The organism is Nocardioides islandensis (genome assembly GCF_015352455.1).
GTDB lineage: Bacteria > Actinomycetota > Actinomycetes > Propionibacteriales > Nocardioidaceae > Nocardioides > Nocardioides islandensis.
Map to the genome: position 1 here is coordinate 1 of NZ_JADKPN010000009.1, position 115343 is coordinate 115343.

At 69.4% G+C, this 115343-nt stretch carries 93 protein-coding genes, 1 other RNA gene and 1 pseudogene (1 of these 95 running past the window's edge); 53 read left to right on the forward strand and 42 right to left on the reverse strand.

What is annotated here, in order from left to right; all coding sequences use genetic code 11:
• Positions 1–100: 100 nt before the first annotated feature.
• Together ISU07_RS14605 and ISU07_RS14610 are read right to left on the reverse strand one after the other, a co-directional pair.
• Entirely contained in the window at positions 101–370 is a 270-nt protein-coding gene (locus ISU07_RS14605) for a hypothetical protein (protein WP_194707556.1), read from the reverse strand.
• Entirely contained in the window at positions 367–564 is a 198-nt protein-coding gene (locus ISU07_RS14610) for a hypothetical protein (RefSeq protein WP_194707557.1), read from the reverse strand. The genes ISU07_RS14605 and ISU07_RS14610 overlap by 4 nt, the downstream gene beginning before the upstream one ends.
• Positions 565–587: 23 nt before the next feature.
• Here ISU07_RS14610 and map point away from each other — a divergent pair, with 23 nt between their 5' ends.
• The gene (gene map / locus ISU07_RS14615; protein WP_194707558.1) at positions 588–1436 is read left to right on the forward strand and encodes a type I methionyl aminopeptidase; all 849 of its coding nucleotides are present in this window, start codon (positions 588–590) and stop codon (positions 1434–1436) included.
• A 2-nt stretch (positions 1437–1438) separates the two neighbouring features.
• Here map and ISU07_RS14620 read toward each other — a convergent pair whose 3' ends face one another.
• Positions 1439–1807 (reverse strand): hypothetical protein, encoded by a 369-nt coding sequence (locus ISU07_RS14620; RefSeq protein WP_194707559.1) that lies wholly within the window; start codon positions 1805–1807, stop codon positions 1439–1441.
• 289 nt (positions 1808–2096) lie between these two features.
• Between ISU07_RS14620 and ISU07_RS14625 the strand changes: the two genes are divergently transcribed.
• On the forward strand, positions 2097–4400 hold the full coding sequence (locus ISU07_RS14625) for a M4 family metallopeptidase (protein ID WP_194707560.1): 2304 nt from the start codon (positions 2097–2099) through the stop codon (positions 4398–4400).
• Between the two features lie 84 nt (positions 4401–4484).
• An RNA gene (gene rnpB / locus ISU07_RS14630) (RNase P RNA component class A) lies at positions 4485–4882 on the forward strand.
• Positions 4883–5021: 139 nt separating this feature from the next.
• Here the strand turns inward: rnpB and ISU07_RS14635 are convergent.
• From ISU07_RS14635 to ISU07_RS14655, 5 genes are all read right to left on the reverse strand, one after another.
• Complete coding sequence (locus tag ISU07_RS14635; protein WP_194707561.1) at positions 5022–7430, reverse strand: NACHT domain-containing protein; 2409 nt, start codon at positions 7428–7430, stop codon at positions 5022–5024.
• 696 nt (positions 7431–8126) lie between these two features.
• A complete protein-coding gene (locus ISU07_RS14640) occupies positions 8127–9272 on the reverse strand; it encodes a tyrosine-type recombinase/integrase (protein ID WP_194707562.1) in 1146 nt (381 codons plus the stop codon).
• A gap of 36 nt (positions 9273–9308) precedes the next feature.
• A complete protein-coding gene (locus ISU07_RS14645) occupies positions 9309–9500 on the reverse strand; it encodes a helix-turn-helix transcriptional regulator (protein WP_194707563.1) in 192 nt (63 codons plus the stop codon).
• 165 nt (positions 9501–9665) lie between these two features.
• A complete protein-coding gene (gene mobF / locus ISU07_RS14650) occupies positions 9666–12377 on the reverse strand; it encodes a MobF family relaxase (protein ID WP_323742627.1) in 2712 nt (903 codons plus the stop codon).
• A 22-nt stretch (positions 12378–12399) separates the two neighbouring features.
• On the reverse strand, positions 12400–12741 hold the full coding sequence (locus ISU07_RS14655) for a hypothetical protein (RefSeq protein ID WP_194707565.1): 342 nt from the start codon (positions 12739–12741) through the stop codon (positions 12400–12402).
• 141 nt (positions 12742–12882) lie between these two features.
• Between ISU07_RS14655 and ISU07_RS14660 the strand changes: the two genes are divergently transcribed.
• Positions 12883–13629, forward strand: coding sequence for an AbiV family abortive infection protein (locus ISU07_RS14660; RefSeq protein WP_194707566.1), 747 nt, complete (start codon positions 12883–12885; stop codon positions 13627–13629).
• Between the two features lie 109 nt (positions 13630–13738).
• A complete protein-coding gene (locus ISU07_RS14665; RefSeq protein WP_194707567.1) occupies positions 13739–14830 on the forward strand; it encodes a zinc-dependent alcohol dehydrogenase in 1092 nt (363 codons plus the stop codon).
• On the opposite strand, the gene ISU07_RS14670 is transcribed toward ISU07_RS14665, so the two are convergent.
• From ISU07_RS14670 to ISU07_RS14690, 5 genes are read right to left on the reverse strand one after another with little or no spacing between them, the layout of a single operon-like run.
• Positions 14799–16121 carry an FAD-binding oxidoreductase gene (locus tag ISU07_RS14670; RefSeq protein WP_323742628.1) on the reverse strand — a complete coding sequence of 441 codons (1323 nt, stop codon included), beginning with the start codon at positions 16119–16121 and terminating at the stop codon, positions 14799–14801. The genes ISU07_RS14665 and ISU07_RS14670 overlap by 32 nt on opposite strands.
• Before the next feature lie 40 nt (positions 16122–16161).
• Positions 16162–16983, reverse strand: coding sequence for an SDR family NAD(P)-dependent oxidoreductase (locus ISU07_RS14675; RefSeq protein WP_194707569.1), 822 nt, complete (start codon positions 16981–16983; stop codon positions 16162–16164).
• The gene (locus ISU07_RS14680) at positions 16980–17864 is read right to left on the reverse strand and encodes a PCC domain-containing protein (protein ID WP_194707570.1); all 885 of its coding nucleotides are present in this window, start codon (positions 17862–17864) and stop codon (positions 16980–16982) included. The genes ISU07_RS14675 and ISU07_RS14680 overlap by 4 nt, the downstream gene beginning before the upstream one ends.
• Positions 17861–19459, reverse strand: a complete 1599-nt coding sequence (locus ISU07_RS14685; RefSeq protein WP_194707571.1) for an AMP-binding protein — start codon at positions 19457–19459, stop codon at positions 17861–17863. The genes ISU07_RS14680 and ISU07_RS14685 overlap by 4 nt, the downstream gene beginning before the upstream one ends.
• Entirely contained in the window at positions 19456–20625 is a 1170-nt protein-coding gene (locus ISU07_RS14690; protein ID WP_194707572.1) for a thiolase domain-containing protein, read from the reverse strand. Before ISU07_RS14690 ends, ISU07_RS14685 begins: the two co-directional genes overlap by 4 nt.
• Before the next feature lie 141 nt (positions 20626–20766).
• On the opposite strand from ISU07_RS14690, the gene ISU07_RS24845 reads away from it, so the two are divergent.
• The 7 genes from ISU07_RS24845 (at position 20767) to ISU07_RS14725 (ending at position 28578) form a co-directional block, all read left to right on the forward strand.
• Positions 20767–21981, forward strand: a complete 1215-nt coding sequence (locus tag ISU07_RS24845; protein WP_194707573.1) for a PucR family transcriptional regulator — start codon at positions 20767–20769, stop codon at positions 21979–21981.
• A 143-nt stretch (positions 21982–22124) separates the two neighbouring features.
• Positions 22125–23015 carry an alpha/beta fold hydrolase gene (locus tag ISU07_RS14700; RefSeq protein WP_194707574.1) on the forward strand — a complete coding sequence of 297 codons (891 nt, stop codon included), beginning with the start codon at positions 22125–22127 and terminating at the stop codon, positions 23013–23015.
• A 5-nt stretch (positions 23016–23020) separates the two neighbouring features.
• Positions 23021–24103: a sugar ABC transporter substrate-binding protein gene (locus ISU07_RS14705; protein ID WP_194707575.1), complete on the forward strand. Its 1083-nt coding sequence runs from the start codon at positions 23021–23023 to the stop codon at positions 24101–24103.
• A 2-nt stretch (positions 24104–24105) separates the two neighbouring features.
• On the forward strand, positions 24106–25146 hold the full coding sequence (locus tag ISU07_RS14710; RefSeq protein WP_194707576.1) for an ABC transporter permease: 1041 nt from the start codon (positions 24106–24108) through the stop codon (positions 25144–25146).
• A complete protein-coding gene (locus ISU07_RS14715) occupies positions 25143–26765 on the forward strand; it encodes a sugar ABC transporter ATP-binding protein (protein WP_194707577.1) in 1623 nt (540 codons plus the stop codon). The genes ISU07_RS14710 and ISU07_RS14715 overlap by 4 nt, the downstream gene beginning before the upstream one ends.
• A complete protein-coding gene (locus tag ISU07_RS24480; protein WP_194707578.1) occupies positions 26762–27319 on the forward strand; it encodes a gamma carbonic anhydrase family protein in 558 nt (185 codons plus the stop codon). Before ISU07_RS14715 ends, ISU07_RS24480 begins: the two co-directional genes overlap by 4 nt.
• An 851-nt stretch (positions 27320–28170) precedes the next feature.
• On the forward strand, positions 28171–28578 hold the full coding sequence (locus tag ISU07_RS14725) for a nuclear transport factor 2 family protein (protein WP_228521967.1): 408 nt from the start codon (positions 28171–28173) through the stop codon (positions 28576–28578).
• A gap of 289 nt (positions 28579–28867) precedes the next feature.
• Here the strand turns inward: ISU07_RS14725 and ISU07_RS14730 are convergent, their stop codons facing one another.
• Positions 28868–29524, reverse strand: a complete 657-nt coding sequence (locus ISU07_RS14730; protein ID WP_194707579.1) for a DUF998 domain-containing protein — start codon at positions 29522–29524, stop codon at positions 28868–28870.
• A 157-nt stretch (positions 29525–29681) separates the two neighbouring features.
• Here ISU07_RS14730 and ISU07_RS14735 point away from each other — a divergent pair, with 157 nt between their 5' ends.
• The gene (locus tag ISU07_RS14735) at positions 29682–30800 is read left to right on the forward strand and encodes a sensor histidine kinase (protein ID WP_194707580.1); all 1119 of its coding nucleotides are present in this window, start codon (positions 29682–29684) and stop codon (positions 30798–30800) included.
• Complete coding sequence (locus tag ISU07_RS14740) at positions 30797–31474, forward strand: response regulator (RefSeq protein ID WP_194707581.1); 678 nt, start codon at positions 30797–30799, stop codon at positions 31472–31474. Before ISU07_RS14735 ends, ISU07_RS14740 begins: the two co-directional genes overlap by 4 nt.
• Positions 31475–31962: 488 nt before the next feature.
• Here ISU07_RS14740 and ISU07_RS14745 read toward each other — a convergent pair whose 3' ends face one another.
• Complete coding sequence (locus ISU07_RS14745) at positions 31963–33003, reverse strand: TolB family protein (RefSeq protein WP_194707582.1); 1041 nt, start codon at positions 33001–33003, stop codon at positions 31963–31965.
• Positions 33004–33531: 528 nt separating this feature from the next.
• Between ISU07_RS14745 and ISU07_RS14750 the strand changes: the two genes are divergently transcribed.
• The 7 genes from ISU07_RS14750 to ISU07_RS14780 all read left to right on the forward strand — a co-directional run bounded on the left by ISU07_RS14750 (position 33532) and on the right by ISU07_RS14780 (position 41901).
• The gene (locus ISU07_RS14750; protein ID WP_194707583.1) at positions 33532–34791 is read left to right on the forward strand and encodes an ATP-binding protein; all 1260 of its coding nucleotides are present in this window, start codon (positions 33532–33534) and stop codon (positions 34789–34791) included.
• A 34-nt stretch (positions 34792–34825) separates the two neighbouring features.
• The gene (locus tag ISU07_RS14755; RefSeq protein WP_228521968.1) at positions 34826–38032 is read left to right on the forward strand and encodes a helix-turn-helix transcriptional regulator; all 3207 of its coding nucleotides are present in this window, start codon (positions 34826–34828) and stop codon (positions 38030–38032) included.
• Between the two features lie 99 nt (positions 38033–38131).
• Entirely contained in the window at positions 38132–38533 is a 402-nt protein-coding gene (locus ISU07_RS14760; protein ID WP_194707585.1) for an ester cyclase, read from the forward strand.
• 132 nt (positions 38534–38665) lie between these two features.
• Positions 38666–38935, forward strand: a complete 270-nt coding sequence (locus ISU07_RS14765) for a hypothetical protein (RefSeq protein WP_194707586.1) — start codon at positions 38666–38668, stop codon at positions 38933–38935.
• 37 nt (positions 38936–38972) lie between these two features.
• Complete coding sequence (locus tag ISU07_RS14770; protein WP_194707587.1) at positions 38973–39377, forward strand: nuclear transport factor 2 family protein; 405 nt, start codon at positions 38973–38975, stop codon at positions 39375–39377.
• Between the two features lie 183 nt (positions 39378–39560).
• Positions 39561–41147: an amino acid permease gene (locus tag ISU07_RS14775; RefSeq protein WP_194707588.1), complete on the forward strand. Its 1587-nt coding sequence runs from the start codon at positions 39561–39563 to the stop codon at positions 41145–41147.
• 268 nt (positions 41148–41415) lie between these two features.
• Entirely contained in the window at positions 41416–41901 is a 486-nt protein-coding gene (locus ISU07_RS14780) for a universal stress protein (protein WP_194707589.1), read from the forward strand.
• A gap of 64 nt (positions 41902–41965) precedes the next feature.
• Here the strand turns inward: ISU07_RS14780 and ISU07_RS14785 are convergent, their stop codons facing one another.
• The 8 genes from ISU07_RS14785 to ISU07_RS14820 all read right to left on the reverse strand — a co-directional run bounded on the left by ISU07_RS14785 (position 41966) and on the right by ISU07_RS14820 (position 57381).
• Positions 41966–42661, reverse strand: a complete 696-nt coding sequence (locus tag ISU07_RS14785) for a DUF4386 domain-containing protein (RefSeq protein WP_194707590.1) — start codon at positions 42659–42661, stop codon at positions 41966–41968.
• Positions 42662–43220: 559 nt separating this feature from the next.
• Positions 43221–52652: a SpvB/TcaC N-terminal domain-containing protein gene (locus ISU07_RS24850; RefSeq protein ID WP_194707591.1), complete on the reverse strand. Its 9432-nt coding sequence runs from the start codon at positions 52650–52652 to the stop codon at positions 43221–43223.
• 348 nt (positions 52653–53000) lie between these two features.
• Complete coding sequence (locus ISU07_RS14795) at positions 53001–53462, reverse strand: hypothetical protein (RefSeq protein WP_194707592.1); 462 nt, start codon at positions 53460–53462, stop codon at positions 53001–53003.
• 74 nt (positions 53463–53536) lie between these two features.
• Positions 53537–53707: a hypothetical protein gene (locus ISU07_RS14800; RefSeq protein WP_194707593.1), complete on the reverse strand. Its 171-nt coding sequence runs from the start codon at positions 53705–53707 to the stop codon at positions 53537–53539.
• A 191-nt stretch (positions 53708–53898) separates the two neighbouring features.
• Positions 53899–54939, reverse strand: coding sequence for a family 16 glycosylhydrolase (locus ISU07_RS14805; protein WP_194707594.1), 1041 nt, complete (start codon positions 54937–54939; stop codon positions 53899–53901).
• 196 nt (positions 54940–55135) lie between these two features.
• Positions 55136–56356, reverse strand: coding sequence for a cation:proton antiporter (locus ISU07_RS14810; RefSeq protein ID WP_194707595.1), 1221 nt, complete (start codon positions 56354–56356; stop codon positions 55136–55138).
• A 125-nt stretch (positions 56357–56481) separates the two neighbouring features.
• A complete protein-coding gene (locus tag ISU07_RS14815) occupies positions 56482–56928 on the reverse strand; it encodes a PRC-barrel domain-containing protein (protein WP_194707596.1) in 447 nt (148 codons plus the stop codon).
• Between the two features lie 168 nt (positions 56929–57096).
• The gene (locus tag ISU07_RS14820) at positions 57097–57381 is read right to left on the reverse strand and encodes a Fe-S cluster assembly protein HesB (RefSeq protein WP_194707597.1); all 285 of its coding nucleotides are present in this window, start codon (positions 57379–57381) and stop codon (positions 57097–57099) included.
• 186 nt (positions 57382–57567) lie between these two features.
• On the opposite strand from ISU07_RS14820, the gene ISU07_RS14825 reads away from it, so the two are divergent.
• Both ISU07_RS14825 and ISU07_RS14830 read left to right on the forward strand, forming a co-directional pair.
• Positions 57568–57969, forward strand: coding sequence for an STAS domain-containing protein (locus tag ISU07_RS14825; RefSeq protein WP_228521985.1), 402 nt, complete (start codon positions 57568–57570; stop codon positions 57967–57969).
• A complete protein-coding gene (locus ISU07_RS14830) occupies positions 57966–58412 on the forward strand; it encodes a hypothetical protein (RefSeq protein WP_194707599.1) in 447 nt (148 codons plus the stop codon). The genes ISU07_RS14825 and ISU07_RS14830 overlap by 4 nt, the downstream gene beginning before the upstream one ends.
• Positions 58413–58430: 18 nt before the next feature.
• On the opposite strand, the gene ISU07_RS14835 is transcribed toward ISU07_RS14830, so the two are convergent.
• From ISU07_RS14835 to ISU07_RS14845, 3 genes are all read right to left on the reverse strand, one after another.
• Positions 58431–58973: a GerMN domain-containing protein gene (locus tag ISU07_RS14835; RefSeq protein ID WP_194707600.1), complete on the reverse strand. Its 543-nt coding sequence runs from the start codon at positions 58971–58973 to the stop codon at positions 58431–58433.
• A 113-nt stretch (positions 58974–59086) separates the two neighbouring features.
• Entirely contained in the window at positions 59087–60424 is a 1338-nt protein-coding gene (locus ISU07_RS14840) for a HAMP domain-containing sensor histidine kinase (RefSeq protein ID WP_194707601.1), read from the reverse strand.
• Between the two features lie 35 nt (positions 60425–60459).
• A complete protein-coding gene (locus tag ISU07_RS14845; RefSeq protein ID WP_228521988.1) occupies positions 60460–61266 on the reverse strand; it encodes a response regulator transcription factor in 807 nt (268 codons plus the stop codon).
• A gap of 57 nt (positions 61267–61323) precedes the next feature.
• Between ISU07_RS14845 and ISU07_RS24485 the strand changes: the two genes are divergently transcribed.
• From ISU07_RS24485 to ISU07_RS14880, 9 genes and pseudogenes are all read left to right on the forward strand, one after another.
• Entirely contained in the window at positions 61324–61455 is a 132-nt protein-coding gene (locus tag ISU07_RS24485; protein ID WP_267238939.1) for a hypothetical protein, read from the forward strand.
• 47 nt (positions 61456–61502) lie between these two features.
• Positions 61503–61904: a PRC-barrel domain-containing protein gene (locus ISU07_RS14850; RefSeq protein ID WP_194707602.1), complete on the forward strand. Its 402-nt coding sequence runs from the start codon at positions 61503–61505 to the stop codon at positions 61902–61904.
• Between the two features lie 241 nt (positions 61905–62145).
• A complete protein-coding gene (locus ISU07_RS14855; RefSeq protein WP_194707603.1) occupies positions 62146–62850 on the forward strand; it encodes a hypothetical protein in 705 nt (234 codons plus the stop codon).
• Positions 62847–63344 (forward strand): annotated as a pseudogene (locus tag ISU07_RS25065) (trehalase-like domain-containing protein); the annotation flags it as partial. The gene ISU07_RS14855 and the pseudogene ISU07_RS25065, both read left to right, overlap by 4 nt.
• A 20-nt stretch (positions 63345–63364) precedes the next feature.
• A complete protein-coding gene (locus ISU07_RS24100; protein ID WP_323742629.1) occupies positions 63365–64606 on the forward strand; it encodes a glycoside hydrolase family 15 protein in 1242 nt (413 codons plus the stop codon).
• On the forward strand, positions 64603–65634 hold the full coding sequence (locus ISU07_RS14865) for an SDR family oxidoreductase (protein ID WP_323742630.1): 1032 nt from the start codon (positions 64603–64605) through the stop codon (positions 65632–65634). Before ISU07_RS24100 ends, ISU07_RS14865 begins: the two co-directional genes overlap by 4 nt.
• Entirely contained in the window at positions 65631–65960 is a 330-nt protein-coding gene (locus tag ISU07_RS14870; RefSeq protein ID WP_194707604.1) for a hypothetical protein, read from the forward strand. Before ISU07_RS14865 ends, ISU07_RS14870 begins: the two co-directional genes overlap by 4 nt.
• A complete protein-coding gene (locus ISU07_RS14875; RefSeq protein WP_323742631.1) occupies positions 65957–67117 on the forward strand; it encodes a permease in 1161 nt (386 codons plus the stop codon). Before ISU07_RS14870 ends, ISU07_RS14875 begins: the two co-directional genes overlap by 4 nt.
• Before the next feature lie 63 nt (positions 67118–67180).
• Complete coding sequence (locus ISU07_RS14880; RefSeq protein WP_194707605.1) at positions 67181–67933, forward strand: ZIP family metal transporter; 753 nt, start codon at positions 67181–67183, stop codon at positions 67931–67933.
• Between the two features lie 16 nt (positions 67934–67949).
• On the opposite strand, the gene ISU07_RS14885 is transcribed toward ISU07_RS14880, so the two are convergent.
• Genes ISU07_RS14885 through ISU07_RS14895 form a run of 3 tightly spaced genes read right to left on the reverse strand, consistent with a single transcriptional unit; the run spans position 67950 to position 70013 of the window.
• Positions 67950–68213, reverse strand: a complete 264-nt coding sequence (locus ISU07_RS14885) for a GlsB/YeaQ/YmgE family stress response membrane protein (protein WP_194707606.1) — start codon at positions 68211–68213, stop codon at positions 67950–67952.
• 59 nt (positions 68214–68272) lie between these two features.
• A complete protein-coding gene (locus ISU07_RS14890; RefSeq protein WP_194707607.1) occupies positions 68273–69613 on the reverse strand; it encodes a DUF2254 domain-containing protein in 1341 nt (446 codons plus the stop codon).
• A gap of 52 nt (positions 69614–69665) precedes the next feature.
• Entirely contained in the window at positions 69666–70013 is a 348-nt protein-coding gene (locus ISU07_RS14895; protein ID WP_194707608.1) for an STAS domain-containing protein, read from the reverse strand.
• 232 nt (positions 70014–70245) lie between these two features.
• Between ISU07_RS14895 and ISU07_RS14900 the strand changes: the two genes are divergently transcribed.
• From ISU07_RS14900 to ISU07_RS14955, 12 genes are all read left to right on the forward strand, one after another.
• A complete protein-coding gene (locus tag ISU07_RS14900; RefSeq protein WP_194707609.1) occupies positions 70246–72558 on the forward strand; it encodes a bifunctional metallophosphatase/5'-nucleotidase in 2313 nt (770 codons plus the stop codon).
• 141 nt (positions 72559–72699) lie between these two features.
• Positions 72700–73053: a hypothetical protein gene (locus ISU07_RS14905; protein ID WP_194707610.1), complete on the forward strand. Its 354-nt coding sequence runs from the start codon at positions 72700–72702 to the stop codon at positions 73051–73053.
• Positions 73054–73635: 582 nt separating this feature from the next.
• Complete coding sequence (locus ISU07_RS24855; protein ID WP_194707611.1) at positions 73636–74277, forward strand: TetR/AcrR family transcriptional regulator; 642 nt, start codon at positions 73636–73638, stop codon at positions 74275–74277.
• Between the two features lie 17 nt (positions 74278–74294).
• Complete coding sequence (locus ISU07_RS14915) at positions 74295–75251, forward strand: ABC transporter ATP-binding protein (RefSeq protein WP_194707612.1); 957 nt, start codon at positions 74295–74297, stop codon at positions 75249–75251.
• Positions 75248–76822 (forward strand): ABC transporter permease, encoded by a 1575-nt coding sequence (locus ISU07_RS14920; protein WP_194707613.1) that lies wholly within the window; start codon positions 75248–75250, stop codon positions 76820–76822. The genes ISU07_RS14915 and ISU07_RS14920 overlap by 4 nt, the downstream gene beginning before the upstream one ends.
• Positions 76823–77201: 379 nt before the next feature.
• Positions 77202–77291, forward strand: a complete 90-nt coding sequence (gene kdpF / locus ISU07_RS25070; protein WP_194707614.1) for a K(+)-transporting ATPase subunit F — start codon at positions 77202–77204, stop codon at positions 77289–77291.
• Between the two features lies 1 nt (position 77292).
• Positions 77293–78954: a potassium-transporting ATPase subunit KdpA gene (gene kdpA / locus ISU07_RS14930; RefSeq protein WP_194707615.1), complete on the forward strand. Its 1662-nt coding sequence runs from the start codon at positions 77293–77295 to the stop codon at positions 78952–78954.
• Positions 78954–81047, forward strand: a complete 2094-nt coding sequence (gene kdpB / locus ISU07_RS14935; RefSeq protein WP_194707616.1) for a potassium-transporting ATPase subunit KdpB — start codon at positions 78954–78956, stop codon at positions 81045–81047. The genes kdpA and kdpB overlap by 1 nt, the downstream gene beginning before the upstream one ends.
• 28 nt (positions 81048–81075) lie before the next feature.
• Positions 81076–81657 carry a potassium-transporting ATPase subunit KdpC gene (gene kdpC / locus ISU07_RS14940; protein WP_194707617.1) on the forward strand — a complete coding sequence of 194 codons (582 nt, stop codon included), beginning with the start codon at positions 81076–81078 and terminating at the stop codon, positions 81655–81657.
• Positions 81658–81661: 4 nt separating this feature from the next.
• The gene (locus ISU07_RS14945) at positions 81662–84226 is read left to right on the forward strand and encodes a sensor histidine kinase (protein WP_194707618.1); all 2565 of its coding nucleotides are present in this window, start codon (positions 81662–81664) and stop codon (positions 84224–84226) included.
• 14 nt (positions 84227–84240) lie between these two features.
• Positions 84241–84915 carry a response regulator gene (locus ISU07_RS14950; protein ID WP_194707738.1) on the forward strand — a complete coding sequence of 225 codons (675 nt, stop codon included), beginning with the start codon at positions 84241–84243 and terminating at the stop codon, positions 84913–84915.
• 81 nt (positions 84916–84996) lie between these two features.
• Entirely contained in the window at positions 84997–85773 is a 777-nt protein-coding gene (locus tag ISU07_RS14955; protein ID WP_194707619.1) for a DUF4118 domain-containing protein, read from the forward strand.
• A gap of 223 nt (positions 85774–85996) precedes the next feature.
• On the opposite strand, the gene ISU07_RS14960 is transcribed toward ISU07_RS14955, so the two are convergent.
• Positions 85997–86329 (reverse strand): STAS domain-containing protein, encoded by a 333-nt coding sequence (locus ISU07_RS14960; protein WP_194707620.1) that lies wholly within the window; start codon positions 86327–86329, stop codon positions 85997–85999.
• Between the two features lie 35 nt (positions 86330–86364).
• Complete coding sequence (locus tag ISU07_RS24115) at positions 86365–86625, reverse strand: MerR family transcriptional regulator (protein WP_323742632.1); 261 nt, start codon at positions 86623–86625, stop codon at positions 86365–86367.
• 182 nt (positions 86626–86807) lie between these two features.
• On the opposite strand from ISU07_RS24115, the gene ISU07_RS14970 reads away from it, so the two are divergent.
• Positions 86808–87251 (forward strand): Hsp20/alpha crystallin family protein, encoded by a 444-nt coding sequence (locus ISU07_RS14970; RefSeq protein WP_194707622.1) that lies wholly within the window; start codon positions 86808–86810, stop codon positions 87249–87251.
• Between the two features lie 489 nt (positions 87252–87740).
• On the opposite strand, the gene ISU07_RS14975 is transcribed toward ISU07_RS14970, so the two are convergent.
• Complete coding sequence (locus ISU07_RS14975) at positions 87741–88403, reverse strand: DedA family protein (protein WP_194707623.1); 663 nt, start codon at positions 88401–88403, stop codon at positions 87741–87743.
• 261 nt (positions 88404–88664) lie between these two features.
• On the opposite strand from ISU07_RS14975, the gene ISU07_RS14980 reads away from it, so the two are divergent.
• Complete coding sequence (locus ISU07_RS14980) at positions 88665–90887, forward strand: MMPL family transporter (RefSeq protein ID WP_194707624.1); 2223 nt, start codon at positions 88665–88667, stop codon at positions 90885–90887.
• A gap of 80 nt (positions 90888–90967) precedes the next feature.
• Here the strand turns inward: ISU07_RS14980 and ISU07_RS14985 are convergent, their stop codons facing one another.
• Both ISU07_RS14985 and ISU07_RS14990 read right to left on the reverse strand, forming a co-directional pair.
• Positions 90968–91624, reverse strand: coding sequence for a response regulator transcription factor (locus tag ISU07_RS14985; RefSeq protein WP_194707625.1), 657 nt, complete (start codon positions 91622–91624; stop codon positions 90968–90970).
• Positions 91612–92766 (reverse strand): sensor histidine kinase, encoded by a 1155-nt coding sequence (locus ISU07_RS14990; RefSeq protein WP_323742636.1) that lies wholly within the window; start codon positions 92764–92766, stop codon positions 91612–91614. The genes ISU07_RS14985 and ISU07_RS14990 overlap by 13 nt, the downstream gene beginning before the upstream one ends.
• Positions 92767–92923: 157 nt before the next feature.
• Here ISU07_RS14990 and ISU07_RS14995 point away from each other — a divergent pair, with 157 nt between their 5' ends.
• Positions 92924–93868: a response regulator gene (locus tag ISU07_RS14995; RefSeq protein ID WP_194707627.1), complete on the forward strand. Its 945-nt coding sequence runs from the start codon at positions 92924–92926 to the stop codon at positions 93866–93868.
• Here the strand turns inward: ISU07_RS14995 and ISU07_RS15000 are convergent.
• The 3 genes from ISU07_RS15000 to ISU07_RS15010 are packed head-to-tail and all read right to left on the reverse strand — an operon-like array spanning position 93808 to position 97827.
• On the reverse strand, positions 93808–95877 hold the full coding sequence (locus ISU07_RS15000; protein WP_194707628.1) for a sensor histidine kinase: 2070 nt from the start codon (positions 95875–95877) through the stop codon (positions 93808–93810). The genes ISU07_RS14995 and ISU07_RS15000 overlap by 61 nt on opposite strands.
• Positions 95861–97141, reverse strand: coding sequence for a sensor histidine kinase (locus ISU07_RS15005; protein WP_194707629.1), 1281 nt, complete (start codon positions 97139–97141; stop codon positions 95861–95863). The genes ISU07_RS15000 and ISU07_RS15005 overlap by 17 nt, the downstream gene beginning before the upstream one ends.
• Positions 97138–97827 carry a response regulator transcription factor gene (locus ISU07_RS15010; protein WP_194707630.1) on the reverse strand — a complete coding sequence of 230 codons (690 nt, stop codon included), beginning with the start codon at positions 97825–97827 and terminating at the stop codon, positions 97138–97140. The genes ISU07_RS15005 and ISU07_RS15010 overlap by 4 nt, the downstream gene beginning before the upstream one ends.
• Before the next feature lie 159 nt (positions 97828–97986).
• Here ISU07_RS15010 and ISU07_RS15015 point away from each other — a divergent pair, with 159 nt between their 5' ends.
• Positions 97987–100191 carry an MMPL family transporter gene (locus ISU07_RS15015; RefSeq protein WP_194707631.1) on the forward strand — a complete coding sequence of 735 codons (2205 nt, stop codon included), beginning with the start codon at positions 97987–97989 and terminating at the stop codon, positions 100189–100191.
• A 58-nt stretch (positions 100192–100249) separates the two neighbouring features.
• Positions 100250–100648 (forward strand): hypothetical protein, encoded by a 399-nt coding sequence (locus ISU07_RS15020; RefSeq protein WP_194707632.1) that lies wholly within the window; start codon positions 100250–100252, stop codon positions 100646–100648.
• On the opposite strand, the gene ISU07_RS15025 is transcribed toward ISU07_RS15020, so the two are convergent.
• A complete protein-coding gene (locus ISU07_RS15025) occupies positions 100602–102089 on the reverse strand; it encodes an MFS transporter (protein ID WP_194707633.1) in 1488 nt (495 codons plus the stop codon). The genes ISU07_RS15020 and ISU07_RS15025 overlap by 47 nt on opposite strands.
• Positions 102090–102456: 367 nt before the next feature.
• Here ISU07_RS15025 and ISU07_RS15030 point away from each other — a divergent pair, with 367 nt between their 5' ends.
• Both ISU07_RS15030 and ISU07_RS15035 read left to right on the forward strand, forming a co-directional pair.
• The gene (locus ISU07_RS15030) at positions 102457–102702 is read left to right on the forward strand and encodes a heavy-metal-associated domain-containing protein (protein WP_194707634.1); all 246 of its coding nucleotides are present in this window, start codon (positions 102457–102459) and stop codon (positions 102700–102702) included.
• A gap of 53 nt (positions 102703–102755) precedes the next feature.
• Entirely contained in the window at positions 102756–104189 is a 1434-nt protein-coding gene (locus ISU07_RS15035) for an MFS transporter (RefSeq protein WP_194707635.1), read from the forward strand.
• A gap of 28 nt (positions 104190–104217) precedes the next feature.
• Here the strand turns inward: ISU07_RS15035 and ISU07_RS15040 are convergent, their stop codons facing one another.
• Positions 104218–107469, reverse strand: coding sequence for an AfsR/SARP family transcriptional regulator (locus ISU07_RS15040; protein WP_194707636.1), 3252 nt, complete (start codon positions 107467–107469; stop codon positions 104218–104220).
• A 179-nt stretch (positions 107470–107648) separates the two neighbouring features.
• Here ISU07_RS15040 and ISU07_RS15045 point away from each other — a divergent pair, with 179 nt between their 5' ends.
• Positions 107649–109031: an alpha/beta hydrolase gene (locus ISU07_RS15045; protein ID WP_194707637.1), complete on the forward strand. Its 1383-nt coding sequence runs from the start codon at positions 107649–107651 to the stop codon at positions 109029–109031.
• An 80-nt stretch (positions 109032–109111) separates the two neighbouring features.
• Here ISU07_RS15045 and ISU07_RS15050 read toward each other — a convergent pair whose 3' ends face one another.
• The 3 genes from ISU07_RS15050 to ISU07_RS15060 all read right to left on the reverse strand — a co-directional run bounded on the left by ISU07_RS15050 (position 109112) and on the right by ISU07_RS15060 (position 114782).
• On the reverse strand, positions 109112–110569 hold the full coding sequence (locus ISU07_RS15050; RefSeq protein WP_194707638.1) for an MFS transporter: 1458 nt from the start codon (positions 110567–110569) through the stop codon (positions 109112–109114).
• Positions 110570–110604: 35 nt separating this feature from the next.
• Entirely contained in the window at positions 110605–111969 is a 1365-nt protein-coding gene (locus ISU07_RS15055; RefSeq protein ID WP_194707639.1) for an alpha/beta hydrolase, read from the reverse strand.
• Positions 111970–112061: 92 nt separating this feature from the next.
• Entirely contained in the window at positions 112062–114782 is a 2721-nt protein-coding gene (locus ISU07_RS15060; protein ID WP_323742633.1) for an AAA family ATPase, read from the reverse strand.
• A gap of 73 nt (positions 114783–114855) precedes the next feature.
• On the opposite strand from ISU07_RS15060, the gene ISU07_RS15065 reads away from it, so the two are divergent.
• On the forward strand, positions 114856–115343 hold the 5' portion of the coding sequence (locus ISU07_RS15065; protein ID WP_194707641.1) for a DJ-1/PfpI family protein. 124 nt of this gene lie beyond the right edge of the window; only the first 488 of its 612 coding nucleotides appear in the window; its start codon is at positions 114856–114858; its stop codon lies beyond the right edge, outside the window.

The following is a 115343-nucleotide window of genomic DNA, read 5'->3' on the forward strand; positions in this document are numbered from 1 at the left end:
ACCCGGCCTGGCTCCACTTCTACAATCACCACCGCGGACACACCTCGCTCAAGGGCAAGTCACCCATCGACCTCGTGCCCAACGTGCCCGGACAGAACATCTAGGGCTCCCAGCCCAGCCACGCACCACCCGCCGCGACGACGGCGAACAGCACCACGACCGCCACGACCGGCAGCACGAGCAGGCGCTTGGGGTGCCGCGTCCACCAGCGGCACGCCGTCACGAACAGCACCAGCCAGACGAAGATCAGGACCGTCAGCGCCCACGTGGGCACGACCAACCCGGAGGCGGCGTACAGGAAGAACGCCGCGGCCATCCCGACCATCCCGACGAACGGCCAGGGCGACGCCTTGGCCCGAGCGGCGCTCACTCCTTGGCGTCGTTCCAGTTCGGGTCGTTGTCCCATTCCTCGTTTCGCTCCGCGGCCTTGGTGAGGGCGCGCTCGGCCTCTTCCGAGGTGGCGTACGGGCCGAGCCGGTCGATCGGCGGGCAGATGTCCTCGCCCGTCTCGACGCGGTGGTGCTTGACGCAGAACCAGAACTTGCCGGAGTCCGAGTCGCTCATGACCACAACTTAGACTCCTCTGCGTGACACCCGTGGCTCCCGCTCTGGTCTCCCCGCGCCGCGCCGTGCCCGCGGACATCGAGCGGCCCGAGTACGTCGACCGGCCGCAGCCCGCGCGCTTCACCGGCTCCGAGGTCAAGGACGCCGAGACCATCGAGAAGATGCGCATCGCCGGACGCCTCGCGGCCCAGGCCCGGGAGGTCGTGGGCGCCGCCGTGCAACCGGGCGTCACGACCGACGAGCTGGACCGGATCGGACACGAGTTCCTGGTCGACCACGGCGCCTACCCCTCGACGCTCGGCTACAAGGGCTTCCCCAAGTCGCTGTGCTCGAGCGTCAACGAGGTCATCTGCCACGGCATCCCCGACTCGCGCGTCGTCGAGGACGGCGACATCGTCAACATCGACATCACGGCGTACATCCACGGCGTGCACGGCGACACCAACGCCACCTTCCTCGCCGGCGACGTCGACGAGGAGACGCGACAGCTGGTCGAGCGCACCCACGAGGCCCTGATGCGCGGCATCGCCGCGGTGAAGCCCGGGCGCCGGCTCAACGTCGTCGGTCGGGTGATCGAGTCGTACGCCAAGCGGTTCGGGTACGGCGTCGTCCGCGACTTCACCGGGCACGGCATCGGCACGTCGTTCCACTCCGGCCTGATCGTGCCGCACTACGACACCCCGCTCTACGACGACGAGATCCAGGCCGGCATGACCTTCACGATCGAGCCGATGCTCAACCTCGGCACCCACGAGTGGGTGATGTGGGACGACGGCTGGACCGTGGTCACCCGCGACGGACGCCGCAGCGCGCAGTTCGAGCACACCCTGCTGGTGACGCCGACCGGCGCCGAGATCCTGACCAACCCGTAGGTCTAGGGCGCAGGAGCGACGTACACGGCCAGCGCCTTCTTGGTGACCGTACGGCGCCCCACGACGGGCTGGTGGTACCGCACGGCGACGTCGAGGTCGGGCTGCCAGGCGTCGCAGGCGGTGTACCAGCGGTAGCGCTGCTTGCCCTTGCCGGCGGTGTCGGCGAAGGGCGCCTGGTCGTGGACCGCCTTCTGGAGCTTGGCGATGCTCATGCCGGCGGCGATGGTCTTGTACTCGCCCGACCCGACACACGTCCCGTCGTCGGCCGCCCCGGCCGGAGCCAGACCCGACACCGGGCCCGCTACCGGGCACAGCAGACCGGCCAGCAGGAGGGCTGCCGGCCACGTGCGCGAGGTGCGGGAGAGGGTCATCATTCCTCCGCCTCCGACGGTAGCTCCGCCCTTCGGCCCACCGGTATGACACGCGCGGGTCATCCGGGCCTGGCCCGGACGGGCTAGGTGCGGCCGGGGTTCCCGCTCGACTGCCTCATGTTCATGCAATGCACAAACATGAGTTTCGCCGCCCGTTGACCGGCCCCCGCCGCGTTGCGAGTCTGCGCAACGGCCCTGGGACACCCGTCCTCGAGCCTCGGGCGGCGGGGCCATCCCCGAGCCGCCCTCTCACCCGGGTCCCGATCGGACCCCGGACACAGGAGAAGGTATGTCCCAATCACGACGGGCGAGACGCCTCGGGGGCCTCACAGCCGCCGTTCTCGCGGGAGCACTGCTCACCGTTGCTCCGCTCGGCCTCCAGGCGAACGCCTTGGCCGGCGGCACCGGCGCCGGCACCGGCGGCGGCCGCATGGATCCGCAGGCGATGGCCCGCAAGGCCGCGTCCTCACTGATCGCCCAGCGCCTGCCCGCACTCAAGATCGGGCGGCACGACGGCTTCGTCGCCAAGCCCGTGCTGCGGTCCGCGGGCCTCAGCTACGTGGCCTACGACCGCACGTACCGCGGCCTGCCGGTCATCGGCGGCGACTTCGTGGTCGTCACCGACGCGGCCGGCCACGTGCTGAACACGTCCGTCGCGCAGACCAGCAAGACCCGCGTGAGCTCCATCACCCCCACCGTGGGCCGGGACCGCGCCGTGGCCGTCGCCCGGCAGCAGGTCTCGAAGGCCTCCGCCGCCGAGGCACCTCGCCTGGTCGTCTTCCAGGGCACGACCTCGCACCTGGCCTGGGAGACGTCCGTCCGCGGCCGCGACCACGGCCACCCGTCGTACCAGTCGGTATACGTCGACGCGCGCACCGGCAAGTACCTCGCCAGCAAGGAGCACGTGCTCGCCGGCACCGGAAACACGGCGTACGCCGGCACCGTCAGCTTCCCGACGACCCTCTCGGGCAGCACCTACTCCATGAAGAACTCCAGCGCGCCCACCCTGGTCTGCCAGGACGCCGCCACCAACACGACCTTCTCCGGCACCGACGACGTCTGGGGCAACGGTGTCGCGACCAGCCGTGAGACCGGCTGCGCCGACGCGTTCTACGCCGCCGATCAGGAGCGCCTGATGCTCTCCTCGTGGCTCGGCCGCAACGGCATGAACGGCTCGGGCGGCTGGGTGCCGATCCGCGTCGGCCTCAACGACGTCAACGCCTACTACGACGGCACCCAGGTGCAGGTCGGCCACACCCAGACCGGCGGCAAGTGGATCGGCTCGATCGACGTCGTGGCCCACGAGTTCGGCCACGGCATCGACGACACCACCCCGGGCGGCATCTCCGGCGGCGGCACCCAGGAGTTCGTGGCCGACACCTTCGGCGCGGCCACCGAGGCCTTCGCGAACAACCCGAACGACCCCGCCGACTACACCGTCGGCGAGGAGGTCAACCTCGTCGGCTCCGGCCCGATCCGCTACATGTACAACCCGTCGCTGGCCGGTGACGCCAACTGCTACAGCTCCTCGACCCCCAACGACGAGGTGCACTCGGCGGCCGGCCCCGGCAACCACTGGTTCTACCTGCTGGCCGAGGGCACCAACCCGACCAACGGGCAGCCGACGAGCCCCACGTGCAACAGCACAACGCTCACCGGCGTGGGCATCCAGAACGCGCAGAAGATCATGTACAACGCGATGCTGATGAAGACGTCGACGTCGTCGTACCTGAAGTACCGCACCTGGACGCTGACCTCGGCGAAGAACCTGGACGCCACCTGCGGCCTGTACAACAAGGTGAAGGCTGCCTGGAATGCCGTCTCCGTGCCGGCGCAGACCGCCGACCCGACGTGTGGCTCCACCGGCGGCGTGACCGTCACCAACCCGGGCAGCAAGTCCGGCACGGTCGGCACCGCGATCACGTCGTTCACGCTGTCGGCCTCCGGCGGCACGTCGCCGTACACCTGGTCGGCCACCGGTCTGCCTCCGGGCATCACCATCGGCTCGACCACCGGCACGGTCTCGGGTACGCCGACCACCGCCGGTACCTACAACGTCACGGCCACCGCCACCGGTAGCGGCGGCAGCGGCAGCGGCTCCACCTCGTTCACCTTCACTATCGGTGGCACGGGCGGCGGCTGCTCCGGCCAGAAGCTCGGCAACCCCGGCTTCGAGACCGGCACCGCGGCGCCGTGGACCTCCTCCGCGGGCGTCATCGACAACACCGCCTCGCAACCGGCGCGCTCCGGCTCGTGGAAGGCGTGGCTGGACGGCTATGGCACGACCCACACCGACACGCTCAGCCAGAGCGTGACGATCCCGTCGGGCTGCGGCGCGACGCTGTCCTTCTACCTTCACATCGACTCCGCGGAGACCACGACCACGACGCAGTACGACAAGCTGACCGTCAAGATCGGGTCCACCACGCTGGCGACGTACAGCAACCTCAACAAGGCCTCGGGCTACACGCTGCGCTCGTTCAACGTCTCGTCCTTCGCGGGCCAGACGGTGACGGTCTCGTTCTCCGGCACCGAGGACTCCTCGCTCCAGACGTCGTTCGTCATCGACGACACGGCCCTGAACCTGAGCTGAGTCCGCTCGTCCACTGACGGCGCCGGGCCGACCACCTCTCGGGGGGTGGGCGGCCCGGCGTCTCGTCTATCCTCGTCGTGCGGAGGAGCTGGCCGGGCGACCGCGGCGTACGTCTTCGGAGATCTCTCCGGGGCGGGCGTCGAGGAAGGTCCGGGCTCCGTAGGGCAGGGCGGTGGGCAACACCCACCCGGGGTGACCCGCGGGACAGTGCCACAGAAAACAGACCGCCGCCATCGGCGCAGCTGATGGAGGTAAGGGTGAAATGGTGGTGCAAGAGACCACCAGCGACCGGGGCGACCCGGTCGGCTCGGCAAACCCCGCCCGGAGCAAGGTCGAACAGCGTGCGTCCGAGGGCGGCCCGCCCGAGCACGCGGGTAGACCGCACGAGTCCGCCGGCAACGGCGGGCCTAGATGGATGGTCGCCCCCCGACCGGTCGCAAGACCGCCGGGGACAGAACCCGGCCTACAGGCCAGCTCCTCCGCTTCAAGCCGCTGACCTGCGGAAACGCGATCAGAACACGGCTGTAGTCCCCACCTGGTCCCCAAAATTCGGAGTACATGACACGTGCGCGGTCCGCCAAGGTCGCCTAGGTCAAACACAACTTCGTGGACGTGAGGGGCCTACGTCGTAGGGTCGGGGTCCTGCTCCCAGGCGACGCTGGTCCGTACGGCCAGAACCCAGTCCCTGAGCAAGGCAGCGGCTTGCGGGTCTTGGAATCGAAGGTCAAGGAGGAAACCCTCCAAGAGCTTGGCGGCTTCCGGATCGTCGAGGGCAATAAGGATGGGCCCGCGAAGGTCTAGCTCGAAGTGCGCGTCCGCCAACTCCGGGTGTGAGGACTGTGCTGATGTCCCCGCAAACGCCTCCCACTCTTCAACGGCGTGGAGCCCTGCTACAGACGCCAGGCCTAGCAGATAGGCGCCCTCCACCGCCGCGGCCGCCGCTGCGCCGCCCACGGCTCCAGCCGCCTGCACCTGTGAAGCGCTTTCGCGGACGCCTTGCCACCACACGAGTGGATTGGGTGCGTCCTGACGTCCGGTTACACCCGCGGACTTGACTGAAGCGAGCATCCTGACGTCATCAGACGCGGATAGTTCCCCGGCGGTATCCGGGATCATGGTTTGAAGGTGTTCGGCAATGAGCCGAGTCCCCGGGTCGCCGCCAAGTGCCTTTCGAAGAGCAGCCGCCACCATCGACCGCGCCTCTTGTGATGCGCCCGCGGCGCGAAGAAGCAGACGAGTCGTTGCTCTCGCATCCTTGGGCGCCGGGCCGTCGAAGATCTCCAGTGCATTCGCAAGCAACGGCTTGCGCACTCGCGGATGCTTCCTCGCACCGCCATCGACGGCGAGATCTAGGGCGAGTCCGGGACCCACTGGAGACACCCTCCCGAGGCGCCACGAGGCATCGTCATCAATCGCTTTCACGATCTCCACGATCTGATCGCGCCGATGGGGCTGGGTTTCGGCGAAGACTCGTCCAGCTGCAAAGATCCACGGGACGCGCCAGTGAGGGTGGGCCGCGAGTTGCCGAAGCCTCGCTTCTACCCTGTCGTCGGGGCCTGTCGTCAGATGACGCCCGGCCATGAGTTCCTGAAGAGCCCGAACATCAAATCCAACGCCTTCGTTGTGGGCGCGGATGAGGAGCAGCCGCTGTAGGCAGGCCTTTCGGATGTCCTCTACTAGGTCGGCGTCAGCGCCGTCGGGATCGTGACCGTCATCGACGAGCACAGCCGCAATGACGTCCCGCAACTCCTCGCTAGACATCGTGGCTGTCGCATGGTCAGACAGCTGCGCGCGCACGTGGAGTTCGTAGCCCACCCTCTCGTGAAGAATCGTGATGTTAGGCAAGTGAGCGTCAAGGATCTCCTTGAGGGATCCCGGCTTGACACGCTCGCGTTTGGACACGGTGTCGTAGTAGCCCCAAAACAAGGCGAATCGATCGGGGGGAAGGGGGCCGGCTGCCTCGATGATGATGGTGAGAATCAGCACCTGCAACGGGGTCACCATGAGTTCGCGCGTGTTCTCGGAGGCAGCCGCTCTCTCAAGTCCTCGATCAACGCGAGGGACGGCTTCGTGGTCCTTCCCCAGGCGGACGCGCGCCACGTTCTTGCCGTATGCAAGCGCCTGATCGATCGGAAGCGGTGCTAGATCGACCCGTTCGAACAGGGTAGGAGCAATGTCCTCCGTGTAGCCGACGGGTCGGGTCGTGAGAACGACGAACAGGTCAAGGTTGTTCGCGTCTGCATCTTCGACGAGCTCCAGGACTCGATCGATGATCGATCGTCGCGTCCGGGGCTCAGTCACCTCGTCCAGACCATCCAGCACCAAGAACCACGGCCAGCGGCGCATCCAGGTGTCCATGTGCGCCGCGTTTACAGTGCGTACGGTCCTCCGCGAAATCACATCCGCTATGTATCGAAGCAGGGTGCGCTCGGATTGCCCCTCATCTTCAGCGAAAGCAGCCAGATCGATACGCATGGGCCACCGTCGGTGATGCGGCAGGCCATGAAGACCCAACTCCTTCAGCCGGGCTTCAATGCCTTCGGACGCTGCTGTCGCAAGTTCGCCCAAGTCGGATGCACCGTTCAGCAGCGATGCTCGGTAAGCCTGTGCCAACAGCTTTGACATCGTTGTCTTGCCGTTGCCCATGGGCCCCGCCACAACCAAGTGCCTTGGACCTTCATGCAGCGTCGTGCGTGGGCGCAGCACACGCTCGCCCCGGTTCAAGACGTACCGCACGAGCGTTTCCTGCTCGCCGCTCGAGGTGAGTATCGGAAGATCCACCGCGACCAGATCTATTGGCAGCAGCGAGCCTGCAGGGCCACCCGCCTCATCGAAGGTGATGCCGCGCTCAGCTGCGAGCGTGGTTCTGGCGTGACGAAACAGGGTCTCCGCTAGGTCGTTCTCATCTACGAAGCCGACCAGCTGAGCTAGAGACGCGAAGACGTCGCCTGTGGTGAGGAGCGCGTTGAAGGCCCTTCGAACCGAATCATGGACTGAAACCAGTGTGTCGACTTGATTCCCATCAAGCACGCAGATGTTTCTTATCCGTTTCAATCGCGACAATTGCCTGAGCCGTTCTGTTCCACGCCCTACGTCGCGACTGCTGTCTTCTAGATTGGCTCGATAGCCGGCCAGACTTTTCTCAATCAGCGCCAAGCCGCCCCGACCGGGGTCTGGCGACAGCGGAACGTTCGTGACAAAAACCAGGTGGTCCGGAGTGCGGCTACGGTCTGGCTTCGGGGCCGTCCAATCGTCGAGTTCCGCTCGGATTTGTCCCCACAACCATGTTGCGTTGTCAATCGGTCTCGCAGCTAGCGGTGCGTGGTGCTTGACCTGAAAGACTGTGTAGCCCGCCCATACCTCTGCGCCACCAAGAGGAATGGACGGGCTGGGACCTTGTGGGAACGGAGCGCCGCGGCCGTCGTCGCGCGATCGCCCCGACCAGTCCAACTTGCCGTGATAGATCATGTCCCTGCCGCCATCGCGACCCGCTCCCAACGGCGTGAGCCGAGCGCCGAACTCGGCAACCATCAGGGCGGCGGCAAGGTCTTGGAAGCCGTGTGGTCCGAGAGATTGCAAAGCATGCTGCACCCCGGCATCCAATCAGAGGATCAGACGCTTGCTGGGTTTCAACTCCAGTGAGGCCGGTCGTAGCGTTGCATGCCAACGCGTTCAGCATTTGGGGCATGCCATCGCAGTGCCAGGCCTGCCGCCACACCAGATGATCTAGCCCCATTCTCTTGGGGAGATCCGTCCATCCAATGGTGCATGCGGCTCAACGGAACGCGTTGCTAAGACCGAATCGACAGCGGCGCGGGTCCGATCGTCGGAGTCGGGCCACAGATGGCTATACGTATCGAGCGTCTCGGCGGCCGAGGCGTGGCCGAGGCGCATTTGGACCGTCTTCACGCTCTCCCCGAAACGGATGAGCAGCGAGGCGTAGTAGTGCCGCAGAGCGTGCATGCCGGTGCCCGGCTCGAGGCCGACAGCTCGGGCGACAGGTCGCCAGATGTGGCCGAATGCCTGACGGGTGATCGGGGCGCCGCCGATGGTGAACACGAGACCCCCCTCCCCCGCCGGGTGCTCGACGAGATGCGCTGCCAGGGCGTCGACCACGACCTGCGGCAGCGGGATTGTTCGAAGACTGGCCGGCGTCTTGGTCGGTCCGAACTCCGTGCGTCGGGCTGGTCGCGTGAGTAGTTGCCGATCGACACGTACCTCGCGGCGGAGGAAGTCGATCCGGTCGACGGTCAGTCCGAACACCTCACCCTGGCGCATGCCGGTGCCGGCGGTGAAGGTGACGAGGGCGGCGAGCTCGGGCGGCATCAACTCGCGGATCTGGTCGACTTGGGCGGTCGTGAGCGGGACGACCGGCTTGCGGTCCTTGGCGGGCAGCCTGGTGCCCTCGCACGGGTTGGCGATGATCTTCCGGTCCCGTACGGCCGACCGCATGATCGCGGAGACGACGCTGTGCAGGACCGAGATCGTCTCCGGCGCGAGCGCCTTCCGCTTCGCCCGTCTGTCGGAGGTACTCAGAAGGCGCACCCAGGCCTGGACCTCGGACGGCAAGATCGTCGCAAGCTGTCGGTCGCCGAACGTCGGGTAGGCGTGCCGGCGCAGCATCCCTTCGACGTGCGCCGCACTGGACGGCCGGTGCACCTGAGCGTGTCGCCAATGCTCGGCGTACTCGCGGAAGGAGATCCGCCCTGCCTTGGGGTCGACGTACTGGCCGGTGACGACGGCCGCGGTGACCTCGTTGAGCCACCGTTGGGCGTCGACCTTGCGGCTGAAGTGGCGGGCATACTGCTTGCCGGCGTCGTCGCGGTACCGCGCCCGCCACTTGCCGTCGGATCTCTTCGCGATGCTGGCCATCGGTGCCTCCTGCCGTCTCCCCGGTTCGGTGGCGGCTCAGCCGCCGAGGTCCTCGAGCCACTGCAGGACGTCGGACTTCCAGAAGCAGACGCGCTTGCCGACCTTGATGCTGCGGGGTCCGGTCCCCATAAACCGCCAATAGCGGACGGTTCCTTCGGGTGCCCGGACCATGACTGCGACCTCTTTGATGGTCAGCAGCGTGTCGTCCGGATCGTGCGCCATGCTCATCGCGCGCTCCTCGTTGTGGATGGCCGACGGGTCATGCACAGGTGTGCGGAGGTGCATGATCGCCGTCTGAACGCATCGGTTGATGCGTTCATGAGAGGAGAGGCCACACCTGCGAGCGAGTTGTGCCCTGTTGCGGCCTGACTTTCTTGGAATTCTTCGGCAGGTCTACCTGGCCGGCGCTGACAAGCCGTCCCGGTCGGGGGACGGCACGCGAGGGTGCCGGGAGATGCCCGGCTGCGCGATGCCGTAGCGCTCGACGTCGTCGAAGGCACGAAGGCGTGCGTGCGCAGGCCCGAGATCGGCGCGGTCGCGCGCGAAGGCACTGGTCCACTGCTCACGTGCGTCCGCAACGGAGTCGGCGACCAAGTGCGCGACGTTGCGCTGTCGACCGCGGCTCATGCCGACGTACGTCGCGGCGGCGCCCGAATGTTCGCTCACGACGACGTTCGAGGTGTCGACGGTCTGGCCCTGGGCGCCGTACGCCGTAGTGGCGTAGGCCAGCTCGACGGATCGCTCGACGTAGTGGCCAGGCAGCTGGCGCGTGCGATTTCCTTCGACGACCTCGATCGCGCCGCCATCGAGCACCTGGCTGACGGTCCAGGTCTCACGATTGGCGACACCAAGATCGGGTTCGTTCCGTCGGGTGCTGACGCGATCTCCGACCGTCAGGCGCTCGCCCGCGAGAGTGGTGGTCTCGGGTAGTTCGCGGCTCAGCTCGCCCCGCTCGAGGCGCCGGGAGCGGATGGCTGCGTTGAGGGCTGTGACCTGTTCGCGGGTGTCGGCGATGACGAAGCCCGGCTCCTCGGCGAGGGCGTACAGTCGCTCGACCTCGGTGGGGTGGATACGGATCTCGCCACGGGCCACCAGGCGATCGAAGACGTCACCGGGACGTTCGCCGCGGCGCATCAGCAGGCTCAGCTCGGCGTACTCGGGGTCCTCGAAGCGGTGGACGACGTCGAGCGTGAACTTGGTCCTGGATGGTGCGATGACGGAGGCGAGGTCGAGGACACCGCCACGCCCGACGGCCGGTAGCTGATGGCGGTCGCCGACAAGGACCAGGCGAGCGTGGGCCTCGTCTGCGATGGTGACGAGCGCGAGCGCGGTGTCCTGGTCGAGCATGCCGGCTTCGTCGACGAGGAGGATGTCGCCGTGCCGGAGCCTCGCGGCCGCGGGCACCGGCCAGGCAGGCTCACGGGTCCAGCGACCCTCGTCGTCCCATCGGTAGCCGTGCTGGTGGATCAGCCGGGCGGCGCTGGACGCGGGGGTGCCGAGCTCGTTCGCAGCGACCTGGCTGGCCTTAAGAGTTGGGGAGACCACAACCAGCCGACGTCCGCCTCGGGTCTCGGCCAAGAACCGTGCGGACGCCAACATCTGGGTCTTGCCCGCACCCGCTGCCCCCTCGATGACAAGCAGCTGGGCGGTGCCGTCGATCGCAGTGAGGGCGGCGAGCTGCGCCGTGTCGAACCGCTCCCCGTCGGGAGTTCGCCCGGGTAGGGCCTCCTGGAGTGAGCGAGTGGTGAGGCGGGTAGTGAGACGCTCCTCGACCTCGAGAACACGTTGGGAGGTGAGGGCACGCACGTGTTCGGGCGTGTTGTCGGTAGGTAGGAGGGGAACGCTTGCCTGCACAGCACGGGCGGCGAGATCCTCAGCGAGCTCGCGGCGGACCAGTGGTGAGGCGACGATGCCGGCCATCGTGAGCTGCTGTTCGACCTCCCCACGCAGATCGGGGCCGTTCCAGGCAGACCTTCGACTACCCAGCCTGCTCAGCACGGTGGCCACGATGGCGTCTCGGTCCACGGAGCCGATCGGCACGCTGGCTGGGCTCACACGAGGGTTGACTGGTTGGAAGCCAACATCGCGAAGCTCCTCGACCCAGCGACGGCCGAGCTCGACACCATCGCGCGGGACGACCTTGTCCGGGCGGGCCTCGGCCCAGGCACGGCGGTCCCATCCCATCCGGAGCTTGCTTCCCGGCTCCTGGCCCGGATGGTCCATGCGCCACTCGGCCTCGTAGCGGTCGACGTTGGTGCGGATCTGCGTGGTGCGCGCCGAGAAGCGTCCGACGTACGGCGCCAGCTCCACGACCTCACCGGACTCCAGGTCCAGGGTGTAGCCGTGGGCGGCTAGCGAGGACCTGAACTCGGGGTCGCACATCACGGCTCCGTGGCCGATCCCATTGATGGCACCGAGACTGTCCCGGACACCGACGGTGTGCAGCCCGCGCCATCTCTCCCCCACGAGGACCCGTGAGTTGATCTGCAGATGGAGGTGGCGGTGCGGGTCCCCGGCCCGGGACGTGTAGTGCCTGACGACCACGGCCTCGATCTCGTCGACGGGCACCTGAACCTGAAGCCCGCGCGGTCCGACGCGCGTGGTGGCGTGTTCGGCGATCCAGGCGATGATCTCCTCCGCCGCCCGCTGTTGGGCCGCGTCGCACGCCGCTGCGATCTCTGGGTGCAGGGCCGCGACGAGCGACCACGTCTTCGGTCCGTTGAGGGCCACCTCCACGAATCGGACACCTTGGTCGTCCGTGCGCAGCCGGCCCTTCGCCTCGCCCGAACCTATGACGTACCCCGCGACCCATGACTCGTAGGCGTCGCCGTCGAGCGACGCGACATGACGAACCGCGGCGCCCAACTCGGTGCGTCGAGCGACGAACAGCTCGGCGTGGCCGCTGCCCTCGGCGAGGTAGTAGTCGTCGGCGCGCGAGCGGTCGGCCTCGACGTAGTTCCTGGCCGCCGCGGCCGCTCCTCGGTAGATCTTCAGTCCGCCGTGCATCACTGCTTCCAACGCTGATCGATAACAACCAACAATTGCCCTGGAAATGCGAATTCGGACCGCCCGACGGGCGATCCGATCTACGGAACACCGTAGCATGCGTGCCGCTACTGGTCAGGCCTCAGAAAGTGCGCATTGACCTTCCGGGTGGGCGGTTTCCGTTGAGGATCTCGCGGGTTGCTTCGGGCGCGGCTCTGGCAGCGAGTCCGGAGCTGGCAGCCTCCAGTTGGTCGAGCAGGTCGTCGACAAGAAGACAGGCAGCGGTGAACGGCAAGCTCAACCGACCTGGTGCGTCGCCCGCGTGGCACCAGGGTCCGTCGTGCAGCCCGGTGATAGCGATCAGGAGGTCGGTCGCGAGCGTGTCGCGATGTATGTCCTGGGCTCGCTCGTAGAGCTGCCACATCAGGCAGATGAGCGCGGTGTAGAGGTGGTCGGCCGACGCCAAGGGCCGTGACTGTTTCATGTGCTTTCGCCTACCGGGCGTGGCGCCGGGACGAACGAGCCCCGCGGAGAGTTGTGGATGGGTGTCTGTTTTCCACAGCTTCAAAGGGGCCCTCAACCCCTTACTTGACCTGATGTCCGTGAACAGGTCCAGGCTCGCCGAATGGACGACATCGAGGTGTGGCGGGTGGGTGCATGGCAGGCCCGCCGTTGGTGGTTAGCTCTCATGACAAACGCGATCGGGCTGGTGAATGACTCCGCCGTCCTGGCCAAGATGTGCAGCTACGGCCGCGCCCAGGCGATGCTGGTGCTGGCCGCCGAGGAGGTCGCGAGGGCGCACTTCCTGTATGACGCCGCTCAGGAAGAGTGGTCGACGCCGCACGACACGGACGTCTGGATCGACGTTCCTCGAGAGGTGGTCGACATGTGCCGGCCCATGCTCTCGGGCCTTCAGGTCGCCGAGCGGTACCCGGCGGGAATGTCGACGTTCTGGGATCCGGACGATGAGACCGGGCTGGCTTTTCCGTATTCAGATTCTGCACCGGGTGGCGGAGAGATAAAGAAGCAGGCTGCTGGCTTTCATGTCGACCGGACTGGCAAGTTGATCACGAGTCCAATGGACATTCCGGAGGGGGCTCTTCCCTTGTTCATCACCCTCGTCGCCCGCGGGATCGAGATGCACCTCGCCGAGGATCGCATCCGCCACCAATCGGCTCGTCCGGAAGAGGCGCTGGACCTGGCGGAGTTCCTGCACGTGGAGATATTTCCATTCGCGTGGCCCGAGGACTTGAAGAGCGTGCTGACCGAGGAGGGCGAGAAGCGCCTGGGCGCTATGACCGCAGATCGGATCCCGCCGCCGAGCCTGACGACACTCCGTCCAAGGCCAGCGGGATGGCGACGGCGGCGATAGCGGCAAGCAGAGAGAAGAGTGCCTGTCTACGACAATCCGTGAAACCCCACGCGCTTCTGTTCACAGAACGACGGTGGTCAAGGCGCACCACCTAAACGAGGGTTGAGCCGTGCGCGCGGTCGTCAAGCTGGATCGTGGGCGGGGTTGCCTCCTTGTCCATGACCGTCAAGAGACGCCCTTGGACGCGGGACAGGTGCGCGTACATGTGGCAGCAGCGTCGGTGTGCGGCACGGACAGCGCCTTCTACGAGTCCGGAGACGCCGGTGCAGACCTCGGTATGACTCTTCCTCGCGTCCTCGGGCACGAGGTCAGTGGGACGGTGATCGAGCTCGGTCCTCACAGTCCGGAGTCTCTCCTGGGTGCACGGGTGGCTGTGGAGACGCACCTGCACTGTGGTGAGTGTTCCTTCTGTCGCAGCGGCAGCGCCCACAACTGTTCGAGGATGGGCATTCTCGGTGTGACGGTCGACGGAGCGTTCGCCGAACGTCTCGTGGTGCCCGCCAGGAGTTGCTTTCGAATTCCGGATGAGATCGAACTCGAGACGGCTGCGCTCCTCGAGTCGGCTGGGAGCGCGATGCACGCGGTCCTCAGGTCGGGGGTCAATCTCGCCGGCGGGTCGGTGTTGATCTCGGGGGCTGGTCCCGTGGGGTTGGTGGCCGCCCAGATCGCTCGTGCACTCGGCGCGCGCGCTGTCGTCCTGGTGGAGCCGAACCCTCATCGCCGAGCGCTTGCCCAACGGTTGGGCCTGAGTTCTCTCGGGGTTGAACAAGCTCCTTTGGACGTAGCCGACGAGAGGACCCGGTCCTGGGGTGGCTTCGATGTGGCGTTTGAGTGCTCCGGAGCGATGCCGGCGCTTGAGGTTGCGCTGGCGTCAGTGCGCCGCGAGGCGACCGTGATGTCGGTCGGGCTGGTCAAGGGAGCGCTGCCCCTCCAGGTGGCCGAGACGCTGATCACCCGCGGGCTGACTCTCCGCGGCAGCTGGGGTCGATCGTTGTGGGAGACCTGGGAGCGGATGTCAGCGTTGGTCGTGGCCGGTCAGGTCGATCTCGCCAGCCTCATCACGCATCGGCTGCCCCTCAGCGGACTTCCGGAGGCGCTCGACCTCATGCGGGGTCAGGCTGGCAAAGTCGTCCTGGATCCTGCGTTGCCGGATGGCCCCGAGTCCCGCTTCACTCAGCGGGAAGTGCTACACCAGGGTTGAGGGTGCTCGTAGGGTCCAGTGCTCGCTTGATAGCACCATGAACCTCAGTGGCTACGGCGTCGAGCTCGCGTCGCAGCCACTGGGTCTTCAAGCGTCCGACACCGTGCTCACCCGTGACCGTGCCACCGAGCTCGAGTGCAGAGGCGGTGATCCGGTCGAATGCGCGGAGGGCTGTGTCGCGCCCTTCCGGGGTCGATCCGTCGTAGATGACGGTCGGATGCATGTTGCCGTCGCCAGCATGGCCGAACAGTCCGATGGTCAGCCCTTCATCGCTGGCGATCGTCTCCACGTGCTCGATGAGGGCCACGACTTGTGAACGCGGGACGCAGACGTCGTCGAGCAGCCAGTCACCCAGCCTCTCCAACGATGGAAGTGCCAGGCGGCGCGCCTCGAGGAGCGTGCGCGCTTCGTCGGGGTTGTCACTCTGTACGACGTCCAGGGCGTCGGCTGACTCGCACGCGTCCGCCAGGGCTTCGGCGTCCTCCTTCGCCGTGGACGAGTCGCTCTGCAGCAGCAGGACCGCTCCCACGGATCCGTCGAATCCCAGAGGCGTCATCGACTCGATGGCTCGCAGTGTGGTGCGGTCCAGGATCTCGAAGACCGATGGAGTCACCCGAGTCTGGGTGATCGCCTGGACGGCGCGCCCGGCGCCGGCCACGTCTCCGAACGTCGCCAGCACCGAGTGTGCTTCCGACGGAGTAGGCAGGAGGCGCAGCGTGACCTCCGTGATCACCCCGAGGGTTCCCTCCGACCCCACGAAGAGCCGGGTGAGGTCGTAGCCGGCGACGCCTTTGACCGTCCGCCGACCTGTGCGCATGGTGCGCCCGTCGGCGAGGACGACCTCGAGCCCGAGGACGTAGTCGCCCGTTACGCCGTACTTGACGCAGCACATCCCTCCGGCGTTGGTGGCGACGTTGCCGCCGATGGTGCAGGTGGCCACGCTGCCGGGGTCCGGCGGGTAGAAGAGGCCATGACGTTCAGCCTCAGCGCGTACGTCGGCGGTGACCACTCCGGGTTGGGCCACCAGCAGCCGCTCGGTCGTGTCGACCTCGACGATCCTGGAGAGACGACGGGTGCTCAGCACGATGCATCCCTCGGTCGCGTTGGCGCCGCCGCTCAATCCCGATCCGGCGCCCCTGGTCACGACGGCCACGCCGAGCTCGTGCGCGACCGCGAGCGCGGTCGCCACCTCTTCGGTTGTTCTCGGGATGAGCACGAGGGCGGGAGCCCCCGCGGGGGTGAAGTGCGACTCGTCGCGGACGAAGCTCGCGATGAGATCTGGGTCTGTCACCACGACTTCGGGTGGGAGACGGTCGATAAGAGCCGCTAGGTCAGACACTTCGCGCTGCCAGCCCGCCGTCCACCGGCAGCAGCACGCCGTTGACGTAGGTCGCCAAGTCGCTGGCGAGGAAGAGAGCAGCACGGGCGACGTCCCAGGGACTGCCCATCTGCCCGGTGGGGCTGGCGCTATGCCTCGCCGCCAGCTCTTCGCTGACGTGGTCCGGGTCTTTGACGATCTGCTGGCTCACGAGCGGGGTGTCGATGAGGCCGGGAACCACCGCGTTGGCTCGGATGCCACGACCCGCGTACGTCAGGGCCAGCGAGATGGTCAGCTGGTTGAGGGCGGCCTTGGACGCGTTGTAGGCCGGGTAGACGTATCCGGTGTCTCGGAGCCCAGCCAGCGACGAGACGGTCACGATGGCGCCCTTGCCTCGCTCCAGCATGTGGGGAAGAACGTGACGGGCGGTGAGGTAGCAGCCCGTGACGTTGACGGCGAGGGAGCGGTCCCAGGATTCCCGGTCGAGGTCCAGGACCTCTCCGAGGACAGCCATCCCGACGTTGTGATGGAGCACGCGAGGCCGCCCGAGCTCGTGGGCCGACAGCGCCACGGCGGCAGCGACCTGGTCCTCGATCGTGACGTCAGCGGTGACGGCCAGGGCTGTTCCGCCGTCCGCCTCGACGGCTTTGGCAACGCGCTCTGCTTCGATCGGATCCTTGTCGACACACGCCACCCGCGCGCCGGCTCGGGCGTACGTCAGTGCGGCCGCTTCACCATTGCTGAGGCCCGCGCCGCTCGAACCGGCCCCGAAGACGAGCACGACCTCGTCGCTGAGTCCGAAGCTGAGAAGGTCTGAGTTGACGTCGCGGTTCACCGGACCTCCTCGACGAGGAGCTCGACGGTGACTGCGACAATGTTGTCACGGGTGAGGTTGCCGACGTGGACGCGGCCGTGGCGGTCGATGACGATCGCCGACAGCTCGCCGGCGAGATCGCCGTCAGGGCCGATTCCGAGTCGGCCGTTGAGCGCGACCTCCGTGGCTGGCCCGTCGACCAGCAGCACACCTGACTCTCTGTGGAGTGCCGCCCCGACCAGGCTACCGATGCTGGCGGCGACGCGGGCGTCGGTCATGCCGGCCTCGCGCATGACGGTGGCACACGCCTCGAAGAGGTTCTCGTTCGGGCAGACCCTGGCGATGACGGAGGTGCGCCGGCCCTCGGGTGCACCTGCCTCCGCCGCCGTCGGCGTGAAGACCGGCAGGCGGCTCTCCGGGTCGATGGCACTTCGTTGATCGGCGCCGTCGAGGGTGTGCAGCGCAACGGCAAGCCCGGTCATTCCGATCCAGGTGTCCTCCAGTACGTGGCCTCCCCGGAGTCGACCAGCCACGTCGAACCAGCCGGCATGGCAGTGCATGAACCTTGCGCCGTCGCGGTGTCCTACGGTGGCTCCCCCGCCGACGATCGTGACCGGCCCGTCAGCGCGCTGGGTAGGGCTGTAGTGGATGGGTTGAGCCTCGGTCGCGCCGATGGCGGGGTAGCAGTAGGCGACCTCTGACAGGCTTCCGGCGAGGATCTCGACCTGAGCACACGACGACCCGGTGGCATCGAGCAGGGCGTCGAGGGCGTCGAGGAGCCGCTGGCCAGCAGGGAGCGTTGCCCAGACCGACCGGCCGGCGGTGGGTACCGAGATGATGCGGGGTTCGACTCGCGGTCCGGGGTGCTGGACCGGGTCGAGGATGGACAGGCTCGCCGTCATGCGTTGGCCTCGCTGTCGAGCAGGTACAGATCGCGAATGGTGCGACGTTGGACCTTGCCGTAGCCGGATCTGGGCAGCTCTGGCCAGAAGACGATGCTCTTCGGCACCTTGTAGCGCGACATGCGAGCCTCCAGCCACTCGCGCAGGTGCTCGGGTTCGATGCCCGAGGCCGCCGGATCGATCACGCACACCGCGACTCCGACCTCACCCCACTTCACGTCAGGCACGCCGAAGACCACGGCCTCGTGAACGTCAGGATGGTTCAGCAGCTTCTCCTCGATGTCGCGAGGGTGCACGTTCGAGCCACCCGAGATGTACATGTCTGAGAGCCGCCCGGTGATGTAGAGGAAGCCCTCTTCGTCGACGAAGCCCACGTCGCCGGTTCGGAACCATCCATCGCGGAAGGCCGCTCGATTGGCGTCCGGGTTGTCGAGGTAGCCCTGGAAGACGCCCGGGCCTGCCACGCAGATCTCTCCTGTCGAGCTCGGCGGGAGTTCCTCTCCGAAGTCGTCCTGGATGCTGACCTGCATCCCGGTGCGCGGATAGCCACATGATCCGAAGTCGACTCCGGCCGGCGTCGGACGATGATGGAGCCGGCCCGGCAGGACGGTGATGTTCCCGGTGACCTCGGCCAGGCCGTAGTACTGAACCAGGACATCGCCGAGCACGTCGAGTGCCCGCTGCTGGTCGACCATGGGCATAGGGGCGCCGGCGTAGATGACGTAGTTGAGGCTGTCGATCTGCGCCTGTCGCGCGGCCGGGGAGTCCACCAAGAGTTTGACGATGGTGGGGACGGTGAACATGTTGGTGACCCGTTCACGTTCCACCAGTGCCCACACCTCGTCGGGCGAGAGGCTGGCACTGGTGGGCAGCAGCGTGGTGGCGCCGCGGGCTACCTGCGGGAGCAGGTGCACCCCAGCTCCGTGCGACAACGGCGCGACCACCAGGGAGACGTGCGTCTCGTCGGTTGTCGGCATCAGGTCTGCCAGGTGGTTGGTGACGACGAATCCGAGCTGATCATGGCTGAGGATGGCTGCCTTGGGGACGCCGCTGGTGCCCGAGGTGAAGAAGTACCAGGCCGGGTCACCGTCCCAGACCTTCACGTTGCCGCCGTGCTCGCTCGTGAAGTCGTAGGCCGATTCCTCGCGGGAGTCGGCCGAGATCCGCGAGATGGAGCTGGGACCTCTCTCGCCCCAGACGATGACCCCGGCTTCGACCTCACGCGAGGCGAGGATGGCGGCGACGTGTGAGGTGGCCGAGGTGTGCGCGACGACGGCAACGGGTCGGCAGACCGAGGCGATGGAGACGATCTCCGAGTCGTGCAGTCGCGCATTGACGGGCGCGACGACGGCGCCCGCACGCCAGATGGCGAACAGGGCCTGGATGAACTCCGGGTGGTTGGGACCGTCCACCAGCACGCACGACCCGGGTGTCACACCTCGGCGGCGGAGCTCGGCGGCCAGAAGGGTGACACGTCGATCGAGCTCGCGCCACGTCCAGCGAGTCTCTCCGTGGACGACCGCGTCCAGATCGGGGACGCGCCGAGCTGTCTGGGTGAGCAGATGCGCCAGGTTCACGGCGCGGCGGCGCGTCATCGTCGCCCCTCCAGGATGGTCGCGTAGTTCGCGACGGCAGCGCCGCCCATGTTGAAGACCGCGGCGCGGTCGGCCTTGCGGAGCTGGAAGTCGCCGGCCTCTCCGACCAGCTGCATGGCGGCCATGATGTGCTGGGAGACGCCGGTGGCGCCGAGCGGATGACCCTTGGCCTTCAGGCCGCCGGACCGGTTGACCGGTAGTGCACCTTCGGGTCCGGTCGTCCCGGCTTCCAGCACCTCGCGGGCCTTCCCCGGCTCGGCGATGCCGAAGGCTTCGTACTGCAGCAGCTCGGCGATCGTGAAGCAGTCATGCGTCTCCAACAGGTCGAGGTCGCCAGCGCTGAGGCCTGCCTCGTCCAGTGCGCCGTGCCAGGCCGCGGCAGCTGCACTGAGCTCGAGCGGGTCGCGGCGATCCGCGATCGCGAGGTGGTCGTTCGCGTGGTGTCGGCCGATGATCCGAACACCTCTCCGCGCGCCACGGGCGACATCGTCCGAGGTGACCACCACGGCGGCCGCGCCGTCGGACACCATCGAGCAGTCGGTTCGGAGGAGCCGGCCGGCCACCGGGGGGTTCTTCTCTGACGCGGTGGCGCAGAAGTCGAAGCCTAGGTCCCGCCGCATGTGCGCCCACGGGTTGTCCACACCGTTGCGATGGTTCTTTGCCGCGATCATGGCCATGGTGTCGTGGGGGTCGCCGTATCGAGCCGCATACCTGTCAGTGAGATCCGAGAAGACGCCGGCGAAGCTTCCGAACCGTTCCTCGGACTTGCGGTGACACGCACCGAGCAGGATGCCGTTCAGCGCGGTCGCGTCAGTGTCCGTCATCTTCTCGGCACCGATCACGAGGACGGCCCGAGCGCGTCCCGCTTCGATCCGGTCCAGTGCTCCGTACAGGGCAGCGCTTCCCGTCGCGCACGCGTTCTCGGCCCGCACGGCCGGCACTCGAGCCAGGGCGGGCGTCGTCGCCCCGACCAGTGCCGCTTCGAAGCTCTGGGTCGAGAAGCCGTGGTTGTAGACCCCGACGTGGATGGCGTCGATGTCGCTCGGCTCCAGCCCGGAGTCGCTCATGGCCTGCTGGGCGACGTCCGCCATCAGGGTCTCGACATCAGGCGCAGCGCTTCGGCCGAATGTGGTGTGTGCCCATCCGATCAGTTGGGGCGCCAGCATCGTTGAGTCCTCTCGTGCTCGTGCGGCGCAGTCCGAGGCGAGCCGCCCGCGGGTCCATGCTGATGCGACCCATCCCGTCCGCGGCACCGCAGAGCGACGGGTTCCGGACCGCAGATTTCCTCTCTCTGTAGCATCCGCAGCGTGGCTCAGACACCGACCCAGAGGGTCATCGACGCCCTCGCGGAACGGCTTCAACGCTCCGTCGTCATCGACGACCCCAACGTGCGCCTGTTGTACGCGAGCCAGCACTATGGGGATGAGGACGAGGTGCGTACGCACGCGATGCTGCAACGACGTGCGAGCAGCGCGGCCATCGGACACGTACTCGCGCAGGGCGTCTCGGGCTGGTCGGCTCCGGGCGTCATCCCACCCAACGACGACATCGGCATGCACGCTCGCGTCTGCTGCCCGATCCGATGGCGAGGCGAGCTGATCGGATTGCTGTTGGTGGTCGACGCTGAAGGCACCATCACCACCTCCGAGCTATCGACGATTGCCGCCGCCGGCGCCGAGCTTGCTCCCCTCCTGGCGGCGGAGCGGGAGTCCGACGCGGACCCCGGGAGCGCTGCGGTCCAAGAAGCCGTCGGCGACCTGCTGGGCGAGAGTTCACTGGTGCGTCTCGCTGCACTGCGAACCCTCGCCGAGAGAACTGACCTGCGAGGCTTTGCGCGAGCACGCGTCGTGAGGCTCGAGGTGCGACCGGCCGAGAGCGCGACAGACTCACACGTGGCTGCCGCCCTGCGATTCGGTCTCGATCCCGGCAGCCCGGAGCTGTCCCGCATGCCCAGCCTGGTCTCGGTGCAGGGCCACCACGGGACCGCGATCGTGGGCGCCGTTGGTCGCTCCTTCTCCGAAGAGCAGGCTGGGGCGCTGGCTGGCCGACTGGTGGCGCGCGTGCACGAAGTCGCTGCCGACAGGTTCGAGTGCGTGGCGGGGGTCGGCTCCGAAGTCGACGGGCTGGAACGAGTCTGGGCATCGCACAACCAGGCGGCGCTAGCGTGCCGATCCGCCGCGAAGCAGCGTCAGCCGGTCGGATCGTGGGCGAACCTCGGCCCGATGGCGATCCTGCTCCACCTACCCGCCGAACACTTGCACCTGGAGGCCCTTCCGGCCGAGATGCAACGGGTGCTGGCGGCCGACAAGGACGGTCGACTGCTCGAGACGTTGAGAGTGTTCCTGGAACATGCCGGATCCATCCCCGCCACGTCCGAGGCGCTGCACGTGCACCGGACGACTCTCTATTACAGGCTGGACAAGCTGACCGAGCTGGCGCAGATCGACCTCAATGACGGAGACACCCGACTGTCGCTCCATATGAGCTTGAAACTCCTGGACGACGGCGCTTTGCGACAATAGGAGGAAAACGCTCGGCATGTTCTCGTCGGACCGTGGTGGTGACACCCGCCGTCGTCCCCACATTCTCCGTGTAACGGCGCTCACACGACGCCACCCAGGGCGGCCAACCGCCCCACAGCCGCGAACGGAGGAGGAACCAGTCGATGACTGACTTCACCACTCGGGATGGATGCCGCATCAGCTACCAGGTGCACGGCAACGGCCCCAAGACGCTCGTCATCGCCCCCGGGTGGTCGCAGACGGCGGCACAGTTCGACCGAATGATCCCGCTGCTCGGCCCGGACTACACGGTGGTGGCCTACGACCACCGCAACCACGGCGAGTCGGGTCGCCTCGACCAAGGAGCCCGCATCGCCTCGCTGGCGATGGATCTCCGAGAGCTGCTGGACGAGCTCAGCCTGGCCAAGGCTCACCTGATGGGCCACTCCATGGGCTGCTCGATCATCTGGTCCTTCATCGACCAATTCGGCACCGACCGCATCTCCTCGGTCGTGTGGATCGACCAGCCGACCGTGTGTGCGTTGGTACCCTGGCTTGAGCCGGAGGACGCCAGCCAGGTCGGGGCGATCGTCGACTTCCCGGGTGCCGCCGCCTTCGTGCAAGGCGTCAACGGTCCCGACCAGGCCCAGGTGCGCGCGGACTTCCTGACCTCGATGCTGACGAAGGACATCTCCTCCGAGGACTACGAGTTCCTCTTGGCGGAGAACATGAAGCTCGAGATGCCGTTCGGCGCCAGGCTGCTCCTCGACCACGTGATGCAGGACTGGCGCGACGTGCTGCCGCGGGTCGACGTACCCTCCCTCGTCACGGGTGGCGAGGTGAGCCACGTGATGCCGTCCTCGCAGGAGTTCAACGCTGCGCAGATCCCGGGCGCCAAGCTCCACGTCTTCACGCGCGCCGAGGGCGGCGCGCACTTCCCGTTCTACGAGAAGCCGGGACCTTTCGCGGCCACCATCAAGGAGTTCATCGACGGCGTCGACGCCGACTCCAGTGATGCCGAGACCAAGGCGCCCGCCGCCGTGAACGCAAGGTGATGGACATGACGACGAACCAGACACCGAGTCGGCGTGGCGTGATCAAGGGCTTCGGTGCCCTTGGAGCCACCGGCATCGGCGCCACCCTGCTCGCCGGCTGCGACTTCGGCGGGGGCTCGGACAAGACCACGCAAGCCGAGGGTGTCGGCGCGGCCGCAACGTCGGGTGCTTCCACGGCCGACGGCGGCGTCGACCTCTCTAACGTCCAGAAGGGTCGCAAGGTCGGCCTGATCTCTCTCGACAACTCCGCGGCAGCAGTGGCCGTCGGTCTTCAGGGCATGAACGCCCTCAAGAAGACCATCGACTGGGAGGTCAACGTCGTCGACATCAAGGGCGACCCGAGCGCCGTACCTGGCGCTGTCAGCACCCTCTTGGCCCAAGGCGCCGAGGCGATCATGTGCTACGCCCTGCCGAACGTCGGGCTCGACCAGGCCGTCAAGCCCGCCAACGACAAGGGCGTGCCGGTGATCAGTCTCGTCTCCGGACGATTCGAGAACGCCGACGCCGTAGCCGACTTCGACGAGTGGGTGTCGTCAGCCCGCACCTCGCTGTACACCATGCAGCGAATGGAGTTCGCCGGGGAGATCGCGCTGCTCGACTTCACCGGCCTCGAGGCCACCGCGATCAGGTCGATCGTGATCCGCCAGATCATCGACCGGTTCCCCGACGTCAAGATCGTTGAGGACATCACGGTCAAGGTGCCCGGACAGCTCCAGGACGCCCACGACCGTACGGCGGCGTTCCTCGGCAAGCATCCCGACCTCAAGGCCATCTGGTGCTGCTTCGACGACATCGCCCTCGGCGCCAACACGGCCGTCAAGGAGTCCGGGAAGGACGTCTTCGTGACGTCCATCGACGGAGTTCCCACGGCTCTGGACGCGATCCGCAAGGGTGACCCCCTGGCCGCGACCTGCTACAACGACCAGCCCCTCCTCATGCGGATCGGCGTCAGCCTGGCCGACCGGCTGCTGCAAGGCGAGTCGGTACCCAAGGTGGGCTACCAGGACAGCCCGCTCATCACGGCGGACAACCTCCCCGCCGCCGGCGAGCTCCCCGACGGCTTCATCACGCCCTTCTGGCAAGGGTGAGGATGGAGGTCAAGTCGCTGCCCGCCGACGCCGCCGCCGAGACCACGGCGGCGGCGCCGGCGAGCGCCACGGCCGACCAGGCGCGCGGCGCGTGGCGACCCACTGCCGAAAGGCTCGGTCAGCGCTACGGCACGATCGTCATCCTGGCACTCTTGTTCGTGTACTTCGCGGTAAAGACGGACAACGGTGTCTTCACCACCCGGGACAACCTGTCGTCGATCCTTCAGTCGAGTGCCGTTCTCGGCATCGTCGCTGCGGGTCTCACACTCGTCCTGGTCATCGGTGCCTTCGACCTGTCGATCGCCGGCAACCTGGTTCTCGCGACCCTGCTCGCCGCCAAGATCGCCGTCGACAGCGGCAGCACCGACCTCGGCATGCTCATCGCGGTCGGCGTGGCGGGTGCTGTGGGCCTCGCCAACGGCCTGATCGTCACGGTCCTGAGGGTTCCGCCCTTCATCGGCACCCTCGCCATGGGTCTGTTCATCCTGGTGGGCTTCCAGCAGAAGATCGCACCCGACGGAACGGTGAGCCTTGGCCTGCCTGAGAACTTCGGCGATCTCGGCCAGGGCGAGGTGTTCGGCGTCCGCTACACCGTCCTCATCGCCGCGCTCGTGCTTCTCGTCGCCCACTTCCTGCTCAAGCACACAGTGCTCGGCCGACACATGTACGCCGTCGGGGGCGGCGCCGACGCAGCCCGCCTGGCAGGAATCAGAGTCGACGTCGTCCGCGTCATCGCCTTCACGCTGTGCGGACTTGCCTGCGGCCTGGGCGGATTTCTGACGGCATCGACTTTCGGGCTCGGCTCCGCACAAGCTGGCGGCTCGATCCTGCTGGACGCCTTCACCGCGTGCTTCATCGGAGCCTCCACCCTGACCATCGGGCGCTTCCACATGATCGGTACAACGCTCGGCGTCCTGACCTTGGGCATGCTGACCAACGGCCTCACTCTCACCGGCTGGACCAGCGACGACGTACCGATCGCCAAGGGAGTCATTCTCATCGTTGCCGTCGCCGCCGCCGGACTGCTGCGGCGTCGCCAATGACTGGGACAGCCGCAGGGCCAACCGTTGGGGTCGTTGGCCTTGGCAAGAGCTTCCCGGGCGTTCGGGCCCTCGACGACGTCTCCATCCAGTTCGTCCCAGGTGCCGTGCACGCGCTGGTCGGCGAGAACGGAGCGGGCAAGAGCACCCTCATCAAGATCCTCGCCGGCGCCCAGCGACCGGACACGGGTCACGTCGAGATCGGTGGCGACCCGGTCAAGCTTGCCACACCAGCAGATAGCGCGAAGCACGGTCTCGCCTTCATCCACCAAGAGCCGAACCTCGTGGAAGACCTCACCGTGGCCGAGAACGTCCTGCTCGGCAGTCGCGACGCCCTCGTGGGGAGGTTCGTGGTCAACAGGCCCGCGATGGCCCGGCGGTTGCGGGAGCTCATGAAGCCACTCGGACTCAAGGTCAAGGCCTCGACGCTCGTCTCAGAACTGGGGACGGCGGACCAGACGCTCGTCGCCATCGCACGAGCACTCCACAAGGATGCCCACTTCCTCGTCTTCGATGAGCCGACCGCAGCGCTCAGCGACATCGAGAGCGAGCGCCTCTTCGCGATCATCGACGACCTCGTTGCCAGCGGCCGCACCGTCGTCTACGTCTCCCATCGTCTGCACGAGGTCTTCCGACTGGCCAGCACGGTCTCGGTCCTCAAGGACGGCCGCTTGGTCAGCACCCTCCCCACGGCGGAACTCAAGGACCGCGACCACTTGGTCTCCCTCATCCTCGGCCGGGAGTCCGAGCAGCGACAGGCGCCCACCGCCGACTTCGAAAACCTCGGAGTGCAGGCGGACGCTCTCGCGGATGAGTCTCCCGGTCAGTTCGCCGCGGACACTCCGGAGGAACAACCGGAGCCAGCGCTCGAGGCCGTCAGACTGAGCGACGGAGGCAAGGTGCGCGACGCCACCTTCGCTCTCTACCCAGGACGGATCACGGGGATGGCGGGCCTGGTAGGCGCGGGCCGCACCGAGCTCGCCGCGATGCTCTGCGGTGCAAGCCGGCCGCAGTCCGGTGAGCTGCGCCTTCGTGACCACCCGGTCCGGTTCCGATCTCCCCAACGGGCGATTCGCGCCGGGATCGCCCTCGTCCCCGAGGACCGACGCCACCTCGGGGCGCTCAGGGAGCTCAGCGTTCGTGAGAACCTGACGATCCCATTCCTTGGCCGGTTCCGGGTCGGTCGCGTGCTCCCGATCGTCAATCGCCGGCGGGAGGCAAGGTTTGCGAGGACCTCCGTCAATCGCCTCGCCATCAAGGTCACCGGCCTCGACCAGGAGATCGCCACGCTGTCAGGTGGGAACCAGCAGAAGGTCATCGTCTCCCGGTGGATCGGCGCCGGAGCCAACGTGTTCGTGTTCGACGAGCCCACCCAAGGTGTCGACGTCGGCGCCAGGTCCGAGATCTATGCGGTCATGCGGGAGCTCGCCAACGAAGGTGCTGCGGTCCTGATGATCTCCTCCGATCTAGAGGAGGTTGTCGACCAGTCGGACGACGTCCTGGTCATGCGTGAAGGGGTGGTGGTCGCGCACCTCGACACCCCGGATGAGCGGGAGATCCTGCGCGCTTGCTACGGGCACGAGCCGGCGCGCTCGGCGGTCGCGCTGACGTCGCGGCCATGATGATCGCCTTCTCGGGCCAGCATCCTGTCCTGGGAGAGCACACCTGGGTCGCTCCGGGGGTCGTGCTGGTGGGTGACGTTCGGCTGCACGAGGAATCGAGCATCTGGTTCAGGGCTGTGCTTCGAGGAGACAACGACCGCATCGAGATCGGCGCGCAGAGCAACATCCAGGACGGCTGCGTCCTCCACGTCGACCGTGGATACCCCATCCGTGTCGAACGTCGCGTGTCCGTGGGCCACCGAGCAATCCTCCACGGGTGCACCGTCGAGGACGACGCCCTCATTGGGATGGGAGCCATCGTGATGAACGGCGCACGCATCGGCGCCGGCAGCATCGTCGGCGCGGGAGCCGTGGTCTCGGCTGGAACTGACGTGCCGCCACGCTCACTTGTCCTCGGAGTGCCCGGTCGGATCAAGGGATCGGTCACGGACGAGCAGCTGGACGGCACTCGGGCCAACGCACGGGACTACGTGGCGCTCGCCCGGTCCATGGCTTCCCTGAGCAAGACGGCGTCCTCTGCCACAAGCGCCCACTCCGGTGAGGCGACCAGCTGAGGCGACTGGACGCCTGAGCCGTTGGACAGGTCACGCACCTGTCGTCCGGCGAGTTCAGTCCCCACCTGGTCCCCAAGAATTCGAGGAGCAACCAACAGTTGCCAACACGGCCAAACACGTTTGCCCAGGTCAGAGGTCATGTCCGTCGGCATCCAACGCTTTCCAACCCCGCGAGAACGCTCCCCGGCCTACAGGCCAGCTCCTCCGCTTCAAACCGCTGACCTGCGTGAACGCGATCAGAACACCGCTGTAGTCCCCACCAGTCCCCGAGACGTGAAGCCGGCACGAAAGTCGGGCCCCCTCGGTCCAGGCGAAAGAATGGTCAGGGTTCGCAGCTAGAAGCCGTGAGAACCTCGGACTGCGGCCGCCCGCGCGAGTCGCCGTGCCTCGAGCCACCAGGGCTCGTGGGTCTCAACGCCGCGTCGCCCAAGACGAGCTAGGCCGCTCCAGCCGATTCAGCCGACACCCTCGCCACTCCACTGCATCACCACAGCAGGGCGCCGGCGTCCACGAGCGCCCGCGAGGGGGGCGCTGGACGGCGCCGCGCGACCACGCTGGGGGCAAGAGTCGCGTTCAGTACCTCGCGCGGACGTAGAGCTGCTCGATCTCCAGCCCGTCGCTGAGACCTGGCTCTGTCGGGGCCGATCCCTGGTTGACCTTGAGGGAGCCCACGGACCGCGCAATGTTGGGCGAGGTGGGCTGCCAGCTCGGCAGGGTCGTTGTCGGCGCCGAACGACTCCGTGAAGGGTCTCTGCTTTCAGGAAGCGAGCGCAACCGCGCCCTTGACCGTGGGACGTTCGAACCTGTACGCCATGAGTCCCGGTCAAGCCATGACTTCACGGAGGACGACCATGCTGGATGAGCAGAGCCTCCTCGAGGCGCTCCGTCGACATTGGGACTACTCCGGCGTCGACGAGGACATCGCGGGCGAGATCTACCACCAGGACGCCGTCCTCGAGTTTCCCCAGTCCGGAGAGCGCTTCGAGGGCCTCGCCAACTTCGTGGAGTGGCGCCGCCAGTACCCAGCGAAGCTGAAGTTCCACACCCGCCGCATCGTCCAGCGCGACGATCTGGTCGTCGTCGAGAACGTGATCAGCTACGACGGCGGACCATGGATGTACGCGGTCAGCATCATGGAGTTCCGGGGCGAGCTCGTCGCCCGCGAGCGGATCTACATCATGGATCCCTGGGAGGCTCCGGAGTGGCGCCAGCCGTGGCGGGCGGACGGCGACGCGGATGCTCCGATCCCGCCGCCGTAGCGCCCGCCACGGGCGGTCAGCGCAGGTCGAAGACCGCCGTGTCGGCGAGGTTCGTTCCGTCGATGTTGGCGTAGACCTTGTGTGTCCCCGTCCCACCGAGCCGGGAGCCGTCGTCGTGCTGACGACCTCCCTGGTCTTGGGCACTCCTCGTCGCCGCCGGGATCGGCAGCGGACCGGGCTACCTGAGCGGAGGCACCCTGCGCAACATCGGCAGTGCTGCTGAACTCGGCATCCCGCTGTTCTGGCTCTGGATGCTCTCGCGCGGGATCTTCCTGGCCCGGGGTCGCACTCAAGCGGTTCGGGTCCCCCCGCGGGCCTCGAGGGCGACGTACCCGACCCAGCCGAACAGCAGGACCAGGAACACGTAGAAGCCGAGCTGGCCCTGGTGAGATGCGAGTGCGGCGACGAAGGCGAGCGGCGCCAGGGCCGATACCTTGGCGAGGCGCGAAAGCCCGGGAGTACGGCGAGCGGCCAGGGCGACCGCGAGCGGCGCGGTCATGGCCGAGAAGAGCACCACGAGGAACATCAGGCCGTGCAGGAGTCCGTGCCACGTGACCGGGTCGCCTTGGCGGATCATCGAGGCGTCGAGACGCGCGGCGCTGAGCGTGATCCCCATCCCCATCAGGCCGACGAGCCCGACCGCGACAGCACGGGTGCGTCCCCTCGGCAATAGGGACCGGACGGCGGGCAGCAGGGACAGGATGCCGAGACCAGCCACCGCGAACCCGGCCACCTGTGCCCATCCGTGTGGACCGAGTGCCAGCATCGAGGGCCACGGCAGGTCGGCGTCGCCGCGCAGGGTCCACCCGTAGGACGAGAGGTAGTCGCGGCTGAGCCAGCTGTTGATGGCGACCTCGGCCAGGAATACCGGTCCCGTCACCAGGGGCACTCGAGCCAGCTCTTGCGCGTACCCCTGTGAGGGCGGACGGATGAGGGTGTCGGTCATGGCGGGCTCCTTCTCGTCGGTGGGACGCGGCGAGTCTCGGGCTGTCCGGCCTCGTCGCGGATCCACCCCAGGGGCGAGTGGCTCCGCCGTACGGGTGAGGAGGGGGTCAGCCATGAGAGGGAGGCGCACGAGGCCGGCGCGTCGCTACGCTCCGATCGTGTGGCGCTCCCTGGGGGACCGTGGACGCATCCTGCTCGACATCGTCGTGGCCCTGACGGTGCTGGTGCTCGGCCAGGTCGACCTCTGGGGGGCATCCGGCGGCCACATCGTGGGCCCGAAGTGGGTCAGCGCCGTCACCTTCGCGGTGATGGCCGGCGCCGTCGCACTGTGGCGGCGACACCCCCTCGAAGGCCTGCTGGTCGCTCTGGCGGTCTTCTCGGTGACCAACGCGGTGCTGGGCTCGTCCCAGGCGCTGGGCGGCTTCCTGGCCGCCACCGTCCTGGCGTACGGCGCCGGGGCTCACGAGTCACGCCGTCGAGCCCTGTGGGGTCTGGCTGCGCTCGTGACCGCGATGGGGATCCACGAGCTGTTCGACCCGAGCCTGAAGAGCGTCGGCGACGTCGCGGGTGCACTCGTCTTCGACTTCGCATGCGTCGCAATCTGGTTCGTCGGTGCCTACGGCCGCGCCCGCCGGGAGCTGCTGGCCGAGCTGAGGGACCGGGCCGACCGGGCTGCCACCGAGGAGCGCAGTCGGATAGCCCGCGAGCTGCACGACCTGGTCGCCCACGGAGTGACGGTGATGGTGCTGCAGGCCGAGGCCGCCGACGAGGTGCTGGACAGCGACCCTGTGGTCGCCCGCATGGCGATCCGGAAGATCCAGGCCACGGGCAGGACGAGCCTGTCCGAGCTACGCACCTCACTCGGGTTGTTGAAGCAGGGCGAGGGCCGGGCGTTGTCACCCCAGCCCGGCTCCCAGGACCTTGCCGATCTGATCAGGCGGACCGAGTCGGCCGGGCTCCCCATCGACTACCACTGGGACGGCGACCGCGACATCGGCAGCGCCCTCTCGGTCTCGGTGTACCGGATCGTGCAGGAGGCTCTGACCAACGTGCTGCGGCATGCCCACGCCTCCGCCGCAGCCGTGAGCGTGACCGTCGACGACGCCGTACACGTAGTTGTCCAGGACGACGGGGACGGGCCCTCACCGGATCACGACGGAAACGGCCTGCCGGGCATTAGGGCGCGAGCCGAGATGTTCGGTGGCAGCATGCGCACTCAGGCCGTGTCGCCGCACGGCTTCCGGGTCGAGGTCGTGATGCCGAGGAGCCCGTCATGATCCGGGTGCTGCTGGTCGACGACCAGGAGCTGGTCCGCGAAGGCGTCCGGGTCATCCTCGATGCCCAGCCCGACATCGAGGTGGTCGGCGAGCTCGGCGACGCCACGACCATCGTTGAGACCACCCGGCGTGCCCGCCCGGACGTGGTGCTGATGGACGTCCGCATGCCGAGGACCAACGGCATCGAGGGCACCAGGGCTCTGCGCGCATCGGGGCTGTCCGGGGTCGCCGTGCTCGTGCTGACCACCTTCGACCTCGACGAGTACGTCTACGAAGCACTCCTCGCCGGCGCGAACGGGTTCCTGCTCAAGGACGCACCGCGCCAACGCCTGCTCGAGGCAGTGCGCGTACTGGCGGCTGGCGAGGCCCTCCTCGACCCAGTGGTGACCCGGCGACTGATCGAGTCGTTCATCCGCGGCAGGCCCACGCCCGAGCCTCCTGTCTCCCTTCGGCGGCTGTCTGAACGGGAGGCCGAGGTCTTGCACGCCCTGGGCCGAGGGCTCACTAACGCCGAGATCGGCACCGCCCTGCACATCACCGAGGCAACAGTGAAGACCCACGTCGCCAACGTGCTGCGCAAGCTGGGGCTGCGCGACCGCACTCACGCGGTGATCTTCGCTTACGAGGCCGGGGTGCTACGTCCTGGCCGATCCGACGGTCCCCTCAGCAGGTAGAGCCGGCGGCCCAGACGCGAGCCCGCGGTTGCGTTGAGGTCGGACGAGCCCGCGGCAACGGAGCAGGGTCAGGGGGTCGCGAGGGTGGCGGCACCGATCCGGACACAGAGGTCGTCCGGCTCCTCGAGCATGTCGCCGACACCCCAGACCTGGTTGCGCTTCCGATTGGTCAAGGGCCGATGTACGTCGTCCTGACGAGCCGGTCCACGGCCCTGTACGCCGCGCTGGTGGCGCCGCCGACCTTGGCCTCGGCCTCGTCGGCCGACAGCACGGGGTTCTCCGGCGGGACCGCGAGCAGCCGCGCGGTTGCGCCGTCGCTGCGGACACGGCCGAGCGGGTCACGGACGACTGTGGGAACTTCGCAATCCGGGCCGCAGTCACCCGTGACGGGGACGTCCTGCGCCTGGACTTCGTGTCCACCACCGAAGGCCTCGCCGGGGGGATCCCCGGCTAGGCCTGGCAGCGGCTCCTCTACGACAGCAAGCCCTTCACCCGCCAGGAGTGACGGCAGGCTCGACCCGAGGGTGACGGCCGAACACGGTCCGGTCACCGAAGGCAGGACGCGCATCGGTCCCGTCCGCGTCGACAGCCAGCAGCTCCGGGGCCCCGGTGCCCGCACCCAGCAGCCCCGAGAACAGCAGCCCCGACCCGTCCGGGAGCCAGGTGGGCTCGGCGGCGAACCCGCCCGCGTCTGCCACCGTTGTCACGCGCACCGGCGTACCGCCGGTGGGTGCGATCGTGAACAGGTCTGGCGCCGCGGCGTCGGCCGTCGCGAGCGCCGAGTAGACGATGCGGGACCCGTCGGGGCTCCAGTCCGCGGTGGCGGCGAACAGCTTCGGGTCGGTCAGCGACCGGAGAGGCTGGTTCGGCAGGTCGGCGCCGGTGACGGTGAGCGTGACGCCGTCGATGTCCGCCTCCAGGCCAGGGTCGACCTTGTGCACGAGCTCGAACACCAGGCACTTCCCGTCAGGCGACCAGCGGACACCGGCGGTGAACTCCATCCGGCCGGTCTCACGCAGCACGGTCACCTCGCCGGTGCGCACGTCGACGGTCTCCAGGGTCCCGTACCCCGCTCCCCCTCGCTCGCTGCTGCGGCTGTAGGCGATCCGCGTGCCGTCTGGCGACCACGCCGGGTCGTCGAACCAGCGACAGGTCCCACGGCAGTCGAGCAGCATGGTGGCGTGACCGCCGTCCCGATCGGCGACCCAGAGGTCCTCGCGCTGGCCGCCGCCCATCGCGAAGACGAACCGCCGGCCGCTCGGGTCCCAGTCTGGGTTGGACTGGAAGCCACGGCCCACGTCGGCGACAGGCGCGTTCAGGTCGGTGCCGTCGGAGCGCACCAGGGCCACCTCGGTCCGGGTGGCACCTCGTTGCTGGAACAGGACCCACGGTCCGTGGTCGGGGTCGGGGGGCGGGGCTGCTGCGGCAGAGGGTGTCTGGGCTCCGGAACAGGCCGCGAGGATGGTGGTGGTCAGCACGAGAACGGCGCCCACCACCAGGGCGCGGCCTCGGATCACAAAGGTGTGCATGCCCCCTACAGTCACGGGGAACTCCGTACTTCCACTCCCGCGCTCAGGAATCTCCACCTGGCCGGGTGGTGCTAGGCCGTGAGAGCGAGGACCAGGAGGACCGCTGCGGGTCCGTCCCCACCAGCCCGACCTGGCCCGCCTTCCCCACGAACCGTCCCACCGACCGCGTGAGCGCCATGCCCTCGGGCAGATGCCTCGCCACCGCGGCAGAGGCCGGCGTGGCGAGTCCGCGGGTCCACGGTTGGTCAGCGCTACTTCTTCAGATGCTTCTTCTTCGTCTTCCTCTTCATCGTGATCGTGGTCGTGCTGCTGATCGACTTCGTCTTGGCCCGCGTGCGGGTGAGCGAGCCGAGCCTGTGGTCTCGGCGTGTCGGATTACGAAGGCTCTCCTAGCGAGTTCGGGATAGAGTAGAGATTATTGAATCCGCAACGTTAGCGTCATTGAATCTGCAAAATGACTGCTATGGTTTTTGCAACATCAGCCCGTGGTCGACGAGGCCAGAGGCGCGCAACCCAGGAGGCATGAGGATGGCCGGCGCGTACCGCGAACGCGTCATCGATGGTGAGCTCGCCGAACAGTTGAGCGCCATCGGTGCTGTCCTCATCGAAGGACCGAAGGCCTGCGGGAAGACAGAGTCCGCGATCCAGCACGCGGCTACTACCTACCGATTCGACGTCGACCAGGCGGCCAGAAACGCAGCCAGCCTCGCTCCCGACTTGGTGCTCGACAGCCCCACCCCGGTGTTGCTCGACGAATGGCAGGTAGTACCCGAGCTATGGGATCAGGTCCGCCGCGCCGTCGATGACCACGCGCCCGCGAAGGGTTTGTACGTCCTCACCGGCTCGGCGACACCCAGAGATGACGTCAACAGGCACTCTGGGGCTGGCCGCATCGCCATCATCCAGATGCGCCCCATGTCACTCATGGAATCGGGCCACTCCACGGGTGAGGCTTCGCTCAGCGCACTGATGGCCGGTGACAACGTCGCCGCGAAAGATCCGCACCTGACTGTCCCGGACGTCATCGATCGGATCTGCATCGGCGGCTGGCCAGCATTGCTCGACGCCAATTCCCGGGACGCCGGCCGCTGGATTCGCGACTACCTCAGTCAGATCGTGTTGGTCGACATCCAAGAGCTTGGTGTCCGGCGACGCGATCCCGAGAACATCCGTCGGCTAATCACCTCGCTGGCACGCAACGTCGGGACACCGACCACAGTCACGTCCCTGGCCAAGGATGTGGGTGGGGCCGCAGGCCCGGTGGCACGCGCAACTGTCGACGGATATCTCGATTCGATTGCCCGGTTGCGGCTGACCGAGAACTCCCCCGCATGGGCGCCACACATGCGCTCCGCAACGCCATTGCAGTCCTCACCGACGCGTTACTTCGTGGACCCCTCCCTTGCAGTCGCAGCACTCGCGCAGGGACCAGATCAGTTGCTGGGCGACCTGAACGCCACCGGCTTCTTCTTCGAGAACCTGGTGGTGCGTGACGTCCGCACATACATCCAGGGAGCCGGCGGGGCAGTGCACCACTGGCGAGACCAGAATCAGCACGAGGTCGACATCGTCGTTACATTGCCCGACGGTCGATGGGGTGCATTCGAGGTGAAGATGAATCCCGACGACACGGACAGGGCGGCGAGATCCTTGCTGTCGTTCGCGGAGAAGGTCGACCACGGAAAGTCAGGCCCGCCGGTGGCCCTGGGCGTCATCACGTCCACCGGGTTCGCCTACCGACGGCGCGACGGTGTGAGCGTGCTGCCGATCGGGACGCTGGGTCCCTGACGCGTTCATCGGTCCGTCGCGCCCTGTCCAGGTCATGACGACGTTGGCGGCAGAACCCCGGCACTCAGGGCCAGAAGGCTGGTTCGCCGTGCCACCGTGGTCCCCACGAAGTCCCCAAGAATTCAAGGAGCAACCAGCAGTTGCCAACGCGCTCAATCACGTTTGCGCAGGTCAGAGCCCCTATCCGTTCACAACTAACGGTCTCCGACCACGCGAGAACGCTCCCCGGCCTGCAGGCCAGCTCCTCCGCACCACGCCGCTCCTCGAATGCGAGGACCTTCTCCCACCCCGTGCGGACGGTCCGTCGGGCCGACCCGGCTGTGTTGACGCATCCTCTCGACGAGGATCGACCATCAGGTCGGCACGCAGCGTGGGGCGAGCTCTGGACGGTCGTGCCGTGGTGGGGAAGTCTGTGAGCGTGTCGCCGGAAGGGCTGGTGGGACGGGGTGCCGAGGTCGCCCTGCTGGTGGCCGAGCTCCGACGCCTCCGCGACGGGCGGGCTTCTGTCCTCGTCATCGAAGGCGAGGCGGGCATCGGCAAGACGCGCCTGGTCCGGGGCATCGTCGAGGAGGCACGGGCGCTGGGCATCAGGGCGTTCGTCGGTCAGGCACATCCGTTCGAGCGCACCCGCCCGTTCGGGGCGATGGCGGCCGCGCTGGACTTGAACCGTCGCTCAGGGGATCCCCGAAGGGCTGCGATCGGCGCGCTCCTGAGTGGTGGAGGTGCGAGGGCCGACGAGGGTGTGCCGGGCGATTCTCAGTACCGGATCGTCGAGGAGATCCTGGACCTGGTCGAGTCGTCCTGCGCCGAGGGCCCCGTGCTGCTGGTGGTCGAGGACATCCACTGGGCGGATCAGCCGAGCCTGTCGGCGATCTTGTCCGTGGTGCGGCAGCTGACGTTGGAGCAGCTGTTGGTGGTCGTCACCTGCCGGCCGTCGCCGCGATCGGCAGACGTGGCCCGGCTCCTGGACGACCTTGTCATCGGAGGATCTCGGACCCTGGACCTCCAGCCATTGACGCCGGACGAGGTCGTGGTGCTTGCCCGCCAGGTGTTGGGTGCTCTCCCTGGTCCTGAACTGAGGTCCGCACTGTCGAAAGCAGGCGGTAACCCACTGTGGGTCATGGCGATGTTGCGCTCCCTGGCCGACGAGGACTTGCTGCGTGACACCGGCGATGGCGTCGAGGCGACGAGCTCGGAGCTGCCGGCCTCGCTCGGTGAACTCGTCGTACGCCGTCTGCAGCACCTCCCCACCGAGACCCTGGAGCTGCTGCAGATCACCGCCGTTCTCGGAGATGCGGTGTCGTTGCGCGATGTCGCTGCGGTCGCCCACCGACCTGCGGCCGACGTGGTCGGTCAGCTCGGCCACGCGTTCGACGCCCAGCTTCTCGAGACGGCAGACGAGCGAGTCGTGTTCAGGCACCAGCTCGTGCACGACGCGATCTACCAGCGAATCCCGCCCTCGGCACGACGCGTGCTGCACCGCGAGGCAGCGGTCGCTCTGATGGCGGCCGGCGCCAACCGGCTCGACGTGGCCGACCACGTCGTACGCGGCGCGGAGCGGGGTGACCACGAGGCCGTCACCTGGCTGCGCGAAGCTGCAGGCGAGGCATCGAATCAGGCGCCGGCGGTCACCGCAGAGCTCATGCGCCGCGCTGAGGCGCTGCTGCCTGTCGGGCATCGAGACGCCGACGTGGTGGCGTCGCAGGTCGTTCAGGCACTGCTGCGCGCCGGCCAGGTCGCCGAGGCCTCGGCTCGGGCAGAAGCCATCCTCGCGCGGCGTCACGCTCCGGAGGTGGACATCCCGTTGCGGCTGGCGCTCATGGGAGCGCTGGCGCTGCAGAACCGCGCGGCCGAGCTGATCACCCTTGCGCAGACCAGTCTCGAATCGATCCAGCTCGGATCCTCGGGCCAGGTGATGATGCTGGCCCAGCAGAGTTGGGCGCTGACGTACTCCGGTGACCCGGGGGGCGGGGAGTCGGCCGCGGCCCGAGCACTGGCGATCGCCGAAGAGTCGAGCGACGCGGCCATGACGGTGTGGGCGCTGACGGCGCTCCTGGTGGCGGTGGGGCGCCGAGGCCGCTTCGGAGAGGCCCTGGTCCATGCCCGTCGAGCCGCCGGTCTGGCGGCCGAGTCGCATGACACCCGCTCACTGCCCCTGCAGCCGAAGTTCTTCCTTGGCCTGGCGCTCTTCGACTGCGACCTCGTCGCCGAGGCACGCAACGCCTTCCGCGAGGCGCTCGACGACCAGTTCGGTTCCGCCTGGTGGCTGTCCGAGACGCTGATGGCCGACGCCCAGGCGTCGTTCGCCATCGGGGACTGGGCCGATGCCGTCCCGGGTCTGGTTGCCGGCGGCCAGGCCGCCCAGGAGAAGGGCAACCCGCTCCTGGTCACCCAGTCGCTGGCCTACCAGACCATCATCGCGACAGCCAGGGGCGACCATCTGGGCGCCAGGGAGCTGGCCGCTCCCCTCGTCCCCTTGCTCGTGGATGGCCAGTTGACGTACAACGCAGGAGTCCTCGCACATGCGGTGGCAGGGTTGCGGGTCGCCGAGGGTGATCCCCGAGGCGCCTACGAGATGTTGCTGCACTGCTGGCGGTTCGACGTCGCGAGGGAGTGCCGCTTCTACCACCGCTGCCTCGCCCCGGATCTCGTCAGCCTCGCCCTGGCGCTTGGCCACGACGATGTGGCGGCCGAGGTGGCGGGGGTCGTGACGGCAGGAGTCGCACTGGCGCCCGACGTACCCACGGTTCGCAGCGTGGCGTTGCGCTGCCAAGGTCTTGTCGACGGCGATGTGGAGGCGTTGGTCGGGGCCGTCGAACTGGCGCGCCAGGGGCCGCACCTCGTCGAGCACACCCGAGCCTGCGAGGACGCGGCCAAGCTGCTCGCCGAGAACGGACGACGAGACGAGTCAGCGGACCTGCTGCACGAAGCGATGCACCGCTACGAAGAGACGGGCGCGGATGCGTGGGCCGGCCGCGTCCGCGCACGGCTGAGAGAGCTGGGCATCCATCCTGCCCCTCGCGGGAACAGGCACCGCCCGACCAGCGGCTGGGACAGCCTCACACCCACCGAGCAGGCGGTCTCCCGGCTCGTCGCCGCAGGGCTCACGAACGGCGCCGTGGCCCGACAGCTGTACATCTCCCCGCACACCGTCAACACCCACCTCCGGCACGTGTTCACGAAGCTGGGGGTGTCCAACCGCGTCGCACTCGCCACGGTGGTACATCACTCGATCGAGTGATGTCTACCGCACGCGCCGCGAACACACTCGATGGCGCCGCGGACACACGCGCCGCAGGCACGAGACAGGGAAGGTGCCACCGTGGACCACGCTGCGACGATGCGAACCACCTACGAACTGATCAACGCGGGGGACATCGACGGGTTCGGTGACCTGCTGGCCGCCGACTTCGTCGAGCACCAAGGAGGTCCCGGCTATCCCCCGACCAAGGAGGGGACGCTGGACTTCTTCCGAGACCTGATGACCGCCTTTCCCGACTGGCACATGGCGATCCAGGACCTGATCGAAGGCGGTGACAAGACCGTGGCACGCGTCCGGGTCACGGGCACGCAGAAGGGTGAGTTCATGGGCATCCCACCGACCGGCGGGAGCGGGGACGTGGAGCTCATCGACATCATGCGCTTCGACCCGGCAGGCCTTGTCTGCGAGCACTGGGGAGTAGCCGACATGCTCTCGCTCATGCAGCAGCTCGGCGTCGTACCTGCCGGGGCTCCGGCCTAGCCCGGGCCGGTTCCCGCCACACGGCTGTGGCACCGAGTGCGACCCGAGCACCTGGGCATCAAGCAGCTGACGACGCCACTCCTGGAGACACCCGCCCTGGTGATCTCCCATCACACCTCACAAGGAGCAACCATGCCCACGATCATCGTGACCCACGAGGTCACCGACACCGACCACTGGCTCTCATCGCCGAAGCGTGAGGAGCTACTGCCCTCGTTGGGCGCCAGCAACCTCCGGACGTTCGTGAACCCCCAGGACCGGACGAGAGTCGGACTGGTCATGGACGTCGCAGATCTCGACGCTCTCTTCGCCGCGCTGCAGAACCCGTCCGACGAGCTGATCGAAGGGATGAAGTACGACACGGTCCTCCCCGAGACGATGGCGATCCTCGTTGCGTCGTGACGACCGGCGACACGATGGAGACTGAGGAGAAGATCAGATGAGCGAGCACCCGAATGCCGCCGTCATCAGGTCGGCCTACGAGGCCATGGGCAAGGGAGACGTGGCTGCCTTCGCGGCGCTGCTGGACGACGACATCATCTGGTACGAGTCCACGTCCGGCATGGAAGGCGTCTACCGCGGACGTGACGAGGTGATGGCCTTCCTGGGCCAGGTCTTCCAGCAGTCAGGTATGCAGATGAGCGTCGTGATCCACGACGTGCTGGCCAACGACGATCACGGCGTGATCTTGCACGAGAGCACGATCACGGTCGGGGACCGCAGCCACACCGGCCAATACGCCGACGTCTACCACCTGCGTGAGGGGAAGCTCACGGCGCATTGGCACCTAGCCGTCGACGCCAAGGCAGACGCTGCATTCGCCTCAGAGGTCTTCGCGAGCTGAGAGCTTCCACCACGGGTCGTTCGGCTCGTCGGGGACGAGGCCGGTACGACGGGCCGTCCTGTTGACTTTGCGGACTCCACGCTGTAATGAAGGTCGCACGGGGTGGCGCGAGCGTTGCCTGATCTCCCGGGGAAGACGTACCTCGCAGCCGACGACGATCCGTTGGTGAGGCAGGGGGTCCCCATGGCCAGGAACACAGTCCGCGGCGCGGTCAAGTACGTCGAGGCCGAAGCGGAGTACTTCGCCCGACGGCGGCTACGCCGGCACGCCGCGTTCTGGTCGATCTGGGCTCTCGGCGTCGGAGCCGTCATCTCGGGCGACTTCTACGGATGGAACGCCGGCCTCACCACCGGGGGCCTCGGAGGTCTGTTGATCGCGACCGCTGTGGTGGCGGTCATGTACTACGGGTTGGTCTACTCCATCGCCGAGATGGCTCCGGCGCTCCCGCACACTGGCGGGGCCTATTCATTCGCCCGGTCGACGATGGGGCCTTGGGGAGGGTTCAGCACGGGGCTGGCAGAGAACATCGAGTACGTCATCACTCCCGCAGTCGTCGTCGCCGCGATGGGTGCCCTGATGCAGAGCATCGTCGTCGACATCTTCTCCATCTCCGGCTCGCCATGGTGGAACAGCCAGCCGTTCTGGTGGCTGGTGTTCTATGTGATCTTCGTGGCCATCAACGTCCTCGGCATCGAGGCAACGATGCGGGCGACCATCTTCGTGACCGTGCTCGCGCTCGCCGTCCTTGCCTTCTTCTACCTGGCGGCGCTGTTGAGCGGGAAGATCGACACCGGTGCCTGGTTCAACATCGGAGACAACGGTGAACAGGTTCCCAACGGCGAGGGGTCATTCCTCCCGCACGGGGTCAAAGGCATCTTCCAGTCCCTGCCGTTCGCCATTTGGTTCTATCTGGCGATCGAAGAGCTGCCGCTGGCCTCGGAAGAGTCGGTCGACCCGGCTCGGGACATGCCGAAGGCCGCGCGCTGGGGGATGCACACCCTGCTCCTCGCCAGCATCCTCACCCTCTTCATCAACTCGGGACTTGACGGCGGTTCGTACGGCATCGGCGCGTCCCTCACGCCGCTCTTCGACGGCTTCAAGGCGATCTTCGGCGACAACATGGGCGCTGCGCTGCTCGGCCTGATAGGTCTCATCGGGCTGATCGCGAGCTTCTTCACCATCATCTACGCCTACGGGCGCAACACCTACTCGCTGTCGCGGGCCGGGTACTTCCCTCGGTTCTTGTCCATCACACACGGAACACGTCAGACCCCGCACGTCGCGCTCATTGCCGGTGCCATCGTCGGGTACTTCGTCGTCTGGCTGCAGTGGCAGGTCACGGAGTCGGGTGGCTCGAGCAACGTGGTGGCCGCCGTCCTCAACATGGCCGTGTTCGCGGCGGTGATCTCCTACGCCCTCCAGTGCCTCTCGTTCATCCTGCTCCGGCGCCGGCTGCCGCACATCGAACGTCCCTACCGGAGTCCGCTGGGCATCCCCGGCGCGGCAGTGGCGGGCGTCATCGCCGTGGTGTCGCTGGTCGCGGTCTTCCTCAACGAGGCCTACCGTCCCGGCGTCTACGGAGTGGCGATCTACTACGTGCTCGGCCTTCTGTACTTCGCCATCGCGGGCCGGCACCGACTGGTGCTCTCGCCCGAGGAGGAGTTCGCGCTGACGCTCGGTGAGCACGGGCACCCCGAAAGAGAAGGCTACGGCCGGACGCACGTCGGTGACATCGGCGAAGCTGGTGAAGACCGACCGGCATCTCGCTGACCTCACACCAGGAGCGGGCCCGCGGTCGCACGACCTGCTGGCGGCTCTGCGGGCGTGTCGAGGAACTATCGGGCATCCCTTGCGTGGTCACTGCAAGGGTTCTGATGAGGGGCCATCGGTGTTGCCGTGGGTCTGGCGCGCCGGGAAGTCTGGTCGGGATCGGATTCGACGAGGCGCGCACATGGTTCGAGGTACTTCTCAGCCCACGGGCAGCGGGGCGTGCGAGGAGGTCTCGCGGCACCTCAGCCGCCTGGATGATCGCGGTTCCGTGCCGCTGCGTCAGGCACGTTCGGACGTGCCATGGTTCGGTCCACCCGTCGACCCCGGTGGAGGAGGGCCCCGTCGGCGCATTCTGCTGCCGTACAGCGGATCCGCGACGGCGGAGTTGGCTCTCGACTTCGTCGTGCGGGATGCCGCGACCGCTGGCTCCGAGGTCTGGCTGCTGTACGTGCGCATCTACGACGTGGCACGTGGCGGCTGCTACTACCTGGAGACCCAACGTCAAGCGCGAGCATGCTCGCAGCTAGCCGCTGACAGGCTGCGTACCGCCGGTGTCGCTTGCAGCTGTGTCACTCGCAACGCGCGGCGCGACAAGATCGTCCATACGATCCTCGCTGAGGCAGAGGCCCTTGATGCCGAGCTGATCATCCTCGGAGCCAGGAACCGGACGCGCCTCGGAGAGATCATTCTCGGAAGCACATCTGGCGCCGTTGCTCGACGTAGCCGCCGCCACGTCGTGCTCGTCCACGCATGATCCGACGGCAGCGGGCCAGCGGGACCCCGATCGGACCGGCTCTCAGATCTCGATGCCGCGATGCCTACTTCGTGGCCGCCCTCGGGAGGTCCGGTAGACGAGCCGGCGGAGACGACGGAAGGGTCGCTGTCGTCCGGATTCCTCTCACGATCAGCCAGGCTGCGAGAACGAACTCCTGAACGCCGATAGGAGCGGCGAGGAGGACGTAGTGGGTCACCGGTTGGTCGTTGAAGATCGCGAAGAGACAGGCGACCAGCATCACCGGCATGGCGGCGATGCCCCAGCCGGAGATCCATCGAGGCACGAGGCGCGAGCGGTAGAACGCGATGTAGTACAGGAGTCCACCGACTACGAAGGCCATGACCGCCACGACCGCGGCGCGGTCGTGCGTGACCACCAGTGAGTCGGCGACGGCTTGGTCGAGCGTGCCGCCTGAGCCTGACGTCGGCGGGAGGTCTCGAGCCATGCTGAGAACGGACAGGAGGGCGACGACCCCGGCCACGTAGAAGACGCCCTCGATGGTCCTGAAGACGACGGAGCCGATCGCCAGTCCGGGATGGTGCGGCTTGAGCACCGGGTACAGGGCGACCGCGATGCCGACGCTGCAGCCGGCCGCCACGATGCTGAACAAGAGCGCCACGGCGGTCCGGGTGGAGTGCTGGGCTACCTCCGACAAGTAGCCGGCGCCGCCCATGGACGGGATGAGTGCGTCCCCCGTGAGTGAGGTGATCGTCGCGATGATGAACAGCACTCCGGCCACCCTGGAGATCCTGCGAAGAGGTTGCATCAGAGGTCCTGGGTCCAGCGCCGGGCGGCGTACCACGTGATGGCGACAGTGGTCGCGATCTCGATGATGGAGAAGTAGATGTCGTGCAACGTCGGGGTGGAGGGCGTTCTGCGTGGGAGGTCCAGAGTCCCAGCCGGAGAACCATGGACCCTGTGCGAGCTGGCCATCGCGAACCCCTCTCCACGTGCTCTCGGGCAGATCCCGTCGAGCCTTGACCCTTCTCTGGCCCGGCCGCCGTGGTGCGCGCCCGCGCCGCTCATCCGCGAGGGCCTACCTTCACCCTGCTCTCGACCCGAACGGTCGGACAGAGGCCAAGGGCTCAGTGCACGGGGCCGATGGGGCATGCGGAGGACTGACCTATGGCTCTCCGGGTGCCCCGGCAGAGGCGACGTCTCAGCCGCACGCCTGCCGGGGCCGTCCCCGATCCCGGCGACATCGTCTCGGCCCGCCGGCGGACCGTGACCTGGCCCTCGCGGCGTGGAGCCCCTCCGCGGGTGTCGGGGTCACTCGGGGTCTGGTCGGCGCGCGCGCGTCACTCCTTGTCCGGTCCTGCCGCGGAGGGCGCCGCCGCTAGGGGCTTGGGCGGCGCCTGGGGCGGTGGCGCCGGGTTGTCGTCGGCGCCGGCGCCACCACCTCCGGATGCCTGCGGTGCGGGTACGGCGGCCTGGCCGTCGGCGGACCCGGGCTGCGAGGAAGACGAGACGGCGGGTTGGGCAGCCGTCACCGGAGCGGCCTGAGGCGGCTGGGCCCCCTGTACATCCGGCGCCTGCGGTGCCGTCGTGGCGTCGTCGTCGCCTGAGCTGCCAGCCTTGGGGTCCGGAGCCGGGCTCTTGGCGTCCTTCTTGCCCAGGCCGAAGAACTTCACCTTCCAGGAGCCGTCGTCACTCTGCTCGATCTTCAGCGCGGTGGTGAAGTCCGAGACCTTGCTGTTGGCGTCGTCCCAGCCCTCGATCCGCTTCTGCGTCGTCCCGTCGTTGCGACCACCGAAGGTGATCGCCGGGGCGACGCGTGCCGCCCGACTCTCCTCGGAGATGGTGAACGTACCGCGCTGGTGCTTGGAGAAGTCGTCGCCGAAGTCGAACGCCGCGCGTGGTGCGCCACCGGTCGGATCGACGTAGCGCAGTGGGTTCGCTGCGGCGTACGTGTAGGCCGACAGCAGTGAGGGATCGTCGACCGCTGCCATGGGGTCCTCGGTCAGCAACGGCTCGGGACTGTAGAACTGTTGCTCGCGGGGCGAGAACCAGCGCTGCCCGAAGTTGACCAGCTCGTAGCTCTTGTCCGTCCACCCGCCGGCGAAGAGGTACGGCGTGTCCTTGGTCGAGCTCTGACCGAGCACCCAGGGTTGGCCGGTCGGAAGGTAGTCGACGTACTGGAACACCTTGCCGACCTCGTCGGTCGCGACCCGCAGACTGCCCTGCAGGTCCTGGTGGAGGTACTTGATCGTGACCGCCGGGCGCGGCTGGCAGGTGCGCGTCGACGGGTCGTAGAGCTTGCTGGTGGGGCAGGCCGCAGGGGTCGCGACCACACACGCGCCGTCGCTGGGGCACGTGCACAGCGTGGTCGTGGTGTCGGCGCAGGTCGGAGTCGGCGGCTGGACCTTGTCCGGGTCGGTCCGGTGGATCGCCACCATTCGCTCGCCGAGGTAGACGTTGGCGTAGCGGTGTCCGTCGTTGGCGGTGTTCCAGTGGTCGTTGACGAACCACAGGTGGCCACCCGCGCCCCACTCCAGGGTGCGGTCACCCTCGGCGTTGTAGCGGTACTCCGTGTCGTTGTTGGTGCCCTCCTGGATCCGGGTGACGCGGTTCTCGGCGTCCCAGGTCAGGTTCCGTGAGACCTCCCCGGAGCCTCCGGAGCAGGGCTCGCGCCAGCCGGTGAGGTTGCCGGTGAGGTCGTAGGTGTAGGTGCGCGCCCCTCTCTTGGCGAGCTGATGGATGGTCTTCCCGTTCTCGTCCTTGGCGTACTGCACGTCGGCCGCGGACTGGGAGTAGGTGTTGTGCAGGTCCTGGTTGTCGGCTCCTCCGCCGGATCCGGAGGCGGCGTCACAGGTGAGCAGGGCGGTGCCACCGCCGGTGCCGCCCCCGCCCTTTCCGGTGGTGGTGGCAGCGGCGAGAACAAGCCCCGACGGGGCGAGCGTGCCGGCTGCGGTTGAGGTCTTGCCACCCTTCCCGGTCGTGCCGGTCGTCGTGGTCGACTGCGTCTTCCCCAAGAGGTTGCCGTTCGGGGCATAGTCGGTGACCAGGCTGAAGTCGCGGTTCTGCTGCCGGTCGACATAGGTGCCCTGACCACCGGTCAGGCGGTAGAACCCGTCGTAGGTGTAGTCCTGCTGCGATGGGCCGGGCACGCCGTTCTCCGGGACCGGTCCCAGGGAGGTCACCTTGGTCGCGGACCCGTTGTCGTAGAGCCGGTTCACGGCGTCGCGGACGTTGCCCGCCTTGTCGTAGGTGTACTGCAGCCGTTGCAGCGGGCGGGCGGTCGACGTCGTGCCGTCGTACTGCTGCTTGACGGTGGAGTCGGTCTGGATCCCGGCGAGGAAGCGCCTGGTCGGCTCGTAGCGGTACTTCGTCCTGACGCCGTTGCCGTCCATCATCTCCACGGCGGTTCCGAACTGGTCGTATCCCACGGCGTCGACGTAGTGCAGGACGAGGTCGGGTCGGTGGACGACGTTCCCGTACTGGTCGTACAGATCGGTCTGAGGCGTGTGCGAGACCAAGCTCGTCGGTCGCCCGCCGAGGTCGTAACCGTGCTGGAGCACCTCGCCGTTGGGGTAGGTCAGCGTGTCCAGCCGCGTCAGGCTGTCGTAGCTCCAGCGAGTCGTCCACGTGGCCGGCGTGTCGACCGTCCCCTTGCCGAACGGGTCAGCGTTCTGCGTAGCGGTCTCCCGCTCGACGTTGCCGTCCACGTCGTAGCCGTAGGTACGGGTCATAGAGCCGTCGGAGACCTCGGTCACCCGACCGACGCCGTTCTCGGTGGCGCCGGCGTCGCCGTACTCATAGCTCACCGACGGGGTGGTGTCGGAGTACGTGGTCCCGAGCATGCGGTCGCGATCCCAGAGGTACGTCGCGGTGGTCCCACGGGCCCGCTTCTCGGTCAGCAGGTTGCCGGCGGGCGCGAAGATGCGCCCGACCAGTCCGCCGTCGGGTGTGTCGACGGCGATGTCGTTGTCGATGGGGTCGTAGGTGTGGGTGGTCCGGGCCCCGGCGGAGTCGACCACGGCGGTCAGGCGCCCGAGCCGGTCGTACTCGTAGTTGGTGCTGATCGGGCCGGGGGTGCCCGTCGACGCCTTGATCCTCGGCGGCGCGATCACGGTGGACGCCGAGGGCAGGGTGGCCAGCGGGCCGGCAGTGCCGTCCGGGTTGTTGGGTGCGACGGGCGTCTCCTTGCGGAGGTAGACCGCGCCCCCGACGTCCGACCACTCCTCGGTCTTCTTTCCGAGAGGGTCGGTGCTCGTGCGGTGCAGCAGCCTCAACGGGTCGGTGGAGTAGACGTGGGTTGGGTCCGGGATGACCGCGTAGTCGTAGCTCTGGGTCTCCTGGGAACCGTCGGGGAGTACCTGCCTGGTGGGTCGGTCGAGCGCGTCGAAGGACCGCACGAATGGAGCGGTGATAGGCACGCCGGCTTGGGCGAGGCCGGACTCCGAGGTGTTGGTGTTGTACGTCGACAGCGCGTGTCCGGCGACCGTCTCCACCGTCGGGTACCACTCCTTGACGGCATGACCGAGGGCGTCGTACTCGACGGCTCCCTCGACGATGCGGGCTTCACCGGCGATACCGGCGACCTCGGCATCGCGTTTGTGCTGCACGACTCGGCCCATGCCGTCGACGAAGGTGACGGTGTCGATCGTGTTGGCCGGGTGGAACTTGTCGTACTGGTGTGCGGCGGCCCATACGTGCGGGCCACTCGGGTTGAGCGTGGCGTCGAACGGGCCGTGGTCGAAGGTGATCGTCGCGCGCCCGGCCGCGTGCTCACGCGGCGCCGCAACGGATTTCGTACGGCCGAGGGCATCGTACGTGTAGGACGTGACCTGACCGTTCTCGTCCGTGCGGGTGGCCAGCCGCCCGGTCAACGGGTCGTAGGTGGCCCTGGACTCGACGCCGTGGTTGTCGGTCACCTGGCCGATGTCGGTGAACCGGTGCGCGTCGAAGACGTAGTCGACGCAGTAGTGCCGTGCGTCGGCGTCTGGGTCGAGCGAGGTGCAACCGTCGAAGGTGAGGTCGTTGGACTCGACGTGGGAGGCCGGGAAGTCGTTGCAGGCCGGCCGTTCGCTGTCGGGGCTGAGCACGGAGTTGACGTTGCCGTGGGCGTCGAACGTCATCTCCGTGATCGCGTACAAGTCCTCGTGGCAGTCGTTCTGCGAGGCCGGGGAGACGAGCTCGGCCAGGCGCACGGGGGCAGCGTTGACACAGAGGTCGGGCCCGCCGTCGCGGCGTTGCATGACCTCGCCAGAAGGCTGGTCGTTGCCGAAGACCGTGACGGTCTGGGGCACTGACACCCAGCTCTCGTCCCCGCCGAGGACACGGTCGCCCTTGCGTGGCGCACAGCTGGGATACGTGAGCGTGGTGAATGTGTCGTCGCCGGTGGTCTCGGACTCGTTGCCGTCGTGAACGCCGGTGACGTTGCCGAAGTTGTCATAGGTGTAGTCGGTGAGCTGTTGTTGCTCATTTCCGTTGGCGTCGCGGCCGCGCAGGTCGTCGCGCGTCAGCACGGGGTCCATCGCGCGGTCGAGCAGGTCGAACCGGTTCGAGTCGCGCACGGCGGGGAGACTGGTCGGATCCACCACGGAGCCGAACTCGCTGCTGCGAGGGTCGGCGTCGAGGAGCACGTAGGTGTAGCGCCGGTCCTGGACGAGGGTGCCGGCGGCGTCCTTGGTGGTCTCGCGAACGAGCAGGCCCTCGTCGAACGGGTTGGCGTTGCGGTAGGTGCGCTCGAATGAACGCAGGGTGCTGCCGTCGGCGCCGAGCTGCTCCTCGGTCACCGTGCTGAAGCCGAGCTCCTCGCGCAGGGCCGGGTCGAAGACAGCACCGGAGTAGTCGAACATCGACTTCTGCACATCGACACCGTCACCGGAGCGTCCGTCCTCCATTTCCACGCTCTTCATGACCCACATCGACTCGGGGTTGGTCGTGGTGTTGCCGGTCCGCTCGTAGTCGAGGCGGAACTGCCCACCGAGCGGGTTGGTCACCGACTTCAGCAGGTTGGTCCGGCCGTGCTGGTTGAGCCGCACCTGGAGGTCGTTGTCACTGGTGCTGCGCACCGAGTCGGGATAGCCGTCGCCGTTGACGTCGGTCAGCTGCACCTGGTCGGTGGACCGGGTGTAGCCGCCGTGAACGCCGGGGTTGATCACGATGTAGCACGCCACCAGGCAGATCGGGCCGATGTAGATGCTGAAGTCGACACCCCCGGTGAGGGCGGTCGAGCGGGACACGGAGGTCTGCCCGCCCGGGAGACTAACGCCATTCATGTTGCCGTTGTCGTCGGCGAGGGTCGTGTCCTCCTTGTTGGCGTCCACGCGCACGTCACCGTGGAAGTAGTTGCCGTAGTCGACCTCGGTGCGGCCCATGCCGTCGGCGGACCCGAAGACGGTGCGCGGATCGCCCTCGGCGCCACCGCGTACCTTGTTCGTCCGGTCCGGCACTCCGTCGCCGTCGATGTCCTCCCACCCGAACAGGCCGTAGCCCGCCGACTCGGAGTAGGCGATGCCGCCCGCGAACTCGTAGGCGTCGAACTGGAAGCCTGCCGACAGGTTGCCGGTCACGCTCTTCTCGTAGGAGAGACGCCCGGTGGACCACTGGACAGCCTTGTTGGCGAACCGGTAGCCGAGGTTGAGGCTGACCCAGATCTCGCCTGAGGTATAAGTGTCGACGCGGTCCGGCAGGCCGTCGCCGTTCATGTCCTCCAATGCGCGCTCGAAGATCGTGCCGCTCGCACCGGCCACAGGTGTCAGGCCCTCGCGAGAGTCGGTGAGGTCGGAGGTGACGGTGTTCTTGTCGCCGTGACCGCTGGTCGAGGATTGGGCCTCGCCGTCAGCGATCGGGTTGGTCCATTCCGCGGCGAGATCGAAGCCGAGCCCGACATTCATCCCGCGCGAGGTCTTCTTGCTGGTCGGGGCGGCCTTCCCACCGCCCTTGCTGGGACCGCTCTTGGACTTGGGGCTGATCGCGATCGCCGACCCGCTCAGTCCGCCGCCGAGGGCGAGCGAGGTGTCGAACGAGTCCTCGCCGATGTCGACTCGCCCAGCCAGGGCGCCGCGCGGGCCGGTGACGTCGATCTTCGTGCCGGAACGGATGTCGGGCAGGCCGTCGCCGTTGTAGTCCTCGAACTCCGTGATCTCGCGACCGCCGCCTGCCGCGGCGGTGAAGTTCGCGACCAGGCCGACCATGATGTTGAAGTCGCCGTCGATCGAGGTCATCAGGGGGGCACGCCGGCCCTGGGAGGCGCTCGCCGCCTTGGGCACGGTGATGTCCTCGCCGAGGCGGTCGGCCTGCATGTCGCCGGCTTCACCGAAGATGGTGTCCTTCGGCCCGGAGCGCCACCGGTCCGCGACGTCGCTGCCCGAGGACACCCACGGCACGAAGGGGAAGACCTCGTCGAAGTCGCCGGCGGAGAGGTGGTCACCGCGCGCTTCACCGGGCGTTGGCGAGTCGGGAATCTCCGTGTCCTCGTCGTAGGAGGCGAAGTCCTGCTTGACGTCGAACTGCGACTCGACGAGCGGGTCGCCGCCCTTGGCGCCGTCGCCGTCGGCGTTGTAGCCGGCGTAGCCCCAGCCCCGGTTGGCCGATGGGAACACCCCGTCGATGTCGGGCCAGTTCAGCGGCGCGCCCGACGCGACGTCCGCGGTGTCGGCGTCGACGTCGTTGCCGTCGTCGTCCTGCGTCCGGTAGGTCACGTGGATCGTGCTGCTCAGCGCGTTTTGCGAGGCCAGCCGAGCGCCGACCGACGGGTCGGCCGCGCTGACGTCGAGCCAGTAGGTGGTGCCCTCCGTGACGTCGAACGTCAGGGTCTGGTCCTCGTCGAACTGACGCTTGGACAGGGGCGTGGTGTCCTTCTCGGTCGCCACGAAGGTCTTCTTGGCGACTAGTCCGAGAGTCGGGCTCTTGACCGTGATGGCCATGTCGCTCGATCGAGCTTCCTCGCCGTCCCTGGTGCTGAACGACGGCGTGAGCCCGGCGCCGTTCAGGACGACGTGGAGCTTGGCCTTGCCCGTCTTGGGTGCCGTCCACGGGACGTACGCCGAGGTCAGGGTGGAACGGCCGAAGACCCGGACGTCGGGGACCACGGGGATGTCCAGCGGCACGCCGAGGTCGTCCACGGTCGACTGGTCGGTGCTGTTCAGCTGCAGCTCGGGAGCGGTGGGGTCGAGGTCCTGGAGCGCGATCTCGACCCCGAGGAACGTGGGATCGATCGGCGAGTCGCTGATGACGTGCACCTCGATCCAGTCGCTCTCCTCGAAGTCGTCGGAAGTGTCGTTCGGCTTGTCCCCCGGGTTGGTCGACGGTGCGGTGACCGTCAATGTCGTGGATCCGGTCACCGCCGTCGTGGTGTGCTGGGGAAGCGTCGTGAGCGTGGCCGTCGTACCGGCTCCGCGGCCGCGGCCCTTGACCAGCAGGACCTGGACGTCGTCGGACAAGGCAGCGCCCGGCGTGAGAGTCACCGTGACCTTGGTCTGGCCCGGGTCGGTCAGGCTCGTGCGGGCACCGGTGCGGCCGAACGTCGTGAAGTCGGTGGAGGCCCGGTAGACCGACTGGCTGCGCCCCTGCGCGTCAGTGGACCAGGACGACGTGCCGGCGTCCGAGTAGGTGACAGTGGGGTCCCAGGTCACGTGGTCGCCAACGGCCGTCGTGATCACGTGGACGCGGAACCACACCTGGTCGCCGGCATCGACGTGGAACGAGGTGTTCGGGTTGGCCGAGGCGGCACCGGCGTCCAGGACGGTCGACCACATCTTGGTCTCGTCGTGCTCGATGCTCACCTGGGCCCCGTCACCGTTGTAGTGAGCAGGGTCCACGAGGGCGACCGGCCCGATGATGTGGATGGTTCCGGTGAACGGCGCGACCCACCGGCGCACCGTGTCGATCCGCGGGCTCGAGTCCTCCAGCAGCTGGGTGAGGTCGGCCGGCATGTCGTCGGCCAGGGACGAGACGAAGTCGTCGAGCGGCACCTCGAGCCGGGCGGCGATGGGGTCGATGGCCTCGCTGTTCACGAACTTCGGGGTGCCGGAGGAGTCGAGCACGTTGTACCAGACCGAGCGGTCGCCCTTGATGAAATCGACCCTGCCGTCGCCGTTGACGTCGGTGAAGTACTCCTGGCCGAAGGAGAAGCCGAAGCCGCCACCGACGTGGATGGCGACGACCGGGTAGGCCTCGAAGTGCAGGTCGATGCGGAGGTCGCTGGACCGGCCGAGGGAGTCGATGCCGGTGATCGACTTGGTCTCGCCGAACCACGACCCGTCGCTGGCGTTGGGCGACCCTCCTGGCCGGTGCAGGTTGGGCCGGTACTTGATGGAGCCGTTCTCAGCCCACACCCGGTCGGGCAGGCCGTCTCCGTTGAGGTCGACCAGGGTGCTGTCGGTGACCGACTGTCCCCCGGCGATGTTGAACGATCCGCCGAAGGAGCCGATCTTGCTCGGGATCACGGGGTTGAAACCGATGTAGGCGCCGCCGTCAGCGCCGCCGCGGTAGGAGCTGCCCAGGGCGCTGCGCGCATCGATGTTGACATGACTGTTGGCGCTGGCGGTCGAGGACCTGCCCCACTGTTCCGTGGGGCCGAAGCCCTGGTAGGCGCCGTTTGCGTCGTGCACGTCGTCGTACCACTGGAAGACGTGCGACGGTCCGTCGGCGCCGTCGCTGCCGAACTCCGTCACCTTGGTCAGCAGCGACTTGTCGTAGGGTCCGCTCTGGTTGTAGGTCAGGTTCCAGCCCTTGACCAGCCGCGGCGCCGCCCCGCTGTCGTAGTGCTCGGGGCTGAGGTACTCGACCTTGATCCGGCGCAGGAGGTCCTTGACCACCAGCGGCCGACCGCCGCTGGCGTCGACGCCGAAGTCCTTGCGGCGCGTGGTGCCGCTGACGTCGCCATCCCGCAGGAAGGTGACGCGGTACGCCGGCTCGTCGGGGTTGTCGGCGTCGACGAAGTGGAAGCCGGTGTACTCGATCGAGCGGAGGTACATCGAGACCCCGGTCGGGTCTCCCCCGGACTCGGACTTCTCACCGAAGGAGACGCCCGTCTGCTTGTCGTAGTAGTAGCGCGTGACGTTGCCGCTGATGTCCTCGACCCAGGTCAGCCCCCAGAAGAACTCTCCGTTGCCTCCGCCGTCCACCCCTGGGTCCCCGACGGTCGCGACGATGGCGGACGCGTCGCGGTCGCAGGTGCCCGCATCGTTGGGCGTGCCCCCGTAGTAGCGGGTGTTGCCGTCCTTGTCGCTGACCTTCCAGCAGTACTCGCCGGGACTGCTGCCGTAGCGCGCGATCAGCTCGCGCTCGTCGTCGACCGTGCGCACGAAGTCGGCCTTGACGTCACCCACGCGTGGCGCGAGGTCGGTCCGGATCGCGTTCGGGTACAGGCGGTCACCATCGAGCTCGTAGGTCTCCGACTCCTGGTCGGTGAGGTAGCGAGGTGCACCGAACTCCGTGTCCAGGGTGATCGCACCGGCCGAGACGTCCCACCCGACGCCCACCCAACCGTTGCCGCCGCCGGAGTTGTAGGTCAGCGCCAGGTCCGGCTGCACGCCGCCCCGCCCGGCCGGGACACTGAGCGGCAGGGCGGCACTCGCCGACCCGTCAGGACCCGCGACCGGGGGCTGCACGACGTCGACGCCCTCGGTGGGGTCGGCGTACTGCAGGCTGGTCAGGTCGATGTCCCCCAGGCTCGAGGGAGTGGTGTCCGGGACGTCGTCGAGATATCCGTCCGCAGGACTGCCGGTCGCCTGTCCTGCGAAGCCGACCGGGCGCAGGAACATCACGGCCAGGGCCAAAGCCAGGAGGACTGTTCCTCGCCACCGAGGAGCATGGGGCCGACGACCCGCCTTGCGCGCCCGGAACTGGTCGAGGCTGCGGCCGAGAGAGAACACGTGACCGGACATGAAAGCCCCACCTGTCAGCGCACTGAAGGCGGCTCGATGCGTCCCCCCTCAGCCCTCCCAAGCGGACCGGACGCGAGTCTAGGAGTGCCACCACGGCGACGCAATGGCGCACACGGGCCATGGGTGGCCTTGTTGTGGCACACGACGACGAGACGCGATTCCGCCCCAGATGGTCCACGCAGCCCTTGGTACGGCCGTCGACGGGACCCGCACTCGAGCCGTCCGGCTCCCTCCCAGCACTCAGGCAGCTTCCCTCTCGTTGGCGCGACCGTCTGGCGGTTCGGGGTCTGGCGCCTCTCCTCGGTGCGTTGCCAGCCAGAACTGAACGCCGATCGTGAGCAGGTAGGTCCCCGTGCCGATGAACCCCACGGCCGGCCACACCACCGAGCCACTGAGCAGATGGTTGGCGAGCCAGACCAGACCGATGCTCGTCCCCACCGAGGGCAGGTGCACGCCGCCCCAGACGCGCACCTCTCCGGCAGTCTCGGGGGCGAGCACGCCGTTGATCCCCCCGAACGCGAAGGCCCCGACGGCGGCGAAGGCAGTGACAGCGCCGGTGAGGAGGAGCACCGCATCCGCAGCCGAAGGCGACCCGTGCGCATGAGTGGTCACCGCGCCGGCTGTCCACAGCGTCAGGGTGTAGCCGTACGGCGCCGCGCTGGCCGCCACGACTGTGCGCAGGTGCCGTTGGTAGCTGGTCATGTCTGCTCCCGCATCCTTCTCGATCTGTCAACGCGAGGACGAGACTCGGGGACGGTGTCTGCCAAGGCTGCTCGTCACGCCGCCATGGTCTGCTCGTACACGGCGAGGCGCCCATGCCCGTCAACGAGGTGGTCCGCGCTCGCCATCATGGCGTTGATGCTCGGCAGGTCACCCTCACCGTCGCGGCTGCCATTGCCCCGGTAGACCAGGATCGTCGTCGCGGGTCCGGCCCGGATGAATCTCACGTCCTCGACCCGGTACCACACCCACGGGGCCGCTGCCGTGACCTAGGCAATCCCACTCGCTCCGCTCGATGTCGAGGAGGGTTTCCGGCAAGTCGTCGGCCATCTGTCGAAAGTAGCCGCTCGCCTTCGCCGGGCGGCCCTGAGCAGCGACAACGAAGGGCCGCAGACGTCGGGAACCGACTGCCTCAGGTTCAGCGGCCGGTCTCCCAGACGCGCACCCAGTCGACGGCCATGTGCTGGGGGAGCTGTCGGTCCTCGATCTCGGGGAGCTCGTAGTCGGAGGAGAGCAGGCTGAGGATGAGGTACTGGGGGACCCGGGAGATGCGGCCACCGACCCGCCAGGTCTCGCGGCCGTCGATGCGGAAGATCAGCCTTCGTGGTGTCCACTGCACGGAGAAGACGTGGAAGCTCTTCCCCCAGCCGTCGCCGGGCCCATGGAGGAACCTGTCGGAGATGTTCGCTCCGGTCTTGACGATGTGGCCCGCCTCGTACCGGTGGATGTAGCTGAAGAGGCCACTCCGCTTGTGGGTCCCCCCGAAGAACTCGGTGACGTCGATCTCGTGGCCCGTGCCGCCCGGGTACATCCCGCCGATCGGCTGCATCCAGAAGCTGCCGTGCTGGCCCCGCAGGCGTGGGAACTTGATGCGCGCCGCGGCGAAGCCGTACCTGAAGGAGAACGACTGGTCGGTGCCGATGTGTCCGTTGAGGCGGTAGGCGTACCTGCCGGCGATCTGCCCGTTCTTGAGCGCCGGGCACTTCGTCGCCCTGCTGGGGTCCCGCATGACGCGGAGCCGCACGGCGCCGCCGCCGACGCGCACAGCCTTGGCGCTCCCCTTGGAGCACCTGCGGAGGCTCGCCGGCTGGTACGTCTGTCCACGATGGGACCAGGCCGGCGACAGGGACCTGCCTCCGAACTGGTCGGTCCAGGTCGGCTTGAGCCACCGCGCGGTGCTGACCGGCCGGCTCTTGACCGCCGGAAGGCTCCGGAACCGGCCCGCCACGACCCGGTAGCGCAACGCCTGGTCGTTCTTGCTCGCCCGGGCGCCGAAATCGATACGGCCGTCGGCGTCCTGGCGGACCGTGTCCACCGTCCGCCACGAGGAGCCGCGTAGCACCTGAAGCCGTACGATCCGCCCGACGGCGATGGGCTTGACGGTGGCGGTGAAGGCCGCCTTCGCGGCGTTGGGCCTGGCTACCCGGCGACCGTGCTGGACGATCTGTGGCAGTGCCACCAGGCGGACACGCTGGGAGTCGCTCGCACGAAGCGACGTGCTGGGACCGGGTTCGGCAGCGGCCGCAGTCGAGCATGGCCCCGTGATGAACATGAGGCAGGCGAGCATGGACAGGGAGGTGGCCCCGAGGGCACGAACGGCAGACATGAAGAACTTTCTTGGAGTGGCGTGTGGTGGGCGGATGCCGGGCTGAATCTCACGCTGTGGTGTCGAGGGGCCCGGCTGGACGCTCGATCGGCTCGCCGGCGTCGTCGTACTGTGCCAGCCAGCGGGCGATCGCGACGTCCGAGCTGCTGTGCGCCAGGACGGAGAGCAGCACGGTGACGGCCACCAGGCCGAAGACCGCTTCCGCGTCGTCCATGCCGCTGGAGAGCACGATGACGGCGTAGGCCACGCTGGCGAAGCCTTTGGGTCCGAACCATGCGACGGCTGCGCGCTCACGGCGGGTCAGCCGGCGGTGGGGAAGCAGCGAGATCAGCACCGGGATGGGCCTGGCCAGCACGATGACGAGGACCGCGAAGACGAGTCCGCCCACTCCCGCCAAGCCGAACACGTGGCCGTCGAGCAGGGTGGCGAACGCCAGGAGGGCGACGCCCTTGGTGAGCTCGCTGAGCAGCTCGCCAGTGTGCCGAAACGACTCCGATGCCTGCGGACTGAGACTGGCCACCACCGAGCCGGCGACGAACGCGGCGATGAACTGGTTGGCGTGCACCAGGGAGCAGACGCCGAACAACAAGATAGCCACGGCCACCGGGCCGAGCGGGCGCAGGCGCTCCACGGCCTCGACACCGGGGACACGAAGCACGGCCCCGACGACCAGCGGCAGAGCCACCCCGAGAGCCACCCCGACGGCCAGCTCGAGGAGCAGGACTCCTGGGTGGGTGCTCCAATCCTCCGGGGACCCCCCGGCGAGTCCGGCGAGCAGGAGCACCGCCGGCAGTGCCAGACCGTCGTTGAGGCCACTCTCGACGTTCAGCAGCGAGCGCACACGATGAGGCACCTCGTCGCGCCCGACCAGAGCCGAGGCGAACACGGGGTCCGTCGGTGCCAGCACGGCACCGACCACCAACGCGGCCGGCCAGGACAGTCCGACCACTCCATGCGCGAGAAGAGCCACTGCCACGAACGTCAGCGGCATCCCGATGCCCAACGCGAGAGCGGGCGCCTGCCATGCCCGGCGAATCACGCGCCACGGCGCGTGCTGGCCATCGGTGAACAGGATCGAGTAGAGAGCCAGCTCCGCGGCTCGTTCGACGGTGAGGGCGTCGGTGGAGACCACTTTCAGGACCAGCGGTCCGACGAACACGCCGACCGCGAGGAACACCAGGCTGGACGAGAGCGGGCTGCGGTCGGCCAGCGCCGACGTGAGCACGGCCAGGAGCAGGGCGACACCGAAGGCCAGTGCTACGGCTGTCACGGCAGGGCCTGACGCGCTGCACCCTGACCCTCGTCCAGCGCTCCGGTTCGCACGGATGGACAGTATTGCCGACGGCCGCCACCCAGACGCCGGGCCGCAGCCTCGTCAGCCTCGGACCCATCCGATCAGCGCCGCAGGAAGTACGGTGCAACGTAACCGGCGGTCCAGAAGGGCATGACGCCGTAGCGCTCGTAGACCTCCGCAAAGGGCGGTGGGTCGACGAGCTCGGGCCGGTAGCCCTCCTCGGCGAGGCCCGGCGGGTCGGCCCGGTGCCGTCCTTCCCCATCGCCGGCTGGGTGCCCGCGATCGACGTGTACACGATCGTCCACCCGGGTGATCGCCTCGACCGGGACGAGGCGCTCGGTGACGCCGAGGCCCAGGATGCCTCCGGAGACCACCGACAGAAGGCGGGCACGGCGCTCGACGGGGTCGATGACCAGGTCTTCGACCTCGCCGAGGCGGTGTCCGACGTGCGTCACCACGGGCAGCCCTCGTACGTCGTCAGCAGCGTGAGCGAGCTCGAGGTCGCTGGCGGCGAGGTAGACCAGGCCGATCTCGTGTGTCTGTGTCATGGGGGTCCTTCCTGAAGTACTGGTGAGGTTGTCGCGGTCTTGCTCAGCAGGCCCGCCGCACCTGCTGCGCTACTCGGCGGCGACGTTCGACGCGTACGGCGACGGCTCGCGCTCGGTCGAGAACCGCTTGTCGGCGCACGGCACGTGCCGTGTCCAGCATCCCCGCCTTCACGGCGTCGCTCGCAGGACGAAGTGCACCCGACCAGCCGGGTCGGTGATCGCGTCCAGCTCTCCGCCCTCCACCCGCCGAGCCGCGTCCGGTCCGAGGTAGAGCCGGGCGCCACTTTCCTCGAGCACCGCGTCCCCGGGACGCGGCTCCTCAACCGCACGTACCTCCAGAGGTGCGCTGCGCTTGGCGCGACGTCCGATGCGCAGTCCGGACGTGGGCTTCAGGGTGGGGTGAGCCGTCACGCGGCGCATGACGGTGAGGGCCTTGGGAGTGATCGTGAGCACTGGTGCACTCGCCTCCTTGGTGGAACATCGGCCTCGGGATCTCCGGCGGCCAATTCCATCCAGACATGGCCCGCGACCCAGGACAAGGTGTTCGCCGGTACTGCTCGCAGGTCGTCGAGGGTTCGTCATGAGGCTGCAATGTTGCCGTCACTGCATCGGTCACAGAGGCCTGGAAACGTGCGCACCATGAGGCCATCAGACCGTCGGCACCTTGCGCTGGCGCCGGAGCCAGGAACGTCTGACGCGATTGCCGTGAAACCGGTATTGCTGCTTCGCGAAGCCGGGCTGGCGCACACGTTCGACAACCTCCACGCCCGCCTCGACGCGGCCCTGGAGACCGGGCCTCGCGTCGTCGTGGTGGACATGTCGGCGATCGGGCAGGTGTCCTCCACGACCATTGCCGCCCTCCTGTGGGTCAAGCGACGGTGCTCGGCGCGCGGGGTCGAGGTCCTGCTGCGAGGCTCCTCACGTCGCAGCCTGGACACCCTGCGGCGGGTCGGGCTCCTGGGCCTGCTCGACGTCGAAGGGGTCCCGTCCCGAAGCACTCAGCTGAACCCCACACCCGCGTTTCGGGAGGTGCGACGATGAGAGCGCAGCGGATCCCGAGCCCTTCACCAACAAGCCGTACCGGCGAACCCACGCTCGGCGTCACGCGCATCGACCTGGTCTGCGGTCCCGCCATCGAGCTAAGTGCAGAAGCCTTGACGAGGCGATGGGCGCAGGACAGAGCCTTGCGCGGACCGATCGTCGAGCGCCTCGCGACGCTGGCCCTGACGGCGACCGAGCACGGACTGCGCTTCGGACCCCGTGGGCTCACCCTTCTGATCCGGTGGCTCGACCTGGACCGGATCCGTCTTGAAGTGCGCTGGCACGGGTGCTCGAGCAGCGATCCCCCGTGCTCCCGCGACCCCTCCCTAGCCCGGGGTGAGATCGAGCGGGCGGCCGCCATCCTTGACGAGCTTGCCGACGACTGGGGCATCAGCAGCGATGCGCCCGCACCGGTGCACTGGATGGTGCTCGACACGCGCTGAGCTAGCCGACCGATGGGTTCACGACCGCGAGCATCCTGGACGGCCCGACCCGCGGAAGCGCTCGGGCAGGAGCTCGACGTAGTCCTCTGCGGTGACCGGCTGGGCTGTGAGGGCACCGCCGGGGAGCGGCACCTGGACGGGCTGACCGCCGCTCACGAGGAGGACTGACTCGATACCCGGCGCCGAAGCGAGGGTGAGCACCACCTGACCGATCGCGGCCGGCAGGCGCTCCGCGCTGATGGCCGTCCCGTCATCGATGTCAACCGAAACGGTGCCGTCTTCGACCCCGACGACGGCCAGCCGCGTATCTGAAGGGATCGCCGAGGACCTCCCGGACGCCCGAGCCTCGTCCGGGGGCCCCGCCGCCAGCGAGACCAGCAGCTCGTCAACAAGGACTTCGGGCGGCTGCGAGCAGGAGCCAGTGGTCGCCTCCGGGACCAGACGATCGTTGTCGAGCCAGTACACGACCGGCGCGCGACCGAGGTCATCAACGCCACCGGACGCGCTCGGCGGGGGGGCATCGGTTTCGAGTAGCCGGTACGGCACCGTGTCGTCGTCCACCCGTCGTACGGCTCCTCCCCCGGGCAGCCCGCAAGCGGTCAGGAGAAACGCTACGACGAAGCCGACGACCACCCAACGAGGCAGTCTCCCCTCCGCCCCGCGGAAGCGCGACTTCACGGCTTTCCGCTCACGGTCGGCAGTCGAACGATGAAGGCGGCCCCGCCGCCTTCGCGGTCGGCGCACCACACGTCACCACCGTGGTTGCGCACCGTCTGCTCGACGATGCTGAGCCCCAATCCGCTGCCTGTGCCGACCTTCTGACCGCCGGCCCGCGCGAACCTCTCGAAGATCCTGACCCGATCGGCAGCGGCGACGCCGGGACCGCGGTCCTCGACGTGCACATCGACCACGTCTCCGAGATCGACGACTCGTACGGACGTCAGGCCACGCCCGTGCAGGTCGGCGTTGCGGAACAGGTTCGTCAGGACACGCAGCAGTTGAGGACGGTCGATCTCGACGAGGGGGTCGGGCCCATCCTCTGGACCGGCATCCACGACAACGAAGTCGGAGTCAGCCACCTTGAGCGCCTGACGTACCAGCTCGCGGACCCCGGTGGTCGACAGCTCGCCATCATGTGCGCCGGCGTCCAACCGTCCCAGGGTCAGGAGATCTTCGAGCGCCCGTCGGAACCGCTCCAGCTCCTCGCCCATCAGCTGCACCGCCCTGGCCGAGCGAGGTGACAGGTCGGTGGACTTCTGCAGGAGGCTGAGGCTGGTGGTCAACGTCGTCACCGGGGTCCGCAGCTCGTGAGCGACGTCAGCGGCGAAGCGTGCGTCCTGCTCGATCCGGGCGTGCAGCGCGTCGACCATGTGGTTGAACGAACCGACCAGCGCGGCCAGGTCTGGATCGTCGGTGCTGCGGAGCCGGGTCGTCAGATCGCCGGACGACAGCTTGATGGCCGCCGTCGTGACTTCTTTCAGCGGCGTCAGCACACGTCGGCTGGCAGCACGACCAAGCACGGCTCCGCCCACGGTAGTGAGCCCAGCGCAGACCGCGAGAGCAAGCGCGAGGGTCCACAGCGTTCGGTCCAGCTCTTCAGCAACTGACACCTCGTAGTACTGGGCGTCGACCGCGGGCAGCGGGATTCCCACGACCACCGCGTGCGGATCAGTCGCGTCGGTCCAACCAATCCCCACCGAGCCGGACGTCACCACCGGTTGGACGTCGGTGGTCATCTCCGGTCCGGCCGTGTCCAGGGCCGAGGAATACCACTCGCCGTGGCGGCGAACGTAGATCACCGCACCGGCCGGTGGCGAGATGGCACCCAGGACGTCGCTGACCTCAGTGCCCGATGTCAGCAGGCTGTCGCGCACCAGGGCGCTGTCGGTGAAGGCCTGGCGTAGCGCCGTGCGCTCGCGCTGCTCCAGCAGGAAGTGCCGGGCGGAGAAGTACGTGCCGAGCGCGAGCACCGCGGACAATGCCAACGCGCCGAAGGCGAACGCGTACGTCACCGACGACCGCAGGCCCCGCCCTGGCCGTGAGGCGATCATCTCGCGTCGAGGCGGTAGCCCAGACCCCGGACCGTGACGACGACCTCCGGCGAGGCAGGGTCCGCCTCCAGCTTCTTCCGCAACCGTCGCACGTGCACGTCAACGATCCGCTCGTCCCCGAAGAACCCCCGCTCCCACACGTGCTCGAGCAGCAGGCTCCGGCTCAACACCCGCCCAGCATTCCCCGCCAGCACGCTCAACAGCCGGTATTCGGTGTTCGTCAGGTGGATCTCCTCCGACCCGCGGGCCAGTACGGCGGCGCCGCGGTCGAAGACCAAAGGACCACCCTGGCTGTCCAGGACGAACACGTCGGCCTCATCGCCGGTCTGCCCCCCGGCGATGCTCGGGCGCCGCAGCAGCGCTCGCAGCCTGGCCTTCACCTCGTCGACCAGGAAGGGTTTGGTGACGTAGTCGTCGGCCCCCGCTTCCAGGGCCGCCACGATGTCGCGGACGTCATCGCGCGCGCTGATCACCACGATCGGTGCATCGGTCTGGGGCCGAGCACGCTGGATGAACGAAAACCCGTCCATGCCTCCCAGCATCAGGTCGACCAGCATCAGGTCGACGCCCGGGTCGGCCACCTCGGTCAGCGCTCGCTCGGCGTCGGCGGCTTCCACCACGTCGTACCCCTCGTCCTCCAGCACCATGCGCAGAGAGGCTCGCAGGCCGTCGTCGTCCTCCAGCACCAGGAGCCGAGTCGCCATCCGGACATGATGGCATCGCGGAGGCAGATGGCCCTCCGCGCGGGCAGCAATCGCCACGAACGTCACGCAACTGCAAAGGTTCCGACCGCCAAGGGTCATCACCAAGCGGCAACGTGGGATGAGTTGATCGAACCACGAAGCCCAGGAGACCAAGGCATGTCGTCGAGACCCTCGCGAGCCCACCCCAACCCGCTCCTCCCGAGCCGGTGGCCGCTCATCGCCCGGGTGGCGCTCGTCGCTCTCCTCGCCTTGATTGCCGGCGTCCAGCTCGCGGCCCGCGTCACGTGAGTCCGACAGGCAGTGGTGGCGAGTCGGCCGACGGGCAGCCGGGACTCGTGCCTCTCCTCGGGAGCGGCCTCACACTCTCCGACCCGTACGACGACGTCAGAGGGCTGACGGTCCTCGACCCGGATGGCCATCGGGTCGGCGACGTGGAAGACCTCGTCATCGACGAGACCCATCGGCGGGCCCGTCTGCTGGTCGTGACCTCAGGAGGAGTCCTGGGACTGGGCGAGACGCGGCGCTTCATCCCGGTGGATCTCGTGACCTGCGTGGACGAGCACGTGCACATGGCTCGTGTTCACCCAGGCGGACCCGACGACGACCCGACCGCCCGAGCCGCCGGTGACGACCCGGATCTGGTCGCCGGGCCGCCGTACGCGGACGTCTATGCGTCCTACGGATTCGCTCCGTTCTGGGGCATGGACTACGTCACGCCGTACTTCCACCGACGTTGACCCGGAATCCTGGCCGCCTCATGCAGGACGTCGGGGACTGTCACAGGACTGTCATGCATGCACTGTCCGCCGGTGGGCACCGCTCTGGGAGGCGCTCCAGGCGCCGGCATCGAGAGGCCAAGCGTCGCTCAGGAGGATCCGGGGGCGCCGAGCAGCCAGGAGGGTCATGGAGGTGGGTAACGTTGCGGGAGCCTCGGGAACACCGGACCGATCCATGAAACCGACGAGTACGTCCGGAAGCATGCACACGGTCCGCCCACGCTGGACGTGGGCCGGCCTGGTCGTCCTGATCGTCGGGCTCGCGGTCACCGGCTACGGCGCCATCGTGCTGTCGTGGCTCTGGTCACTGTCGGGCGTGGCGGTCCTGGTCGTAGGCGCAGGCCTCGCACTCCGCGGTGGCCTCCTCTACGACGTGCGTACCCGGGGTGGTCGCAACGAGCTGGAGGAGGTGATCCACGGCGAGGAGCACCAAGGTCCCGATCCGGACCTCGGCATCGGGGGCGGCGTACGCCGGCACGCCGCCGCCGTCGACCACGAGCACGCCGAGGTGATGGCGGCGCGACGTGCGGCCCGAGCCAGGCCCGCCTTCGCGGCCATCGGCGGCACCCTGGGGCTAGTCGTGTGCGTGTGGCTGCTCCTGGCCCAGTGGAGCGTGCTCGGCTACCCACTCCTGAGCGACGACACGCTGGCCCGCGACACCGGCGTCGGCATCGTGGCCGCCTTCGCGGCCTGGCGCGTGCTGCTGGCCGGGCCGCAACGGTTCACGGCCGTCCTTCTCCTGGTCTGCGGGGCGACGTTCGTGGTCTTCGGCCTCACCCTCGATCACCTGACCCGGGACGGGACCGTGAGCGAGACCCTGAGCGGCTGCCTCCTTGTCGTGTCCGGCCTCCTGGTGCTGGTCGACCGGGCGCTGGGCCGGCCGCCCACGGGGCGTGCCGGTCGATGAACGTCCCTCCCGAGACGTTGCGGCAGTACGCCGTCCTGGCCGATGGCGAGCGCGCGGCCGTCGTCGGCCCCCGCGGTGACGTCGCCCTCTTGTGCGCGCCGCGCTGGCACGACGACGCGGTCTTCAGCGCCCTGCTGGGTGGCCGCGGAGGCTACGTGGTGCAACCCACGGACGATCGCTTCACGTGGGGTGGTCACTACGAGCCCGGCTCCCTGGTGTGGCGCAGCCGGTGGGTCGTCGGCTCCGACGTCGTCGAGTGCCGAGAGGCGCTGGCCTTTCCTGGCGACCCCCAGCGGGTCGTGCTCCTTCGCCGAACAGAGTCCAGGCGGGGCGAGGTGCCGCTGCGGGTCCAGCTGGACTGTCGCGCCGGCTTCGGAATGCATGCGATGCACCTGAGAAGCGTCCGGACCGGTGTGTGGGAGGGGGCGACCGGTCCCCTCCACCTTCGGTGGTCAGGCACGCCGACGGTCGACGCCCGGTTGAACGAGAACGGGGTTCTCGATCGAAGCTCCAGGTGCGCGACGGTCAGCCTCTCGACCTGGTGCTCGAGATCGCCACCACGCACTTCACCGACGATCCACCTGATCCCCGTCGCCTGTGGGCCGACACCGAACGGGCGTGGCAGGCCGCGGCTCCACCGCAGCCGAGCTCGATGAGCTCTCGCGACGCTCAGCACGCCCTCGCCGTCATCCGAGGGATGACCAGCAGCACCGGTGCCGTCGTGGCCGCGGCCACGACCTCGCTGCCGGAGCGCGCCCAGCAGGGCCGCGACTACGACTACCGGTACGCCTGGATCCGCGACCAGTGCTTCGCAGGCCGGGCGGTGGCGGCTGCCGGCGGAGGCGAGGTGCTGGAACGTTCCCTCGGCTTCATCGCGGCCTGCCTGGAGCGTGACGGCGACCGGCTGCGCCCGGCGTACACGGTCACCGGTGACCCCGTGCCCGACCAGCGGCCTCTCGACCTCCCCGGCTATCCCGGCGCTCCGGACGTCACGGTCGGCAATCACGCCAACCGCCAGTTCCAGCTCGACGTCCTCGGGGAGACGTTGTGCCTCTTCGCCGACGCCGACCGCCTCGGCGTGCTCGACGGCGTGGGCGTGCGAGCCGCCCGCACGGCCGCACGTGCCATCGTTCGGCGGCACCACGAGGCGGACGCCGGGATCTGGGAGCTCGCGAATCGTCCGTGGGCCCACTCCCGGTTGACCGCAGCCGCAGGGCTACGTGCCGCCGCCGCCCGCGGACTCGGAGGATCCGACGACGACGCCTGGGACGCCCTCGCAGACCATCTCCTCGCCGACGTCGACCGCACGAGCCGGCACCGCACCGGACGGTGGTGCCGTTCACCCGGCGACGCGGGCACCGACGCGGCCCTCCTGCTACCGGGACTGCGGGGGCTGGTCCGTCCCGACGACCCTCGGAGCCGGCAGACCTACTGCTCGGTGCTCGAGGACCTGACGGAGGACGGCTACGTCTACCGCTTCCGGCACCGACCCGGACCCCTGGGTGAAGCAGAGGGTGCGTTCCTGTTCTGCGGCTTCCTGCTGGCGATGGCCGCCCACCAGCAGGGTGAACCCACGCTGGCGGCCCGGCTGTACGAGCGCAACCGAGCCGCCGTCGGTCCGCCCGGCCTCTTCACCGAGGAGTTCGACGTCGGGCAGCGTCAGCTGCGCGGCAACCTCCCCCAGACCTTCGTGCACGCCGCCCTCCTCGAGTCCGCACACGTCCTCACCACCCCACCAGGAAGGAACCGACCGTGAGCCACTCCACGCCCCGAACGTCGACCCCGCGAGTGGTGGTCGTCACGGGCGCCTCTGCCGGCATCGGCAGAGCAAGCGCCCGCGCCTTCGCGGACAGAGGCGACACCGTGGCGCTGCTGGCCCGCGGTACCCGTGGCCTGGGCGCGGCGGCCGAGGAGCTGGTCGCCCGCGGCGTCGAGGTACGCACGTACCCCGTGGACGTCGCGGACCCTGACGCCCTGGACGCGGTCGCCACGCGCGTCGAGGAGGACCTCGGCCCGATCGACGTCTGGGTCAACGTCGCCTTCACGTCGGTCTTCGCCCGGTTCGTGGACGTCGAGCCGGCGGAGTACGAGCGCGTGACGACGGTGAACTACCTGGGCTTCGTCAACGGCACGCGCTCGGCGCTGAAGCGGATGCTGCCGCGCGACCGCGGCACCGTCGTGCACGTCGGGTCGACGCTCGCCTACCGCGGCATCCCGTTGCAGAGCGCCTACTGCGGCTCCAAGCACGCCATCCAGGGCTTCCATGAGTCGTTGCGCACCGAGCTGATGCACGAAGGCTCCGCGGTCCGGGTCACGATGGTGCAGATGCCGGCCGTGAACACGCCGCAGTTCTCGTGGGTGCTGTCGCGACTGCCGCACCAGGCGCAGCCGGTCCCGCCCATCTACCAGCCCGAGGTCGCGGCGCGAGCGGTCGTGCACGCGGCCGACCATCCCGAGCGCCGCGAGTACTGGGTCGGCACCTCGACCATGCTGACGCTGGTCGCCAACGCGGTCGCACCGGGACTCCTCGACCGCTACCTCGCCCGCACCGGGTTCGACTCCCAGCAGACCGACGCGGCCCGTCCGCCGGACCAACCGGCCAACTTGTGGGAGCCGGCCGACGGCCCCGACGGCCGCGACTTCGGCGCCCACGGCCGGTTCGACGACCGAGCCATCGCCACCTCGCCGCAGGCCTGGGCGTCACGGCACCACGGTCTGGTCGGGGCCGGCGCGGGAGTCCTGGCCGCCGCGACCCTGCTGGCCAGACGGGCCGGACGGCGATGAGCGGCCCCACTCTCGCCCGGGGATTCCTCGCGGGCGTCTGCCTGGCCGCGCCCCGGCCCGTGCTCTCCCTCGCCGGCGCCTCGGACGCCCGCGACCCGGTGGTGCTCGCCGCAGCGCGCGTGCTCGGGCTGCGCTACGTGGTCCACGCTCTCCTCGACTCCGCCACGGGAAGGCATCCCGCCGCCGATGCTGCGGTCGAGCTGCTGCACGCCGGGAGCATGGTCCCGATCGCCGTCGGCTCCGCCCGGCACCGGCGGACCGCCATCATCAGCGCGACCTGCGCCGCGGCTGTCGCCGGCCTGGACCTCATGGGGCGCGATCGGTGAGCGCCGGCTCGGTGGTCTCAGCCGTGGCCGAGGCGCTCGCCGTCTCGGCCACCATGGCGTGGCGGATCGGCTGGTCACTGGTACTGGGCTTCGCCCTGTCGGCGGTGGTCCAGGCGCTCGTCGACAAGCAGACCGTCAGCAGGCTGTTGGGAGACGACCGCCCGGCAACCCTGGTCCGCGCGACGGGATTCGGGGTCGCCGCGTCGTCCTGCTCCTACGCCGCGGTCGCGCTCGCCCGCTCCCTGTTCCGGAAGGGCGCGAGCTTCACCGCCGCGATGACCTTCCAGATCGCCAGCACCAACCTGGTCATCGAGCTCGGGATCGTGCTGGCGCTGCTGCTCGGCTGGCGCTTCACGCTCGCCGAGTTCGTGGGAGGTCCTCTCATCATCGTGATGGTGGCGACGGCCTTCCGGGTGCTGGTCGGCCGGAAGGTGGTCGAGGCCGCACGTGAGCAGGCCGACCGGGGCGTGGCCGGGTCGATGGAGGGCCACGCAGGCATGGACATGTCCGTCGACGGCGACGGCGGTCTGCTGAAGCGCCTGGTCAGCCCCCGGGGATTCACGTCCGTCAGTCGTGTGTTCGTCATGGAGTGGGCCGCGGTGCTCCGCGACATCGTCCTCGGCCTGCTGGTCGCCGGAGCCGTGGCGGCCTGGGTCCCCGACTCGTGGTGGCAACGACTCTTCCTCACCGATCACGGCACCTGGACACTCGTGTGGGGTCCCGTCGTCGGCCCGGTGATCGCGCTCCTGAGCTTCGTGTGCTCGATCGGCAACGTCCCCCTGGCTGCCGTCCTGTGGAGTGGCGGCATCAGCTTCGGCGGGGTGGTCGCGTTCCTGTACGCCGACCTGCTCATCGTTCCGATCCTGCTCATCTACCGGAAGTACTACGGGATGGCCATGACCGTCCGGATCGTGCTGGTGTTCTACGTCGCCTTGGTCGTCGCCGGGTACGTCGTGGAGATGCTGTTCCTCCTGCTCGGCCTGCTGCCGCACCGCGGGGGTGTCTCGGTGGAGAAGACGGGCGTGTCCTGGAACTACACGACCTGGCTGGATATCGCCTTCGGCCTCCTCGCAGTCGTGCTGGTGGTCCGCTTCCTCCGCACGGGTGGGCGCGCCATGTTGTCCATGATGAACGGCGACCCCGCCGACATCCGTTAGCTCGCGGTGGCGCCTGGTGTGGCGCTCGCGTCCGTTCAAGAGCCCCCGAGAAGGAGAGGACACATGCCGATCTGGGCACAGGCAGGGCTCTGGAGTCTCTTGGCCGGCGGCTTCCTGGTCGTCGGCGCGGCGGTTGCCTGGTTCGTCCGGGTGCCGCGCTGGGTCGTGGCCACCGTCATGGCCTTCGGGGCCGGAGTCCTCATCTCCGCGCTTGCCTTCGAGCTCATCGACGAGGCCGAGCGTCGGGGAGGTCTGCTGGCATCCACTGGGGGCTTCCTGGCCGGTTCGGTCCTCTACGTCTTCGCCAACGTCATGCTGTCCCGGCGCGGCGCCCGACACCGCAAGCGTTCCGGGACCGAACAACCCTCGGAGGAGGAGCAGCACGGCAGCGGCGCCGCCATTGCCGTCGGAGCGCTGCTGGACGGTGTCCCGGAGTCCGTCGTCCTGGGCTTGTCGCTGCTCAACGGTGGTTCCGTGGGCATCGCCGTCCTGGCCGCGATCGCCATCTCGAACTTCCCCGAGGGTCTCTCCAGCGCTGCCGGCATGAAGGGCAACGGCCGGACGCCGGTCTACGTGTTCGGCGTGTGGGGCGGCATCGCGGTTGCCAGCGGGGTCGCGGGGCTCGTGGGCTGCCTGGTCCTGGGCGGAGCATCCGCAGCGACCATCGCGATCATCACCGCCGTCGCGGCGGGAGCGATCCTGGCCATGGTGGCGGACACGATGATTCCGGAGGCCTTCGAGCGCACCCATCTCTACGCCGGGCTCGTGGCGGCGTTGGGGTTCCTGGCCGCCTTCGCCCTCTCTCGCGGCGTGTGAGCCGCGCGTGTGCCGGCTAGCGCTGGCGAGCGTGTGACCTGCCCGCGACCGCCTCGGCGGTGCCGACGAGGAACACGGCGGCGACGACCGCCAGCACGAAACCGAGGACGTTGAGCTCCCAGATGCTGCCGGTGCCCAACAGCTGGGCGATGAGGCCGCCGATCAGGGAACCGACGAGGCCAAGGCCCAGGGTCGCCAGGAGTCCGAGATTCTGCTTGCCCGGCTTGATGAGCCTGGCCAGCGCTCCGATGACGAGTCCTGCAACAAGAAATCCGATCATGGGTGAAACTCTCCTTCGCGTGGTGGAACGGTTCGAACGGCCGGGGACTCCCGGTGCCGTCATTGATGGATTGCGGCGCCGAGGTTCTCCTCGATGCGGCGACCGAAGGCATCGAAAGCCTGGCGCTCCAGGTGGTGGAAGGCATGCTCGTCGGCAGTCGAGCGCAGCCGCCGCAGCTGCTCGCTGAGGACCGGACGCTCCTGCGGCGACACCCGGCGGCTGAGCTCCAGCAGCACCTGAGCGATCCTCTCGAGCACCTGGAGGTCGGCAGCGCCGTACCTGCGCGGCTGGGAGACACCGAGATCGATGTAGTCCGACAGCCCCGGAACGCGAACCGCGACCCTGACGCGACCGTCGTCATCGTGCCTGAGCACCGGACGGAGGTCGCGGTCGGCCAGCTCGCAGAGCAACGCGGAGATGTGCCCCAGGGCGTGGATCGCCGTGGTCGGGTCGTTGATGCCAGGCGAGAGGGCCTTGTTCGCCACGTCGACGAGCTGGCGCAACCCGAACCCGGTGTCGTGCGTCGAGGTCCGCTCCACCCCGGTGTGGACGAAGGCGACGACCGCCGCGGAGATCCGCCGTTCGGCTTCGCTACCCGGGACCAGTCCGGAGGCGGGCCAACCGACTCCCAGGGGACTGCCCTCGACCACGAACGCTCCGACATGCTCATCCAGCCGCACGACGACGTCTTCCTCCACCGCCACCTCGAGAATCCGGTCGTAGTCGATCCGCGTCAGGAAGCCCGCTGCGGACGCCGCGATGTCGAACGCCCCGTCGAGCTGGGGTGAAGGGAGGGATTGCCCGCGGGCGGAACCGTCACCCCGCTGCGGCAAGACCGAGCGGATGGTGGTCAAGGCATCGGTGCGTACCTGCTGGAGCATCGTCTCCACCCGGATTTGCTTGGTCAGGTGTCCCAGGAAGAACACCAGCGCCACCACACTGGCCACCGCGAGCAAGAACGCCAGGGTCACTCCGATCCGTGGGACCAGCTCTCCTCCGCCGTCGGCGCCGCGGACCGACCTCAGCACGGTGAGGGCGTAGGTGAACGTCGCGAGCAGGAGCGCCAGCGTGTACTGCACGACAGAGTCTCGGCTGAACGTTCGCAGCAATCGGGGCGAGAACTGGCTGCTGGCCAGCTGGAGGGTGACGACGGTCAGGGAGAACGTCAACGCAGTGACCGTGATGAGCGACGATGCGATGGCCGCCAGGAGTGAGCGAGCGGCATCGGCGTCCCCTCCGAAGAGCCAGGTCGTGGCCTGGTCCGACAGATGATCGTCGACCCGCGCGTCGAGCGTCGACACCGCCAGGCCGAGAAGCAGGGCCGCCACCACAGCGATCGCCGGCACCGGCCACAGCCTCGTCACGACCGTCTCGCGCCAGGCGGCCAGACCCGTACTCATGCCGAGAGCCTCGCAGTCCCTTGGTCAACGGAAGTGAAGCCGAACCGAGCTCTCACCTGGTCCCACACTGGGAGGCCCTGGCGAGGGGTGGCCACATGACGGCGAAGGCGGCCTCACCCATGGTGTCTTCCGACGATGCCCTCTCAAGAAGGTCCGCCCGGCGCAGGACGTCGATCCATGCGTTCGACGGCGAGTCCAGGACGACCGGGATGGCCCGTGTCGAGCAGACGTGCTTCACCCACAGGAGCGCAGCCATGGCGGTGGCGCCGACAGTCACCTGAGCCGACAGGTCGAGCACGACGACCGTGGGTTTCGTCGTCAACACCTCTGTCAGCTCGCGCTGCACGTACTCGAGCACCGGCATGAGTCCTCCGTCGGCCAGCCTGATGACATCCCCCACGGCGACCAGCCTGACGCCACGCTGTGTCGGGCGACGGCCATCGATGTTGCAGGCCTATGACAGTCCGCCTCATGCCCGACGTCATCTGAGGCATGAGGCGAACTTCCGGCAACCCGGTTCCGTCGGAGTGTGGGTACGGGGTGGCCCGGGGCACCTTCGTCGCGCCCAGGGGCTGCCGTACGTGCAAGGACGGACAACCAACGACCGGAAGGCAGTACCTGTGCGACACCGCATGAATGCCCGGCTGGCGCTCGGGGCCTCGGTGAGCCTGCTGGCGGGATCTCTCGCCATCGTGGCCGGCACCATGGCTCCCGCGCACGCCGCTGACGGCCAGATCAAGATCAACCTCGTGGGGATCAACGACTTCCACGGCCGCATCGACAGCAACACCGTCAGGTGGGCGGGCACCGTCAAGAAGCTGGAGCTCGACACTCCTGGCGCATCGCCGGAGGCGGCTCTCATCGTGGGCGCCGGCGACCTGATCGGCGCCTCGGTGTTCGCCTCGGCCTCAGCCGGCGACCAACCGACGATCGACGTGATGAACGAGATCGGCCTGGACGCCTCGGCCGTGGGGAACCACGAGTTCGACAAGGGCTGGGCAGACCTGCGCGACAGGGTCGTCGCCAGCAAGACGAACGCCACGTGGGACTACCTCGGCACCAACGTCTACCAGAAGGGCACCCAGAACCCGGTCCTGCCGGAGTACACGACGTACAACCTCAAGGACGCCGATGGCGACGCCGTCACGGTGGGAGTGATCGGGGCGGTGACTCAGGAGACACCGAGCCTGGTCAGCCCGGCTGGTGTGGCCACGCTGGACTTCGGGCCCGCTGTCGCGGCGGTGAACCGGGTGGCCGCGCAGCTCAGCGACGGCAACCCGGCCAACGGTGAGGCCGACGTGCTGGTGGCCAGCTTCCACGCCGGCTCGAACGTGACGTCGAGCTACACCGCCGCGTTTGCCGCCGGTGGGGAGTTCGCGGCGATGGCGAACCTGGATCCGCGCATCGACGCGGTCTTCAACGGGCACACGCACCAGAAGTACGTCTTCGACCAGCCCGTGACCGGCGGTGACCGGCCGACGCGGCCGATGGTGCAGACCGGTTCCTACGGCGACAACGTCGGCCAGGTGCTGCTCGACTACGACACCACCCAGCACAGAGTCACCGCCAACGCGGCCAGCAACACCGCCCGCCTGACGACCAGTGACGCAGACCTCATGGCCGCCTATCCGGTCCTCCAGCAGGTCAAGAGCACCGTCGACGCGGCCATTGCCAAGGCCAAGGTGGTCGGTGACCAGCCCGTCGGCAGGATCTCCGACGACATCACCACCGCGTTCCAGGGCGGCACGTACGCCGGAGGCACCTACTCCGGCGGCGAGCGTGACGTCCGGGAGCAGGAGTCCACGTTGGGTGACCTCGTCGCGAACGCCCTGCGAGACGGCGTTCCCGCGGCCCAGGGCACGGCCGACCTCGGCATCGTGAATCCGGGCGGCTTACGCGACGAGCTCTACTACGAGGGGGACACATCCTCCAACCCGGCCAACAAGGACGGCGTGGTCACCTACGCCGAGGCCAACGCCGTGCTGCCCTTCGTCAACAACGTCTGGCTCATCCAGATGCAGGGGCGCGACATCCGGCACGTGCTCGAGCAGCAGTGGCAGCCCGAGGGCGCTGAGCGCTCCTTCCTGGCGCTGGGTCTCTCCGACAACGTCCGCGTGATCTGGGACCCGTCGCGACCCAAGGGCAAGCATGTCAAGCAGGTGCTCATCGACGGCGACCTGTTGAAGTGGAGGAAGACCTACACCGTCAGCACGTTCAGCTACCTGGGCACCGGTGGCGACAACTTCGCGGCGTTCGAGGACGGCAACGCCCAGGACACCGGGCTGGTCGACCGCGACGTGTGGATCGGCTACCTGAAGAAGGCTGGCATCATCTCGCCCGACTTCGCCCGCCAGCAGGTCGTCGCCAGGCACATGAAGCGGAGCGTCGCGCCCGACAAGCACTACTACTTCCGCACCAAGGAGCTGGACCTCACCTCCCAGGGAAGCCCCGAGAACACCGAGACGAGCGTCTTCGCCACGACCGTGCACAACGGGAAGGTCGTGCAAGTGAAGTTGGGCGAGTTCCCGGTGAACGACGGCGTCGCGAAGGTGAACTTCCGCACGCCGAGGATCCGCTTCTCCCAGCTGTCGGTGGTCGCCAAGCCCTCGCGCACGACCGTCGGCATCTTCCACGGTGAGTGGAGCGACCAGATCAAGGCGAAGCCGCGGATCCACACCAGCATGGCGCCCAAGCCCGCCGTCCGGGGCAAGACGCGCACCGTAGTGAGCATCGAGGTCAAGGTCCCCGGGATGAACCCGAAGGGCTGGGCCGCAGTGAAGATCGGCAAGGCGCAGTTCAAGGGCAAGCTGATCGACGGCAAGGTCAACATCAGGCTGCCGAAGTTCAACACGACCGGCAAGCAGCGCCTGGAGGTCAAGTATCTCGGCAATGCGCACTACAAGCGGGCCTACAAGTACATCAACCTGTGGGTCGTCCGAGGCTGACCTGAGATCCGCCAGACCGGAGGGGTCCACGAGGGGGGTGGACCCCTCCAGGCTGTGCTGCCGGCTTCGTGATGCGCATCGTCACGAAACCGCCATCCGGCGGCTGGAGGACGGTCACATGTCGAGTTCATTGTTGAAGCCATGGAGGACTGCAGCCACAACTTCGCCACACACGACGAACGAGAGAGGCCGACTCGCGCGGAGGCGCTGGTGCAGCTGGGCGCCATCACCTTCGCGGGGGCGCTCAAGGATCTCGAGTTCACCCTCACAGACCGGCGGGTGGACGGCATGAGCACGTTGGCTGTCGACATGACGCGCGTTCGGGACCTGGCCCCGGCGACTGAGGCCGCTCTGCGGTGGATCAGTTGGTGCGCGCAGGCACGAGGCATCACGTTCGAGTTGCAGAACACCTCGCCGAGGGTCGTCGAGCGACTGCAGCTCGCCGGTCTCACCTCTGGTGCATGCTCCCGCCGCACCGGGCCGGTGCCGTCGTGATCGACGAGGTCGAATCCGTCCCACGCGGACCCAGCACACCTCAGAGGTTCACGGGCCATCGCGACGCCCGTGCCCACCAGGGCTGCTCGTTGTCGACGTACGCACACCCTGACGCGAAGGAAGGCCCCCGAATATATGGCAGACCACGTGAACGTCATCTTCGTCATCTCCATCCTGATCATCATCGCCATCGCCCTGCGGTGGGGTCGTCGGTGAGCCACGTACCGCGTCTGCGCGATCTCTTCCTCGACCGCCCAGGTCGCCTGCCGCTGCGCCACTCGCAGCGCGCCTCTGAGTGATGGCACACCGCCACTTGGGATCCCCCGGCGGCTTCCGACGGGTGGGAACTCCGGATCCCCACAGGTCAGCCCGCATGCGATGGCTGCTGGCCTGGTGTGCCCTCGTTCTTCCCGTCACGTGCGCCGGAGCTCTCGTCGTTCTCGTCCTGGCGGGAGCTTTCCGATGACGAGACCGGTGTCAGGACCGACAGCGGATTCCTCCAGCCACCCACGAGCGTGATGGCGCACGGCGCCTGCCCCTGGTACTTGCGTCGTCCCTGAACAGATGTTTAGTGTACTGAACATGCGATCAGTCAGTGGGGACCTCACGGCGAAGGCGGGAATCCGGAACGCGGCGCTGGGCCTCTTCGCCGAGCGGGGACACTCAGCGGTCAGCGTGAGGCAGATCGCCGAGGCCGCAGGGGTGTCCCCGGCCCTCGTGCTGCACCATTTCGGCAGCAAGGACGGGCTACGGGAGGCGGTAGACCGGTACGCGGCGGCGCAGTTCGACGCGTTCCTGCAGGCTCCCGAGGAGGTGGGCGACGTGCTCACCTCGGGCTCGAACGCGTCGATGGCCGAGCTCATCGCCAAGGTGCTCCCCCCGGGCTCGCCACTGCCGGCCTACCTGCGTCGACTCTTGCTGGAGGGCGACCCGGCCGGGCGGGAGTTGTTCCGTCGCTGGTACGAGGTGTCACGGGCCCTTGTCGAGCGGCTCATTGCCGCCGGCTTCGCGAAGCCGACCGAGGACCTGCAGGTCCGGGCGGCCTTCATGCTCACCGCCGACCTCGCGCTGCTCGTGCTGCGCGAGCCCCTCACCGACGCTCTCGGCTTCGATCCGGTCTCGCCGGACGGACTGAGCCGCTGGGCGGCCGAGGTGACCCGGATCTACCGCGAAGGCGCATTCGTGGTGCCTGACGAGACAACCGACCGCTCAGCAGACCGATGAACCCGAAGGAGGAACAGATGTCGCAGTCGACCATTGCCCGGGGGGTGGCCGCCGGCGACCCACCAGGCGCGGAACTCGTCGTGCGGGCATCCGGGCTGGTCAAGCGATACCGCCGCACCACCGCCCTCGACGGACTCGACCTGGAGGTCCGAGCCGGCGAGGTGCACGGTTTCCTCGGTCCCAACGGCGCCGGAAAGTCCACGACGATCCGGATCCTGCTCGGGCTGGCTCGGAAGTCCGGAGGGGAGGTCAGCCTGTTCGGCCACGACCCGTGGCACCACACAGAACCGTTGCACCGCCGACTGGCCTACGTCCCCGGCGACGTGGCGCTGTGGCCGGGACTCAGCGGCGGACAGTGCATCGACGTGCTCGCACAGGTCCATGGGGGGATCCGTGCCGACTGGCGTCAGGAGCTGATCGACCGGTTCGACCTGGATCCGTCCAAACGGGCCCGGGACTACTCCAAGGGCAACCGGCAGAAGGTGTCCCTGATCGCGGCCCTGGGCGCCGAGGTCGACCTGTTGGTTCTCGACGAGCCGACCTCTGGGCTGGACCCGCTCATGGAGCAGGTGTTCCAGGAGACCATCCGCGAACGTGCCGCCGACGGCGTCACCGTGCTGCTCTCCAGCCATATCCTGGGCGAGGTCGAGGCCCTCGCCAGCCGGGTGAGCATCATCCGCCAGGGCAAGCGAGTCACCACAGGCACGCTGGCCGAGCTGAGGCGGCACACCCGGACCAACATCCACGCGGTCACCAGGACCACCCCACGGCTTGACGGAGTGTCCGGGGTGGGCAACCTCGACCTGAAGGAGTCCGACGGCAACACCGAGGTCCGACTCAGCGTCGATCCGACGGCCTTGGAGGAGGTTGTCGGCCGGTTGCACACCGCCGGCCTGGAGACCCTGACCGTCACCCCACCCAGCCTCGACGAACTGTTCCTGCACGCCTACGCCGACGGCGGAGACCAGGCATGAACGGCTCGTTGCTGACGATGGTTCGGGTGCACCTGCGAACTGGATGGCTCACACCGGCGATCTGGGTCGTGGCCCTGGGCGGGACGATGGCGTTCACCGTCTCGGCGATCCATGGCCTCTACAACACCCCCGCGAAGGTGGACTCCTACGCCGCCGCCGTCAAGGGCAACGCCTTGATGATGATCAACGGCAAGATCGCCGGCATCGACTCACTCGGCGGCATCATCGCCAACGAGTTCGGGTTCATCGCCTCGTTTGCGATTCCGTTCATGGCCGTCGGGCTGATCGCCAAGATGACCAGGAAGGAAGAGGAGACCGGCCGGCTCGAGCTCGTTCTCGCGGGACGCATCGGCCGCGCGGACCCGCTGCTGGCCGCAGTCCTCGTCACGGTGGTCGCCGAGGTCCTGGTGACCGCGGCGCTGTTCGCAAGCCTGACCGGCGCCGGTGTGCCCACCGGTGACGCGGCGCTCTACACGCTCTCACTGGGAGCGCTCGGACTGGTGTTCGCCGGCGTCGCGGCGGTCGCCGCCCAGCTCGTGGAGCGAACCCGAGGTGTCTACGCGATCAGCCTCGGCGCGATCTTCGCCGCCTACCTGCTCCGCGGGCTGGGGGACGTCCAGTTCTCCCCCTTGACGTGGCTGTCCCCGCTGGGCTGGCAGGAGCAGACCCGCGCCTTCGGCGACCTGCGGTGGTGGCCGCTCCTGCTCCCGGTGGGGACCTTCCTGCTGCTCGTCGCAGTCGCCCTGGCCGTCGTCTCACGACGCGACGTGGGAGACGCGCTGCTCGGGGTCGGAGCAACCGCGCCCCACGCGTCTGCGTTCTTGCGCACACCGTTGGGGATCGCGCTGCGCTCCCACCGTGGCTCCCTGATCGGCTGGAGCTCGGCGACCGTCGTCGTCTCGGCGACCTTCGGGTCGGTGGCGAAACCACTCGTGGACGCCATCAACGGCAATCCGTCCGTGGCCTCGGCCATTGGCGCCTCCGGTGCCACCGGCCTGGACTCCGTCCTCGCCATGAACGCCTTGATCCTGGCGCTCCTCGCCGCCGCGTACGCCGTCCATGCCGTCGGCGTGCTACGCGCCGAGGAGACCACCGGGCGTCTGGAGGCACGCCTCTCCGGCGACCAGGGCCGCTGGTCATGGCTGAGCGTCCAGCTCGCCGTGGTCGCCGTCGGGATCGTTGCGGTGTCAGTCCTCGGGGGATCGGTGCTGGCGCTCAGCACCTCATGGTCAGTGGGCCAGAACGTCACCGTGCAGGTGGTCGGTGCGGTCGTCGACTTTCTGCCCGCCATCGGGTCCTTCGGCGGCATTGCGGTGCTGGCCTTCGGGGTCATGCCGCGATGGGTGCCCGTGGTGTGGGTGGCCTACGCGGCCGGGGCCGTCATCGCCTACCTCGGCGACTCGCTGAACTTGGCCGGCGCGGTCCGCGCGCTCTCACCCTTCCAGCTGATCGGCAACCCTCCGATCGAGCCCGTCCACGCCGCGCACGCCGCCCTGCTGCTTCTACTCACGGTGGCGTGCCTGGGTTTCGGCTACACCGGGTTCCGCCGCCGCGGCATCCCCCAGAACTGATGCGGTTTGGCCGCGATGATCGGGCACTCCCGCGGCCCATCACGACCAAGGTCTTCAAGGGCAGAAGCTGCGCTCATTCGAACGACGATCACGACCACCGTGTCGGCGAGCAGCGTCAGCACCACGAATGCCGCGCTGCGCCGACGCCACGTCGGAGCCGTGCGCGCAGGGGTTCGCGCGTCGGCCGTGCGAAGCCTGCGCATGACGATCCTCGGTGTTAGGAGTCGCCAGGACGGCGTTAGGAGGGCGTTAGGGCCGTGGTTGAGCGGGAATCCCGGCTGTTCCATGGAGCCGTGAACCCGTCTGACCTTCTGTACCTCGCGATCACCGTCGCGTTCTTCGCGGCGACGTACGTCCTCGTCAAGGGGTTGAACCGCCTATGAGCGGCGAGCAGTGGGCCGGCCTGGTCCTGAGCGTCCTCCTCCTGGGCTACTTGATCGCGGCCCTTCTCTTCCCGGAACGGTTCTGAGATGTCCGACACCTCGGCCGGCCTCCTCCAGGCCGGCGCCCTGATCGCTGCGCTGGCGCTCTGCTACCGCCCGCTGGGTGGGTACATGGCGCGAGCGCTCTCCAGCGAGCACGACCTCCGCGTGGAGCGCGTCGTCTACCGCCTGGTCGGCGTCGACCGGAAGGCCGACCAGCGGTGGACGGTGTACGCCGTCTCCCTGCTGGGCTTCTCGCTCGCCAGCGTGGTCCTGCTCTACGTGTTGCAGCGCGTGCAGAGCGGACTGCCGTTGTCCGTCGGGCTCGCCGGCGTCGACCCGGCGCTCGCGTTCAACACCGCCGCGTCGTTCGCCACCAACACCAACTGGCAGGACTACTCGGGCGAGGCCACCATGGGCCACCTGACGCAGATGGCCGGGCTGGCGGTGCAGAACTTCGTGTCGGCGGCCGTCGGCATCGCCGTAGCCGTCGCCCTGCTGCGCGGCTTCACCCGTTCGTCGACCGACCGGGTGGGCAACTTCTGGGTCGACCTGACCCGCTCGGTCGTCCGCATCCTGCTGCCCCTGTCGATCGTCGCCGCCGTGGCCCTGATCCTCATGGGGGTGGTGCAGAACCTCTCGTCCGGCACCGACGTCACGACCTTGGTCGGTGGGCACCAGACCATCCCTGGCGGACCGGCGGCCTCGCAGGAGGCGATCAAGGAGCTCGGCACCAACGGCGGCGGCTTCTACAACGCCAACTCGGCCCACCCGTTCGAGAGCCCCAACCCGCTCTCCAACTTCTTCGAGAACTTCCTCCTGTTGCTCATCCCCGTCGCCTTCACGCGGACCTTCGGCATCCTCGTCGGTGACAAGCGGCAGGGGTACGCCGTGCTCGCCGCGATGGGGGTCATCTGGGCGTCGCTCGTGGTGGCGGTCACCGCGCTCGAGGTCAACCTCGACGGCTCCGCGTTGCAGGCGGCAGGGGCCGCGATGGAGGGCAAGGAGACGCGCTTCGGCGAATGGGCGTCCGCCATGTTCGCGGTGTCGACGACGGGTACGTCGACGGGGGCCGTGGACTCGTTCCACTCGTCCTTCAGCGGGGTCGGCGGCGGGCTGCTCATCTTCAACATGGGTCTGGGTGAGGTGGCTCCCGGTGGTGTCGGCTCGGGCCTCTACGGCATCTTGATGCTCGCCATCCTGGCCGTGTTCGTGGCCGGGCTGATGGTCGGGCGCACGCCGGAGTACCTCGGCAAGAAGATCACCAGCCGGGAGATGAAGCTGGTCTCGCTCAACGTTCTCACCATGCCCGTGGTGGTCCTGGTCGGCACCGCGATCGCCATGTCGTTCACCTCCACACGGGCCTCGATGCTCAGCGGCGGGACGCCGCACGGCCTCTCCGAGGTGCTGTACGCGTTCACGTCCGCCACCAACAACAACGGCTCGGCTTTCGCGGGACTGTCCGCGAACACGACGTTCTACAACGTCGCGCTCGGCCTGTGCATGCTCATCGGCCGCTTCGTGCCGATCGTGTTGGTACTGGCCCTCGCCGGAAGCCTCGCGCGCCAGCAGTCGGTGCCGCGCACCGGCGGCACGCTCGCGACGCACACCCCTCTGTTCGTGGGCCTGCTCGTCGGCGTCACCGTCATCGTGGCCGGCCTGACGTTCTTCCCCGTCCTCTCCCTCGGTCCTCTCGCGGAAGGCTTGTGATGACCATCCAGACCCACCCGGAGCCCAGCAGTCCGGGCCCCACGCCCACGGAGGCGCCGAACCGGGTCGCTGCCGGGCTGCTCGACCCCACGATGCTGCTCACCTCCCTGCCCGACGCCGCGCGCAAGCTCGACCCCCGGGTGATGTTCCACAACCCTGTGATGTTCGTCGTCGAGATCGGCGCCGTGCTGTCCACCGTGACGGTGCTGACCGGTCCCAGCGCCTTCGCCTGGATCGTGGTCATCTGGCTCTGGCTGACCGTTCTCTTCGCCAACCTCGCCGAGGCCGTGGCCGAGGGACGTGGCAAGGCCCAGGCCGCGACGTTGCGGCGCGCCAAGACCGAGACCGTTGCGCACCTGCTGGACGGCACCGAGGTGCCGGCCCCGCAGCTCAAGGTCGGTGACCGCGTCGTCGTCGTCGCCGGCCAGGTCATCCCCGGCGACGGCGACGTCGTCGAGGGCGTGGCCAGCGTCGACGAGTCGGCCATCACCGGTGAGTCCGCCCCCGTGATCCGCGAGTCGGGCGGCGACCGGTCCTCGGTGACGGGCGGTACCAAGGTGCTCTCGGACCGGATCGTCGTGGAGATCACCGCGAAGCCCGGTGAGAGCTTCATCGACCGGATGATCGCGCTCGTCGAGGGGGCGAGCCGGCAGAAGACCCCCAACGAGATCGCCCTCAACATCCTGCTCGCCAGCCTGACCATCGTCTTCCTCGCGGCCACCGCGACCCTGCAGCCGTTCGCCGTGTACGCCGGCGCGGAGCAGGCCGTGGTCGTCCTGGTCGCTCTGCTGGTGTGCCTGATCCCGACGACGATCGGCGCGCTGTTGTCGGCCATCGGCATCGCGGGCATGGACCGGCTGGTGCAGCACAACGTGCTCGCGATGTCTGGCCGGGCCGTCGAGGCTGCCGGCGACGTGGACACCCTCCTCCTGGACAAGACGGGAACCATCACGCTCGGCAACCGTCAGGCCCACGAGCTGATCCCCGTCGGCGGCGGGACCGCCGAGAGCCTGGCCGATGCCGCCCAGCTGTCGAGCCTGGCGGACGAGACGCCTGAGGGGCGCTCCATCGTCGTGCTCACCAAGCGCGGCTACGGGCTGCGCGAGCGCAGCGACGGCGAGCTGTCCCGCATGTCGTTCGTCCCGTTCACCGCCGAGACCCGGATGTCCGGGGTCGACCTGCACGACCAGGGCGGCGACCGGCAGATCCGCAAGGGAGCCGCGTCGGCCGTCATGAAGTGGGTGCGCGACAACGGCGGCCACCCCACGGGTGAGGTCGGGCAGACCGTGGACGCCATCGCGGCCAGTGGTGGTACGCCGCTGGTCGTGGCCGAGCGGGCCGGCGGCAGGGCGCGCGCCCTGGGCGTCATCCACCTCAAGGACGTCGTCAAGTCGGGCATGCGCGAGCGCTTCGACGAGATGCGCCGGATGGGCATCCGTACCGTGATGATCACCGGCGACAACCCGCTCACCGCGCGTGCGATCGCCGAGGAGGCCGGCGTCGACGACTTCCTCGCCGAGGCCACCCCCGAGGACAAGATGGCGCTGATCCGGAAGGAGCAGGAGGGCGGGCGGCTGGTCGCGATGACCGGCGACGGCACCAACGACGCCCCGGCGCTCGCCCAGGCGGACGTCGGAGTCGCCATGAACAGCGGCACGTCGTCGGCCAAGGAGGCCGGCAACATGGTCGACCTCGACAGCAACCCCACCAAGCTCATCGAGATCGTGGAGATCGGCAAGCAGCTGCTCATCACCCGCGGCGCGCTGACGACGTTCTCCATCGCCAACGACGTGGCCAAGTACTTCGCCATCATCCCGGCGATGTTCGGCGGCGTGTACGCCGGCTTGGACAAGCTCAACGTGATGCGTCTCGACAGCCCGGAGTCGGCCATCTTGTCCGCGGTCATCTTCAACGCGCTGATCATCCTGGCCCTGGTCCCCCTGGCCCTCCGCGGAGTCCGCTACCGGCCCTCCTCGGCCTCGGAGATGCTGGGCCGCAACCTGGCGATCTACGGGCTGGGTGGCATCGTCGCCCCCTTCGTGGGCATCAAGATCCTCGACCTGCTCGTGTCCCAGATCCCTGGGATCGGCTGAGCGATCGACTGAAAGGCAACGAACACACATGAACGCCACGTTCGCCCAGTTCTGGGCCGGTCTGCGCATACTGCTCGTGATGACCGTGCTGCTGGGCCTGGCTTACCCCCTGGTGCTCACCGGCTTCGCCCAGGTCGCCGTCCCCGGACGCGCCGACGGGTCGATCGTGGAGCGTGACGGGAAGCCCGTCGGGTCCTCCCTGATCGGCCAGTCGTTCGCCGACGACCCGTCGTACTTCCAGAGCCGGCCGTCCGCGGCCGGCGACGGGTACGACCCGCTCGCCTCGTCTGCCTCCAACCTGGGGCCGGAGTCCCCCGACCTGCTCCAGCTCATCGCAGACCGGCGTGCCGCGGCCGCCGAGCTCGACGGCACGGCGCCCGCCGACGTCGCCCCGGACGCCCTGACGGCCAGCGCCTCGGGACTCGACCCGCACATCAGCCCGGAGTACGCCGCACAGCAGGTGGCCCGCGTCGCCCGCGAGCGGGGTCTGAGCGAGGACGTCGTACGCCGGCTGGTCGAGCAGCACACCACCGAGCGCACCCTGGGCTTCCTCGGCGAGCCCCGGGTGAACGTCCTCGAGCTCAACCTCGCGCTGGACGCGCGAGACTAGAGCCATGGCAGGCAAGCGGGGACGGCTCCGGGTGTACCTCGGAGCTGCCCCTGGTGTCGGCAAGACCTTCTCCATGCTCGGGGAGGCCCACCGCCGGGCGGAGCGCGGCACGGACATCGTGGTCGGGTTCGTCGAGACCCACGGCCGACCCCACACGGCCGAGCTGCTGGAGGGTCTGGAGGTCATCCCGCGCCGGACATTGAGCCATCGCGGCGCCCAGTTCGAGGAGATGGACCTCGACGCCGTCCTCGCCCGCCGGCCGAGCGTCGCCCTGGTCGACGAGATGGCGCACACCAACGTGCCCGGCTCGCGCAACGCCAAGCGCTGGCAGGACATCGAGGAGCTGCTCGCCGCGGGGATCGACGTCATCACGACGGTGAACGTCCAGCACCTCGAGTCGGTCAACGACGTCGTGGAGAAGATCACCGGAGTTCCGCAGCGGGAGACCGTGCCCGATGCCGTCGTCCGGGCCGCGGACCAGATCGAGCTCGAGGACATGACGGCCGAGGCGCTGCGCCGCCGGCTGGCCCACGGCAACGTCTACCCGTCGGAGAAGGTCGACGCTGCCCTCTCCAACTACTTCCGAGCCGGCAACCTCACGGCGCTGCGCGAGCTCGCGCTGCTGTGGACGGCCGACCGCGTCGACGAGGCACTCCAGCTCTACCGGGAGCAGCACGACATCACCTCCACCTGGGAGGCGCGCGAACGCGTGGTCGTGGCCCTGACCGGCGGCCCTGAGGGCGAGACCCTCATCCGCCGCGCCGCACGTGTCGCCACCCGGGCCAGCGGCGGCGACCTGCTCGCCGTTCACGTCGCCCGCTCCGATGGGCTGGCCGGCGCCAGCCAAGGTGCGCTGGCGCGCCAACGGCAGCTGGTCGAGTCCCTCGGCGGCAGCTACCACCAGGTGCTGGGCGACGACGTTCCGGAGGCGCTGCTCAGCTTTGCCCGCGCCGAGAACGCCACCCAGCTGGTGCTGGGCGAGAGCCGGCGGTCGATCCTGTCGCGCGCGCTCTCACGGGGAACGGCCGGCGAGGTGATCCGTCAGTCCGGCGACATCGACGTGCACGTGGTGACCCACCACCACACGGGTCTCGTGCCCACGCTCCCCCGGGTGCGCGGGAGCCTGTCGCGCCTACGACGCCTCCAGGGGTTCGGCCTCGCCGCGGTGCTGCTTCCCCTGATGACAGCAGTTCTCGTGCCGGCAGGCCCCCAGCTCAACCTGGTCAGCGACATGCTGCTCTTCCTCCTGGCGACCGTGGTCGTGGCGATCGTCGGCGGCCTGGCACCGGCCATGGTCACGGCCGTCCTCGGGTCGTTGCTCCTCAACTACTTCTTCACACCGCCGCTCCACACGCTGACCATCCGCGACACCAACAACAGCCTCGCCCTGCTGGTCTTCATCGTGGTCGGCATCCTGGTCAGCTCGGTCGTCGACATGGCTGCGCGTCGTACTCGTGAGGCCTCGCGCGCCGCCGCCGAGGCCCGCACCCTGGCCAACCTGGCCGGCAGCGTGCTGGGCGGCGAGGAGGCGCTGACCTCCATGCTCGAACGGGTCCGCGAGACCTTCGCGCTCACGTCGGCCACGGTGCTGCAGAAGGAGGACGGCGACTGGATGGCGCTCGCCCACGCGGGACCACCCTGTGCGCGACCCGGTGAGGCGGAGACCGACGTACCGGCCGGTGACGGGCTCGTCCTCGCCCTCAAGGGCCGCATCCTCGAGGCCGAGGACCAGCGCCTGGTCGGTGCCTTCGCTGCCCAGGTCGGCGTCGTCGTCGACCGGATCCGGCTCTCGGCCGCCGCCGCCGAGGCCGCTCCGCTGGCGGCCGCGAACCAGATGCGTACGGCGCTCCTCGCCGCCGTGGGCCACGACCTGCGCACACCCCTCGCGGCGGCGAAGGCCGCGGTCTCCAGCCTGCTCATGGTCGGCGAGGGCATGCTGAGCGCCGAGGACCGACGTGAGCTGCTGACCGCCGCCGACGAGTCCCTCGACCGCCTGGCCAAGCTCGTCGACAACCTGCTCGACATGAGCCGGCTCCAGGCCGGAGCGCTCACCGTCACCGTGCAGCCCACGTTCGTCGACGAGCTGGTCGCGCGCAGCCTGGACGACCTGGGCGACGACGCCCTGCCCGTGCGGGCCGACGTACCCGACGACCTGCCCCCTGTTCTCGCAGATCCTGGGCTGCTCGAACGCGTCGTGGTCAACCTGCTGTCCAACGCGCTGCGGTACTCCCCGTTCGACGCCACACCGCACGTCACGGCCAGCCGTCTCGACGAGCGTGTCGAGATCCGGGTGGTGGACCGTGGGCCGGGCATCCCGTCGTCGGAGTGGGAGGCGGTGTTCCGGCCGTTCCAGCGCCTCGGAGACACCGACAACACGACCGGAGTAGGCCTGGGCCTGGCGCTCGCACGCGGGCTCACCGAGGCCATGGGCGGCACGTTGGAGCCCGAGGAGACCCCTGGCGGCGGCCTCACCATGGTCGTCTCGCTGCCGGTCGGCGACGACCAGACGATGGGGGCCCCCGGCCTGCGCGAGCGCCAGGCCGCGGTGGCCCCGGGAGCCAGGTCGTGACCCGGTCCGCGACCATGGTGCTGCTCGTCGACGACGAGCCGCAGCTGGTTCGGGCGCTCGGGATCAACCTGCGCGCGCGAGGGTATGACGTGTACACCGCCGCCACCGGCCGCGATGCCCTCCACACCGCCGCCGAGCACCCGCCGGACATCGTCATCCTCGACCTCGGCCTCCCCGACATCGACGGCGTCGAGGTGGTGATGGGACTGCGCGGGTGGACCGCCGTACCGATCCTGGTGTTGTCGGGTCGTTCCGACAGCGCCGACAAGGTCGAGGCGTTGGACGCCGGCGCCGACGACTACGTGACCAAGCCCTTCGGCATCGACGAGCTGCTCGCCCGGCTCCGCGCGATGGCACGCCGCAACCCCTCACCGGAGGACCAGCCGGTGGTCACCATCGGCGACGTCACCGTCGACCTCGCGGACCGCCGCGTCCGTCGCGGGGACCAGGACGTCCGGCTGACGCCGACGGAGTGGCACCTGCTCGAGGTGCTCGTGCGCAACCCGGGCAAGCTGCTCAGCCAGCGACAGCTGCTCCAGGAGGTGTGGGGTCCCGGTTACGAGACGGCGCAGGGCAACCTGCGCCTCTACATGGCCCAGCTCCGCAAGAAGCTCGAGCCCGACCCGGCGCGACCGCGACACCTCCTCAACGAGCCCGGCATGGGATATCGGTTCGAGCCGGACAGGTAGGCAGCTGAGGACGCGTCAGGATCGCGTCAGGATCCGGGCGAACCCGTTGAAAGCGGGCCTTCAGGGAGGCTTGATGGAGGTGTGGAGGTTCGCACCGGCTCGCCCGCAATCCTGTACGGCGCCGCGCTGGTCGGCCCGATCGCCGTGTCCACGGCACTGGCCGGGCTCCGCGGCACGGTGCACGACACGAATGCCGTGCTCGTGCTGGTACTGGTCGTGGTCGCCGTGGCGGCCGCAGGCTCCCGATCGGCCGGCATCGTCGCCGCTCTCTCCTGCGCGGTCTGGTTCGACTTCTTCCTGACCCAGCCCTACCTCACGTTCACGATCACCCGGCGCGACGACGTCGAGACCGCCGTGCTGCTCACCGCGGTCGGCCTCGCCGTCACCGAGATCGCGCTGTGGGGACGCCGGCAGCAGGCTCGCGCCAGCCGACGCGAGGGCTACCTCACCGGGGTCGTCGGCGCCGCAGCGCTGGTGGCCGAGGGAGAGGCCGAGCCGGCCGTGGTGGTGGACTTCGTGCGCCGCCAGATCATGGAGGTCCTGGGGGTCGACCGTTGCGAGTTCGTGCCCGGACCGCCCGTGTCCCGCCCCCGCCTGATCCAGGACGGCAGCATCGTCCGCGATGGGCAGACGCTCGACGTGGACCGTGCGGGGCTGCCGACCAACGACGTCATCGAGCTGCCGGTCAGCCGGGGCGGCGTCGTCCTCGGACGGTTCGTGCTGACGGCGGCTGCCCGCGTCGTGTGGACCACACGCGAACAGCGGCTGGTGGCCGTGACCCTGGCCGACCAGGCCGCTGCCGTCCTCTCCGGCAACCAGTCGGAGCCGAAGCCGGGCAACCTGGGCCGGACCCCCTAGCGCCACAAGTCCCGACGCCCGGCCCGGCCGACTCCCTACTTCGCCAGCTGCCGGGTCCACCGCTCCTCGATGCGACCGAACTTCCACACGCTGAGCGCCACGCCAATGAGGCTGACCCATCGAGCAGGCGCCAGCATGACCAGGTCGTCGGCCGCAGGACCCCGCCGGCGTCACGGTGCCAGGTCATCGACGGGCACCCGGGCGCCGGCGCGCCGCGGACCGACTACTCGCCCTCAGCACGCCACGAGGCGCCCGAGATGCCCGACACGGCGCTGAGCGAGTCTTCGGTCAGTGGGGACATCCCGCGCAGCCGGAGCCGGACCCCCTTGAGGGCCAGTTCCTGCTGGACGGAGGCCAGGGCCGCTGCCCCGGCGGCGTCGACGTGGATGCAGCAGCGGAGGTCGAGGACGACCAGCCGTGCACCGTTGTCGGCATCGCCGACGAGTCCCAGGACGAGGGCGGTGAAGCCGGCCGCGGTGCGGCGTTCGAGTCGACCGATGACCGCGACGTGGACCGCGTCCTGGCGACGTGAGACCTGTAGGCACAGCTGAGGCATGGCTGCTCCCTCCCGGCGCCGAGGGGCCGCGGCCGTCAACGATCGTGGCGAGGAACGCCGCCCAGCTCGCGGACCTGGTCGCGGAGCTGGTCGGACTCGAGCTCCAGGGTGAGGACCCGCGCAATCCCGGCGAGGTTCAGCCCGGCGTCGAGGTACATCACGATCCGCCCGATGCGGTCGATGTCCCGCTCGCTGTAGCGGCGAGTGCCCCCTTCGGTGCGCTCCGGCGTGAGCAGGCCGCGTCGCTCGTAGACACGCAGCATCTGCGCGTCCACACCGGTCAGGTCGCTGGCCACGGAGATCGCGTACAGCGCCGCGTCCGGGTCCCTGTCCCTCCTCGTGGCGGTGACGGTCGCCTCCTCGATCCTCTTGCGTTTGATGACATCGTATGGTACATGAAATATGTATCCGTCACTATCGATCTGGCGTGATGAACGATCGGGAGATGCCAGATCGACCATCACTGTGGAGGTGAGACATGTTGATGCGAAGCGACCCGTTCCGTGAGTTCGACCGGCTCGCCCAGCAGCTGCTCGGCGCCGGCACGACGTCCCACCCGGCGGTCATGCCGATGGACGCCTGGCGCCAGGGCGACACGTTCGTGCTGGAGTTCGACCTCCCGGGCGTGCGTCCGGAGACCGTGGACATCGATGTCGAGCGCAACGTCCTGACCGTGCGGGCCGAGCGCCCCGCGAGGAACGGTGACTGGGAGCTCCTGGCCGCCGAGCGCCCCTCCGGCTTGTTCAGTCGCCAGCTCGTGCTCGGTGACAACCTGGACCTCGAGCGGGTCGAGGCCGGCTACGAGGCCGGCGTGCTCCGGCTGACGATCCCGGTGGCAGAGCGGGCCAAGCCGCGCAAGATCGAGGTCTCGACAAGCCAGTCCGACCAGGCGCAGGGCCAACCGGCGGCCATCGACTCCTGACCGATTCCGGCAGCCATGCACGCACCCGCTGCCACGACGGCGTACCTGACCCTCCCGGGTGCCGTTGCGCACGACACCTCGGCCGGCACCGCCTGGATCGACGACACCTGGCTCGACCTGGTGCTGGCGGAGGAGGACTGGGTCCGCCGGGAGTTCGACGAGCTGATCGCCCATGGGTGGGGCGGCCGCGGCCTCTCGCGCCCGCCCACCAGTCGAGGAGCACACGAACCGCGGAGACCGACGCCGCGGTACGGCCCCACCCACCACCGGTCCCTCGTCACCGGCGAGCAGGTCGGCCTGGGCCACCGAGCCACCAGGCGGTCCCGCAGCCCGCCCGACGAGGAACCGCAGCAGGCACGTGCGGTCATCGAGGAGAGGAGGTGCACACCAGCACGAACGAGGACAGAACCATCAGGATCAACGGGCGATCACCGACAGGGTGGTCGCCCGTTGGTGCACCGCCGATGCCATGCCCGAAGCGGCGATCCCTCAGTCGGAGCCGCGCTCGCGCCACCAGTGGATGCCGGCCGGGATGATGGTCAGGAGCAGCAGCCCGAGGATCAGGTAGTCGATGTGATGGGCCAGCCACGGGAATCTGTCGCCCACGAAGTACCCCGTGAGCGTGATGCCCAGGACCCACAGCAGGGCGCCCACCAGGCTCCAGGTGAGGAACCGCGGCCGCTTCATCTTCGAGGCTCCGGCGACGACGGTGACGTAGGTGCGGACGACGGGGACGAAGCGTCCGATCACCAGGGCCTTGCGGCCGTGCTTGTCGAAGAACGCCTCGGTGCGGTCGAAGTAGTCCTGCTTGAGGACCCTGCCGTCGTGGTCGTAGATGGCGGGTCCCAGCTTGTTGCCGATCTCGAACCCCAGGACGTTGCCCAGCATCGCGGCCCCCACCAACAGCAGGCAGGACAGGCCGAGGTCGATCAGCGGTGAGCCCGGGAGGATCGAGAGCTTCTCGCCGGCCAGGAACAGCCCGATCGCCACGAGGAGCGTGTCGCCCGGGAGGAACGGGAAGAACAGCCCGCACTCCACCACGATGATCGCCAGGCTCACCCAGAGGAAGCCGGCGCCGAACTGGTCGAGCATCCATTCGGGGTCGAGCCACTTGATGCCGAAGAGCAGGGGGACGAGCAGCGCGGACGGCATGGGTTCCTCTCCCGGAAGGGTGAGCAGGACCGTCGGTCGCGGCCAGCCCTCGGCGGAGGCTAGTGATCTCGCACGCGCGCTGCCTCACCCCTAGGGGCTGCCGTCCGACACCGGGTGAGCGCAGGGCTCTCCCGCCTCGCCACTTCTCCGCTTCGCGTCTCTGGATGAGCCGCGACGTGGGTGCCATCGGAGAGGGACTTTCGACCCTGGAGGCGTCGGCTCCGGAGGCCGGAGAGTTGGGAGTGAGCGTGGGGAGCCGGCATGAGTGGGAAGCAGGGCATGGCCGCGGCCGTGAGCGGTTGGAGCGTGCGGCACCGCGTGACCGCAGTCATGGGCTGGCTGGCGTTCGTCGCCGTCACGATGATGGTCGGCTCGCTGGCCGGACAGCAGCAGATGACCGAGGAACAGTACGCCGCCGGCGACTCGGCTCGGGTGATCCGGATCCTCGACGCGGCCGGTCTGAGCACGCCGGCCGCCGAGATGATCCTGGTGACCAGTGACCGGTCCGTCACCGGTGGCGCCGCGCGCCGCACCGTGGCCGACCTCATCACGCGGCTGCAGTCCACGGCCGACGTGACCGCTGTCGTGGAACCGTACGAGAACGGGCTGGTGTCGGCCGACGGCCGCTCGGTCCTGGTCCGGGTGTCGATGTCCGGCGACCCCATGACCGCCGCCGACCGGGTCCAGCCGATCCTCGACACCGTCGCGGAGGTCAGCGCGGCCCACCCCGAGCTACGGTTCGACGAGTTCGGCGACGGCTCCGCCAACCAGTGGTTCAACGAGACGATCGGCAAGGACTTCACGCGGGCCGAGTGGACCTCGGTCCCCCTCGCCGTCGGGATCCTCCTGGTCGCCTTCGGAGCCTTCCTGGCCGCCGTGCTGCCGGTCGGTCTCGCGCTCACGTCGTTCCTGGCGGCGAACGGGCTCCTGGCACTGGTCAGCCATCGCCTGAGCCTGGACACCTCGGCCAGCTCGGTGATGCTGCTCGTCGGCCTCGCTGTCGGTGTGGACTACTGCATGTTCTACCTGCGGCGGGTGCGGGAGGAGCGAGTCCGGGGCAAGGACCCCGCGACGGCGTTGCGCGTGGCGGCGGCGACGTCCGGCCGTTCGGTGCTCATCTCGGGACTGACCGTGATCGTCGCCATGTCGGGGATGTTCCTGTCCGGGATGCTGATCTTCGACGGGTTCGCCGTCGCGGCCATCCTCGTGGTCCTGACCGCCGTCCTCGGCTCCCTGACCGTCCTTCCCGCCGTGCTGGCTCTCCTCGGCGACCGGGTCGAGCTCGGCAAGGTGCCGGGGCTCGGCCGGATGCGCCGCCCCGGCGAGGGCAGCCGGGCGTGGAGCGCGATCCTCGGCCGGGTGCTGAAGCGGCCCGGCGTCTCCGCCCTGCTGGCCGCCGGCGCCCTCCTCGTGCTCGCGGCCCCGGCGGCGGGCATCCACACCGAGAACCTGAGCCTGGACAAGCTGCTGCCGCCGGACGCGAGCATCATGCGGAGCTACCACCGCATCACGGCCGCCTTCCCCGGGGGACCGGCCCCCGCGCGCGTCGTGGTGAAAGCCGCCGACGTGCAGTCGGCCGACATGGCTGCGGCCGTGAAGGAGTTCCGGTCCCAGGCCGTCGGGACCGGCCTCGTCAACCCGCCGCTCGTCGTCGACGCGCACCCTGATTCCGGCGTCATCGAGATCTCGGTGCCGCTGGCGGGCAACGGCTCGGACGCCACGTCGTCCCGCGCGCTCCACGCCCTCCGGTCCGACGTCGTGCCCGCCACACTCGGAAGCGTGCCGGGCGCCGAGGCCTACGTCGGTGGCCAGCTCGCCTTCTCCGAGGACTTCAACACCCAGCTGCAGCACGCGATCGTCCCGGTCATCATCTTCGTCCTGGTGCTGGCCTTCATCCTGATGCTGGCGGCCTTCCGCTCGGTCGCCATCGCCACGGTCTCCGTGCTGCTCAACGTGCTCTCGATGGCGGCCACGTTCGGGGTCATGGTCGCGGTCTTCCAGCACGGCTGGGGTGCGGACCTCGTGGGCGGTGGCGACGTCGGTGCCATCCAGTCGTGGATCCCCCTGTTCGCGTTCGTGATCCTCTTCGGCTTGTCCATGGACTACCACGTCTTCGTCGTGTCCCGGATCCAGGAGGCGCACGACCGCGGCCTGCCGACCAAGGAAGCCGTGGCGCACGGGATCAAGATCTCGGCCGGCGTCGTCACCAGCGCGGCCGTCATCATGGTCGCGGTCTTCGCGGTCTTCGCGACCCTCTCGCTCACCACCTTCAAGCAGCTCGGCGTCGGGCTGGCGGTGGCCATCCTGTTGGACGCCACCGTGGTCCGCGCCGTGCTGCTGCCCTCGTTGCTGGCGTTCCTCGACGACCGGATCTGGTGGCTGCCGCGCTGGCTGGCCTTCCTGCCCCAGACGGCCCCGGACCAGGACGCCGTCGTCCCCCAGCCGTCGGTGTCACTCGACGAGCGGAAGCCGGCGGGGGTGTAGGCGCAGCGGACCCCTCGCGCCCACCCGGCACATCAACATCACGGGCGCCGAAGCGCGCCGGAGCCGGCCCCGCCCACTCGTCAGGACTGGTGTGCGTCATGGACGACGATGGCGACCTGGACGCGATTGACCACGCCGAGCTTGGCGAACAGCCGCGACACGTGGGCCTTGACCGTCGCCTCTCCCATGAAGAGGGAGGCGGCGATCTCGGCATTCGAGGCCCCCGATCCCACCGCGAGCGCGACCTCGTGCTCGCGGTCCGTGAGGTCGGCGAGCCGGCCGGCGGCGGCGCGGTAGCGGTCGGAGGCCTGGCCGGCGGCGAAGTGGCCGATCAGGGTGCGAGTCACGGACGGCGAGATGATGGCGTCGCCCGAGGCGACCACCCGGATGGCGTGGATGATCTCGGTGGGCGGGGTGTCCTTGACCAGAAAGCCGCTGGCACCGGCACGCAGGGCGCTCATCACCTGGGCGTCCGCTTGGAACGTGGTCAGCACGATGACGTGCGGTGGTGTGTCGAGCCGGCGCAGCGCCACCGTGGCGGCGATGCCGTCTATCTCGGCCATCCGGATGTCCATGAGGACGACGTCGGGGCGGTGCTCGCGGACCGCGGCCACGGCGCGAGCACCGTCGTCGGCCTCGCCGACGACCTCGAGGTCGTCGGCCGCGGAGAGGATGGTCCGCAGCCCGGCGCGCACCAGGGCGTCGTCGTCGACGAGCAGCACCCTCACCCTGGCCACGGCAGCTCCGCCTCCACCATGAAGTAGCCGGTGTCGTCCGGTCCGTGCACGAGCGTGCCGCCCGCGAGGGCCACCCGTTCATGGAGGCCCAGGAGTCCGGCGCCGGCCCCGGGCAACACAGGGCCGGCGTGGGAGTGCACCGGCTGCCGGTTGCGGACGCTGACGTGCAGGCCCTCGTCCGGAGCACCGCTGACCCGTACCTCCGCCGCCGTCCCCACGGCGTGCTTGCCGATGTTGGTCAGTGCCTCCTGCACGATCCGGTACGCGTCGCGGCCCAGTCCGCTCGGCGCCGTCTCTGCGTGGCTCACGTGCATCTCGAAGGCGATCTTCGCGCCCGCGCGCCGCGTCTCCTCGACCAGCCGAGGGATGTCGGAGAGCCGCGGCTGCGGAGCCTCTTCCTCCTGGCCCGGTCCGTCGCGGAGCACCCCGATCACGCCACGCAGCTCCTCGAGGGCCTGACGCGCCGTCGAGCGCAGCAGCTCGGCGGTCTGCCTCACTTCGGCAGGCGGCAGGTCGGGCCGGATCTCGAGGGCTCCCGCGTGCAGTGCCACCAGGGAGATCCGGTGGGCGAGCACATCGTGCATCTCGCGAGCGATGCGCGTGCGCTCCGCCATCCGCGCCGTGTCCTCGTACAGGCGCTGGTCCGCCTCGGCCCGCAGCGCGCGCTCCCGAAGGCTCAGCAGCAGCAGACGGCGGGCCCGCACGAACATGCCCCACGCAACCGCGGCCAGCGCCAGGGGCGTGGTGACCAGGACCACCGAGACAGGGTCGGTGGTCGGGCTGTAGACGGCGAAGACCACGGCGCACGGGACCCACCAGGCAAGGGCGACCAGCACCGCTCGGATCGGTCGGTGCACGGCGAGCGAGAAGAGGGCGAACAGGCCGGCGGCGGTGGCCGACATCGAGACGGTCCCCAGCAGCACGCACGCGATCGCGACGCCGAGCGGCCACCGCCTCCGCCACCACAGGGCGACACAGGCCAGTCCCCCGCCGACGACGTCGACGAGCACCTGCGCGGTCGGCAGCGGGGTCGTCGCGTCGTGGAGGGCCGGGCTCAGGAAGATCGCACCCACCACGGCCGCGGCCAAGCAGCCGACCACGTCGACGAACCGGTCTCGCCGGTTCGCCCGCCCGAACATCACCCTCCGCAACCGGACATCCCCCCACCGTAGGCGTCTCGGGGACGGTGCGACATCGACGAAGGTCGACGGGGCCCTGACGAAAGGAGGTCGTGTCCCGCCGCTCCGGCCAGTCCCACGGCCGATGTGCTCGCCGTGGCGTCTCGCCAGGGTGATGAGCATGAAGCAGCTCGAGCAGCCCACTCCCATCACCCTCTGGCAGGTCAACCTGCTGCGCGTCGGCTACCTGGTCATGGGCGGCGGCCTCGCCGTCTACAAGTGGCCGCTGCTGGTCGACCACGAACCGTGGAGCCTGGCCGAGGGCACCGTCGAGTGCCTCCTGGTAGGGATGTCGCTCCTCGCGCTGCTCGGTCTGCGGTATCCCGTCCGGATGCTGCCGATCCTGTTGTTCGAGGTGACGTGGAAGGTGCTCTGGCTGGGCGTGGTGATCCTGCCGTCGTGGCTCGACGGTCCCCTGGACGCGGCGACTCGCGAGCAAGTGGGCAAGGTGCTGTGGGTCGCCATCGTCGTCGCGGTGATCCCCTGGCGACACGTGGTGGAGAGCTGGGCGATGGCGCCGGGCGACCCCTGGCGACGTGCCTCCCTCGCCGAGGCCGACGCCGCAGTCCGCACGTCAGCGAGTGCCCCCGCGCGCGAGCGACGCCCTGACGCTGCGGGCTGCCACCGGTTGACGTACGGCTGGCCCCCTCCCGCGCTCGCTCGCGCACCGCGAGACTCGAGCGTGGAGGTGGCGACGAACGTGACGGTGGTCCGGGTCCTGCTGGTCGACGACCAGGAGCCCTACCTGCGCGCGATGTCCGCAGTCGTGGAGGAGACCCCGGGTTTCGAGGTGGTCGGGCGAGCGATGGCGGGCGAGGACGCGCTCGACCTGGCCGTGATGCTGCTGCCGGACCTCGTGCTCCTCGACGTCAACCTCCCCGGCATCGACGGACTCGAGACGGCACGCCGGCTGCGTGCCCTCCAGCCCTCGGTCGTAGTGCTGCTCCTGTCCACGTACGACGACGAGGCCGGCGAGTCCTTCGTCTCCGAGTCCGGAGCAGCGGGCTACGTGACCAAGGCGGCGTTCGGGCCGGACCGGCTCGCGGCGGCCTGGACCGGCAGCTGAGCCTCGACGACCGTGCAACCGTCGGCGGTCGTCACGACCAGCGTTCCCCCGGCCGCTTCGACGCGGTCGCGGGTGTCGTCGATGGCCATCGCCCCGCGGTCGACACCGGTCACGACCAGGCTCAGCCGGTCGGCCCGCACCGACACCACGACGGACGGGTCGTCGAGGTCTCGCGTCGTCTCGGCGGCGCAGAAGTACGCCGCCGCCTCGACGCGTGCAGGAAAGCGTTGGCGCGTCGTCGACTCCCCCACTACGAGGCGCGCGGACTCCCCCGCTCTCGCGACCAGGGACGCCAGCGCGGTCGGCAGGCCGGACCGGGACAGCTGAGCCGGGAACACGCCGCGGGTGATCTCGCGCAACGCCACCAACGCGGAGTCGAGCGAGACCTGCAGCCCGGTCAGCACGACGGCGCGCTCGGTCGGGTCGGCATCGGGTCCGGCGAGCCGGTCCAGGCGATCCGGCAGCGGGGCCAGGTACGGCGCCACCCGCCGGTCGATCGCGCGCTCGAGCCGGCTTCGTTCGGCGTCCCCCGCGCTGATCAGCCGCCGACGCGAGTCGTCCAGCTCCTCGGTGCGCCGGGCCAGGCGCTCCACCTCGACCGTCAGCTCCGCGGCCAGACGTGCGCTGCGGAACGCCAGAGCGGCTTGCTCGGCGAGGTCCACCAGCAGCCGCCGTCCGACCGGTCGCACCGTGCGGCCGGGCGGCATCGTCACCTCGACGCGGCCGAGGAGCTCGCCCCGGTCGACGACGGGGACGTCGAGGCGTTCGCCCTTGTCCTCCACGGACTCCGTTGGCCAGTCGGAGACCTCATCCGGACCGGACGGCACGTGGAGCCTGACCCGGACGTGCCGGGCGTGGACGGCCCGACCGGCGGCGTCGGCGACAGCGGGCAACAGGTCCGCCGGGTCGGGACTCTCGCCCAGCCGACGGCTCAGCTCGGCCAGCGCCTCGTACGGTGCCGCGGCCGCCCCGAAGGCCAGTCGGTCGGCGACGCGCACGACCCGTCGGCGGAGCGGCTGGAACGCCAGGGCCACCACGGCCGTCGCCACCAGGGAAGGCCAGAAACCGTCGGTCCGCCCCTCCACCGCCAGTCCGACCAGCACGACGACCGCGACGTAGCCCACCGCCACCAACCCCGCAGCGAACGCGAAGACGAGCGCCCGGTTGAGCACGAGGTCGATGGCGATGAGCCGGTGCCGCAGCACGGCGATGGCCACGCACACCGGGACCGCAGCCTGCGCGATCCGCAGAGGGAGGGCGGCCAACCACGTACCTTCCTCGCCCTGGATGCGCGGGATGGCCAGGATGCACACGACTCCGAGAGCGAGCATCGCCGCCGCCGACGCGATCCAGAGCAGCTGCAGCCGCTCGTCGTCCGCGGCCCGCCGGAGTCGCAGCACGAGGGACACGACCGACGCGATCAGGGCCGTCGCGACGAGCATCCAGCCGACGGTGAGCAGCGGCAGGGAGATACCTCGGTTGCCGAAGTCCTCGCCCACGACGAACTCACCGGGACGGATCGTGAACGTGCCGACGGTGCGCAGCGCGAGCCCCGCTGCCGCGACGTACACGACCCAACGCCAACGCCTGCACAGCAGGCGACCGTCGGGGGCGAGGAGGAACACGATGATCTGGGCGGTGAAGGCCGGCCAGCCCAGCAGCGGCCCGGCCCACGCGGCGACGTGCGCCCAGTGGTGCGACCCGGGCCCGCCCCCGTCCAACACCCACGTGCTGTAGGCATCGGCGGCCAGGGTCACCGACAGCAGGCTCGCTGCCGACAGGAGCCAGCCCAACCGGTGCCGCGGATGCTGGGCGACGATCAGCGCACCCATCACGGCGTACCCGATCCCCGCCAGGGGTGAGAGCGGCCAGCCGTGGTCGGCCCAGGTCGCCTCGCTCAGCAGCGGGCGGTGCGCCGCGGTGAAGATGGTGTCGAGCACGAACGCGGTCGTCGCGAGCACGACCACGCCCCACGCGAGGTGGCGGCGCACGTCAGACGTCCCTGTCACGCGCGGGCCCCACGGCGGTCACGATCGTCCCGGCTCCGGCCCGAGAGGTCACCGTCACCGAGCCGCCGACGGCGTCCAGCCGGTCGCACATGTTCATCAGTCCGGCGCCCGTCCCCGCGGCGAACGCGTCCGGCGCGTCGAAGCCCGAACCGTCGTCGGTGACGTCGAGACGCCAGCGTCCCTCCTCCTGTCCCAGCCCCACCGTCACCCGGGTGGCGCCGGAGTGCTTGGCAGCGTTCTGGACCGCCTCCATGCAGCAGAAGTAGAGGGCGGCCTCGAGAACGGGGGGAGGACGACCGCTGCCCGAGGCCTCGACCGTCACGGCGACCGAGCTCGCCGCGAGGCCCGACCTCAACGCCGCCACGAGACCGTCGTCCGCCAGCATCTGGGGGTAGATCCCGCGGCTCAGCGACGACAAGGTCACGATGGCCAGCCGCGCGGCGTCCGCCTGCTCTGCGAGCACCTGGGTTGCCCGGTCCGGTGACCTGCGCGCGACGACCTGGGCGAGCCGCAGGTTGACCGCCAGGGCCACCAGGTGCTGCTGGGCCCCGTCGTGGATGTCGCGCTCCAGCCGGCTGCGTTCGGCGTCCTGGGCCTCGATCACCCGGCCGCGCGAGCCCTCGAGCTCGCGGGTACGTTCCTGGAGCTCGCGATGCCGGACCTCGAGCTGCGCCCGCAACCCGACCAGCCGCAGCACGAGTCCGGCCTGCCCGGCCAGCCCGACGAACAGGCGCTCTTCGACGGCTGTGAGCGGCACTCCGGGACGCTCCTGGAGCCGGAGCTCCGCCAGCACCTGGTCGCCGTACCGGACCGGAAGGCTAAGCGGATCGTCCGCCCCGACCACCGGCCGCGCCTGCTCGGCCGGCCAGCGGCCCGCCAGCGACAGCTGCCCGGAACCCTGGAGCCAGACCTGCGCCCACTGGGCACCGGTCCCCTGGGCCAGCAGCCGCGACATGCGAGTCGGGACGTCTTCGGCCGCGTCCCCCTCGCCCGCGTCGACGCCACCGGCGAACCGGGTCAGGACGTCGTACGGCGTGGCGAGACGCAGCGAGATCCGCTCGAGCCGGCTCTGCACCGGGGCGAACGCGAGGGCCACCACGGTGGTCGCCAGCACCGAGAGCGCCGCGCTGGGCGAGTCGGTGCGGCCGAGGAGCACCCCACCTCCGAGCACGACCAGGACGTAGACGACCAGCACGAAGAGCACGAGCCCGCCGACCACCACCGCGCGACCCGTCCCCCGCTGGTACAGGTCGCGGACCTTCATCGACGGGTGCCTGATCCGCTGGGGCCGCCGGCTTCCAGGAAGGCCAGGACCGCCATGACGCGCCGGTTGGTGACGCGCTCGTCGGACAGCCCCAGCTTCTGGAACAACGCGCCGATGTGCTTCTCCACGGCGCGCTCGCTCATGAACAGAGTGGTGGCGATCGTGGCGTTGTTCCGGCCCGTCGCCATCTCCTGGAGGACCTCGCGCTCCCGGTCGGTCAGCCCGTGGATCGGTCCCCCGTCGCTGGCTCGCTTGCGCGCCACCAACGCCTCGACCACCTGGGGGTCGAGCACCGAGCCGCCGCGGCTGACCTCGCTCACCGCGCGGACCAGCTCGGCGACGTCGCCGACGCGCTCCTTGAGCAGATAGCCCAGACCGGTCACGCCGTCGACGAGCAGCTCGAACGCGTAGTCCTCCTCGACGTACTGCGACAGCACCACCACCCCCACGTCCGGGTGCTCGGCGCGGATCCGCTTGGCGGCCTCGATGCCCTCATTGGTGTGCGTGGGTGGCATCCGGATGTCGGTGAGCACGGCGTCGGGCGACGTCGCCGCGACGGCCCGCATCAGCGAGACCGGGTCGCTCGCCATCGCCACCACCTCGATCTCGTCGACCTCTGCCAGGAGCGCGGCCAGGCCTTCACGGACCAGGAAGTTGTCGTCGGCCACGACGAGGCGGAGCGCCACTCCTGCGACTCTACGCACGGACCCACTCCGGCGAGGTCGTGCTGACCCGCACGACCCGTGGTGCTAGCCCCCCTTGTCGTGCTGCCCGCCCCATCGTGCCGCGGCTCCGCCCTTCCTAGCGTCGACGGCACCACCACCTTCCCGACCAGAGGAGTCACGATGCTCGTACGTCTCGCTGATGGGTGCTTCCAGCACCGTCGTCTCGTGGTCCTGGGCTGGGTCGCCGCCCTGGTCGGGGCCTTCGCACTCGCCGGCACGTTCGGTGGGGAGTTCAAGCAGGACTACCTCCAACCGGGCTCCGAGTCGCAGCACGTCGCCCACACCCTCCAGGCCGACTTCCCCCAGCGGGCCGGCGACACGATGCAGGTCGTCGTGCACTCCGACACCGGCGTGACCTCGCCCGACGTGGTGGCTCGCGTCGAGGCGGTCCTCGCCGAGGTCGCCGTCGCCCAGCACGTGGTGGGTGTCGTCAGCCCGTTCTCCGCGGACGGCGCGCAGCAGGTCTCCGCGGACGCCACGACGGCGTATGCGAATGTCGCCCTCGACCGGACGGCCGACGAGCTCACTGCCGACGAGGCCGCGGCTCTGGTCGACCCTGTGCTGGCCGCCGGTGACGACACCCTGCAGGTCGAGGTCGGCGGCCCCGTGGCGACCAAGGCGCAGACCGTCGCCATGGGCTCTGAAGGCATCGGCCTCCTCGCCGCCGCGCTCATCCTTCTCATCACCTTCGGCTCCGTGGTCGCGATGGGCCTCCCGCTGCTGACCGCCCTGTTCGGCCTCGGCGTCGCGATGGCGCTCGGCGAGGTGCTGCGGCGAGTCGTCGACGTACCGGACTGGGCGCCGTACACCGCCGCCATGGTCGGCCTCGGCGTCGGCATCGACTACGCCCTGCTGATCGTCACCCGGTTCCGCACCAGCCTGGCCGCAGGGCAGGACCCCCGACGCGCGACGCAGACCGCGATGGCGACCGCCGGCCGCGCCGTCGTCTTCGCCGGCATGACCGTGGTCATCTCGATGCTCGGCATCCTGCTGATGGGGCAACCGGCCATGAACGGGTTCGCCTTCACCGTCGTGCTCGCCGTGCTCGTCGTGATGGTCGCGACGGTGACACTGCTCCCCGCCGTCCTCGGCTTCGCCGGGCGGAACGTCGAGCGCCTGCACGTGCCGTTCGTCAGCCGCAATGCCGGGTCGTACGACGCGTCACGCTGGTTCCGCTGGAGCCGCTTCATCCAGCGCCGCCCCTGGTGGGCCGCGATCGGTTCGATGGCCGTCCTCGTGGCCCTGGCCGCTCCCTTTCTGGGCATCCGCTTCGGGTTCCCCGACGCCGGGAACGCCTCACCCACGCTGACCACTCGCCAGTCCTACGACCTCATGGCCGACGGCTTCGGTCCCGGGTACGCCGCACCCCTGCTGCTGACGGTGCAGGGCTCCACGGAGGATCTCCTCGGGTCCGCCGACACGGTCGGCGCGGCCCTCGGCGAGGTCGCCGGCGTGGCCTCCGTCAGTCCCGCGATCCTGAGCCCGAGCGGGGAGACCGCGTTGCTGACGTTGACCGCCACCACCTCACCACAGGACGTCGCCACGGAGGACCTGGTGCTGCTGCTCCGCGACTCGGCCGTGCCCGCAGCCACGGTTGGTACGAGTCTCACCGTCGAGGTCGGCGGGCCCGTGGCGGCCAACGTCGACACCACCCGGGGCGTCGCCTCCCGGCTGCCGCTGTTCTTCGGCGGCGTGCTGCTCATGTCGTTCCTGCTGCTCATGATGGTCTTCCGCTCGGTCCTGGTGCCGGTGAAGGCCGTCGCCATGAACCTGCTGGCCAGCGCCGCGGCGTTCGGGGTCCTGACGCTCGCCGTCAGCGGCGGCTGGCTCGGCGACCTCGTCGGGATCCCCGAGGCCATACCCGTACCGATCCAGCTGCCCATCGGGATCTTCGCGATCCTCTTCGGGCTGTCGATGGACTATGAGGTCTTCCTCCTCTCCCGGATCAAGGAGGAGTACGACCGCACCGGCGACAACGCCCTCGCCGTCGCCGACGGCCTTGCCAAGTCCGCCCGGGTCATCACCGCCGGCGCGGCCATCATGGTCACCGTCTTCGTCTCGTTCGTCCTCGGCCACGACGTGATGGCCAAGATGTTCGGCATCGGCCTCGCTGCCGCCGTCCTCGTCGACGCCACCCTCGTCCGCATGGTCCTGATCCCCGCCACCATGGAGCTCCTCGGCGACCGCAACTGGTGGCTCCCCGCGTGGCTCGACCGCATCCTTCCCCGCCTGCGAGTGGAGGCAACGGAGGAGCTCGAGTCCGGAGACCGACTTCCGGACGGGGCCGACGAGCATCAGCGCGCCGCAGCAGGTCACCTCATGTGACGAAGGGTCCGCGTCGACCGCGTCCGGAGGCGCGGTGAGGAACTGACAGCATCGGGACGTGAGCACCCAGGTCATCGCCGCGCTCGCCGTCGCACTCCTTGCGCTGGCTGCTGCGTTCCAGGTCGCACTCGCGGCGGGCGCGCCCTGGGGAGCAGCGGCGTACGGCGGTCACGCGGCCTCCGGGGACGGCGCCCTGCCGCGGCGGTACCGCCTCGGCAGTGGTGCCGCCGCCGCGGTGCTCCTCGGCGCCATGTGGGTGGTGCTCGCGTCGGCCGCGATGGTCGGGCGCGGCCCGTTGTCATCCACCGTGCTGACCCTCACCCTGTGGTGCTTGGCTGCGCTGTTCGCGCTGAACACGCTCGGCAACGCTCGCGGCCGACATCCGGTCGAGCGGTGGGGCGCCAGCACCGTCACCGCCCTCTTGGCAGTCCTGTGTGCTCTGCTGGCCGCGAGCTGACCGCGGTCAGACCACGGGGTCGTACCAGAGCCACGCCCAGCAGGGCGGTCGCCAGGGCCACGGCGGCCGCGGCGGTGAAGGCGATCGAGAATCCGGTTCGCGAGAGCGTCTGCGCGGCGGCGCCGCTCGCCGACGTTCCGAGGGAGATGAAGGTCGCGGTCCCGACTGCCGCGCCGATCTGGCTCATCGAGCCTGCCAGGCCGGCGGCGAGACCCGTGTGCGTCTCGGGCACGGCCCCGGTGATGACCATCGTGGTCGGTGTGAAGCTGAGCGCGACGCCGACCGCGACGAGGGCCAGACCTGGGAGGACCGCGACGAGGTACGACGAGGAGCTCGGGGCGTAGGCCAGCCAGAGGTGACCTCCGGCCAGCACGGCCAGCCCGGCGACCATCATGCGTTGCGGTCCGAAGGCGTGCAGCAGACGTGGCAGGGCGGCGAGGGACACGGCGAAACCGATCAGCGACGTGGGGACCATCGCCAGTCCCGCACGCGTCGGCGCCATGTCGAGCGCCTGCTGGAGGTAGAGAGCCGTGAGCACGAAGGTCGAGGCGCGAGCAGCCCCTCCGAGGAACGCCGCAGCGACGCCGATGGTGAGGACGCGGGACCGGAAGAGGCCGAGCGGCACGATCGGCTCGGTCGCGCGTCGCTCGATCATCAGGAAGCCCGCCGACGACCCGACCGCGGCGACCAGGCTCGCCAGCACCGGGAGGGCGGTCCAACCACCCTGGGCTGCTCCCAGCACGCCGTGCACCAGTGCGACGGTCGCCAGCACGAGCATGGCCGCGCCGAGTCCGTCGAAGCGCGGGCGGCGGGGGCCGGTGACGCCGCTGGGCAGGACCCGCCAGGCCAGCGCAGCGGCAGCCAGGGTGATCGGCACGGTCACCAGGAAGTTGGCGCGCCAGCCGAGCGACCCGGCCAGGACTCCCCCCGCCACGACTCCCGTGGCGCCCCCGACAGCCGACGCAGCACCCCACACGCTCATCGCTCGGGCTCGCGCGCGGCCCGGGAACGTGAGGACCAGCAGCGACATCGCGGCCGGGCTCAGGGCCGCGGCACCGGCTCCCTGGACGACGCGAGCCGTGACCAGGAGCCAGACGTCGGACGAGAGCGCGGCGACCAGCGTCCCGGCGGTGAAGACGCCGAGCCCGCCGATGAACATCCGACGGCGCCCGAACAGGTCCGCTGCTCTGCCGGACAACAGGAGCAGACCGCCGAAGGCGAGGACGTAGGCGTTCACCACCCACGTCAGCCCCACGGGTCCCGTGCCCAGGTCGGTCTGGATCGAGGGCAGCGCGACGTTGACGATGGAGGTGTCCAGCATGACGACGAGCTGGGCCGAGACGAGCAGGCCCAGCAGCAGACGCCGTCGGGGCGACACGAATGGGATGGTCGCGTTGCCGCCGCCCGTGATCGGGGCGGAGCCGTCGGACGGAGCGCGCATCATCGACCTGCCCAGCGCGAGGCCGACCTGCCGCACCGCGGGCAGTGGCGGCCGGTGACGTGGTCGAGGGCCTGCCCGCACCAGCAGGAAGGCCGAGTCCGGCTGACTCGCTCGCCCTTGCCTGCAGAGAGTTCCATGATCGAGAAAGTCGTGTTCATCGTCCTCACCTCCGTCAGGTGCGTTCTGGGAATGGCTCCACAGTGCTGCGGGCCGGCCCGCCTCGCCCCGGTCGAATGACCGGGATCGGCGGTCTGGGACGCACTGTGGGACCGTCCTCTGTCCACCCGCTGTCCGCCCATGGCCGGACCGGCAGGGACAGCGTTGGGACAGCGGCACCCGAGATGCTCGGCTCGAGAGGGGTGACGTGATGACCGAGCTGACCTTGTTCATCGACGGCATGGGCTGCCGTGACTGTGTGCGCGACGTGACCGCACGTCTCAGGGACGTGGCAGGCGTGGAGACGGTGACGGCAGACCACCGCCGGTCGGTCGTGGTGCTGGTCGGTTCGATGAGCCGCAGTGGGGTCCTCGCCGCGCTGGAGGGGACGCCTTTCCGCGTCGGCAGGATCGACCACGACAGCAACCCGACAGGGAGCGGACAGCAGTCGTCGTGACGCTCTGGTCGAAGCCGCCGGCCCGGCGGTCCGACACAGGGAAGGACACCCTCATGAGCTCCACCTCACCTGCGGCCCGCCGCGGCCGCCACCGCCGGCTGGCCCTCGGTCTGATCGCCACCGCGCAGTTCATGGTCATCATGGACACCTCGATCATCGGGGTCGCGCTTCCGAAGATGCAGGCCGACCTCGGCTTCTCCGCGGAGGGGTTGAGCTGGGTCTTCAACGCCTACGTGGTCGCCTTCGGGGGTCTGCTCCTGCTCGGCGGCCGGCTCTCGGACCTGTTCGGCGCTCGGCGCATCTTCGGGGTGGGCTGGGGTGTGCTGGCTGTCGGCTCCCTGCTGGCCGGTCTGGCCGGAGACGTCGGGACGGAGCTCGTTGGACGAGCCGTCCAGGGCGCCGGCTCGGCGCTCATCGCCCCGGCAGCCCTGACGCTGCTGTTCATGACGTTCGGTGCGAACCCGAAGGAGCTGACCGGGGCGCTGGCGCTCTACGGTGCCGCCGCTCCGGCGGGCGGTACGGCGGGAGTGTTCCTGGGCGGCGTGCTGACCGAGTACGCCTCGTGGCCATGGGTCTTCTTCATCAACGTGCCGCTGGCTCTTGCCGTGCTGGGCCTGACCCCGATGTCGCTGCCTCGAGGTACCCGGCAGCCGGGCTCGCTCGACCTGGTGGGTGCCCTCACCGCAACGGTCGGGCTCGCGTCGCTGGTCTTCGCGATCGTCCGCGCCCCCCAAGCCGGCTGGACGTCGCAGGCCACGTTCGTCACCGGGTTCGTCGGCCTCGCGCTGCTGGGCGTCTTCGTGCTCCTGCAGGCACGACGGCCGCACCCGCTGATGCGCCTGGGCATCTTCAGGGCCCCCAATCTGGGAGCGGCCAACATCGCGCAGTTCTTCCTGGGTGCTGCGTGGATCCCGATGTTCTTCTTCGTCAACCTCTACCTCCAGCAGGTGCTGGGGCTGGGCGCCTTCGCCAGCGGCGCCGCGCTCCTGCCTCTCACCGTCACCATCATGGTGGGGATGATCGCCGCGGCTCCCAGGCTCATCGGGCGCTACGGTCCCAAGGCGATGACCGTCGCCGGCCTGGTCACCCTGTCGGCAGGCCTGGTCTGGCTGTCCCTGCTACGGCCCGACGGCAGCTTCGTGGTCGACGTGCTCCCGGCCAGCCTGCTCACCGCGGCGGGCATGGCCATGGCGTTCATCCCCTCCCTCGGGCTGGCACTCTCGTCGGCCGCACCCGAAGAGGGCGGACTCGCGGCGGGCATCGTCAACACGAACTACCAGGTGGGCTCCGCCCTCGGGTTGGCCGCGATGACCGCCGTAGCTGCGGCGTTCGGAGCGGACGACGCCGATCTGGTGTCCGTGACCGACGGCTTCTCGGCGGGACTGCTCGGGGCCGCCGGAATCGCTGCCCTCGGTGCCGTCGCCGCGGCCACCTGGCTCCGGGCCCCTGCCCCCGCACAGGCGGACTACGAGTCCGTCGCTTCGTGACCGAACCACCCAGCCGGCCGGGTGGAGCTCACCCGGTCGCGCTGGTCACCCCGGAATCGGCCACGGGCGGGCCGTCGCCAGGGCCGGCGTGCCACGGGTCCTGATAGCCGGGACGTGGCCGGCCGAGGCGCTCGCGGACGTCCATCGCCTCGGCCTCCAGGGCGGCCGCACGGGCTGGGTCCTCCGCAGCCCACGTGCGTGCGAGTCCCTCGAGCGCCGACGCGGTCAGCCCCGGTTCGCCGGCCTCCCTCCCCAGCCGCAGGGCAGCTTCGTGGGGCTCGCGAGCGGCAGCCGCTCCAGTGCTGAGCTCGCGGCAGCGGGCCGCCGCCACCAACGCCCAGCCCTCCCACACGGGCGTTCTCAACCCCACGAACCCCTCCCTGGCCAGAGCGAGTCGCCGCTCGGCCGCGTCGAGGTCCCCGTCCTGCAGCGCGAGAAGGCCGTGTCCGTAGTGGGCCAGGACGGTGCCGGCACCGTCGCCGATCTCGACCGAGGCGGAGTCGGCGCGGTCGAACAGATCGCGCGCGACGTCAGGACGAGCGAGGTTCAGGTGCACGAGCGCGAGGTCGGCGAGTGCCCACTGGACCGTGTTGTAGAGACCCGCGCTGGCTGCCACGTCGATCGCTTCCTCGAGGTCGTGAGCCCCTTCTTCGTTGCGGCCGAACTGCCGAAGCCCCCAGCCGAGGTGGTACAGGATCGCCGAGAGTCCCCAGTAGTCGTCCAGCTGCCGGAACCGACCAGCGGCCGCGCGGCCGACGGCGACTGCCCTGTCGAGGTGGCCGGTCTTGAGCGCCGTCTCCATCTGCACGAAACCGATCACCCCGAGCCCCCACTCGTCGTGGTCGGCCCGGAACTGTCGCTCGGCCTCCGCCAGCAGCGCATGTGAGCGTTCGGGATCGGCGCCGGTCACACCTTCGACCGCGAGCAGGACCCGGGAGAGCGCTGCGCGCGGTTGGTCACCCTCGGCCACGAACATCTCGAGGCTCTCCTCGGCAGTGTGGGCGCACAGCGGGCTCGGGTGCACCAGGCAGCCACGGGGTCGTTCGACGATCGAGACGGCCTGCAGCGCATGCGCGCGGGCCTGCTCGCTGCCTCCGAGAGCCAGCAACCGCTGCAGGACCTCGCGGCCCTCCAGATGACGACCGAGGTGCCAGAAGAGGCCCAGCGAGCCTGCCATCTCCATGGCCTGGTCGAGGTCTCCGTCAGCGCCGCTGAGCCAGGCGAGCGCGGCGCGCACGTTGGGTTGCTCTCGTCGCAGCCTGTCAAGGGCGTCACGTTGTCGCGGTCCTCGTAGATCGAGCTCTGCGGCGACCACGAGGTCGTGGAAGTGGCGGGCGTGACGGGACGCGACCTCCGTGAGCTCACCGCTGGCGACGAGCTGCTCGGCGGCGTACTGACGGAGCGTCTCCAGCATCCGGTAGCGGGTCGGAGAGCCTGGATCGACGATGACCATCGAGCGCTGGACCAGACGGGCGACCGCGTCGAGCACGAAGCCCTCGGCGCCTCCGTCGTCGAGGACGGCTTCGGCGGCGTCCATCGTCCAACCACCCTGGAACACGGACAGCCGGTCGAAGAGCCGTCGTTCGTCGCTGCCGAGCAGGGCGTAGCTCCAGTCCACGGTCGCCCGGAGCGTCTGCTGCCGCGCCTCGGCGGTGCGCGACCCGGACGTGAGGAGCGAGAACCGGTGGCCGAGACGGTCCGAGATCTCCCCCGGGGACATCGTGCCCGCCCGCGCCGCCGCCAGCTCGATGGCGAGCGGGATGCCGTCGAGGGCCCGGGTGACGCGGCCGATGGCGAGGATGTCGGCCTCGTCGAAGGTGGACTGGCGCACCGCGCGGGCTCGTTCGACGAACAGCTGGGCGGCGGGATAGGTGAGCACGTGGTCGGCACGCGTGTCGTCGGGAGGTGCTGAGAGTGGACCGACGTTCACCTGGACCTCGTCAGGCACGGCCAGCGCTTCACGGCTCGTGGCCAGGAGCGTGATTCCGGCGCACCGGCCCAGAAGGTCGTCGGCCAGCGCCGCAGCCGCATCCACGACGTGCTCGCAGTTGTCGAGCACGAGCAGGAGCCGGCGCTGGGCGAGGTAGCCGACGAGCCGCTCGCGGACGTCACGTTCCGCGGCCGAGCCGTCCATCGGCATGCCCAGTGCGTCCGCGACCGCGAGTGGGACCTGATCCGCGGTGCCCAGCGATGCCAGACGCACGAGAAAGATCCCGTCCGGGAAGTCCGGGAGGGCTTGGACGGCGAGAGCGAGGGCCAAGGACGTCTTGCCGGCGCCCCCGGGGCCGATGAGGGACAAGAGCCTGACGTCCGGGATGAGGTTCCGGAGGGACCCGAGCATCTCGTCCCGGCCGAGGAGCGGGCGCAGGACGGCAGGGAGGTTGGTGGGCACCGCGCCGGTGCGCTGCCCCGTCGTGGTGCCGGAGGTGGACTCTGCGGTGCGCCGCTGGGCGGGTGCCGGGGTGCGCACGGGCACGGCCAGGTCGGCCTTCGCCCCGAGCGACTCGTCCTGGCGCAGCACCCGTTCCTGGATCGACCGCAGCGTCACGGTCGGTTCGAGTCCCAGCTCCTCGTCCAAGGTCCTGCGGGTCCTCGCGAACACCTCGAGAGCGTCGGCCTGTCGTCCCGACCGGTAGAGAGCCACCATCAGGAGACCGGCCAGTGACTCCAGAGTGGGGTCGGCGCCGACGACGCGTTCGAGGTCGTGGACCACCTCGTCGTGACGCCCCAGGGCGAGTGCGGTCTGCGCACGTTCGGTGAGGGCGGTGATGCGCAGCGCGCCGAGTCGAGCAGCCTCCGCGACGGCCCACTGCTCGGTGTCGAAGTCACTCAGCGGCTGACCTCGCCACAGGTCGAGCGCCTCGTCGTACGCCGCGAGGATGGACTCGAGGACGTCGCGGCCGACCTCGTGACCCGTGGCTGCGGCGGTCCCGGCCCGGGCGAGGCGGACCCTGGTGGCGAAGTCGATCGCGTCCACGGCCTCCGGCTCGACGTTCGCGCGGTACCCCACGCCTTCGCGGGTGACCAGGTCGGGCGCCTGGTTGGCCTTCAGGTTGCGGCGCAGCTTGGAGACCCTGATCTGCAACGCGTTGGTGGGATCGACCGGAAGGGCCGACTCCGCCCAGAGCCGGTCGATCAGCAGCGACGCCGGGATCGTCCTGCCCGGCGAGAGCAGCAGCTGCGCCAGCAACGCACGCTCGGCACTGCCGGGCAACGGCAGCGCACGGCCGTCGACGACGATCTCCATCGGCCCGAGCAGACGGAAGCGCAGATCACCCACCCTCGTTCCTCCGGACACTCGCTCGGCAACCGAAGGGTAACGCGACACACCCTCGTCGGGCTCGCGCTGCTGGACAGCCGACGGACAGGACGGGGCAAGCGCGGCGGTCGAGCGTCGACCCCATCAACCCGAGGTGGCCGAGCCGAGCTCGGCCCGGCGATGGCAAGGAAGTGGACGACATGGCGGTCACGATCACCACGGCCCGGGAGCCACGCCCCGGCAGACGTCAGGCACACCCCGAACGCACCTCGTCGAGCCGGCCCGCGTGGGTGGTGGCCGCTTCCCTGGTCACAGGACTGCTGGTAGCCCTCCTGCTCGCCTTCCTTCCGTTCGTCCCGGTCGAGGAGAGTGCGCTGACCGGCGCTGTCCTGTGTGGGTTCGCGACGGGCTGGACGTTGCTGTGGCGGTCCTCCCAGCGGTTCACCGACCAGCCCCAGCGCTGGGCGAAGTGGCCTGCTCTGTTCATGGGCGTGGGCGGGGTCCTGCTGCTGGCACTCGGCCCCCAGGTCCTCGACGTCCTCAGATGGGTGTGGCCACCCGCGCTCGTGGTGTTGGTGGTCTGGATGGCGTCCCGGATGCGCAGGGAGCTGCCCAGCCGCGGCGGCCGTGCCCAGCTGTACGTGGTCTTCGCGATCCTCGCGATCGCGGCGGTCGGAGGCGGCTACGCGACGCTGGCGGAGGCAACGGAATCGACCTCCATGCCGGCGACCGGCCGGTTGGTCGACGTGGGTGGACACCGGCTGTTCCTGAGCTGCGTCGGCTCCGGCAGCCCGACCGTCGTTCTCGAGCCCGGCGCCGGCGCGACCTCCGCGCAGCTGGGCTGGATCGCTCCGGCCGTGTCACGCAGCACCCGCGTGTGCGTGTACGACCGTGCCGGTCGCGGGTGGAGCGAGCCGGCCGGCATGACCCAGGACGGCGCCCGGATAGCGGCCGACCTGCACACCCTGCTCCACCGCGCCGGCGTCACCGGGCCGTACGTCCTCGCCGGGCACTCGTTCGGGGGTCTGTACGTCCGCATCTTCGCGGCTCGCTACCCCGATGAGGTCGCGGGCCTGGTCCTGGTGGACTCGACGGCGGCGGAGAGCCCCGCCAGGTCGGTGGTCCCGCCACCCGGGGACGGCGGCGTGCAGCCCCTCGGTCGCGTCCCGGTGATCGCGTCCCTGGCGTCCGGCGTCGGGCTGACGCGCATCCTGGGACGGACGGACTTCGGGACGCTCCCGGCTCGCTCCCGGGACGAGGCTCGAGCGGCGGTCGCCCGGGCGAGCTGGCTCAGCAGCACCGTCGACGAGTACCTGCGCGGGGGCGCGTCGATGCACGAGGCGGCGTCCTTGCGAGATCTCTCGGACAAGCCGCTCGTCGTCCTCACGGCCGGGGAGCACCCCGCGGCCTGGATGTCGGCGCAGCACCAGATGGTGGCGCTCTCGACGAACGGCGTGCAGCGGATCGTCCCTGGCGCCACCCACACCGACCTGCTCCTCGTGGAGAAGTACGCCGACGCCACCTCGCAGGCCGTCCTCGACGTCGTCGACTCGATCCGCAGGCACCAGCCCCTGGGTCGATGACCGGTCGTCAACGGGACGTGTGCCTGACGCAGCGCCACGGCGATGCGTCAGGCACACGACCTCGAGGGGCCGAGCTCCGGTCAGTGGTGCATGTGCATCCCGGCGCCGGCGGCCCCGCGGGTCGCAGGCATCCGGACCAGGGCGAAGACGGCGACCACGCCTGCGATCACGGCGGCGGCGAGCAGACCCCGGGAGAACCCGTGCACCGCACCGTCGTGAGTGGCGAGGGAGCCGGCGGAGCTGGCCACCGCGGACAGGACGGCGACACCGAGCGCGGCACCGATCTCGTGACCGGTCATCAAGAACCCGGACGCCACCCCCGCGTGGGAGTCGGGGATCCCCGACATGGAGGTCACCGACACGGGGACGAAGACCATCCCGACACCCAGGCCCAGGCCCACGAGACCGGGCAGCAGGTCGGCGGCGTACCGGGCGCCGTCGGGGGCCGTGGAGAGCAGGACGGCAGCCCCGGCCGTGAGCACCAGCCCGGCGGCGGCGATGGCGCGTGGGGTCGCGTGGCCGAGGAGGTGACGGGCCACGATCGTGCCGGCCGTGATGGCGAAGGCGAAGGGCAGGAAGGCCAGGCCGGTCGTCAGGGCGGAGAAGCCCATCACGGTCTGCATGAAGATCGACGCCAGGAAGACCGTTCCGACCAGGATGCCGGTGACGCCGAGCATCACAGTCGTTCCGGAGACCAAGGAGCGCAGCTTCCAGACGTGCGGTGGGAAGAGAGGCCTGGCGGCCCGCTGCTCGACCTTGAGGAACGTGATCAGCAGGACGGCCGAGGCGCCGAGGCCGACGATGGTCCGGACCGACCACCAGCCGTACGTCGCGGTCTCACCCAGGGTGTAGACGAGGGTGGCGAGTCCCGCGATCACGGTCATCGCACCGGGGACGTCGAACGCCGACCGCGCGGGGACGGTGGTGTGCTCCCGAGCTATGACGCGGCGTCCCACGACGAAGGCCACGAGGCCGATGGGAGCGTTGACCCAGAAGATGAACTGCCAGCTCGACCAGGTCGTGATGGCGCCGCCGACGAGGACCCCCGCCGCGACACCGAGGCTGCCCACGGCGCCCCAGAGCGCGAGTGCGGCCCTGCGCTGGGCCCCCGAGTACGTCGTGGTGATCAGCGACAGCGCCGACGGGGTCAGCAGCGCGGCGCTCAGCCCCTGGACCGCTCGGGCGACGACCAGCTGGGTGCCGGTCTCCGAGAACCCGCTGACCAGCGAGGCGACGGTGAACAGGCCGAGGCCGGTCAGGAAGACGCCGCGCCGGGAGAGCAGGTCGCTGATGCGGCCGCCGAGCAGCAGGCCGCCGCCCGACATCATCAGGTACGCCGTGACCAGCCACTGCAGGTCGCCACCGGCCAGGTGCAGCGACTGGCCGATCCTCGGCAGGGCGGTGTTGACGACGGAGATGTCGAGGACGACGAGGATCTGCGCGGCGAGGGTGACGCCGAGCAGGGCCCAGGACCTGCGGGGACCTGCGTCGTCCTGGGGCTCTGTCGGGTGGCCGTGGTGGGCGGGTGCGTGCGACATCGGGTGCTCCTTCGGTGCGATGGATGGGTGTGGGGTCAAGACGTGGCGACGGGTGCGCCGGTGGCGACGGCGTGGACGACGGCGGTGATGGCGGTTGTCGAGGCCTCGGCACCGACGGGGTCCTCGAGCATCCCGGCGTGGGACGCCCGGGCGACGCTGTGGACGCTGTCGCTGGAGAGCGCGGCCAGCCGGTCCTGGGCGGCGGGCCACCCCTGGGTGCTGAGGTTCTCCGAGGCGGTGACCACGGCGAGCGGGCGGCCGGCCAGGGTGGTGAGCGCCTGCGCCTGCTCGAAGACGTCCGGGATCGCCGCGAGCTCGTCGCGACCGTTGCGCTTGGCCCGGACGGTGGACTCGATGGCGTCGATCTGGTCCCCGGCGGGGCCGGGTACGTGCGAGACCGCTGTCGTCACGCGACCCAGCCCGATGCGGGCCAGCGTGGGCAGGAGGGACAGGCCTCGCTTCATCAGCGCGTACTGCAGGGGGTAGGCAGGCATCTCGTCGAACTGCCGCGGGCTGGAGCTGTCGAGGAGCACCATGCCGGCGACGTCCTGCGGGTACCGCGCCGCGTAGGTCATCGCGTAGGGGCCACCGATGGAGTGCCCGACGAGCACGTACGGTCCGTGCTCGCCGGCCGCGGCCAGCAGGGCGTGGAGGTCGGCGGCGGCTTCGAGGCCGTCCTGGGGCTCGGCCACGTCGTCGCTCCAGCCCTGGCCGGCGCGGTCGTAGGCGCACACCCGTGCGGTGTCGCTGACCCGGTCGGTGATCCTGGCCCACGAGGCGGAGAACTCGCCCAGGCCGTTGAACAGGACGACCGTCGGCCCGCCAGTGCCTCGACAGTCGATGTGCAGACGGTGGTCACCCACGGTGAAGGTCCGGCCGGGGGCCGGGTGGTCGCGCAGGACCTGGGGCGAGGCGACGTGCTGGACGAGGGCACCGACCGCGACCGCGGCCAGGGTGACGAACACCGGCATCAGCAACCAGCGCGGGCGGGCCGGCAGGGAGCGACGGGCTTGGACGAACATCCAGCCCACGAGGGCGACCATCATCGGGGGCCACACCCAGGTGAGCAGTGAGAGTCCCCGATCACCGGGCGAGAAGGTGACGAGGCCTGCGCCCGTGACGGCCATGGCGATCGCGGGGACCCGTGCCCAGCGCTGGGGCCGGCTGGTCCTGCGGGTGGAGATCAGGGCGAGCGCTCCCCAACCGACGCCGAAGCCGAACAGCATCGAACCGGTGACCACCGCCTCGGTGGCACCCGGGAAGGCCACCAACGTCAGGACCAGAGCGCTCACGGCCCCGACGACCAGGGAGCCGAGGACGACCCAGGTCGGGGACCAGGAGCCCGTACGCCGGTCGACGGACGCGGTCGTGTGACGGCTGGGGTGCAGGTGGACGGTCATCGTGGTCTCGCTCTCGCAGTGGTGTGGTGCACTGCGATCGAGCGTGGACTCGCTGCCGGGTGCTCACCCCGGTCAGATGGCCGGGATCGGTGTCAGGCCAGGTCGAGCCGGGCGAGCTCGCCGCGGGAGGTGATGCCGGCCTTCGCGAAGACGTTGCGCAGGTGGAAGGCGACGGTCCGGGGAGAGATCCAGCACTGGGCGGCGACGTCCTTGTTGGACATGCCCGAGCTCACCAGCTGGGCGATCTGGAGCTCGGTCGGGGTGAGCTGCAGCAGGGTGGAGGGGTCACGCTTGCGGGCGGTCTCCCCCGAGGCGCGGAGCTCCTGGTGGGCGCGCGCGGACAGCGCCTCGGCGCGCAGGTCCTGGAACGCGTCCGCGGCCTCGCGAAGGTGCTGCCTGGCGTCGACCCGCCGCTGGGCGCGGCGCAGCCACTCGCCGTAGGCGAGGTGGGCCCGCCCGGCGTCCAGCGGCCGGCCGGCGACGGCATGGTGGGCGAGGGACTCCCGGAAGAGCGCGTCGGCCGTGGCCTGGTCGGCAGTGAGCGCACGGGCGAAGGCCACCGTGGCGAGTGCCCACGGCCGGTTGGTCGCCGTCGCGAAGCCGGCCAGCTCCTCGGTCCAGCCACGAGCGGCCGCCAGGTCGCCGGCGCGCACCGCCGCCTCGATGCGCTCGGGAGCGGACATCCTGGCCAGGACCGGCAACCGGAACCGCGCCAGGTGGTGAAGCGCTCCGACGTTGTCACCGGAGCCGGCCGCGTGCCAGGCCCTGGCCCACCGGGTCAGGTCGTGGACGGGGTCGGCGAGGATCCCGAGGGGGTGGGCCGCGACCAGCTCCTCGAGCCGGGCGAGGTGGTCGTCGTGGTCGTCGCGGCCCTGCAGGGCAGCGAGCAGGGCCAGCCAGGCGACGGGCGGGGCCGTCATGGCCGGCTGCCCGATGCTGTGGCCGAGCGAGATAGCCTCCTCGGCACTGTTGCGCACCGCGACGAGGTCGCCGGCCAGGTACTGGCCGAAGCACAGCCTCTGCAGGCAGTAGACGACCGCCGTCACCGCACCCGCTTCGCGCGCTCGCGAGAGGGCGTAGCCGTAGAACCGCTGCTGCGCGTCGTCGTCGCCGAGCTGGAGGGCGGCGTTGCCGAGGTTCCACAGCACGTCCCGGTCGTCGACCCGGTCACCGAGCTCCAGCGCGCGGTCCAGGGCGGCCGTGGCGGCGGACCAGTCGCCCTCGGCCACCTGTGTCATGGCGACGAGCATGTGCCGCAGGCACAGTGTCCTGGGCGGGTCGCCGGCGACGGGTGCGACGAGGGCATCGGTGACGGGCAGCGGCGTGCCGCTGTCGGCCCCGAAGGTGCGCATGACGGCAGCCGCGACCGCGATGTCGAGGGCCCTGGCGGGGTCGAAGGGGTACACCGCCTGGGCTGCCTCCACGAAGATGCGGTGCGCCTCCGGTGCCGAACCGAGGTTGACCTCGATGTGGCCCCGCAGGCGCGCGACGTCGGCCAGCACCAGAGGGTCGTCGGTCGACTCGCGCACTCTCGTCAAGAGGGTCTGCGCCTGGCCGGCGTGACCGCAGGCCCATGCGCTTCGACCTGCGGCGAACGTGAGCTCGGTGCGCCTGACCGGGTCGTCGCAGAGGGCGGCAGCGCGTTCGTAGGCCGCGAGCGCCGAGACGTGCCCGCCTCGTCGCTGGGCGCGTGCACCGGCCAGCTCCAGGGCGGCGACCACCTCAGGGTCCGGTCCGTCGGCGGCCGCGGCCCGGTGCCAGGCCTCCCGGTCGGGGTCGCCGTGGCCGGACAGAGCGGTCGCCAGGGCTCGGTGGACCGTTCGCCTCTCGACCGCGCTCGCTGCCTGGTAGACCGCGGAACGGACCAAGGGGTGCCGCAGGGACAGCGACGTGGTGGTCTCGACGAGCAGACCCGAGTCCACGGCTGCCTGCAGATCGGCCTCCCCGAGACCCAGGGCCAGCACGGCCCGCCGTACGACGTCCGGCTCACTGCTGTCGTCGGCCGCGGCGACCAACAGCGCCCTCGCGACGGGAGGCGGCAGCCGGCGACTGCGGTCGAGGAAGACCTGCTCGACCCGAGTGGTCAGGTGGAGCTGCGAGGGCAGGGGCTCGCGACCGCTGAGCTGATCTCGTGTCAGCTCGGTGGGGAGCTCCAGGAGCGCCAGGGGGTTGCCGCGGGTCTCGGCGACGATCCGTGCCAGGACGTCGGTACCGGCCGCGGAGCCCAGACGCGACTCGAGCAAGGCACGTGAGGCGTCGGGTTCGAGACCCGTCACGACGAGCTCGCGGAGCCCCTGCGGGTCGAAGGTCCCCCAGGCGCCGTCCCGCGCTGCGAAGACCAGGGCCACCCGGTCCGCGCCGAGCCGGTGGGCGCAGAAGAGGAGGACGCCGGCCGTGGCGGCGTCCAGCCAGTGCGCGTCGTCGACGACGCACAGCACCACGTTCTCCTCGGCCGCCGTCGTGAGGAGCGACAGCGTCGCCACGCCCACCAGGAACGGCTCGACCGAGGCACCCTCCTCCTCACCGAACGCGACACGGAGGGCCCGCGCCTGCGGGGCCGCCAGTCCGTCGCGGAGCCTGGCGAGCGGTCGCAGCAACCGGTGCAGCGCCGCGAACGCCAGCGGCGCCTCCACCTCCAGTCCCTGCGTGCGCAGCACGGTCGCGTCGGCGGCACCCGCGACGAGCTCGTCGAGGAGCGCCGACTTGCCGACACCAGGCTCGCCGCGGACGACCAACGTTCCCGCGGATCCCTCTCGCGCCCCCTCGACGAGTGCCCCCAGGAGCTGCCGCTCCGGTTCGCGACCGACCAGCACGCGACGAAACGTACACCGCAACCCGGCAGTTTGACCGGGGCGACGAGGGCGACAGCGGGTGGAGGCTCCACCCATGAACGAGACCCGCGACGGCCGCCGACGCCAGGTCGGGATCCTGCTCTTCGACGGTGTCGAGGAGCTGGATGCCGTCGGTCCGTGGGAGGTACTGTCCGCCTGGACCCAACAGCACCCCGAGGACGGCTGGGACGCCTTCTGCCTGTCCCCCGACGGCCACCCGGTCCGCAGCGCCAAGACCCTCGTGATCGGAGCGCACCACTCGATGGAGGACGCGCCGGCCATGGACGTCCTGCTGCACCCCGGCGGTCCGGGCACCAGGCCGATGCTGCACGACCCCGTCCACCTCGACTGGGTCCGCCGGCAGCGCGCCGTCGTACCGCTGATGACGTCGGTGTGCACCGGCAGCCTCGTCTACGCCGCCGCCGGGCTGCTGGTCGGCCGCCGGGCGACCACGCACTGGGCCTCGCTGAACCTGCTCTCCGAGCTCGACCCCACGGTCATCACCGACGTCAGCTCCCGCTTCGTCGACGACGGCGACCTCAT

Bases quoted from the DNA above. Each gene is read 5' to 3' on its own strand.
- ISU07_RS15050 (WP_194707638.1), bottom strand. From the start codon at position 110,569: ATGTCGCACGCACCCGCCCACCACGGCCACCCGACAGAGCCCCAGGAC.
- ISU07_RS14870 (WP_194707604.1), top strand. From the start codon at position 65,631: ATGAGCGGCCCCACTCTCGCCCGGGGATTCCTCGCGGGCGTCTGCCTG.
- ISU07_RS14765 (WP_194707586.1), top strand. From the start codon at position 38,666: ATGCCCACGATCATCGTGACCCACGAGGTCACCGACACCGACCACTGG.
- ISU07_RS15015 (WP_194707631.1), top strand. From the start codon at position 97,987: ATGCTCGTACGTCTCGCTGATGGGTGCTTCCAGCACCGTCGTCTCGTG.
- ISU07_RS14920 (WP_194707613.1), top strand. From the start codon at position 75,248: ATGAACGGCTCGTTGCTGACGATGGTTCGGGTGCACCTGCGAACTGGA.
- ISU07_RS14715 (WP_194707577.1), top strand. From the start codon at position 25,143: ATGACTGGGACAGCCGCAGGGCCAACCGTTGGGGTCGTTGGCCTTGGC.
- ISU07_RS14855 (WP_194707603.1), top strand. From the start codon at position 62,146: ATGCACACGGTCCGCCCACGCTGGACGTGGGCCGGCCTGGTCGTCCTG.
- ISU07_RS14610 (WP_194707557.1), bottom strand. From the start codon at position 564: ATGAGCGACTCGGACTCCGGCAAGTTCTGGTTCTGCGTCAAGCACCAC.
- ISU07_RS14700 (WP_194707574.1), top strand. From the start codon at position 22,125: ATGACTGACTTCACCACTCGGGATGGATGCCGCATCAGCTACCAGGTG.
- kdpB (WP_194707616.1), top strand. From the start codon at position 78,954: ATGACCATCCAGACCCACCCGGAGCCCAGCAGTCCGGGCCCCACGCCC.
- ISU07_RS14825 (WP_228521985.1), top strand. From the start codon at position 57,568: ATGAGGCCATCAGACCGTCGGCACCTTGCGCTGGCGCCGGAGCCAGGA.
- ISU07_RS14945 (WP_194707618.1), top strand. From the start codon at position 81,662: ATGGCAGGCAAGCGGGGACGGCTCCGGGTGTACCTCGGAGCTGCCCCT.
- kdpA (WP_194707615.1), top strand. From the start codon at position 77,293: ATGTCCGACACCTCGGCCGGCCTCCTCCAGGCCGGCGCCCTGATCGCT.
- ISU07_RS15055 (WP_194707639.1), bottom strand. From the start codon at position 111,969: ATGACCGTCCACCTGCACCCCAGCCGTCACACGACCGCGTCCGTCGAC.
- ISU07_RS14795 (WP_194707592.1), bottom strand. From the start codon at position 53,462: ATGACCAGCTACCAACGGCACCTGCGCACAGTCGTGGCGGCCAGCGCG.
- ISU07_RS24485 (WP_267238939.1), top strand. From the start codon at position 61,324: ATGTCGTCGAGACCCTCGCGAGCCCACCCCAACCCGCTCCTCCCGAGC.
- ISU07_RS15025 (WP_194707633.1), bottom strand. From the start codon at position 102,089: ATGCGCGCTCCGTCCGACGGCTCCGCCCCGATCACGGGCGGCGGCAAC.
- ISU07_RS14705 (WP_194707575.1), top strand. From the start codon at position 23,021: ATGACGACGAACCAGACACCGAGTCGGCGTGGCGTGATCAAGGGCTTC.
- kdpF (WP_194707614.1), top strand. From the start codon at position 77,202: ATGAGCGGCGAGCAGTGGGCCGGCCTGGTCCTGAGCGTCCTCCTCCTG.
- ISU07_RS14890 (WP_194707607.1), bottom strand. From the start codon at position 69,613: ATGAGTACGGGTCTGGCCGCCTGGCGCGAGACGGTCGTGACGAGGCTG.
- ISU07_RS14625 (WP_194707560.1), top strand. From the start codon at position 2,097: ATGTCCCAATCACGACGGGCGAGACGCCTCGGGGGCCTCACAGCCGCC.
- mobF (WP_323742627.1), bottom strand. From the start codon at position 12,377: ATGCTACGGTGTTCCGTAGATCGGATCGCCCGTCGGGCGGTCCGAATT.
- ISU07_RS14960 (WP_194707620.1), bottom strand. From the start codon at position 86,329: ATGCCTCAGCTGTGCCTACAGGTCTCACGTCGCCAGGACGCGGTCCAC.
- ISU07_RS14905 (WP_194707610.1), top strand. From the start codon at position 72,700: ATGGAGGACTGCAGCCACAACTTCGCCACACACGACGAACGAGAGAGG.
- ISU07_RS14775 (WP_194707588.1), top strand. From the start codon at position 39,561: ATGGCCAGGAACACAGTCCGCGGCGCGGTCAAGTACGTCGAGGCCGAA.
- kdpC (WP_194707617.1), top strand. From the start codon at position 81,076: ATGAACGCCACGTTCGCCCAGTTCTGGGCCGGTCTGCGCATACTGCTC.
- ISU07_RS14830 (WP_194707599.1), top strand. From the start codon at position 57,966: ATGAGAGCGCAGCGGATCCCGAGCCCTTCACCAACAAGCCGTACCGGC.
- ISU07_RS24855 (WP_194707611.1), top strand. From the start codon at position 73,636: ATGCGATCAGTCAGTGGGGACCTCACGGCGAAGGCGGGAATCCGGAAC.
- ISU07_RS14755 (WP_228521968.1), top strand. From the start codon at position 34,826: ATGACGACGTTGGCGGCAGAACCCCGGCACTCAGGGCCAGAAGGCTGG.
- ISU07_RS14750 (WP_194707583.1), top strand. From the start codon at position 33,532: ATGGCCGGCGCGTACCGCGAACGCGTCATCGATGGTGAGCTCGCCGAA.
- ISU07_RS15005 (WP_194707629.1), bottom strand. From the start codon at position 97,141: ATGAAGGTCCGCGACCTGTACCAGCGGGGGACGGGTCGCGCGGTGGTG.
- ISU07_RS14975 (WP_194707623.1), bottom strand. From the start codon at position 88,403: ATGCCGTCCGCGCTGCTCGTCCCCCTGCTCTTCGGCATCAAGTGGCTC.
- ISU07_RS14880 (WP_194707605.1), top strand. From the start codon at position 67,181: ATGCCGATCTGGGCACAGGCAGGGCTCTGGAGTCTCTTGGCCGGCGGC.
- ISU07_RS14885 (WP_194707606.1), bottom strand. From the start codon at position 68,213: ATGATCGGATTTCTTGTTGCAGGACTCGTCATCGGAGCGCTGGCCAGG.
- ISU07_RS24480 (WP_194707578.1), top strand. From the start codon at position 26,762: ATGATGATCGCCTTCTCGGGCCAGCATCCTGTCCTGGGAGAGCACACC.
- ISU07_RS14655 (WP_194707565.1), bottom strand. From the start codon at position 12,741: ATGAAACAGTCACGGCCCTTGGCGTCGGCCGACCACCTCTACACCGCG.
- ISU07_RS14995 (WP_194707627.1), top strand. From the start codon at position 92,924: ATGAAGCAGCTCGAGCAGCCCACTCCCATCACCCTCTGGCAGGTCAAC.
- ISU07_RS14645 (WP_194707563.1), bottom strand. From the start codon at position 9,500: ATGAGCATGGCGCACGATCCGGACGACACGCTGCTGACCATCAAAGAG.
- ISU07_RS14680 (WP_194707570.1), bottom strand. From the start codon at position 17,864: ATGACGGCGAGCCTGTCCATCCTCGACCCGGTCCAGCACCCCGGACCG.
- ISU07_RS14640 (WP_194707562.1), bottom strand. From the start codon at position 9,272: ATGGCCAGCATCGCGAAGAGATCCGACGGCAAGTGGCGGGCGCGGTAC.
- ISU07_RS15035 (WP_194707635.1), top strand. From the start codon at position 102,756: ATGAGCTCCACCTCACCTGCGGCCCGCCGCGGCCGCCACCGCCGGCTG.
- ISU07_RS15045 (WP_194707637.1), top strand. From the start codon at position 107,649: ATGGCGGTCACGATCACCACGGCCCGGGAGCCACGCCCCGGCAGACGT.
- ISU07_RS14950 (WP_194707738.1), top strand. From the start codon at position 84,241: ATGGTGCTGCTCGTCGACGACGAGCCGCAGCTGGTTCGGGCGCTCGGG.
- ISU07_RS14815 (WP_194707596.1), bottom strand. From the start codon at position 56,928: ATGACACAGACACACGAGATCGGCCTGGTCTACCTCGCCGCCAGCGAC.
- ISU07_RS14730 (WP_194707579.1), bottom strand. From the start codon at position 29,524: ATGACCGACACCCTCATCCGTCCGCCCTCACAGGGGTACGCGCAAGAG.
- ISU07_RS14725 (WP_228521967.1), top strand. From the start codon at position 28,171: ATGCTGGATGAGCAGAGCCTCCTCGAGGCGCTCCGTCGACATTGGGAC.
- ISU07_RS14770 (WP_194707587.1), top strand. From the start codon at position 38,973: ATGAGCGAGCACCCGAATGCCGCCGTCATCAGGTCGGCCTACGAGGCC.
- ISU07_RS14845 (WP_228521988.1), bottom strand. From the start codon at position 61,266: ATGACCCTTGGCGGTCGGAACCTTTGCAGTTGCGTGACGTTCGTGGCG.
- ISU07_RS14710 (WP_194707576.1), top strand. From the start codon at position 24,106: ATGGAGGTCAAGTCGCTGCCCGCCGACGCCGCCGCCGAGACCACGGCG.
- ISU07_RS14900 (WP_194707609.1), top strand. From the start codon at position 70,246: ATGAATGCCCGGCTGGCGCTCGGGGCCTCGGTGAGCCTGCTGGCGGGA.
- ISU07_RS15030 (WP_194707634.1), top strand. From the start codon at position 102,457: ATGACCGAGCTGACCTTGTTCATCGACGGCATGGGCTGCCGTGACTGT.
- ISU07_RS14740 (WP_194707581.1), top strand. From the start codon at position 30,797: ATGATCCGGGTGCTGCTGGTCGACGACCAGGAGCTGGTCCGCGAAGGC.
- ISU07_RS14980 (WP_194707624.1), top strand. From the start codon at position 88,665: ATGAGTGGGAAGCAGGGCATGGCCGCGGCCGTGAGCGGTTGGAGCGTG.
- ISU07_RS14970 (WP_194707622.1), top strand. From the start codon at position 86,808: ATGTTGATGCGAAGCGACCCGTTCCGTGAGTTCGACCGGCTCGCCCAG.
- ISU07_RS14760 (WP_194707585.1), top strand. From the start codon at position 38,132: ATGCGAACCACCTACGAACTGATCAACGCGGGGGACATCGACGGGTTC.
- ISU07_RS14745 (WP_194707582.1), bottom strand. From the start codon at position 33,003: ATGCACACCTTTGTGATCCGAGGCCGCGCCCTGGTGGTGGGCGCCGTT.
- ISU07_RS14620 (WP_194707559.1), bottom strand. From the start codon at position 1,807: ATGACCCTCTCCCGCACCTCGCGCACGTGGCCGGCAGCCCTCCTGCTG.
- ISU07_RS14685 (WP_194707571.1), bottom strand. From the start codon at position 19,459: ATGACGCGCCGCCGCGCCGTGAACCTGGCGCATCTGCTCACCCAGACA.
- ISU07_RS14660 (WP_194707566.1), top strand. From the start codon at position 12,883: ATGGACGACATCGAGGTGTGGCGGGTGGGTGCATGGCAGGCCCGCCGT.
- ISU07_RS14915 (WP_194707612.1), top strand. From the start codon at position 74,295: ATGTCGCAGTCGACCATTGCCCGGGGGGTGGCCGCCGGCGACCCACCA.
- ISU07_RS14690 (WP_194707572.1), bottom strand. From the start codon at position 20,625: ATGCTGGCGCCCCAACTGATCGGATGGGCACACACCACATTCGGCCGA.